113 protein-coding genes, 1 tRNA gene and 2 riboswitches (1 of these 116 running past the window's edge) are annotated in these 110,017 nt (G+C 65.2%); of the genes, 60 read left to right on the top strand and 54 right to left on the bottom strand.

The genetic code is table 11. The annotated features are described in order from the left end of the window. The first annotated feature begins 23 nt into the window (after positions 1–23). Complete coding sequence (locus QQK63_RS01765; protein WP_277826342.1) at positions 24–2,378, top strand: aldehyde dehydrogenase family protein; 2,355 nt, start codon at positions 24–26, stop codon at positions 2,376–2,378. A gap of 98 nt (positions 2,379–2,476) precedes the next feature. On the opposite strand, the gene QQK63_RS01760 is transcribed toward QQK63_RS01765, so the two are convergent. Both QQK63_RS01760 and QQK63_RS01755 read right to left on the bottom strand, forming a co-directional pair. After that, a complete protein-coding gene (locus QQK63_RS01760; RefSeq protein WP_277826340.1) occupies positions 2,477–3,085 on the bottom strand; it encodes a DUF1523 family protein in 609 nt (202 codons plus the stop codon). Positions 3,086–3,100: 15 nt separating this feature from the next. Further along, entirely contained in the window at positions 3,101–3,364 is a 264-nt protein-coding gene (locus QQK63_RS01755; protein WP_277826338.1) for a hypothetical protein, read from the bottom strand. Between the two features lie 101 nt (positions 3,365–3,465). Between QQK63_RS01755 and QQK63_RS01750 the strand changes: the two genes are divergently transcribed. After that, positions 3,466–4,749 (top strand): acetylornithine deacetylase/succinyl-diaminopimelate desuccinylase family protein, encoded by a 1,284-nt coding sequence (locus QQK63_RS01750; protein ID WP_277826336.1) that lies wholly within the window; start codon positions 3,466–3,468, stop codon positions 4,747–4,749. Positions 4,750–4,752: 3 nt separating this feature from the next. On the opposite strand, the gene QQK63_RS01745 is transcribed toward QQK63_RS01750, so the two are convergent. Further along, the gene (locus QQK63_RS01745; RefSeq protein ID WP_284283163.1) at positions 4,753–4,944 is read right to left on the bottom strand and encodes a hypothetical protein; all 192 of its coding nucleotides are present in this window, start codon (positions 4,942–4,944) and stop codon (positions 4,753–4,755) included. 222 nt (positions 4,945–5,166) lie between these two features. Between QQK63_RS01745 and QQK63_RS01740 the strand changes: the two genes are divergently transcribed. Both QQK63_RS01740 and QQK63_RS01735 read left to right on the top strand, forming a co-directional pair. Next, entirely contained in the window at positions 5,167–6,639 is a 1,473-nt protein-coding gene (locus QQK63_RS01740) for an ABC transporter substrate-binding protein (RefSeq protein WP_277826332.1), read from the top strand. 56 nt (positions 6,640–6,695) lie between these two features. Next, positions 6,696–7,034 (top strand): cupin domain-containing protein, encoded by a 339-nt coding sequence (locus QQK63_RS01735; protein ID WP_277826330.1) that lies wholly within the window; start codon positions 6,696–6,698, stop codon positions 7,032–7,034. 4 nt (positions 7,035–7,038) lie between these two features. On the opposite strand, the gene QQK63_RS01730 is transcribed toward QQK63_RS01735, so the two are convergent. The 4 genes from QQK63_RS01730 to QQK63_RS01715 all read right to left on the bottom strand — a co-directional run bounded on the left by QQK63_RS01730 (position 7,039) and on the right by QQK63_RS01715 (position 11,753). After that, on the bottom strand, positions 7,039–7,170 hold the full coding sequence (locus QQK63_RS01730; RefSeq protein ID WP_277826328.1) for a hypothetical protein: 132 nt from the start codon (positions 7,168–7,170) through the stop codon (positions 7,039–7,041). Positions 7,171–7,342: 172 nt separating this feature from the next. Further along, positions 7,343–9,502 carry an esterase-like activity of phytase family protein gene (locus tag QQK63_RS01725; protein WP_277826326.1) on the bottom strand — a complete coding sequence of 720 codons (2,160 nt, stop codon included), beginning with the start codon at positions 9,500–9,502 and terminating at the stop codon, positions 7,343–7,345. A gap of 94 nt (positions 9,503–9,596) precedes the next feature. Continuing rightward, positions 9,597–11,078 carry a D-alanyl-D-alanine carboxypeptidase/D-alanyl-D-alanine endopeptidase gene (dacB, locus tag QQK63_RS01720; RefSeq protein WP_277826324.1) on the bottom strand — a complete coding sequence of 494 codons (1,482 nt, stop codon included), beginning with the start codon at positions 11,076–11,078 and terminating at the stop codon, positions 9,597–9,599. Between the two features lie 78 nt (positions 11,079–11,156). Then, positions 11,157–11,753 (bottom strand): nicotinate-nucleotide adenylyltransferase, encoded by a 597-nt coding sequence (locus QQK63_RS01715; RefSeq protein WP_277827772.1) that lies wholly within the window; start codon positions 11,751–11,753, stop codon positions 11,157–11,159. Between the two features lie 148 nt (positions 11,754–11,901). Here QQK63_RS01715 and ettA point away from each other — a divergent pair, with 148 nt between their 5' ends. Beyond that, positions 11,902–13,557, top strand: a complete 1,656-nt coding sequence (gene ettA, locus QQK63_RS01710; RefSeq protein WP_277826322.1) for an energy-dependent translational throttle protein EttA — start codon at positions 11,902–11,904, stop codon at positions 13,555–13,557. Between the two features lie 174 nt (positions 13,558–13,731). Further along, positions 13,732–14,172 carry a thioredoxin TrxC gene (trxC, locus tag QQK63_RS01705; RefSeq protein WP_277826319.1) on the top strand — a complete coding sequence of 147 codons (441 nt, stop codon included), beginning with the start codon at positions 13,732–13,734 and terminating at the stop codon, positions 14,170–14,172. Between the two features lie 52 nt (positions 14,173–14,224). Here trxC and QQK63_RS01700 read toward each other — a convergent pair whose 3' ends face one another. Beyond that, positions 14,225–14,401, bottom strand: coding sequence for a hypothetical protein (locus QQK63_RS01700; protein WP_277826317.1), 177 nt, complete (start codon positions 14,399–14,401; stop codon positions 14,225–14,227). A gap of 158 nt (positions 14,402–14,559) precedes the next feature. On the opposite strand from QQK63_RS01700, the gene QQK63_RS01695 reads away from it, so the two are divergent. Beyond that, positions 14,560–15,108 (top strand): DUF4329 domain-containing protein, encoded by a 549-nt coding sequence (locus QQK63_RS01695; protein ID WP_277826315.1) that lies wholly within the window; start codon positions 14,560–14,562, stop codon positions 15,106–15,108. 6 nt (positions 15,109–15,114) lie between these two features. Here the strand turns inward: QQK63_RS01695 and QQK63_RS01690 are convergent, their stop codons facing one another. Next, entirely contained in the window at positions 15,115–16,311 is a 1,197-nt protein-coding gene (locus QQK63_RS01690) for a LysR family transcriptional regulator (protein ID WP_277826313.1), read from the bottom strand. Then, positions 16,308–17,192: an NAD(P)-dependent oxidoreductase gene (locus QQK63_RS01685; protein WP_277826311.1), complete on the bottom strand. Its 885-nt coding sequence runs from the start codon at positions 17,190–17,192 to the stop codon at positions 16,308–16,310. The genes QQK63_RS01690 and QQK63_RS01685 overlap by 4 nt, the downstream gene beginning before the upstream one ends. Positions 17,193–17,359: 167 nt before the next feature. Here QQK63_RS01685 and QQK63_RS01680 point away from each other — a divergent pair, with 167 nt between their 5' ends. From QQK63_RS01680 to rraA, 4 genes are read left to right on the top strand one after another with little or no spacing between them, the layout of a single operon-like run. After that, positions 17,360–18,091, top strand: a complete 732-nt coding sequence (locus tag QQK63_RS01680) for a PIG-L deacetylase family protein (protein WP_277826309.1) — start codon at positions 17,360–17,362, stop codon at positions 18,089–18,091. 46 nt (positions 18,092–18,137) lie between these two features. Further along, complete coding sequence (locus QQK63_RS01675) at positions 18,138–18,818, top strand: 4-carboxy-4-hydroxy-2-oxoadipate aldolase/oxaloacetate decarboxylase (protein ID WP_336618801.1); 681 nt, start codon at positions 18,138–18,140, stop codon at positions 18,816–18,818. Further along, positions 18,811–19,887 carry a 4-oxalomesaconate tautomerase gene (locus QQK63_RS01670; RefSeq protein ID WP_277826307.1) on the top strand — a complete coding sequence of 359 codons (1,077 nt, stop codon included), beginning with the start codon at positions 18,811–18,813 and terminating at the stop codon, positions 19,885–19,887. The genes QQK63_RS01675 and QQK63_RS01670 overlap by 8 nt, the downstream gene beginning before the upstream one ends. 46 nt (positions 19,888–19,933) lie before the next feature. Next, positions 19,934–20,419: a ribonuclease E activity regulator RraA gene (rraA, locus tag QQK63_RS01665; protein ID WP_277826305.1), complete on the top strand. Its 486-nt coding sequence runs from the start codon at positions 19,934–19,936 to the stop codon at positions 20,417–20,419. 7 nt (positions 20,420–20,426) lie between these two features. On the opposite strand, the gene QQK63_RS01660 is transcribed toward rraA, so the two are convergent. The 5 genes from QQK63_RS01660 to QQK63_RS01640 form a co-directional block, all read right to left on the bottom strand. Continuing rightward, positions 20,427–21,398: a D-2-hydroxyacid dehydrogenase family protein gene (locus QQK63_RS01660; protein WP_277826303.1), complete on the bottom strand. Its 972-nt coding sequence runs from the start codon at positions 21,396–21,398 to the stop codon at positions 20,427–20,429. 14 nt (positions 21,399–21,412) lie between these two features. After that, positions 21,413–23,083: a thiamine pyrophosphate-binding protein gene (locus QQK63_RS01655; protein WP_277826301.1), complete on the bottom strand. Its 1,671-nt coding sequence runs from the start codon at positions 23,081–23,083 to the stop codon at positions 21,413–21,415. A gap of 4 nt (positions 23,084–23,087) precedes the next feature. Continuing rightward, positions 23,088–24,179 carry a 4-oxalomesaconate tautomerase gene (locus QQK63_RS01650; protein ID WP_277826300.1) on the bottom strand — a complete coding sequence of 364 codons (1,092 nt, stop codon included), beginning with the start codon at positions 24,177–24,179 and terminating at the stop codon, positions 23,088–23,090. A 79-nt stretch (positions 24,180–24,258) separates the two neighbouring features. Then, a complete protein-coding gene (locus QQK63_RS01645) occupies positions 24,259–26,274 on the bottom strand; it encodes a tripartite tricarboxylate transporter permease (RefSeq protein ID WP_277826298.1) in 2,016 nt (671 codons plus the stop codon). 66 nt (positions 26,275–26,340) lie between these two features. Beyond that, positions 26,341–27,441, bottom strand: coding sequence for a Bug family tripartite tricarboxylate transporter substrate binding protein (locus QQK63_RS01640; protein ID WP_277826296.1), 1,101 nt, complete (start codon positions 27,439–27,441; stop codon positions 26,341–26,343). Positions 27,442–27,563: 122 nt separating this feature from the next. Here QQK63_RS01640 and QQK63_RS01635 point away from each other — a divergent pair, with 122 nt between their 5' ends. Together QQK63_RS01635 and QQK63_RS01630 are read left to right on the top strand one after the other, a co-directional pair. Beyond that, positions 27,564–28,259: a response regulator transcription factor gene (locus tag QQK63_RS01635; RefSeq protein ID WP_336618800.1), complete on the top strand. Its 696-nt coding sequence runs from the start codon at positions 27,564–27,566 to the stop codon at positions 28,257–28,259. Continuing rightward, entirely contained in the window at positions 28,256–29,650 is a 1,395-nt protein-coding gene (locus tag QQK63_RS01630) for a sensor histidine kinase (RefSeq protein WP_277826294.1), read from the top strand. The genes QQK63_RS01635 and QQK63_RS01630 overlap by 4 nt, the downstream gene beginning before the upstream one ends. 11 nt (positions 29,651–29,661) lie before the next feature. On the opposite strand, the gene QQK63_RS01625 is transcribed toward QQK63_RS01630, so the two are convergent. Continuing rightward, positions 29,662–30,723: an AbrB family transcriptional regulator gene (locus tag QQK63_RS01625; protein ID WP_277826292.1), complete on the bottom strand. Its 1,062-nt coding sequence runs from the start codon at positions 30,721–30,723 to the stop codon at positions 29,662–29,664. Between the two features lie 65 nt (positions 30,724–30,788). On the opposite strand from QQK63_RS01625, the gene QQK63_RS01620 reads away from it, so the two are divergent. From QQK63_RS01620 to uxaC, 7 genes are all read left to right on the top strand, one after another. Further along, positions 30,789–31,484: a GntR family transcriptional regulator gene (locus QQK63_RS01620; RefSeq protein ID WP_277826290.1), complete on the top strand. Its 696-nt coding sequence runs from the start codon at positions 30,789–30,791 to the stop codon at positions 31,482–31,484. Beyond that, positions 31,481–32,875, top strand: coding sequence for an FAD-dependent tricarballylate dehydrogenase TcuA (gene tcuA / locus QQK63_RS01615; protein WP_277826288.1), 1,395 nt, complete (start codon positions 31,481–31,483; stop codon positions 32,873–32,875). The genes QQK63_RS01620 and tcuA overlap by 4 nt, the downstream gene beginning before the upstream one ends. Further along, positions 32,865–33,953 carry a tricarballylate utilization 4Fe-4S protein TcuB gene (gene tcuB / locus QQK63_RS01610; RefSeq protein WP_277826286.1) on the top strand — a complete coding sequence of 363 codons (1,089 nt, stop codon included), beginning with the start codon at positions 32,865–32,867 and terminating at the stop codon, positions 33,951–33,953. The genes tcuA and tcuB overlap by 11 nt, the downstream gene beginning before the upstream one ends. A 105-nt stretch (positions 33,954–34,058) precedes the next feature. Then, positions 34,059–35,273 carry a mannonate dehydratase gene (gene uxuA, locus QQK63_RS01605; protein ID WP_277826284.1) on the top strand — a complete coding sequence of 405 codons (1,215 nt, stop codon included), beginning with the start codon at positions 34,059–34,061 and terminating at the stop codon, positions 35,271–35,273. Then, positions 35,273–36,736: a mannitol dehydrogenase family protein gene (locus QQK63_RS01600; protein ID WP_277826282.1), complete on the top strand. Its 1,464-nt coding sequence runs from the start codon at positions 35,273–35,275 to the stop codon at positions 36,734–36,736. The genes uxuA and QQK63_RS01600 overlap by 1 nt, the downstream gene beginning before the upstream one ends. Then, entirely contained in the window at positions 36,733–37,647 is a 915-nt protein-coding gene (locus tag QQK63_RS01595; RefSeq protein ID WP_277826280.1) for a sugar kinase, read from the top strand. Before QQK63_RS01600 ends, QQK63_RS01595 begins: the two co-directional genes overlap by 4 nt. Further along, positions 37,647–39,056 (top strand): glucuronate isomerase, encoded by a 1,410-nt coding sequence (gene uxaC / locus QQK63_RS01590; RefSeq protein ID WP_277826278.1) that lies wholly within the window; start codon positions 37,647–37,649, stop codon positions 39,054–39,056. The genes QQK63_RS01595 and uxaC overlap by 1 nt, the downstream gene beginning before the upstream one ends. Before the next feature lie 8 nt (positions 39,057–39,064). Here uxaC and QQK63_RS01585 read toward each other — a convergent pair whose 3' ends face one another. Further along, a complete protein-coding gene (locus tag QQK63_RS01585) occupies positions 39,065–40,294 on the bottom strand; it encodes a methyl-accepting chemotaxis protein (protein WP_277826276.1) in 1,230 nt (409 codons plus the stop codon). On the opposite strand from QQK63_RS01585, the gene QQK63_RS01580 reads away from it, so the two are divergent. The 5 genes from QQK63_RS01580 (at position 40,268) to QQK63_RS01560 (ending at position 45,332) form a co-directional block, all read left to right on the top strand. Next, positions 40,268–40,534, top strand: coding sequence for a hypothetical protein (locus QQK63_RS01580; RefSeq protein WP_277826273.1), 267 nt, complete (start codon positions 40,268–40,270; stop codon positions 40,532–40,534). The genes QQK63_RS01585 and QQK63_RS01580 overlap by 27 nt on opposite strands. Positions 40,535–40,716: 182 nt before the next feature. Beyond that, positions 40,717–42,261 (top strand): proton-conducting transporter transmembrane domain-containing protein, encoded by a 1,545-nt coding sequence (locus QQK63_RS01575; protein ID WP_277826270.1) that lies wholly within the window; start codon positions 40,717–40,719, stop codon positions 42,259–42,261. A gap of 16 nt (positions 42,262–42,277) precedes the next feature. Continuing rightward, positions 42,278–44,644 carry a YbcC family protein gene (locus QQK63_RS01570; protein ID WP_277826267.1) on the top strand — a complete coding sequence of 789 codons (2,367 nt, stop codon included), beginning with the start codon at positions 42,278–42,280 and terminating at the stop codon, positions 44,642–44,644. A gap of 95 nt (positions 44,645–44,739) precedes the next feature. Beyond that, complete coding sequence (locus QQK63_RS01565; RefSeq protein WP_277826264.1) at positions 44,740–45,213, top strand: GNAT family N-acetyltransferase; 474 nt, start codon at positions 44,740–44,742, stop codon at positions 45,211–45,213. Between the two features lie 42 nt (positions 45,214–45,255). Continuing rightward, positions 45,256–45,332, top strand: a tRNA-Arg gene (locus QQK63_RS01560). A gap of 124 nt (positions 45,333–45,456) precedes the next feature. On the opposite strand, the gene QQK63_RS01555 is transcribed toward QQK63_RS01560, so the two are convergent. The 3 genes from QQK63_RS01555 to QQK63_RS01545 all read right to left on the bottom strand — a co-directional run bounded on the left by QQK63_RS01555 (position 45,457) and on the right by QQK63_RS01545 (position 47,972). Further along, on the bottom strand, positions 45,457–46,428 hold the full coding sequence (locus QQK63_RS01555; protein WP_277826262.1) for a sensor domain-containing diguanylate cyclase: 972 nt from the start codon (positions 46,426–46,428) through the stop codon (positions 45,457–45,459). Continuing rightward, the gene (locus tag QQK63_RS01550; RefSeq protein WP_277826260.1) at positions 46,425–46,682 is read right to left on the bottom strand and encodes a hypothetical protein; all 258 of its coding nucleotides are present in this window, start codon (positions 46,680–46,682) and stop codon (positions 46,425–46,427) included. Before QQK63_RS01550 ends, QQK63_RS01555 begins: the two co-directional genes overlap by 4 nt. A gap of 369 nt (positions 46,683–47,051) precedes the next feature. After that, entirely contained in the window at positions 47,052–47,972 is a 921-nt protein-coding gene (locus QQK63_RS01545; protein WP_277826258.1) for a LysR family transcriptional regulator, read from the bottom strand. Between the two features lie 154 nt (positions 47,973–48,126). Between QQK63_RS01545 and QQK63_RS01540 the strand changes: the two genes are divergently transcribed. The 11 genes from QQK63_RS01540 to QQK63_RS01490 all read left to right on the top strand — a co-directional run bounded on the left by QQK63_RS01540 (position 48,127) and on the right by QQK63_RS01490 (position 60,886). Then, entirely contained in the window at positions 48,127–48,939 is an 813-nt protein-coding gene (locus QQK63_RS01540) for a class II aldolase/adducin family protein (RefSeq protein WP_277826256.1), read from the top strand. A gap of 120 nt (positions 48,940–49,059) precedes the next feature. Next, complete coding sequence (locus QQK63_RS01535) at positions 49,060–49,353, top strand: ribbon-helix-helix domain-containing protein (protein ID WP_277826254.1); 294 nt, start codon at positions 49,060–49,062, stop codon at positions 49,351–49,353. A 105-nt stretch (positions 49,354–49,458) separates the two neighbouring features. Further along, entirely contained in the window at positions 49,459–49,854 is a 396-nt protein-coding gene (locus QQK63_RS01530) for a VOC family protein (RefSeq protein WP_277826252.1), read from the top strand. Between the two features lie 53 nt (positions 49,855–49,907). Next, entirely contained in the window at positions 49,908–50,429 is a 522-nt protein-coding gene (locus QQK63_RS01525) for a Twin-arginine translocation pathway signal (RefSeq protein WP_277826250.1), read from the top strand. Between the two features lie 20 nt (positions 50,430–50,449). Continuing rightward, complete coding sequence (locus tag QQK63_RS01520) at positions 50,450–52,021, top strand: GMC family oxidoreductase (RefSeq protein WP_277826248.1); 1,572 nt, start codon at positions 50,450–50,452, stop codon at positions 52,019–52,021. 232 nt (positions 52,022–52,253) lie between these two features. Continuing rightward, a riboswitch (cobalamin riboswitch) is annotated at positions 52,254–52,458 on the top strand. Positions 52,459–52,878: 420 nt separating this feature from the next. After that, positions 52,879–53,679: an ABC transporter ATP-binding protein gene (locus QQK63_RS01515; protein ID WP_277826246.1), complete on the top strand. Its 801-nt coding sequence runs from the start codon at positions 52,879–52,881 to the stop codon at positions 53,677–53,679. Beyond that, positions 53,676–54,611: an ABC transporter substrate-binding protein gene (locus QQK63_RS01510; RefSeq protein WP_277826245.1), complete on the top strand. Its 936-nt coding sequence runs from the start codon at positions 53,676–53,678 to the stop codon at positions 54,609–54,611. Before QQK63_RS01515 ends, QQK63_RS01510 begins: the two co-directional genes overlap by 4 nt. 6 nt (positions 54,612–54,617) lie before the next feature. Continuing rightward, positions 54,618–55,706: a FecCD family ABC transporter permease gene (locus QQK63_RS01505; RefSeq protein WP_277826243.1), complete on the top strand. Its 1,089-nt coding sequence runs from the start codon at positions 54,618–54,620 to the stop codon at positions 55,704–55,706. 641 nt (positions 55,707–56,347) lie between these two features. Next, positions 56,348–58,999, top strand: coding sequence for a bifunctional diguanylate cyclase/phosphodiesterase (locus QQK63_RS01500; protein WP_277826241.1), 2,652 nt, complete (start codon positions 56,348–56,350; stop codon positions 58,997–58,999). A 106-nt stretch (positions 59,000–59,105) separates the two neighbouring features. Next, positions 59,106–60,041, top strand: coding sequence for an NAD(P)/FAD-dependent oxidoreductase (locus tag QQK63_RS01495; protein WP_277826239.1), 936 nt, complete (start codon positions 59,106–59,108; stop codon positions 60,039–60,041). After that, positions 60,038–60,886: a methyltransferase family protein gene (locus QQK63_RS01490; RefSeq protein WP_277826237.1), complete on the top strand. Its 849-nt coding sequence runs from the start codon at positions 60,038–60,040 to the stop codon at positions 60,884–60,886. Before QQK63_RS01495 ends, QQK63_RS01490 begins: the two co-directional genes overlap by 4 nt. A 27-nt stretch (positions 60,887–60,913) precedes the next feature. On the opposite strand, the gene QQK63_RS01485 is transcribed toward QQK63_RS01490, so the two are convergent. Then, positions 60,914–61,627, bottom strand: a complete 714-nt coding sequence (locus QQK63_RS01485; RefSeq protein WP_277826235.1) for a GntR family transcriptional regulator — start codon at positions 61,625–61,627, stop codon at positions 60,914–60,916. A 285-nt stretch (positions 61,628–61,912) separates the two neighbouring features. Between QQK63_RS01485 and QQK63_RS01480 the strand changes: the two genes are divergently transcribed. The 6 genes from QQK63_RS01480 to QQK63_RS01455 all read left to right on the top strand — a co-directional run bounded on the left by QQK63_RS01480 (position 61,913) and on the right by QQK63_RS01455 (position 68,123). Then, the gene (locus QQK63_RS01480) at positions 61,913–63,565 is read left to right on the top strand and encodes an ABC transporter substrate-binding protein (protein ID WP_277826233.1); all 1,653 of its coding nucleotides are present in this window, start codon (positions 61,913–61,915) and stop codon (positions 63,563–63,565) included. A 76-nt stretch (positions 63,566–63,641) separates the two neighbouring features. Beyond that, a complete protein-coding gene (locus QQK63_RS01475) occupies positions 63,642–64,595 on the top strand; it encodes an ABC transporter permease (protein WP_277826231.1) in 954 nt (317 codons plus the stop codon). A 3-nt stretch (positions 64,596–64,598) separates the two neighbouring features. Beyond that, the gene (locus QQK63_RS01470) at positions 64,599–65,486 is read left to right on the top strand and encodes an ABC transporter permease (RefSeq protein WP_277826229.1); all 888 of its coding nucleotides are present in this window, start codon (positions 64,599–64,601) and stop codon (positions 65,484–65,486) included. Beyond that, positions 65,483–66,457: an ABC transporter ATP-binding protein gene (locus QQK63_RS01465; protein WP_277826227.1), complete on the top strand. Its 975-nt coding sequence runs from the start codon at positions 65,483–65,485 to the stop codon at positions 66,455–66,457. The genes QQK63_RS01470 and QQK63_RS01465 overlap by 4 nt, the downstream gene beginning before the upstream one ends. Then, positions 66,454–67,455: an ABC transporter ATP-binding protein gene (locus QQK63_RS01460; protein ID WP_277826225.1), complete on the top strand. Its 1,002-nt coding sequence runs from the start codon at positions 66,454–66,456 to the stop codon at positions 67,453–67,455. Before QQK63_RS01465 ends, QQK63_RS01460 begins: the two co-directional genes overlap by 4 nt. Continuing rightward, complete coding sequence (locus QQK63_RS01455) at positions 67,452–68,123, top strand: aspartate/glutamate racemase family protein (protein WP_277826223.1); 672 nt, start codon at positions 67,452–67,454, stop codon at positions 68,121–68,123. Before QQK63_RS01460 ends, QQK63_RS01455 begins: the two co-directional genes overlap by 4 nt. Here the strand turns inward: QQK63_RS01455 and QQK63_RS01450 are convergent. The 3 genes from QQK63_RS01450 to QQK63_RS01440 all read right to left on the bottom strand — a co-directional run bounded on the left by QQK63_RS01450 (position 68,107) and on the right by QQK63_RS01440 (position 70,267). Beyond that, complete coding sequence (locus QQK63_RS01450; RefSeq protein WP_277826221.1) at positions 68,107–68,613, bottom strand: RidA family protein; 507 nt, start codon at positions 68,611–68,613, stop codon at positions 68,107–68,109. The genes QQK63_RS01455 and QQK63_RS01450 overlap by 17 nt on opposite strands. Positions 68,614–68,789: 176 nt before the next feature. Then, positions 68,790–69,458 carry a LuxR C-terminal-related transcriptional regulator gene (locus QQK63_RS01445; RefSeq protein ID WP_277826219.1) on the bottom strand — a complete coding sequence of 223 codons (669 nt, stop codon included), beginning with the start codon at positions 69,456–69,458 and terminating at the stop codon, positions 68,790–68,792. Beyond that, entirely contained in the window at positions 69,455–70,267 is an 813-nt protein-coding gene (locus tag QQK63_RS01440; protein ID WP_277826217.1) for a LuxR C-terminal-related transcriptional regulator, read from the bottom strand. The genes QQK63_RS01445 and QQK63_RS01440 overlap by 4 nt, the downstream gene beginning before the upstream one ends. Before the next feature lie 185 nt (positions 70,268–70,452). On the opposite strand from QQK63_RS01440, the gene QQK63_RS01435 reads away from it, so the two are divergent. Genes QQK63_RS01435 through QQK63_RS01420 form a run of 4 tightly spaced genes read left to right on the top strand, consistent with a single transcriptional unit; the run spans position 70,453 to position 73,155 of the window. After that, the gene (locus QQK63_RS01435) at positions 70,453–70,866 is read left to right on the top strand and encodes a nuclear transport factor 2 family protein (protein ID WP_277826215.1); all 414 of its coding nucleotides are present in this window, start codon (positions 70,453–70,455) and stop codon (positions 70,864–70,866) included. Then, positions 70,863–71,438 (top strand): GNAT family N-acetyltransferase, encoded by a 576-nt coding sequence (locus tag QQK63_RS01430; protein WP_284283162.1) that lies wholly within the window; start codon positions 70,863–70,865, stop codon positions 71,436–71,438. Before QQK63_RS01435 ends, QQK63_RS01430 begins: the two co-directional genes overlap by 4 nt. Continuing rightward, a complete protein-coding gene (locus QQK63_RS01425) occupies positions 71,435–72,613 on the top strand; it encodes an MFS transporter (protein ID WP_277826211.1) in 1,179 nt (392 codons plus the stop codon). The genes QQK63_RS01430 and QQK63_RS01425 overlap by 4 nt, the downstream gene beginning before the upstream one ends. Beyond that, a complete protein-coding gene (locus tag QQK63_RS01420; protein ID WP_277826209.1) occupies positions 72,613–73,155 on the top strand; it encodes an amino acid synthesis family protein in 543 nt (180 codons plus the stop codon). The genes QQK63_RS01425 and QQK63_RS01420 overlap by 1 nt, the downstream gene beginning before the upstream one ends. Positions 73,156–73,350: 195 nt before the next feature. On the opposite strand, the gene QQK63_RS01415 is transcribed toward QQK63_RS01420, so the two are convergent. Next, on the bottom strand, positions 73,351–73,647 hold the full coding sequence (locus tag QQK63_RS01415) for a hypothetical protein (protein WP_277826207.1): 297 nt from the start codon (positions 73,645–73,647) through the stop codon (positions 73,351–73,353). Between QQK63_RS01415 and QQK63_RS01410 the strand changes: the two genes are divergently transcribed. Next, the gene (locus tag QQK63_RS01410) at positions 73,636–74,277 is read left to right on the top strand and encodes a YiaD family glycine zipper/OmpA-like lipoprotein (RefSeq protein ID WP_277826205.1); all 642 of its coding nucleotides are present in this window, start codon (positions 73,636–73,638) and stop codon (positions 74,275–74,277) included. The two genes, QQK63_RS01415 and QQK63_RS01410, sit on opposite strands and share 12 nt — an antisense overlap. A gap of 276 nt (positions 74,278–74,553) precedes the next feature. Further along, entirely contained in the window at positions 74,554–74,748 is a 195-nt protein-coding gene (locus QQK63_RS01405; protein WP_277826203.1) for a hypothetical protein, read from the top strand. A gap of 54 nt (positions 74,749–74,802) precedes the next feature. On the opposite strand, the gene QQK63_RS01400 is transcribed toward QQK63_RS01405, so the two are convergent. Beyond that, positions 74,803–75,534, bottom strand: coding sequence for a Crp/Fnr family transcriptional regulator (locus tag QQK63_RS01400; protein ID WP_277826201.1), 732 nt, complete (start codon positions 75,532–75,534; stop codon positions 74,803–74,805). A gap of 178 nt (positions 75,535–75,712) precedes the next feature. Here QQK63_RS01400 and QQK63_RS01395 point away from each other — a divergent pair, with 178 nt between their 5' ends. Next, the gene (locus tag QQK63_RS01395) at positions 75,713–75,946 is read left to right on the top strand and encodes a hypothetical protein (protein WP_377134795.1); all 234 of its coding nucleotides are present in this window, start codon (positions 75,713–75,715) and stop codon (positions 75,944–75,946) included. Between the two features lie 396 nt (positions 75,947–76,342). Here the strand turns inward: QQK63_RS01395 and QQK63_RS01390 are convergent, their stop codons facing one another. The 3 genes from QQK63_RS01390 to QQK63_RS01380 form a co-directional block, all read right to left on the bottom strand. Beyond that, complete coding sequence (locus QQK63_RS01390; RefSeq protein ID WP_277826199.1) at positions 76,343–76,729, bottom strand: hypothetical protein; 387 nt, start codon at positions 76,727–76,729, stop codon at positions 76,343–76,345. A gap of 6 nt (positions 76,730–76,735) precedes the next feature. Continuing rightward, the gene (locus QQK63_RS01385) at positions 76,736–77,005 is read right to left on the bottom strand and encodes a glycine zipper domain-containing protein (RefSeq protein ID WP_277826197.1); all 270 of its coding nucleotides are present in this window, start codon (positions 77,003–77,005) and stop codon (positions 76,736–76,738) included. Between the two features lie 282 nt (positions 77,006–77,287). Further along, a complete protein-coding gene (locus QQK63_RS01380; protein ID WP_277826195.1) occupies positions 77,288–78,862 on the bottom strand; it encodes an OmpA family protein in 1,575 nt (524 codons plus the stop codon). A 161-nt stretch (positions 78,863–79,023) separates the two neighbouring features. Between QQK63_RS01380 and QQK63_RS01375 the strand changes: the two genes are divergently transcribed. Beyond that, positions 79,024–79,338, top strand: coding sequence for a DUF3185 family protein (locus QQK63_RS01375; RefSeq protein WP_284283161.1), 315 nt, complete (start codon positions 79,024–79,026; stop codon positions 79,336–79,338). Positions 79,339–79,361: 23 nt separating this feature from the next. Here QQK63_RS01375 and QQK63_RS01370 read toward each other — a convergent pair whose 3' ends face one another. Further along, on the bottom strand, positions 79,362–79,784 hold the full coding sequence (locus QQK63_RS01370; protein ID WP_277826191.1) for a hypothetical protein: 423 nt from the start codon (positions 79,782–79,784) through the stop codon (positions 79,362–79,364). A 263-nt stretch (positions 79,785–80,047) separates the two neighbouring features. Between QQK63_RS01370 and QQK63_RS01365 the strand changes: the two genes are divergently transcribed. After that, the gene (locus QQK63_RS01365; RefSeq protein WP_277826189.1) at positions 80,048–80,239 is read left to right on the top strand and encodes a Thivi_2564 family membrane protein; all 192 of its coding nucleotides are present in this window, start codon (positions 80,048–80,050) and stop codon (positions 80,237–80,239) included. Positions 80,240–80,248: 9 nt separating this feature from the next. On the opposite strand, the gene QQK63_RS01360 is transcribed toward QQK63_RS01365, so the two are convergent. The 3 genes from QQK63_RS01360 to QQK63_RS01350 all read right to left on the bottom strand — a co-directional run bounded on the left by QQK63_RS01360 (position 80,249) and on the right by QQK63_RS01350 (position 82,017). Continuing rightward, complete coding sequence (locus QQK63_RS01360; protein ID WP_277826187.1) at positions 80,249–81,115, bottom strand: transglutaminase family protein; 867 nt, start codon at positions 81,113–81,115, stop codon at positions 80,249–80,251. Between the two features lie 10 nt (positions 81,116–81,125). Next, positions 81,126–81,344, bottom strand: coding sequence for a hypothetical protein (locus QQK63_RS01355; protein ID WP_277826185.1), 219 nt, complete (start codon positions 81,342–81,344; stop codon positions 81,126–81,128). Between the two features lie 169 nt (positions 81,345–81,513). Continuing rightward, complete coding sequence (locus QQK63_RS01350) at positions 81,514–82,017, bottom strand: hypothetical protein (RefSeq protein WP_277826183.1); 504 nt, start codon at positions 82,015–82,017, stop codon at positions 81,514–81,516. A 44-nt stretch (positions 82,018–82,061) separates the two neighbouring features. Between QQK63_RS01350 and QQK63_RS01345 the strand changes: the two genes are divergently transcribed. After that, positions 82,062–83,054, top strand: coding sequence for a cobalamin B12-binding domain-containing protein (locus QQK63_RS01345; protein ID WP_277826182.1), 993 nt, complete (start codon positions 82,062–82,064; stop codon positions 83,052–83,054). Between the two features lie 163 nt (positions 83,055–83,217). On the opposite strand, the gene QQK63_RS01340 is transcribed toward QQK63_RS01345, so the two are convergent. The 3 genes from QQK63_RS01340 to QQK63_RS01330 are packed head-to-tail and all read right to left on the bottom strand — an operon-like array spanning position 83,218 to position 85,089. Beyond that, the gene (locus QQK63_RS01340; protein WP_377134798.1) at positions 83,218–84,060 is read right to left on the bottom strand and encodes a transglutaminase-like domain-containing protein; all 843 of its coding nucleotides are present in this window, start codon (positions 84,058–84,060) and stop codon (positions 83,218–83,220) included. 34 nt (positions 84,061–84,094) lie between these two features. Further along, positions 84,095–84,706, bottom strand: coding sequence for a hypothetical protein (locus QQK63_RS01335; protein WP_277826180.1), 612 nt, complete (start codon positions 84,704–84,706; stop codon positions 84,095–84,097). Then, the gene (locus QQK63_RS01330) at positions 84,703–85,089 is read right to left on the bottom strand and encodes a hypothetical protein (protein WP_277826178.1); all 387 of its coding nucleotides are present in this window, start codon (positions 85,087–85,089) and stop codon (positions 84,703–84,705) included. The genes QQK63_RS01335 and QQK63_RS01330 overlap by 4 nt, the downstream gene beginning before the upstream one ends. 530 nt (positions 85,090–85,619) lie before the next feature. On the opposite strand from QQK63_RS01330, the gene QQK63_RS01325 reads away from it, so the two are divergent. Together QQK63_RS01325 and QQK63_RS01320 are read left to right on the top strand one after the other, a co-directional pair. Beyond that, positions 85,620–85,826 (top strand): cold-shock protein, encoded by a 207-nt coding sequence (locus QQK63_RS01325; RefSeq protein WP_277826176.1) that lies wholly within the window; start codon positions 85,620–85,622, stop codon positions 85,824–85,826. Between the two features lie 187 nt (positions 85,827–86,013). After that, positions 86,014–86,691 (top strand): hypothetical protein, encoded by a 678-nt coding sequence (locus QQK63_RS01320; RefSeq protein WP_277826174.1) that lies wholly within the window; start codon positions 86,014–86,016, stop codon positions 86,689–86,691. Between the two features lie 35 nt (positions 86,692–86,726). Here QQK63_RS01320 and QQK63_RS01315 read toward each other — a convergent pair whose 3' ends face one another. Further along, a complete protein-coding gene (locus QQK63_RS01315) occupies positions 86,727–87,038 on the bottom strand; it encodes an ETC complex I subunit (protein ID WP_277826172.1) in 312 nt (103 codons plus the stop codon). A gap of 367 nt (positions 87,039–87,405) precedes the next feature. Here QQK63_RS01315 and uvrB point away from each other — a divergent pair, with 367 nt between their 5' ends. Then, on the top strand, positions 87,406–89,598 hold the full coding sequence (gene uvrB, locus QQK63_RS01310) for an excinuclease ABC subunit UvrB (protein WP_377134698.1): 2,193 nt from the start codon (positions 87,406–87,408) through the stop codon (positions 89,596–89,598). Positions 89,599–89,705: 107 nt separating this feature from the next. On the opposite strand, the gene QQK63_RS01305 is transcribed toward uvrB, so the two are convergent. Then, positions 89,706–90,305, bottom strand: a complete 600-nt coding sequence (locus QQK63_RS01305) for a rhodanese-like domain-containing protein (protein WP_277826170.1) — start codon at positions 90,303–90,305, stop codon at positions 89,706–89,708. 134 nt (positions 90,306–90,439) lie between these two features. Here QQK63_RS01305 and QQK63_RS01300 point away from each other — a divergent pair, with 134 nt between their 5' ends. The 3 genes from QQK63_RS01300 (at position 90,440) to QQK63_RS01290 (ending at position 92,576) form a co-directional block, all read left to right on the top strand. Continuing rightward, entirely contained in the window at positions 90,440–90,877 is a 438-nt protein-coding gene (locus tag QQK63_RS01300) for a hypothetical protein (protein ID WP_277826168.1), read from the top strand. Between the two features lie 128 nt (positions 90,878–91,005). Beyond that, positions 91,006–91,926 carry a ring-cleaving dioxygenase gene (locus QQK63_RS01295; RefSeq protein WP_277826166.1) on the top strand — a complete coding sequence of 307 codons (921 nt, stop codon included), beginning with the start codon at positions 91,006–91,008 and terminating at the stop codon, positions 91,924–91,926. Continuing rightward, positions 91,923–92,576 (top strand): alpha/beta hydrolase, encoded by a 654-nt coding sequence (locus QQK63_RS01290; RefSeq protein WP_277826164.1) that lies wholly within the window; start codon positions 91,923–91,925, stop codon positions 92,574–92,576. The genes QQK63_RS01295 and QQK63_RS01290 overlap by 4 nt, the downstream gene beginning before the upstream one ends. A gap of 94 nt (positions 92,577–92,670) precedes the next feature. Here the strand turns inward: QQK63_RS01290 and QQK63_RS01285 are convergent, their stop codons facing one another. From QQK63_RS01285 to miaB, 11 genes are all read right to left on the bottom strand, one after another. Continuing rightward, on the bottom strand, positions 92,671–94,041 hold the full coding sequence (locus QQK63_RS01285; RefSeq protein WP_277826162.1) for an aspartate aminotransferase family protein: 1,371 nt from the start codon (positions 94,039–94,041) through the stop codon (positions 92,671–92,673). Positions 94,042–94,216: 175 nt separating this feature from the next. Further along, positions 94,217–94,924, bottom strand: a complete 708-nt coding sequence (gene trmB / locus QQK63_RS01280; RefSeq protein ID WP_277826160.1) for a tRNA (guanine(46)-N(7))-methyltransferase TrmB — start codon at positions 94,922–94,924, stop codon at positions 94,217–94,219. Between the two features lie 87 nt (positions 94,925–95,011). Next, a complete protein-coding gene (gene metK, locus QQK63_RS01275; RefSeq protein ID WP_277826158.1) occupies positions 95,012–96,193 on the bottom strand; it encodes a methionine adenosyltransferase in 1,182 nt (393 codons plus the stop codon). Between the two features lie 10 nt (positions 96,194–96,203). After that, positions 96,204–96,251, bottom strand: a riboswitch (SAM-SAH riboswitch). 19 nt (positions 96,252–96,270) lie between these two features. After that, positions 96,271–97,824 carry an apolipoprotein N-acyltransferase gene (lnt, locus tag QQK63_RS01270; RefSeq protein WP_277826156.1) on the bottom strand — a complete coding sequence of 518 codons (1,554 nt, stop codon included), beginning with the start codon at positions 97,822–97,824 and terminating at the stop codon, positions 96,271–96,273. Then, a complete protein-coding gene (locus QQK63_RS01265) occupies positions 97,821–98,720 on the bottom strand; it encodes a transporter associated domain-containing protein (protein ID WP_277826154.1) in 900 nt (299 codons plus the stop codon). Before QQK63_RS01265 ends, lnt begins: the two co-directional genes overlap by 4 nt. A gap of 43 nt (positions 98,721–98,763) precedes the next feature. Next, positions 98,764–99,270, bottom strand: coding sequence for an rRNA maturation RNase YbeY (gene ybeY / locus QQK63_RS01260; protein ID WP_277826151.1), 507 nt, complete (start codon positions 99,268–99,270; stop codon positions 98,764–98,766). A 49-nt stretch (positions 99,271–99,319) separates the two neighbouring features. Then, a complete protein-coding gene (locus tag QQK63_RS01255) occupies positions 99,320–100,639 on the bottom strand; it encodes a flavin monoamine oxidase family protein (RefSeq protein ID WP_277826149.1) in 1,320 nt (439 codons plus the stop codon). Beyond that, positions 100,623–101,630: a PhoH family protein gene (locus QQK63_RS01250; protein WP_277826147.1), complete on the bottom strand. Its 1,008-nt coding sequence runs from the start codon at positions 101,628–101,630 to the stop codon at positions 100,623–100,625. The genes QQK63_RS01255 and QQK63_RS01250 overlap by 17 nt, the downstream gene beginning before the upstream one ends. A gap of 170 nt (positions 101,631–101,800) precedes the next feature. Next, positions 101,801–102,145, bottom strand: a complete 345-nt coding sequence (locus QQK63_RS01245; RefSeq protein WP_277826145.1) for a hypothetical protein — start codon at positions 102,143–102,145, stop codon at positions 101,801–101,803. A gap of 12 nt (positions 102,146–102,157) precedes the next feature. Beyond that, on the bottom strand, positions 102,158–102,730 hold the full coding sequence (locus tag QQK63_RS01240) for an OmpA family protein (RefSeq protein ID WP_277826143.1): 573 nt from the start codon (positions 102,728–102,730) through the stop codon (positions 102,158–102,160). A 241-nt stretch (positions 102,731–102,971) separates the two neighbouring features. Beyond that, positions 102,972–104,297, bottom strand: coding sequence for a tRNA (N6-isopentenyl adenosine(37)-C2)-methylthiotransferase MiaB (gene miaB / locus QQK63_RS01235; RefSeq protein ID WP_277826141.1), 1,326 nt, complete (start codon positions 104,295–104,297; stop codon positions 102,972–102,974). Between the two features lie 158 nt (positions 104,298–104,455). On the opposite strand from miaB, the gene QQK63_RS01230 reads away from it, so the two are divergent. After that, positions 104,456–105,328 carry a hypothetical protein gene (locus tag QQK63_RS01230; protein WP_277826139.1) on the top strand — a complete coding sequence of 291 codons (873 nt, stop codon included), beginning with the start codon at positions 104,456–104,458 and terminating at the stop codon, positions 105,326–105,328. Between the two features lie 4 nt (positions 105,329–105,332). Continuing rightward, a complete protein-coding gene (locus QQK63_RS01225; RefSeq protein WP_277826137.1) occupies positions 105,333–106,517 on the top strand; it encodes an MFS transporter in 1,185 nt (394 codons plus the stop codon). A 52-nt stretch (positions 106,518–106,569) separates the two neighbouring features. Here the strand turns inward: QQK63_RS01225 and QQK63_RS01220 are convergent, their stop codons facing one another. The 5 genes from QQK63_RS01220 to QQK63_RS01200 form a co-directional block, all read right to left on the bottom strand. After that, the gene (locus QQK63_RS01220; RefSeq protein ID WP_277826135.1) at positions 106,570–107,025 is read right to left on the bottom strand and encodes an Hsp20 family protein; all 456 of its coding nucleotides are present in this window, start codon (positions 107,023–107,025) and stop codon (positions 106,570–106,572) included. Between the two features lie 155 nt (positions 107,026–107,180). Beyond that, positions 107,181–108,056 (bottom strand): trypsin-like serine peptidase, encoded by an 876-nt coding sequence (locus QQK63_RS01215; RefSeq protein ID WP_277826133.1) that lies wholly within the window; start codon positions 108,054–108,056, stop codon positions 107,181–107,183. Between the two features lie 70 nt (positions 108,057–108,126). After that, positions 108,127–109,446 carry a glycolate oxidase subunit GlcF gene (gene glcF, locus QQK63_RS01210; protein ID WP_277826131.1) on the bottom strand — a complete coding sequence of 440 codons (1,320 nt, stop codon included), beginning with the start codon at positions 109,444–109,446 and terminating at the stop codon, positions 108,127–108,129. Positions 109,447–109,456: 10 nt separating this feature from the next. Continuing rightward, positions 109,457–109,798 (bottom strand): hypothetical protein, encoded by a 342-nt coding sequence (locus tag QQK63_RS01205; RefSeq protein ID WP_277826129.1) that lies wholly within the window; start codon positions 109,796–109,798, stop codon positions 109,457–109,459. A gap of 12 nt (positions 109,799–109,810) precedes the next feature. Next, positions 109,811–110,017: the 3' portion of an FAD-binding protein gene (locus tag QQK63_RS01200; protein ID WP_277826127.1), read on the bottom strand. The gene runs 912 nt beyond the window's last position; the window shows 207 of its 1,119 coding nt (coding positions 913–1,119); its start codon lies beyond the right edge, outside the window; the stop codon is at positions 109,811–109,813.

The raw sequence follows: 110,017 nt of genomic DNA, 5'->3' as shown, positions 1-110,017 counted from the left end.
CGCGGCAAGGAAAGAGCATCCAGATGACCACCCGCGAGATATTCGAAACGATGGAATACGGCCCCGCCCCCGAAAGCGCGGCCGAGGCTCTGGCATGGATCGCCACTCACGGCCCCGCCTTTGGCCATTTCATCGACGGGACCTTCACCGCCCCGGGCGAGACTTTCGCCACGAAAAACCCCGCCACGGGCGCTGAACTGGCCCAGATCACCCAAGGCACAGCCGAGGATGTGGACACCGCCGTAGCGGCCGCTACGAAAGCCTTCCCCAAGTGGTCAAAGCTCTCCTGCCACGCCCGCGCCAAACACCTCTACGCGCTGGCCCGCCTCCTGCAAAAACACGCCCGCCTCTTCGCCGTCCTCGAAACGCTCGACAACGGCAAACCGATCCGGGAGGCGCGCGATATCGACATCCCCCTCGCCCAGCGCCATTTCTACCACCACGCAGGGCTGGCCCAACTCCGCGACTCGGGACTGCCCGCCCACGCCCCCATCGGGGTCTGCGGCCAGATCATCCCGTGGAACTTCCCGCTCCTGATGCTCGCCTGGAAAATCGCGCCCGCGCTCGCTGCCGGGAACACCGTGGTTCTCAAACCCGCCGAATACACCTCCCTCACGGCCCTCCTCTTCGCCAAGATCTGTCAGGAGGCCGGATTGCCCAAGGGCGTCGTGAACATCGTCACAGGCGACGGGCGCACGGGCGAGGCGATCGTGACCCATCCCGGCACGGCGAAAATCGCCTTCACCGGCTCGACCGCCGTGGGCCGCCGCATCCGCGAACAAACCGCCGGGATGGGCAAATCCCTGACCTTGGAACTGGGCGGAAAATCCCCCTACATCATCTTCGAGGACGCCGATATCGACAGCGCCATCGAAGGGCTTGTCGATGCCATCTGGTTCAACCAGGGCCAGGTCTGCTGCGCCGGCTCCCGCCTTCTTGTGCAAGAAGGCATCGCCGAGGATGTCCACACAAGGCTCAAGGCCCGCATGGCGAAACTGCGCCTGGGCGACCCGCTCGACAAATGCATCGACATGGGCGCACTCGTCGATCCTGTACAGCATGACGCGATCCGCGCCATGGTCGACGCGAATACCGAGGGCGACACCCACCGCGCCCCCGTCGACATGCCACAAACCGGCTGCTTCTACCCGCCCACGCTGATCACCGGCCTGTCCCCCGCCTCCCCCCTGATGCAGGACGAGATTTTCGGCCCCGTGCTCGTCTCCACCACCTTCCGCACGCCCTCCGAGGCGGTGGAGATTGCCAACAACACCCGCTACGGGCTGGCCGCGACGCTCTGGACGGAAAACCTCAACCTCGCCCTCGACATCGCGCCGAAACTGGCCGCCGGGGTCGTCTGGGTGAATGCCACCAACCTTTTCGACGCCGCCGCCCCCTTCGGCGGCATCCGCGAATCGGGCTTCGGCCGCGAAGGCGGGTGGGAAGGCTTGGCCGCTTATCTCAAACCCACCGCCAAGACCCGCCCGATCAAACCGATCGCCCCCGTTCCCGCCCCCACCGCAGCGCCCGAGGCCCCCGGCCTCGACCGCACTGCCAAGCTCTATATCGGCGGCAAACAGGCCCGCCCCGATGGCGGCTATTCGACCCCGATCTGGTCCAAACGCGGCGCGCTTCTGGGCCATGTCGGCATCGGCAATCGCAAGGATATCCGCAACGCGGTCGAAGCCGCGCGCGGTGCCGGCGCTTGGGCCAAGGCAAGCGGCCACAACCGCGCGCAGGTTCTCTACTACATCGCCGAAAATCTCTCGGCCCGCGCGGGCGAATTCGCCACGCGCCTTTGCGATCTGACCGCCTGCACGCCCGCCCTCGCCAAGGCCGAGGTCGACACCGCCATCGACCGGCTTTTCAGCTACGGCGCATGGGCCGACAAGATGGATGGCCGCATCGCCAATGTCCCGATCCGGGGCGTTGCCATGGCCATGCGCGAACCTTTGGGCGTGATCGGCGCGCTCGCCCCTGATGACGCGCCGCTCCTTGGCGCGGTCTCGCTCATCGCGCCCGCCATCGCGATGGGCAACCGCGTGATCCTCGTGCCCTCCCACGCCTATCCGCTCGCCGCGACCGATCTCTACCAGGTGCTCGACACCTCGGATGTGCCGGGCGGCGTGGTGAACATCGTGACCGGCGACCCGCAGGATCTTGGCCAGACGCTCGCCGCCCATGCCGATGTCGACGCGCTTTGGAGTTTCTCGGGCGGCATCGACGCGGCCAAGCTCGAAAAAGCCTCGGCCGGGAACCTGAAACGGACATGGATCAACCGCACGGCGCCCGACTGGTCGGGCGTGGAGGCCGAGGGTCGCGTTTTCCTCGATCAGGCGACCGAGGTGCGCACGATCTGGGTGCCCTACGGCGCATGACGGATCAGATGTTGAGACTGCGTTGACGGGGCACAACCCCGTTAACGATCCGTTCGAAAACAGCTCGAGATCTTAACCTTTCGGTAACGCCTTGCGCCTCACCCGCGCCCGGCGGCACGATCCTTGATCTTGGCCCATCGCACGGCCACCCGGTCCCGGATCGGATCGATCACCCGATCCTCGAACCGCTCCCAGATGCGCCAGCTGACAAAGGCCAGAATGACCAAACCGATCAAGATGATGACGTTGAGCCAGGGGAACAACGCAACATCCGGGCCAGCCACGGGCCGGATCGCGATGGCATTGGGATAGATCGAGATCAGGTTCGACCGCCAACCGTAATGCGTGATCGCCACCCATTGCGGCGTAGCCTCGGTCGAGGTCAGGTTAGACGCCTCGGCCTGCAAATCCTCGCTGTCGAACTTGAAATACGGCGGCCAAAGAACCCCGGTATCCTCATTGCGGTAAACGAGCGGTCGCCCATCCGGCCTGATCGTTGAAATCAAACGCAAATCCCGCATTCCTGAGGATTGCGTCGCCCCGCTGTCGCGCTGCGCGAAGAAAAATCCGTTCAACCCCGCGACCTCGGTCAGGCGCGATTCTACGCTGACGATCCGCACGATATCGCGCTGCGGCAGGGTGTAATGCAGAAAAGCCCCGAAAATCAGGGCGATACAGGCGATGAAGATGATCCGGGGCCAGCGCATCCGTCGCCCTCCTTCTCAATTCGTCAGGTAAACATACAGGCTCAAAGCCGTCACGGGCAGAACATAAACGAAGACAATCAACCATGTGCGGATGCGCCGCGCGCTCGGCGCCAGACGCTCCGCGATCCAGTCGTCCCGGTCGCCGGGCCGCCCCTCCATCACCCAATCTTCCTCCAGCCGCATCCGCACCCCGGCGCGCCAATAGAGGAACAGGCTGACATAGACGACGGTCAAAAGAACCAGCATCACCAACAGCATACGCCCCAGTCCAAGGATCATTCGTACCGCCCCGCCTGTATCCGTTCCCCTCCGATATAGGTCATCGCGACACAAAATGGCAGGGCTTGCGGCGATGCGTGCCCCGGCGCAGTGTGCAAGACATGGAAGACACCCCGTTGATGCAGGCAATCGAGACGCGCGAGGCCGACCTGATCGCGCTGACCCAAGACCTGATCCGCATCCCGACGCTGAACCCCCCCGGCCTGAACTACCGGGAGATCTGCGATTTCTTGCAAGCGCGCCTTGAAAATTCAGGGTTTTCCGTCGAACTCATCCGCGCCCACGGCGCGCCCGCCGACAGCGACCGTCACCCGCGCTGGAACCTCGTCGCCCGCCGCGAGGGTGCGACCGCGGGCGATTGCGTCCATTTCAACAGCCACCACGACGTGGTCGAACCCGGCCACGGCTGGACCGTCGATCCCTTCGGCGGCGAGCTGCGCGACGGCCGCGTCTACGGTCGCGGAGCCTGCGATATGAAGGGCGGACTTGCCGCCAGCATCATCGCCGCCGAAGCCTTTGTCGCCACCCATCCCGATTTCACCGGTGCCATCGAGATCAGCGCCACGGCGGATGAGGAATCGGGCGGCTACGGCGGCGTGGCCTACTTGGCCGAAGAGGGCTATTTCGACCCCGCCCGCGTCCAGCATGTCATCATCCCCGAACCCTTGAACAAGGACCGGATCTGCCTTGGCCATCGCGGCGTCTGGTGGGCCGAGATCGAGACGCAAGGTCGGATCGCCCATGGGTCCATGCCGTTTCTGGGCGATTGCGCCGTGCGCCACATGGGCGCCGTTCTGGCCGAGATGGAGGAGACGCTTTTCCCGCTCCTCGCCGGAAAGCGCACGGCGATGCCCGTCGTGCCCGAAGGCGCGCGCCAATCCACTCTCAACATCAACGCGATCCACGGCGGCGAACCGGTGCAGGAGGACGGCTATACCGGCCTGCCCGCGCCGTGCGTGCCAGATCGGTGCCGAATCACCATCGACCGCCGCTTCCTGATCGAGGAGGATATCGCGGAGGTGAAATCCGAGATCACCGCGATGATGGAACGCATCCGCGCCCGCAGGCCCGGTTTCGCCTATGAGATCCGCGACCTGTTCGAGGTGCAGCCGACGATGACCGACCGAGACGCGCCGGTTGTCACCACGGTTGCTGCCGCCATCGAACGCGTGTTGCACCGGCAGGCGGATTTCGTTGTCTCGCCGGGCACCTACGACCAGAAACACATCGACCGCATCGGACGGCTGAAGAATTGCATCGCCTACGGCCCCGGCATCCTGGACCTTGCGCATCAACCCGACGAATGGGTGGGGGTTGCCGACATGCTCGACAGCGCCAAGGTCATGGCGCTGACCTTGGGCGAATTGCTGCTGCCCGGCCGCTAGGGCTCAGTCGCGGATCAGAAGACCGAGATGATTCAGTGCCTGTTCCGCACGCGCCCGCGCCACGGCATCGCCGCCCAGAAGCTCGGCGTTGAGCTGTTTGACCATGCGGCTCAGGGTTTTCTTGCCCGCGTGGCGTTGGATGAATTCGGGCACCGCCTCGGGCGCGACGCCGAGGATATCGTCGGAATTCGGCAATCTCATCTATCCCCCGCGACATCAACGTTCCGGATCAGATTCGTGCTTAACGCGATTCGCAGGTCGCGTGTTACCCCCTGATGACAGGGTCGCCGCCCGACCCCTTGCCATCGCGGCGGACGCCCTGCCCGGACAGTCCCGGTAATCGCTTTTTTCGCGGGACATTTTCCCTGTCCTGCGGGCATGATACGGCCGGGGAACACCATCAGGGAGAGACGACCCATGATCCATCACCTTTATCGCGGCGTGGCGATCTCGGCGCTCTGGGCCGGTGCAGCGCTGGCGCAGCAGACCGACATTTCGATCGGCATGGTGCTGGAACCGCCCAACCTCGATCCGACCTCTGGCGCGGCGGCGGCGATCGACGAAGTGGTCTATGCAAATGTGTTCGAGGGTCTGACCCGCTTTGGCCCCGATGGCGCGGTCATCCCCGGCCTTGCCGAAAGCTGGACCGTGACCGAGGACGGCACGACCTACACCTTTGCGCTCAGGCCCGGCGTGACCTTCCATGACGGAACGGCGATGACCGCTGAAGACGTGGTTTTCAGCCTCGACCGCGCGCGGGCCGAGGGGTCGACCAACGCCCAGCCCGGTCTTTTCGCCAATATCGTCAGCGTCGAAGCCGCCGACGACCTGACGGTTGTCGTGACGCTCGATGGTCCGGACGGGGCCTTTCCCTTCGACATGGCTTGGGGCGATGCCGTGATCGTGGCCCCCGAAAGCGCCGAGACCAACGCCACCAACCCGATCGGCACCGGACCCTTCCGCTTTGCCAATTGGGTGCAGGGCGACCGGGTGGAACTGGCGCGCAACGACGCCTATTGGGGCACGCCCGTGGCGCTGGAAACTGCGACCTTCCGCTTCATCACCGACCCCAACGCCGCCTTTGCCGCGATGATGGCGGGCGATGTCGATGCCTTCCCGAATTTCCCGGCGACCGAAACACTGGCGCAATTCGAGGCCGATCCGCGGTTTTCCGTGATCGTCGGCTCTACCGAGGGGGAAACCATCCTTGCCATGAACAACGGCGCGGCCCCGCTGGACGATATCCGCATCCGGCAGGCCATCGCCCATGCGATCAACCGGCAAGATATCATCGACGGGGCGATGTTCGGCTACGGGACGCCCATCGGCACCCATTTCGCGCCGCACAACCCCGATTATGTCGACCTGCTGGACCGGTCTCCGCATGATCCGGAGCGCGCCCGCGCGCTTCTGGCCGAGGCCGCGCCTGACGGTCTGACGCTGCGCCTTGCGCTGCCGCCCCCCGCCTATGCCCGTCGCGGCGGAGAGATCATTGCGGCGCAATTGCGCGAGGTCGGGATCGAGACCGAAATCACCAACATGGAATGGGCCGACTGGCTGGAGCGTGTGTTCCGGGGCCGCGATTTCGATCTGACCATCGTCAGCCATACCGAACCGATGGATATCGGGATCTACGCGCGGCCCGATTACTATTTCCAGTATGCCCGGCCGGAATTCGTGGCGCTGAACGACACGCTGGCGCGCACGACCGATCCGGGTCAGCGGTCGAGCCTGTTGTCGGAAATGCAGCAGATCATCGCGGAGGATTACGTCAACGGCTACCTGTTCCAGTTGGCCAAGACGGGCGTGGCCAATGCCAATATCGAGGGTTTGTGGGAGAATTCGCCCACACAGGCCAATGACCTGACCGGCGTCCGCTGGACCCAGTGACGCAACCGGCGCCGCCTGTCGCGGGCGGCGCCCCTTTTCCCCCGGTTCCTCTGCCCATGCCGCTTGTTTCCCCCGTCACGCCCCAAGGCGACCCGGAGATTTCGCGCCCCGATCCCGCGCGGCTCATTTCGGGCGAACCCGAACACCGCACGTGGCTGACGGACGAGGCTCCGGGCCTGTGGTGTGGCGTCTGGCAATCGACGCCCGGGACATGGCGCGTCGTTTATGACGAATGGGAATATTTTCGCATGACGGCGGGCGTGTCTGTCCTGACGCCCGAGGGTGGCGCGCCGATCCGGCTTGTCGCGGGGGACGCGTGGGTCATCCGCCCCGGTTTCATCGGCACGTGGGAGGTGGTCGAGACCACGACCAAGGATTTCGTGATCCGGCTCTGACCGGTCAGGCGAGGACCACGCCGATCACGGCCGCCGCGACCACGAAAACCACCGCCGCCAAGGCCATAAGGATGGCATAGCCCGCCGCCCGCAGTTCAAGGTCTTCTTCGCTGTAGTCGATCTCGCTCCGCCGCATCGCCGGTTCCTTCCGCGCATCGTTTCACTGGTCAGAAACGACCGCAGGAACGGAAATGTTCGCCCCTGCGCGGTAAGGAATGAAAAAAACCCTGCGGACGGGCCGCAGGGTTCAGGAAATTCTAACCGATCTGGCTGAAAGGCCGGACTTGCCCGGTGCTGCCGGGCTTCTGTCACTGGGCCGGAATTGCGAAGAACAGGGTTTCGCCCGAATGGTCATCGACGCCGTCATTGTCGGTCGAGACCCACATCGTGCCGTCCGCTGCGATGGCGAGCCCTTCGACCTTGTCCAACACGTAGCCGCCCGTTGCGGTCAGGTAGGGCATCAGGTCCACGACCGTCTCCGGCTCCAGCACGGCGGGGGTCTCGCCCAAGGCGACCATCGCCTCCAGCGCGGACAGGGGCACGCGGGTGATGAGCTTGGTCACTGCCGCGCCAGCGATCTGGTTGTCGCGCTCGACAAAATACAGGTGATCGCCATGGGCCACGATTTCGGACAGGCCAACCCAACCGGTCGCAGGTTCAGTCAGGGGATAGTGGATGACCGACCATTCCTCAGATCCGAGGTTGTAGCCCAGAACCTTGGCGTGGTTGGCCGGATCATCGCGCCACGGGCGCTGCACGGCCATGTAGAGCATGTCGCCCACCCGCGTGATGCCTTCGAGCCCGAACCGGGTTTCCACCGCCAGCAAGTCGCCGGGCAACGCGATGGTATCCTCGATCGCGCCATCGGCACCGATATGGTAGATCGCATGCGGGATGACCCGATCGCTGCGCCCTTCAGAGGCGACCCAAAACCCGCCCTCACCATCCAGCGCGATGCCTTCCAGATCCATCAACTGCGCGGGCTGACCCTCGCGCGTGATCCGCGTCGCGTCCACGATACGGGCGGGGGTCTGGCCTGCGTCGATGTGGAAGATCGTGGGCTGCATCCCGTAGTAGCTGTCGGAGACGGCGTAGATCATCCCATCCTCGGCCATCACCTGCCCCGAGATCGCGCCCCAGCCGATCAGGCTGTCGGTACCGGCGCTCGTCAGATGCGGATAGGCTGCGGGGGCCTGCTGGTATTCGTAGATCATCACATGCGCCGGTGCGGCCCCATCCTCGCGCCCGTCGAATTCATTGGCGGTGGCGATCAGGTTGCGCGACGAGATGGCGATGGCCCCTTCGGGCGAGATGCCCGAGGGCAAAAGCTGCAACAGCACGGGCGCGGCGGGGTTCGACATGTCGTAGACGCCCACGACCGAGGCGCGCTCGGCCAGAAGGAGCATCATCGGCACACCGCCGAAAACGCCGACCTCCATCCCCTCGGGCTCCACGCCCTTGTTGCCGGACCGACCCTCGGGGTAATGGCCGATTTCCGCGATTGCGTATTCGAAGGCGAGGCCCGCCTCGAACACCTCGGTGCCGTCGCGCTGGAACACGGTAAAGCCGCGGCTTCCGCCGTCCATATCCCCCTCGTTGGCGATCACGACATGATCGGCGTCGATCCATTGGATCGCATCGGGTTCGCGCGGGATGTCGGAAAGCTGCCCGTCGAAGGTCAGCGCGCCCTCTTCCTCGGTGTCGACACCCTCAAGGCTGACCGACCCGGCGGAGAAATGGCTCAACACCTCGCCCGCGGAAGAGACCATGACGATATGGTTGTTTTCCTGAAGCGTCACGGCGATGTCGCCATTGGCGTTCACATCGACGAATTCCGGCTCGGGGTCCTCGGGGGCGATCTCGGCGAGACCCGTCAGATCAACGCGGATCTGCGCCGCGCAATCCATCGCGCCGTCCGCGCCGAGCGGCTGGATGACAAGATAGCCCGCAGGCATCTGCGGCACGCGGCCTTCGCCCAGATCCTCGTCACGTTCGTTTTCGATCGCGACCGTGATGAAGCTGCCATCGGGGGCGATCGCGGTGGAATCGGGCTGGCCGCCCAGATCGCAGGACGCGATCACGTCGCGGGTACGCGCGTCGATGGCGTGCAGGGCGCCCGAGGGATTGGTGAAGCTTTCCGAGGTATTCTCGGCCACGAAAACCGTTTGGCCCAGTGCCGAAACCGCGGTGGGTTCGCCTTCGGGTAGCGCGAAAGTACCTGCCGCGACGGGGTTCGCGGGGTCGGTGATGTCGATGAAGCCGATCACGCCTGCCGGGCTGTCCGAATAGACCAACGTCAGGCCATCGCCCGTGGCCGCGATGATCTCGGCCGAGGTTTCTTCGGCCTCGGGCGTGTTCAGCGCGACGGGGAAAGACGCGATGCGGTTGAAGTTCATCTCCTGCGCCAGCGCAGGGGTGGCGGCAATCAGGGCCAGCGCGGATGTCAGCATCAGCGGACGGTATGTCATCGACGATCTCCGAATGGGTGGCAGCGCGCCTGCCATGCCGCATACGGGTGACAGGCGCGTGACGGCTGCGTATCGGGAAGATGACAGTCGGCAGTCAGCCGTGGACGGTCGCCCAGCGGTCGATCAACTGCTGTTGCAGACGACGCGCCCGGCCCGAGTAGTCGCGCCCACCGGGGGGATTTTCGCGTTCCTCCACCGACAGGGCCGCGCGCCTGTCGACATCGCCGCAAAAGATGGCAAACGCCATGTCGCGCCCGGTGCGGGTTCGGGCATAGCCCGCCAGCGAGGATACGAAATTCAAGGTGCCGGTCTTGGCCACGACCTCGGCGGGGGGATTTGCCCGCCGGTTGCCCTGAGCATCCAGCAGGGGGATATCGCGCATCAGGCGGCGCAACAGGCCGTTCGGCCCTGCGGCGACAAGTGCCGCGACCATGTCTTGCGCACGGATGCGGCTTTGATCGCCCAGCCCGGAATGATCGACGAAATCGGCCTGCCGCGCCCCCAAACGGTCGCGCATCCAGTCCGACATGGCGGACGCCGAGGCGCGCAGGTCTGCAGGCCGTGTGCCGCCCGCCTGCGTCGCCAACAGGCCCACGACCTCTGCGGTCAGGTTGGTCGACCAGCGCATCATGCCGCGCAGGATCTCTTCCAGCGGTTCGCTGACATGTTCGACCAGAACGGTCGCGGATTGCGGCGGCGCATCGGCGAGTTCCACCTCGCGGAAGGTCAACCCGTTCGTCCGCGCGAGCGTCTCGAAGACTTCGGCGACATAGGCACCGGGGCGCCGCACCGGCAGCCAGCGCGCGCCCTCGTTGCCCAAGGCACCTCGCGCCACCGTCCAGTGATCGCGTCCCTCGACCTGCGCATAGGTGTAAAGAGGTGCGGCCCGATCCTCGACGCGCATCCGCGCGATCTGCACCTGCGGCCGGATCGATTCGGATCTTGCGTCCATCGTGACGCGATACTCCCCCGCTTGGCGGGCCCATTCGAAATGCACGCGGTTGAAATTCAGGTTCAGTCCAGAAATCGCGGGGTTGTAGCCGACATGCTCCGGTTGGTCGGGGTCGATCTGGAAGACTTGGGGCAACGCGCCTTCGGCGAGCATCAGTCGCCCCCTGACCTCGCGCAGGCCTAGGGTGCGCAGTTCCGATGCCATGGCCGCAAGGGTATCGGTGTCGAGCAGCGGGTCGCCTGACCCGACCAGCCACAGGTCGCCATCAAGCCGCCCGTCGGCCAGCGTGCCATCGGCCACGATCCGGGTGCGGAACCTGTAGCCCGGGCCGAGCCGGTCCAGCGCATAGGCGCAGGTGACCGCCTTGGCGACGCTGGCGGGCGGCATCGCCACCAGCGGGTTCACAACCTCGAGCATCCGGCCCGTCGCGGCATCGGCCACCGCATAGCCGACGCGCCCGCCAAGCCGTGCCTGTTCGATCAGCGTCGCCCCCGAGGGCACCGCACGACGAAAGAGCCCCTCGGGCCGGGCAACGGGAACAAGCGAGGTTGTGGGCGCGGCCCCCAGCGCGGGCGCGGCCGCAAATCCCGCAACCCCGGTCAGAAAAGCGCGACGCGACTGCATGAACACAAACCAAAAGACACAAATCTTTAAACAGTTAAGCGCAGCGCGCCCACGCCCTCAAGGGATTCGGTACAGACGCTACCAATCGCCCCGGGCGCGGATCGCGCTGGAGGACAGATCGACCATCGGGAGATTCAGAAAACACCAGGCAGGCGGTGCGGCATGAGGCAAAAGGCGCGCGCTCGATGCCGGCAAGCGGTCGGCTTGATGGATCGTGGCGGCCTTGGCACTGCGGGCCGAGATCCCCTGCCCCGGACGCGCAAGTACGCCGACGGGCACGTGGTCAAGGATCCAGTCCCATCGCTGCCAGCGGTGGAACTGCGCCAGATTGTCGGCCCCCATAAGCCAGACAAATCGCACGCCGGGATAAAGCGCCATCAAGCGCTGCAGCGTTTCGGCGGTGTAGCGCGTGCCGATGCGCGCCTCGATATCGGTCACGAGGATCCTTGGATGGGTCACCATCGCGCGCGCTGCCGCCATGCGACGTTCGAGTGCTGCAGGGCCGTTGCGTTTCAGCGGGTTGCCCGGGCTGACCAGCCACCATACCCGGTCGAGGCCAAAGCGTTTCAGGGCCTCGCGGCTGACATGGACATGGCCCGCATGGGGCGGATCAAAGGACCCGCCGAACAGGCCCACGGTCTGGCCGGGCAGCGCAAAGGGAAGATCGGATCGCAAGGGCACGGACAGGGTTCCCCGACATCTGGGCGCGTCTTGATGCGGCGACCCGCGTCCCAAGTCAACGTCAGCACCCGCCCCCGATTGCCCATCCCGGCCCAAAGGCTTACATGGCGGGTCAACCAAGGATCCCAGGACGGAGCGGCACATGGCCTCGTATCAATATGTCTACCACATGGATGGCGTCTCAAAGACCTATCCGGGCGGCAAGAAATGCTTCGAGAACATCCGCCTGAACTTCCTGCCCGGCGTGAAGATCGGCGTCGTGGGTGTGAACGGTGCGGGCAAATCCACGCTCATGCGGATCATGGCGGGCATCGACAAGGATTTCACCGGCGAGGCTTGGGCCGCGCAGGGCGCGCGCGTGGGCTACCTCTCGCAGGAGCCGGAACTGGACGAGACCCTGAACGTGCGGGAAAACGTCATGCTGGGCGTTGCGGCGAAAAAGGCCAAGCTCGACCGCTACAACGAACTGGCGATGAACTATTCCGACGAAACCGCCGACGAGATGGCGCAATTGCAAGACGAGATCGACGCCGAGAACCTGTGGGATCTCGACAGCCAGATCGATGTCGCGATGGAGGCCTTGCGCTGCCCCGACGATGACGCGCAGGTTTCGACGCTTTCGGGCGGCGAACGGCGCCGGGTGGCCCTTTGCAAGCTCTTGCTCGAAGCACCCGAGATGCTGCTGCTCGACGAACCGACCAACCATCTGGACGCCGAAACCATCGCCTGGCTCCAGCAGCACCTGATCGAATACAAGGGCACGATCCTGATCGTGACCCACGACCGCTATTTCCTTGACGACATCACCGGCTGGATCCTCGAACTCGATCGCGGTCGCGGCATCCCCTACGAGGGCAATTATTCCAGCTGGTTGGAGCAAAAAGCCAAACGGCTGGAGCAGGAAGCCCGCGAGGACAAGTCGCGCCAGAAGACGCTGGAGCGCGAACTCCAGTGGATCCGCGCCGGCGCCAAGGCGCGTCAGGCCAAGCAGAAGGCCCGGATCAACGCCTACGAGGAACTGGCCGGCCAGTCCGAGCGCGAAAAGATTTCCCGCGCCCAGATCGTCATCCCGAACGGTCCCCGCCTCGGCTCGCGCGTGATCGAGGTGAACGGGCTGAAGAAAGGCTATGGCGACCGGCTTTTGATCGAAAACCTCAGCTTCTCCCTGCCGCCGGGCGGGATCGTGGGGGTGATCGGGCCGAACGGCGCGGGCAAATCCACGCTCTTCCGCATCCTGACGGGTCAGGAAAAGCCCGACGAGGGAACGGTGGAATTCGGCGATACGGTGCAGCTGTCCTATGTCGACCAGTCGCGCGACGCGCTCGATGCGTCCAAAACCGTCTGGGAAGAAATCTCAGGCGGGGCCGAGATCATCGAACTAGGCGACGCCAGCATGAACTCCCGCGCCTATTGCGGCGCCTTCAACTTCAAGGGCGGCGACCAGCAAAAAAAGGTCGGGCTCCTCTCGGGCGGGGAACGCAACCGGGTGCATATGGCCAAGCTTCTGAAGGCGGGCGGCAATGTTCTCCTGCTCGACGAACCGACCAACGATCTGGACGTGGAAACGCTCCGCGCGCTGGAAGACGCGCTGGAGGATTTCGCGGGCTGCGCGGTCATCATCAGCCACGACCGGTTCTTCCTCGACAGGCTCTGCACCCATATCCTCGCCTTCGAGGGCGAGGCGCATGTGGAATGGTTCGAGGGCAATTTCGAGGATTACGAGGAAGACAAGAAACGTCGCCTCGGCCCCGATGCGGTGGAACCCAAGCGGTTGAAGTACAAGAAGTTCACGCGCTGAATTTCGGTGCCGCGCGTGGCTGCACGGCACACGGGATTGCCTTGGGGTGCGCCGAAAGGCGCGCTCTGCACACGCAGGGTGGACCCGGTGCGCAACGGCTCTGTGATGGCGGGACTTGCGTGGGGGCATGCGCTTTCCCAAATGGTTGACAGGATCACTCACTAGGCTGTCGCCATGTCCCACCACATCACCTGCCTGTCCTGCGCGACCGTGAACCGGGTTCCGGCCGAACGGCTGTCGGCTCATCCCAAATGCGGCACGTGCGGCGCGAAACTGGTGGAGCCCAAGGTTCACGACATCGACACCGCCACGCTGCGCAAGGCCGAGACCAAGGATACGCTGCCGTTGCTGGTGGATTTCTGGGCCCCGTGGTGCGGCCCGTGCCGGGCAATGGCCCCCGAGTTTTCAAAGGCAGCGCGGGCGTTGTCGCCCCATACGCGGCTGGCCAAGGTCAACACCCAGGTCCATGGGGACGCCTCCCAGCGCTACGGCATAAGGGGTATTCCGCTGTTGATCCTGTTTCGGAACGGTCAGGAAATCGCCCGCCTGACCGGGGCACGCCCTGCGGCGGAGATCGAAGCCTTCGTGCGCAGCCACACCGCTGCGCGCGCCTGATAGAAGATCAGAGGCGACGTGAGCCCCTGCAAGCCTTCGGGCAGCGTCGGGATCAGAACCGCGCGTAGTAGATCAGGGCGACGGGGATGGCCATCGACGTCCAAAGGCAGAAGAAAAACGCCGCGCGCCCCATCTTGAGCCAGAGCTGGATCGCGGGATCATTCGCGAATTCCGAGCTGACGGTTGCGGGCGTGGCGGCTGCCACTTCGATGGTTTCCATACGGGACATGCCATTCCCTCCTTGGCCGGCGCGAGTTCCTGAGACTTGCAAGATAAGCGGTCACGCGCGTCGGTCCAGCCCCATGCGCCGCGTTTCACTGGAATGAGCGGATTTTCCCTGTAAGCTGAGATCAGTTTGTCGTGATCCCGCCCGTCAGGAGTGCCACCATGACCAGATCGCTCTCGCGCATCGCCGCCTTGTTGATGGCGGCGTTCATCGCCACCGCGCCCGCGCCGTCGACGGCGCAAAGCGCGCAGGAAACTGCCTTTGTCATGGGCCTGATGGAATCGATGAACGCGCTGTCGATCCGCTTCAACCGTGAGGTCTGCGGCTATGTCCTGCGTCATTCCAACGGGGCCTATTCTTCGACAAAGGCCAGTTGGGGCGGGCAGGCATCCTGCGCCTCGCTTCCGGTTGAGGACGGCTTTGTGGTCGCCTCGAGCTGGCACACCCATGCCGCGTGGGACCCCGCCTATGACGGAGAGGTGCCGTCGATCCAGGATGTGGAAGGCGACATGCGCATGGGGGTGAACGGCTGGGTCGGCACGCCGGGCGGGCGGCTGTGGTTTGTCGAGGGCCAGACCGGCAACATCCGGCAGGTCTGCGGGCGTGGCTGTTTGCCGGTGGACCAAAGCTTCGGCGACGAAGACTTTGGTCCGGTGGGTGAAAGCTATACGCTTGACGGTCTTTACGCGCGGTTCGGACGAAACCGCTGATCGCGATCATCCCGGCGCGGAGGTCATGATGACCCCAGAGGCGGCGCAGCGCAGTTCCTGCATCAACAGGGTCTGTGCAGGGGTCGGAACCCAGTCGCGGCGATAGGTCATGCCGATGCGGCGACCGGGCCAGTCGATCCCCGTGTGCATCGTGACGAGCAAACCGTTGCGCCTCTCGGCGGCGGCCTGCTGTTCCGAAATGCAGCCCAATAGATCGCTTTGGCACAAAAGCTCCCGCATGAGCAGAATCGATCCGCATTCCACGATACTGTCGGGCACCGGCAGACCACGGGCGGTGAAAAGGTCCTCGAATTGCGCCCGCGCGGGTGTGCCCCGGCGTGGCACGGCCCAACCTTGTGCCGCCAACACGTCGGGCGTGATTTGCCCCAGACCGCACAGAGGATGACCGGGCCGCGCGAGGATCGTCAGGTGATCCTCGAAAAGCGCCTCCTGCACGACATCGTCGATCGGTTGCGGCTCGCGCAACGCTCCGACGATCAGGTCGATCTCACCCCGGCGCAACCCGGTCAGCATCTCGTCATAAAGCCCATCGAGGACGGTGACCCCGGTTTTCGGGCGGCGGGCCCGAAAGGCGACGATGGCCTCGGGCAAAACCACGGATCTTGCCAACGGCAGGGCACCAATCACGATTTGCCCGACCTCGCGCCCGTCATGATCGGCCAGTTCCGCCTCGGCCTGACCGAATTCCGCAAAGGCCAAGCGGGCCGCCTGTGCCAGATCGCGGCAGGGCCGCGTCGCCACCACGCCAAAGGCGCTTCGGTCGAAAAGGGGGCGCCCGGCCTCGCGCTCGATCTGGGTGATTGCCCGGTGGACCGTGGGTTGCGCCAAGCCCAGCGTCCGGGCGGCCAACGTGAAATTCTGCGCCTCGACCATCGCGATCAACGCCTGCAGTTGCGGCATTGTCGCGGTCAGGATCAAACGCGGAGCGACCTGCGCCAACGCCGCATCCAGCCGGTCCAGCCCGCGCCGCAATCGCGGCGCCAAGACGCTGCCGCGGGAGGTGAGGAAAAACCCCCTGCGTGTGCGATCGAAAAGCGGGCCGCCGGCCTGTGCCTCCAGCCGGGACAGGGCCTGCGTCACGGCGGGTTGCGACACCCGGCAACGTGCGGCCGCAGCCGTGGGCGTTCCGAGGTCGGCGACAGCCAGAAAAACCCGGAAATGCCGAAGGTTGCGTGATTTCATAAGGCCGACAGGGCGCGGTCGATACGGGCCATCAGATCCGCCTCGCCCGCATCGACGCCGCGCCGGGACAGCGCATCCTGCCATTCGGCGGTCGCGCGGCTCATCTGGTCGGGCAGACCCAGCGCCGCGACCGTCGCGGCGACCTCGCGCATCTCGGCGGCACGGCGTGCGCCGTGAACCAGCATCCGTTCGAGGTTGTAGGCGCCCCGCCCACGCCAATCGACGCCGGGATCGGACGCTTCAAGCGAGGCGATCACCGCCTCCTCCACCCCGGCGCGGCGAGCGGCGAGGAAACATTCCGCAGTCAGCGCCTCCATCCCCTTGATCATGACGGAGCGGATCATCTTGATGCTCGACGCCTCGCCCACGGTCGCGCCCACGATTTTGGGGCGCATCGCGAGGCTTTCGAGCAGCGCAGCACCGTGGGCCGCATGGGGGCCAGACACAAGGAGTGGCACCAGATGGCGCTTGGGATGGACCGGGGCCATCACGGCCACGTCGACGTAACGCCCGCCTGCACCCTCGATCACGGTGGCAGCCGCGCGCTTTGTGTCGGGGGCGCAGGAATTGCAATCGAGCCAGACACAGCCCGGTGGCAGGTGCGGGGCCGCAGCGCGCGCCACGTTCAATGCCTGATCCGCCGTCACAACGCTGAAGACCGCCATGCAGCCTGCGAGCGTCCCCTCCAGCGTGCCCGCGTCATGGACGCCGTGCGCGGCGTAGCGCGCCCGCATCTGCGGTGCCGCAAGCTTGTCCTCGGTCTTGGCGTCGAAGGCCGACACATGCCCGGGCCGTCCCGCGCCCCAACCTTCCAGAAAGGCCGTCGCGGCCTCGCCAAAGCCGATGAAGGCCAGTCTGTCCGGTTTTTGTCCTGTCGGCATATTCGTCCCCCCCATACGCTGTCGCGCTGTGCGAACTCTACAAGGATCGGCGCATGTCGCAATTCCATTATAGCAAAAACTTATGCTGATGAACGGGCTTTCGAATTGCCCCGAAACGGGGCAGCGTGGAACGGTCGGTCAGTGTTTCCAAGTCAAAAGGCCCCGCCATGACCGCCCGCAAGACTGCCCTCATCCTGTCAGCACATGCCGCCGATTTCGTCTGGCGCTGCGGCGGGGCCATCGCGCTTCATGCCAAGCTGGGTTATGATGTGACGGTGGCCTGCATGTCCTTTGGCGAACGCGGCGAAAGCGCGAAACTGTGGAAAGAGGGCAGGACGCTCGACGAGGTCAAGGCGATCCGCCGGGCCGAAGCCGAAGCCGCCGCCGAGGCCCTCGGGGTCCATCGCTTGGAATGTTTCGATCTGGGGGATTACCCGCTGCACCTGTCGCAAGACGACAAGATGCGGCTCGTCGACCTGATCCGCGCGGTGCAACCTGCCTTCATGATGAGCCACTCGCAATATGACCCCTACAACACCGACCACATGTACATGACGCAGGTGGCGCTCGAATGCCGGATGATCGCGCAGGCCTGGGGCCACAATCCCGGCGAAAAGGTGCTGAGCGCGCCGCAACTCTACCTGTTCGAGCCGCACCAGACCGAACAGATGGGGTGGAAGCCGGACACCTTCCTCGACATCACGCCGGTCTGGGACCAGAAGCGCGCGGCGATGGAAAAGATGAACGGGCAGGTTCATCTGTGGGAATATTACACGCGCGTCGCGGAACAGCGCGCGAACCATTTCAAGCGCAATTCCGGCGGCCAATCGGGCGGGCGCGACTGCCGCTACGCCGAAGGGTTCCAGTCGATCTTCCCGCGCACGGTTGACGAGCTTTGAGACACGCGCGCGGACACCAGACCCCGCGCAGAACAGGGATGGGAGAATGGCGATGGGTGGCGTGGTGATCCAGAACGTGGAGCGGGCCGATGCAACAATCATCGCGGGCCTTGCCAAGGCCGGGGTCGCCACGGTCCACGAGGCGCAAGGGCGGCGCGGTTGCCTTGCGCCCCACCTGCGCCCGATATGGCCCGGTGCGGCCATCGCGGGTTCCGCCGTGACGATCAGCGCGCCACCCGGGGATAACTGGATGCTGCATGTCGCCATCGAACAGATACAGGCGGGTGACATCCTTGTTCTGGCCCCCACCTCGCCCTGCACCGACGGCTATTTCGGTGATCTTCTGGCAACCTCCGCCATGGCGCGCGGATGCATGGGCCTCGTGATCGACGCGGGCGTGCGCGACATCCGCGACCTGCGCGAGATGGGTTTCCCGGTCTGGAGCAAGGCGGTCAGTGCGCAGGGAACGGTCAAGGAAACGGTAGGGTCGGTTAACGTGCCCATCGTCTGTGGCGGACAGGCGATCGAGGCGGGCGACGTGATCGTGGCCGATGATGACGGCGTGGTCGTTGTGCGCCGCGACGAGGCGGCGACGGTTCTCGCCAGCGCCCAATCCCGCCTTGCCGCCGAAGAGGCGAAGCGCGCCCGCCTCGCCGCGGGCGAACTGGGCCTCGACATCTACGACATGCGCGGAAAGCTGGCGCAAAAGGGCCTGCGCTATGTCTGAGGCGGACGGCATCCCCTGTCTCTGGATGCGGGGGGGCACGTCGAAAGGGGCCTATTTCCTGTGGCGCGATCTGCCCGCCGATACGGGGCTGCGCGACGATCTCTTGTTGCGGATCATGGGATCCCCCGATGCACGGCAGATCGACGGCATCGGCGGGGCGGATCCTCTGACCTCCAAGGTGGCGATCCTGTCGCCGCCGTCGCGGCCCGATGCGGATGTGGATTATCTCTTTCTTCAGGTTTTCGTCGATCAGGCGCTGGTCTCGGGCGCGCAGGGCTGCGGCAACATCTTGGCAGGCGTCGGTCCGGCAGCCATCGAACGCGGGCTGGTCCCGGCGCAGATCGGCCAAACGCCTGTCCGCATCCACATGGTGAACACCGGCGAGGTCGCGCTGGCCCGCGTTGCTACACCCGGCGGCCGCGTCAGCTACGAGGGACAGGCGCAGATCGACGGCGTCCCCGGTCGACATGCGGGCGTACCGCTGATGTTCACAGGGCTGGCCGGGGCGATGACCGGGGGCGGGATGCTGCCAACCGGCAACCCGGTCGACCGGATCGAAGATCTGGCGTGCACGCTGATCGACATGGGTATGCCCATCGTGGTGATCGACGCGGCCGATCTGGGCGTGAGCGGTCAGGAAAGCCGCGAGGCGCTGGATGGCGACATCGCGTTGAAGGCAAAGATCGAGGCAATCCGCCTCAAGGCCGGGCCATTGATGGGGCTTGGCGACGTGACGGAAAAATCCGTCCCCAAGATGACGCTGGTCTCACCCCCCCGCACGGGCGGCACGATTTCGACCCGCAGTTTCATTCCCCATCGCTGTCACGCCTCCATCGGTGTTTTCGCCGCGGTCAGCACGGCGGCGGCTTGCCTCCTGCCCGAGGGGCCGGCGGCGCGGCTGGCGGTCTTGCCAAGCGATGGCCCGTTCCGCATCGAACATCCGACCGGTATGGCCGAGGTCGTTCTGGAACGGGGTGCCGATGGCCAGATCACGGCGGCAGGCAGCCTGCGCACCGCACGCAAGCTGATGGATGGGCTGGTCTTTCCCGCGCCACCGGCAGAAGCTTGATCTCGTACAGGGCGGCTTCGCCGCTTCACCAGAAGGATCCGACGCGATGACCCCGACCTGCGATCTTTACGACCATTTCCTCGACACGGCGGGCGTCCTGCCGCCTGAGCTGCAGCATTTCGGCGGGCGGCGCGCCTTCATGGGTCCTGCGGTCACGGTCAAGACGCACGAGGTGAACAGCCGCGTCCGCGAACTGGCCCACAGCCCGGGCGAGGGGCGGGTGATGGTGATCGACGGCGGCGGATCCTTGCGCCGCGCGCTGATGGGCGACATGATCGCCGCCGCTGCATCCGAAAACGGCTGGGCCGGGGCGATCATCATCGGCGCGGTGCGCGATATCGACATGCTGGCCCAGACCGATCTGGGGATCATGGCGCTTGGCCGTACGCCGCGCAAATGCCTGCGATCGGGCGAGGGTGAGGTGGGTCTGGTGCTGGAGATCGAGGGGGTGCGCGTGGCACCCGGCGACATGATCGTCGCCGATGCCGATGGTGCACTCGTCATCCCAAAGGACCTGCCCCTGCCCGGCTGATGCCGCGTCAGCCCCGAACCTCGGGGTTGATCATGTTGATCGGCGCGCCTGCCGCATAGGCATTGATCTGGGCGTAGATGTCGGCGAATTGCAGGTCCAGCTCGTCCTCGGTCACGTAACCGATATGGGGCGTTGCGATCACGCGCGGGTGCAGCACCAGCGGGTCGACCGGCGGCGTCATCGGCTCCCGGTCGAAGACATCCAGCGCAAGGCATCCGGGCCGCCCCGCCTCGAGCGCCGCCTCCAGCGCGCCCTTTTCCACCAACCCCGAACGCGAGGTGTTGACGAAACTGGCGGTCGGTTTCATCGCCAGAAGATCGTCGCGCGTGATGATGCCCTTGGTCTCGGGTTTCAGGCGCACATGGACCGAGACGAAATCGCTCTCTGCAAAAAACGCCGCGCGGCTTTCGGCCAATTTTGCGCCCTCGGCCTGCGCGCGGGCGCGGCCCGCTTCGGAGGCCCACCACACAACCTCCATCCCGAAAGCCTGCGCATAGGCCGCGACCTGTTTCGCGATCCGCCCATAGCCATAAAGCCCCAACCGGCGACCGCGCAGCGATTGGCCCGGCGCAAGCTGCCAGCGCCCGTCCTGCAAGGCCGCCATCTGCTTCGGGATCTGACGGGCGGCCGACAGGATCAGGGCAAAGGTCAATTCCGCCGCCGCGACCGAAGGCGCATCGGCATGCATGTTGGAACTGAGCAAGACGCCATTCGCGGTGCAGGCCGAAACATCGACATGCGGATAAACGCTGCGCTGGCTGATCAGGCGCAGGTTCGGCAAACGCTCCAGCAGGGGCGCGGTGATGGCGGTCCGTTCGCGGAACAGAACCAGCGCTTCTGCGGATTGCAGACGATCCGCCAAAATGGCCAAGTCATCGGTGTGATCGTTCCAGACCGTCACCTCGTGCCCGTCAAGCAGACGGAAACTTGGCAAGGTCCGCAACGTGTCGAACCAATCGTCAAGGATGTGAACCTTCATCTCGGTCTGCCTCGTCAGTGCTGGGGGGCCGCAAGCTCGGGATGGGCGCGGCGGATCACGGGGGAAAACACGCGGTCGGAAATCGGCACGTCCCAGACGGCTGCGCCGCCGGTATGGGCAAAGCGCGCGATCAACTCGGGCAACTCGGCCAGATCGGTGATCGTCTCGCCCCCGATGCCGAAGCCGCGCGCGATGGCGGCAAGATCCGTGGGTCCAAAGACGGCGCCGTCATCGGCCAAGCCCTCGGCCCTGAGCTTGTGGATCTCGGAGCCATAGGCGCGGTCGTTCAGGACGATGATCAAGACATTCATGCCGTGCCGCCGGATCGTCTCCAGCTCCTGCACATGCATCAAAAGGCTTCCGTCCCCGTCGAACAGGACGACCGTATCGTCCGGGCGCGCGGCGGCAACCCCCATGGCAAAGGAGGTGCCGTTGCCGATCGCCCCGAATTCCCGGATCGTCAGGAAGGTCTCATGGGGCCGCGAGGGCATGTGGGCGACGTAATAGGAACAATGGCCCGATGAATTCACCATCTGCCAATCGCGCGGCAGATGCGCCTCAAGGGCCGCCACAACGTCGCGCGGATCATGCAGGCCCGGCTCAGGCGCAAAGACCGACCCATCGGCGGGTTCGGTCGCGATGCGGCGGGCCAGATCGGCGCTGCGCCAATCGGGCGCGCGTGCAGGCACGGCCTGTACCAGCGCCTCGACCCCGAGACGCGCATCGGCCCGGAGATGGGCATGGGCCGCCACCCGCCTTTGCGCCACGGCCTGCGGATCGGTGTCGATTTGTAGGACGCGCGCCTTGGGCCAGAGCTTGCCCGCATCGGCATTGTGCGAGGCCAGAGAACAACCCACGGCGATCACCAGATCGGCCTCCGACAAGACGGCGCGCGCCACGTCCGAGGAAAATCCCCCTGCCACGCCAAGGTTGAAATCATCGCCAGCAAACAGCCCGCGCGCAGGTAGCGTCGTGGCCAGCGGCGCATCCAGCCTTTCGGCCAACGCGCGGCAGGCACCCGCCGCCCCGGCCTCGGCTGCGCCAAGGCCCGCCATCACCACGATCCGCCGTGCCCCCGCGACAAGATCGGCGGCGCGCGCCACATCCGCAGGATTGGGCGGCACAGGTCCGACCTTGGGCAGGATCGCGGTCGAGGGCGCGGGCAGGTCGGCGGAGCCGGTCCACGCCCCATGCTGCAGATCAAAGGGGACACCCAGAACCACGGGCCGGCGCGTCATCCGCGCCTCAAGAAAAGCGTCGCGGATCGCCACTGGCAACCGGTCGGGCCAATGCAGCGCATGGTAGCTTGCGCCTGTCGCGGTGACGAAGGGGCCCTGATCGATCGCCTGATTGTACCAGCCTTTCGAGATCGGCGCCTCACCGGCCAGAACGACCATCGGAATGCGCGCCCGCACGGCGGCAGGCAGAGCCGTCATCAGCTGCGTCACCCCTGGCCCACAGGTCACGGTCGCCAGCCCGACCTCGCCGGATTTGCGGGCATAGGCCATGGCGGCGGCGACCGCGCAATGCTCGTGGCGGACATAGACCATCCGTGTCCCGGCCTCCGACAGACGGGTCGCGAAATTCATGTTCGCATCCCCCAGCAGCGCGAAACAGGTGCCCGTTCCCTCCTGCGCCACGGCCCGCGCCATCATGTCGAAAACGTGCAGCCCAGAGGCGCCCATCGGCTCAGCCCTCCAGCAAATGCGCGGGCACCATCACCTCACCCCGCGCGATGAGCCGCGCCGTCCGCACCACGCCTGCGGAGTGGAATTCGAAGGTGTCGCCGTCACGGGTAAAGGTCACGAGAACCTCCATCTCGCCCATTGGATGCTCGATGCGGATCATCTCGGGCGAGCCCGTGACGGGTGCGGCAACACCCTCGGCGACCGTACCCGGCGCGATGGCGCAAGCGGCTAGGCATTGGGACCCGGTGACCGCGAGCGATGGATGCGTTTCCCATGGCATGAAATAGCGCGCGGTCAGATGGGCACCGGCGGCGCGAGGCGGCGCGATCAGGCCGATCTTGGGCACGACCGATTTCGTCACATCGCCCAGACCCATCAGCCGCCCGGCCTCCAGCCGCACGGCTTCCATCCGGGCGAACAGATCCTTGTCGGCGTCCAGTTCGGCCTGCGTCTCGTAGCCCGTCAGCCCGAAATCCTCCGCGCGCGCGATCATCATCGGCATGGCCACATCGACACAGGAGACCGCGATCCCGCCGATCATGTCGGTCCGCTGGCCGGTCGGAAACATCGTGCCCGTCCGCGAACCCACCACGTCAAGAAAGTTGAGCGCCACGGGGGCCGCCGTGCCGGGAACGCCCGCGATCTCCACATCGCCCGCATAGGTTACACGCCCGCCCGGCGTCTGCACCACGGCCTCGACCAGCGCGCCGGTGTTGACGGCGCGGATGCGCACCGGGGTCTGACCGTCCTCAGCGGAAACCAGTCCCATCTCGATGGCCGCCGGACCGACCCCCACCAGCATGTTGCCGCAGGTCGGCGCGAAATCGACCAGCCGCTCGGTCACCGAGACCTGCGCGAAGAAATAGTCGATGTCGACATCGGCCTCCTCGGACCGCGAGAGCATCACGACCTTGGTCGTCACGGCATTGCCGCCGCCGATGCCGTCGATGTTCAGCGGATGACCCGCGCCGACGACCGCCATCAGAACCTCGGCCAGCCGGTCAAGATCGGAGGGCAGGTCGCTGCGCCGGAAATAGGGCCCGCGCGAGGTGCCGCCGCGCAAGAAAAGATAGGGGATCGCCGCCTGTGTCATTTGTCAGCCTGTTGTTTCGCCCTGAACATGGAAAAGGCGGAGGCGGTCGACCGCCCCCGCCGGGATCGCCACCCGTGGCTCACCGCAAGGGCCAGGGCAGGTTGGTGAATTCTTGCAGCAACCCGGGCGGGAAATCGCGGCCCAGCGTGCTGGCGAGGAAGACGATGAAACCGACCCCCACCGCCGCCAGAAGCGCCGCCTTGACCCAGGTCAGGCCCGCCCGCAGCCGGAAAAAGCCGACAAAGAAAAGCGACAGCGCGATCACCAGCCCGAAAAGCCCGGTCAGGACCAATAGGCCCAGGAACCACGCCAATGTCCTCCATAGGCCCTGCGGGGCCTCCGCATCCGCGCCGCCCGATTCAAGATCGATGAACACATCGTCTGTTTCGGGTCGCCGCATCATCCGAACGACGAGGGCAAGGCAGGCCGCCAGCGTCACGAGGCCGACGGTCAGCGGGAACACCTTGTCGCCGAAGCGGGTGATCGTGGCCGCATCGCCGATCGAGATCACGACATAGGCCGTCACCGCCAGAAGGAAGATCATCGGCGCGCGCTTCGTCCCGGTATGGGTGTCGATGTTTTCACGGATATTCTTGGACTGGCGGATGCCGATCACGATGGACAGGACCGTCAGAACCAGCAGCGTCACAGTGATGGGCGTGAAGATGTAATCCAGTCCCGCCTCCATCCCGCGCCGGAACCGCGCGGATGCGATCTGGGTCGCCATGTTCACGAATTGCTCGGCCTGCGCCGACAGAACGAAACCAATCAGAAAGGCCGGGCGCGAGAAATCGAACCGACGCAGAAGGATACCGATCAGGCCGATGCCCACAAGAGCCACCAGATCCCCCAGCGATTGCCGCGACTGGAAGGCCGCGAAGGCGATCATCATGAACAGGAACGGGGCCAGCAGCGTGAAGCGGATCGTGGTCAGCTTGGCGATCTGCCCGGACAACAGCACGCATAGCCCCGCGCCGATCACATTGGCCAGCGCCAGCGACCATACGATCGTATAGGTGATGTCGAGGTCTTGCCGGATCATCGAGGGCCCCGGCGACAGCCCAAGCAGCGCCAGACCGCCAAGGAACACCGCCATCGATCCCGACCCGGGAATGCCGAAGATCAGCGTCGGCACAAGGCCGCCACCTTCCTTGGCGTTGTTCGAGCTTTCGGGCGCGATGACGCCGCGGATATCACCTTGGCCGAAACGGTCGCGGTCCTTGGTGGATTGCACGGCATAGCCATAGGCGATCCAGTCGACGACCGACCCGCCGAGGCCGGGGATCACGCCTACGACCACGCCGATCGCGGCGCATTTGGTCGACAGCCATCTGTTCCGCCACCAATCCCGCAAACCGTCGAGCCAACCCCGGCCCAGCGTCCCGGAATTGGAGATCGGCTTGTCCTGCCGCAGCAGCGACACGACCTCGGGAATGGCGTAGATGCCCAGACCCACGATCACGAGCTGAAAGCCGTCGACGAGGTAGGGGATGTCATAGGTCGACATCCTGAGCGATCCGCCCGCAGGCGCCGAACCGATCGTGCCCAAAAGAAGGCCCAGACCGCAGGCCACGATGCCTTTCAGCGGCACGCGCCCGGCGAGGATCGCGACCATCGACATGCCGAGGATCGTGATCATCAGCATCTCGGGCAAGCCAAAGGCGAGGATCAGGGGCCGCGCGACGAAGATGATGCAGGTCAGGATCAGTGCGCCGAAAAGGCCGCCGTAGAGCGACGAGACGAAGGCCGCCGCGAGCGCGCGACCGGCCTCGCCCTTGCGGGCCAAGGGAAAGCCGTCGAGCACGGTCGCCTGACTGGCCGACGATCCCGGAATGCCCAAGAGCACCGAGGAAAATGTATCCGAGGTCGGAATGACCGCGATCAGACCCACCATCAGCGCCAGACCCGAAACCGGATCCATCCCGAACATGAAGGGTAGGACCAGCGACAGACCCGCGATGCCGCCAAGACCCGGCAAGACACCGATGGACAGACCCAGCAGCACCCCGGCGCACAGGAACATCAGTTGCGTCGGGTGAAAGACAAGGGCCAAGGCTTCGCCCAGCGCCGGCAAGGCGATCGTTAGGATATCCATGGGGTTTCCTCCGGGGAACTCGGAAACACCCCCCGCGCGGCCGGGCCGCGCAGGGGGTGGAGGCGATCACTCGAGCGTGACGCCGTAGTCTTCGCGCAGCCAGTCGAGCACGAACTGGCGCGCTTCGTCCGAAACGGTGATCGCCGCTTCATGCGCGACCAAGGCGGCCTCGCCGATCATCTGCGGATAGACACCAAGTTCAGCCGCCGAAATCTCGGCGAAGTCGGGCCGGGCGAGAATCTCGGCCATAGCCTCCTCGTACATCCCCACGACTTCAGGCGACGCGGAGCCGGGCAGGTAGACGAGCTTTTGCGCCGCGAACCCCGACACGAAGAAGGCGCGCCATGCGTCCCACGCAACGCCCTCGGTCTCGCAGCCATCCGTCGCCTCGCAGACCTCGGCGAAGGTCGGGATGTCGGGGAAGGTCGGATCGCGCACGATGTTGCCCGCGTCGTCCAGCACGCCCCAGCTCATCACCGGAACCGCCAGGCCCTGATCGACCAGCGGCTGCACGCTGGCGATATAGGCCGAGGAAGTCTGGTAATCGATGTTGGCTTCGCCACGCTCGAACATCAGGCGGCCATCACCGCGGCCTTCGATCCCGAACACGGGTTCGACCTGCAGGCCAAGCATCTGGAACGCCAGAAGCGGCACGAGGTCGAGCGTCGTCGCGCCCTGGCTGCCGAAGATGAAGAATTCGTCCCGAAGATCGTCGAGATCGCCATCGAACCGCGCGCCCAAATCGGCGGGCAGGTAGACGACACCACCCGTGCCCGAGGCCAGAACCGGGGTCCAGTCGCGGTATTCATAGCGCACGCGCGGATCGCGCAGCAGGTAGGGGAACTGTGTCGAGCCCGAGGTGCCGAAGATCAGCGTGCCGTCATCAGTGGTCTGCTCCTGGAACCAGTTCGCCCCCGCGGTCGATCCCGCGCCGGGGCGATAACCCACCACAACCGTAGGATTGCCGTCCAGCGCCTCGTTCAGCAGCGGGGCGAAAAAGTTGGCCCAGCGCGCGGAGCCGCCCGATTCCGAGAAGGGGATGACGAATTCGACGGTCTCGCCGGAAAGGTCCGCCTGTGCGGGGGTCGGAAGACCGGCAGTCAGCGCCAGCGCAGAAACGGCGCAAAGCGAAAGGCCCACGCGACGCGCGGTGAAAAATTGTCTCATGATATCCTCCCTTGGACGCCGCAGGCTCCTCCCCGCGGCAGATCGGGCAGGGCTTGTTTCGCCCTTGCCGGGGTCTGTGTGACCTGCGAACCTTGCGTCAAGCTGTCGTGTCGCGGGAAAAGATGGGAGGCGGCCGGGTGCGGATCGTGCTGGTCGAAGACAACGACGGGCTGGCAAGGGGCATCTCCTACCGGCTTCAGGATCTTGGGCATGGTGTCGACGTGCTCTCCGACGGCGACGCGGCAGATGCCTTCTTACGGCGCGAGACCTCGGATCTCCTGATCCTCGACATCAACCTGCCGGGGGCCGATGGCCTGACCATCCTGCGCAACCTGCGTGCGCGGGGTGATGAGCGGCCCGTCCTGATGCTGACGGCCCGAACCGAAACCGAACACCGGGTTCGCGGTCTGGATGCGGGGGCCGATGATTACCTCGTAAAACCATTCGAGATGGAGGAACTGGTGGCCCGTGTCCGCGCCCTGACCCGGCGCAGCCCGAGGCCGCTCCGCCGCCTCGTCGCGCTTGGTGCGGTCAGTCTCGATTGCGATGCGCGGCAGGTCTCCGTCGACGGCCGGCCGATCGACATGCCGCGCCGCGAGGTCAGCCTGATCGAGCGCCTTTTGACCGCGCAGGGCCGCGCCGTGTCGAAACAGGACCTGCTCGACCACATCTACGGCACAGGCGCAGATGTCGAAGAGGCGGCGGTCGAGGTTCATATCTCGCGCCTGCGCAAGCGATTGCGCCCGCATGGCCTGTCGATCCGGGTGCAACGCGGCATCGGCTACAGCCTCGCCGAAACGGCGGCGGGGTCCGCATGAACGCCTCGACCTCGCTGCGCCTGCGGCTGACGGCGATCATCCTCGGCCCGCTTCTGGTCATCGCTTTGGCACTGGGTTTTTGGCAGGTCCATGACGCCCGCGAAAAGGCGGCCGACATTTTCGACCGCAGCCTGCTGACCGTGGCGCTGGCCGTGACCGCCGACGTGGCGCGTTCGAACGGCAATGCGGTGTCGATGGAAACCCGCGATCTGCTGTCGGATACATCTGGAGGACCGGTGTTCTACCACGTCTTCGCACCCAACGGCTATTACGTCACGGGATACGCCACGCCGCCCGCCCGCCAGACACCAGAAGGACGATCCGAAGACCCCTATTCCTACTACAACTCGACCTATCACGGTGAGGCCGTCCGGGCGCTTCGCCTGCGCGACGTGACCACCGTGGACGGCATCACCGGCGTTTTCACCGTCACTGTCTGGCAGCACACAGAGGTGCGCGATGCCCTGATGCACGATCTGGCGCGCCGCGCCTTCACCGTTATGGCGATCCTCATCGGCACGGTGGCTTTCGTGGTCTGGTTCGGCGTCCGCATCGGCCTGCGCCCTCTCACCGATCTCGAGGATGCGATCTCGCGCCGCTCCTCCGATGATCTGTCCCCGATCCGGCGTCCCGTCCCGCCCGAGATCCGTGGCCTTGTGCTGCGGCTGAATACCCTCTTCGGGCAGGTGCAGGGCACGATGGCTCGGCAGGCGGAATTCATTTCCAATGCCGCCCACCAGTTGCGCAATCCCATCGCAGGTGTCCTCGCCATGGCAGAGGCGGTACGCTCCGCCCCCTCGGCGCAGGATGCGCGGGCGCGGGCGGGCGAATTGATGGCATCGGCCCTCCATATCCGCGACCTCGCCAACAAGCTTCTGACGCTGGAGCGCGCGACCGTCGTCGCAGGCCACAGCGAAACCTTCGAACTGGGCGAACTGGTCGAGGATGTCGCCGACCGGTTCCGCGCCGCCGCCCGCGCGCGCGGCGTCGCCCTTGTCCTCACCCTCCCCGAGGAGGAGGTGATCACGCTGGCCGACCGGGTAATGTTGTCCGAGGCGCTGGCGAACCTTCTGGACAATGCTCTGCTGCACGGCGGGCCGGATCTAAAGCGGATTGCGCTGGGGCTTGCGGCCAGCGACGGCCAAGCCCGGATCGACGTGGCGGATGACGGGCGCGGCGTCGCACCCGAGGATGTCGCCACCGTTCTGTCGCGTTTCGGTCAGGCCGGGCCGTCGCAGGGCAGCGGGCTTGGGCTTTCCATCGCCGAAGCCGTGGCGCTGAACCACGGCGGGTCCATCGACCTGGACCGCTCCGCCGAGGGCGGGCTACGCGTTACGCTGACCTTGCCCGCCGATACCCTGCACACCAGCGCCCGGCAGGCGGCCGAGTAGCGAACCCTGCCTCAGCCGTCCCTGCCCCGGTCGGACACGCGGAAAAGGCGCGCTGCCAGCGGCGCGCCGCTGATCACGATGAGGATCCGCGTTAGGTGATGCACGATCACAAATCCCAGATCAGCCCCCGCCACGATGGCCAGAACCGTCATTTCGGCCTGCCCGCCCGGGGCAAAGGCAAGGAACCCTTCGACAGGACGGGCCAGTTCGAAGAAAACGACGATCTCCGTGAACAGCGCCGCCAGACCGGCAAGGATCAGCACGAAAACGATGCCCGCAGCCACGTCGCGGCGCAGTTCGTGCAAGGTCACGCCGACATAACCCACGCCGATGCCGATACCGATCAGGTATTGCGCCACCAAGATCGCCTCTGCCGGCGGACGGAAATGGATGATGTCGGTCAGGCTCAAGGCCGCCGTGACGATCATCGGGCCGAGGATCGAGGCACCGAAAAGGCCGAGCTTTTCACCCCCCTTCCAGCCGACCAGCGCGGCCACGACCATGATCCCCAGTTCCTTGAGGGGGATGTCCCCCACGGGCTGGCCGATGGGATTGTCCAGCGATTGGCCGAAACCAAATGTCAGGATCAAAGGGGCCAGCGTGATGATAACCAGAACCCGCGTCGCGTGGATCAGGCTCAGCGCGCGCACATCCGCCCCTGCCTCCTGTCCGAAAATCACCATGTCCTGCAAACCGCCCGGCATCGCGGCATACCACGATGTCGGCCAGTCGAAGCCATAGACCTTGCGAAAGAACGGTACGCCGATGGCGGCAATCGCGATGATGTAGATGGGGATGAGCGCCACCGACAGGGCCATTTGCGGCAGTTCCGCGACCAGCGCGGGCGTGACCGAGGCCCCGACCGCAACCCCCAGAATGGTTCGCGCCGCGACCGAAACCTGCCCCATGCCGCGCAACCGAACACCCGCCAGCGCCGCGATCAGGCAGGCCGTCATCGGCCCGAAGAGGAACGGCAGCGGCAGGTTGAGCAGCCAGAAAACCCCTACGCCCGCTGTCGCCAGACCCAAAGTCAGGGTCCGGTCGCGGGCTGCAGGGGGCAGGGAAAAGGACATGGTGTTCTCCGTATTGCATCCTCTTGTATCCAACTGTATGCAACTTGCAACCGAAAGGATCCCGCGTGGTCGAAAAAGCCGACAATTCAGCCGCAGGCCGCCCCGAAACCGGACAGGGGAGGGATGCTTATGAACGCCTGATCGCCGAGATCCGGACAGGGGCGCTGCGACCCGGCGACCGCCTGACCGAGACCGAATTGGCCGAGCGTCTGGGCATCTCACGTACGCCCGTGCGCGAGGCGATCCGCCTGCTCGAGACCGATGGCTTGGTCGAACACCAACCGCGCGCGGGCGCGCGGATCCGTCGGCTCGACCTTGCCGAAGTGACCGAGCTCTATGAAATGCGCGCAGTCCTCGAGGGGACGGCGGCCCGTTTTGCCGCCCGCGCCGCCTATGATAGCGAGCTGGCCGAATTGCGCGCGATCAACGCCGAAATGGCGGCCGCCTCGGGCAATCCCGAGCGGCTCTACCATGCCAACAGGCAGTTTCACGGCATCTTGCTCAATGCGGCGCGCAACCGCTTTCTCTGGCGCTCGGTCGAGGCGGTGCAAAAGACGCTCCTTATCCTTGGCCGCTCCACCATGGAAGAGGCCGACCGCGCACAGGCGGCGGTGGCCGAACACGCCGCCATTCTCGACGCGCTCCAAACCCATGATGGCGACGCGGCAGAGGCCGCGATGCGCCGCCATATCGAAGGGGCGCATCGCGCCCGATTGAAGCAATTGCGCGATCTCGCAACCGAGGGAGGGGAGAACCCATGACACAGGTGGACGCCATCACCTGGGACGTTGTCGTGGTCGGCGGCGGCAACGCCGCGCTTTGCGCCGCGATCGAAGCCGCCGAAACCGGTGCGCGCGTCGTGATGCTTGAGGCCGCGCCAAAACCCTATCGCGGCGGCAATTCTCGCCACACCCGAAATTTCCGCTGCATGCATGAAGGGCCCCTGTCCGTCCTGACCGGCACCTACGGAGAGGACGAATATTTCGACGACCTGATCCGCGTGACCAAGGGCAAGACGGATGAAGATTTGGCCCGAATGACGATCCGCGACAGCGAAACCTGCCTGCCCTGGATGGAACGCCACGGCGTCGCCTTCCAGCCCTCGCTTTCGGGCACCTTGTCGCTCTCGCGCACGAACGCCTTTTTCCTTGGCGGCGGCAAGGCGCTCGTGAACGCCTATTACAACACGGCCGAAGATCTGGGCGTGACCGTCCTCTACGAGGCCGAGGTTCGCCATGTCACCGTGACCGAGGGCCGGTTCCAAGGTCTCGACGCCCGCATCGGCGGCAAGGATCTGCGGATCGAAGGGCGCGCGCTGGTGCTGGCCTCGGGCGGGTTTCAGGCCGATATCGACTGGCTTGCCGATGCCTGGGGCCCGGCGGCGCGCAACTTCTTGATCCGTGGCACGCCCTACAACCGCGGCGTGGTCCTGCGCGACATGCTCGATCAAGGCGCCGACAGCGTCGGCGACCCCACCCAATGCCATGCCGTGGCCATCGACGGGCGCTCGCCCAAATTCGACGGCGGCATCGTCACGCGTCTTGACTGCGTCCCCTTCTCGGTCGTCGTGAACCGCGATGGCGAACGTTTCTATGACGAGGGCGAAGATGTCTGGCCCAAGCGCTACGCGATCTGGGGCCGTCTGGTCGCGGCCCAGCCCGAACAGGTGGCCTATTCCGTCATCGATGCCAAATCGCTCAATCTCTTCATGCCCTCGGTCTTCCCGCCCGAAAGCGCCGATACGATCGAGGGGTTGGCCCAGAAACTCGGCTTGCCCGGCAACAAACTGCGCGAGACCATCGACGCCTTCAACGCCGCCTGTCGCAGCGGCGATTTCCACCCGACCGAGCTTGACGGGCTGGCGACCGAGGGGCTTACCCCGCCCAAGACCAATTGGGCGCGTCCCATCACGGAGCCGCCCTTTTACGGCTATTCGCTGCGCCCCGGCGTGACCTTCACCTATCTGGGTCTCAAGGTGGATCGCACGGCGCGGGTCTCGGCCCATGGCGCGCGGCTTCACAACATCTGGGCCGCGGGCGAGATCATGGCCGGTTCGATCCTCGGAGAGGGGTATCTGGCCGGCTTCGGAATGACCATCGGAACTGTTTTCGGACGCATCGCAGGCCAGGAGGCCGCAGCCCATGTCGCTTGACATCACCCCCACCCTCACCGCTACCGAGGAAGCCCGCCGTCAGGTCGAGATCTGCAATGCCTGCCGCTATTGCGAGGGGTATTGCGCAGTCTTCCCTGCGGCCTTTGCCGAACGCAGCTTTTCGGATGGCGACATCACCCAGCTTGCTAGCCTCTGCCACAATTGCCGGGGCTGCTATTACGCCTGCCAATATACCGAGCCCCATGAATTCGCCCTGAACCTGCCCGCAGCCCTGGCGGAGGTGCGGGTGGAAAGCTGGGCGCGCTTCGCCTGGCCCGGCGCTTTCGCGCGGCTCTTCCAGACCCATGGCGTGGCCTTGGCCGCGGCCCTCGTCCTTGGTACCGCGCTCATTTTCGCCGCGATCCGCATGCTCGGCACCGGGGCGGGCGACGGGTTCTATGCCTATCTCTCGCATTCGGCGATGGTCGCGATCTTTGCCCCCGCCTTCCTCTTTCCGCTTCTGGCGCTGGCCATCGGCACCCGCCGCTACTGGCACGAGGTTGGCGGCGCGGCCGTCACCCTTGCCGATCTTCGCGCAGCCCTCGTCGATGCGGGGCGGATGCGCAACCTGTCGGGCGGCGCGGCCGACGGCTGCAATTACGAAAAGGGCGACCGCTATTCGGTGGCCCGCAAACATGCCCATAATGCCGTGGTCTGGGGCTTTCTTTTGTGCTTTGCCGCCACCTCTTCGGGCACGATCCTGCACTATGTCCTCGACATGCCCGCCCCCTATCCGTTCTTCAGCCTGCCCAAGCTTCTGGGCGTGCCGGGGGGCATCTTGCTGACACTCGGGGCTGCGGGGCTTGCGATGCTCAAGCTGCGCGCCGATCCCGCGCTTGGGGCGGTTGCCGCATGGGGCGGCGAAATGGCCTTCGTCATCTTGCTGGGCCTGACGGGTCTGACCGGCCTTGCGCTTTATGCCGCGACGGGCACGGGCCTTGTCGCGCCGCTTCTGGCGCTGCATCTGGGCACGGTTCTCGCCTTCTTCCTGACCCTGCCCTATTCCAAGATGGCCCATGCCGCCTATCGCCTTGCCGCCCTGACCCGCGATGCGCAACTCAAGCGCCGGGCAGGCTAGGCGCAAACCCCATGCAACCGCGCTTCCGGGACCTGTCGCCGGATGCTAGGCAAGACGCGGGCGACCCCCGAATCCGGGTCGCCTGAACCGGGGGGAGAGACGGGAATGAAGCAAACCTGGCGCTGGTTCGGGCCAAAGGACCCGGTCACGGTCGATGACATGCTTCAGGCCGGCGTGCAGGGTGTCGTCTCCGCCCTCCACCACGTGCCGACCGGCCAGCTCTGGACGCCCGAGGACATTGCCACCCGCCAGCGCCAGATTGCCACCATGGCCGATGGCACCGCATCTGGCCTTGGCTGGGACGTGGTCGAAAGCCTCCCCGTATCCGAGGCGATCAAGACCCAGACCGGCGATTGGCGCGCGCATCTGGCCACGTGGAAGGACAGCATGGTCAACCTCTCCCGCGCGGGAATCGAGGTGATCTGCTACAATTTCATGCCCGTCCTCGACTGGACCCGGACCGATCTGGCCCACCGCCTTCCCACGGGCGCGACCTGCATGCGCTTCGACCTGACCGATTTCGCGGCCTTCGACATCCATATCCTGAACCGGGCGGGCGCAGCCGAGGATTACCCAGCCGACCTCGTGGCCGAGGCCGAGGCCTGCTTTGTCGCCATGCCCGACACCCGCCGCGCGGACCTGGCGCGCAACGTCGTCTTCGGCCTGCCGGGTGCCGCCGAGAATTTCACCCTTCAGGATGTGCGCGACCATCTCGACCGCTACCAAGGCATCACGCCCGACCGCCTGCGCGCCCATCTGGTCGATTTCCTGTCCGAGGTCGCCCCCCTTGCCCAGGACCTAGGCCTGCGGCTGTGCTGCCACCCCGACGATCCGCCCTTCGCGCTTCTGGGCCTGCCGCGCGTCATGTCGACCGAGGCCGATTACACCACGATCCTGCGAGTGGTGGACCTGCCTGCAAATGGCATCACGCTGTGCACCGGCAGCCTGGGCGCGCGGCCCGACAACGACCTGCCCGGCATGATGCGGCGGCTGGGCGACCGCGTGCATTTCCTGCACCTGCGCAACGTGGCGATGGACCAGCCCACGATCCCCACCTCCTTCCACGAGGTCATGCACCTTGAGGGTGGCACCGACATGGTTGCCATGATCGCCGCCATTCTTGCAGAAGAACGCCGCCGCAAGGCCGCAGGCCGCACCGACACCAGCATCCCCATGCGCCCCGATCACGGGCTCGACATCCTCGACGATCTCAAGCGCAAGGGACAGCCGGGTTATCCCGCCATCGGGCGGCTGCGCGGGCTGGCGGAATTGCGGGGCATCATGACCGCGCTCGACCATCCCGCCGTGGTCGCGGGCTGATGTCCCGGCTGACGGCAAAGGCCCCCCTGCCGCCTGCCATCGCGCCGGGGTACCACCCCGAGGATCATGGAACCGGCATCGTGCACCTGGGCCTTGGGGCCTTTCACAAGGCGCATCAGGCCGCCTATACAGACCACGCGCTCGCCGCATCGGGCGGGGATTGGCGGATCATCGGCATCTCGCTCCGCTCCCCGGATCCCGCGCGCCAGCTCATGCCGCAGGACGGGCGCTACACCCTGATCGAACGCGACGCGGGCGGCAGTCGGGCGCGCGTCATCGGGTCCATCGCACGCGCGCTCTGTGCTGCGGATGATCCGGGCGCAGCCCTCGCCGCCCTGACGGGTCCCGCCTGTCGCATCGTCACCCTGACCGTGACCGAAAAGGCCTACGGCCTCGACCGCGCGGGCGGCGGTCTTGACCCCGATCATCCTGCCGTACGGCCCGATCTGGCTCGGCCCGAGGCCCCGACAGGCGTACTGGGACTTCTAACGCGCGCTCTTGCGCTCCGCGTTGATGCGGGCCTGCCACCTTTCACCACGCTTTGCTGCGACAACCTTCCCCGCAACGGTGCGCTGCTGAGGGACGCCGTCCTTGATTTCGCGCGCCGCGCCTATCCGGCGCTGGCCGACCGGATCGAAGCGACCGCCGCCTTCCCCTCTACCATGGTCGACCGCATCACGCCCGCCCCGACCGAGGCGACACGCGCCGAAGCCGCCCGCCTGATCGGCTACGACGACCACGCCGCGACCGAGACAGAGGCCTTTCATCAATGGGTGATCGAAGATGATTTCCCCCTTGGTCGCCCCGATTGGGACCGCGCGGGCGCGCTGTTCGTCAGCGATGTCGCCCCCTATGAGACGATGAAACTGCGCATGCTGAACGGCAGCCATTCCATGCTGGCCTATGCCGGGTTCCATGCAGGCCTGCCTCTGGTGCGCGACGTGATGGCCCATGCGGGTCTTGCAGCGCTCGTGCGCCGCCACATGGCGGCGGCCGCCGCCACCCTGCCCGCCCTGCCCGGTATCGACCTGTCGGCCTATGCCGAACAGCTCCGCGTCCGCTTTGCCAATCCCGCCATCGCGCATGAAACCTTCCAGATCGCGATGGACGGTACCCAGAAACTGCCGCAGCGCATTTTTGCCCCCGCGCTGGACACCCTGTCCGCCGGCGGCGATCTGCGCCCCTTTGCCTTCGCCACCGCAGCATGGATGCGCCATGCCACAGTCACGGATCGCGATTGCGCCCCCTACGATTTGCGCGACCCAATGGCAGACGAGATCGCGAAGACCCTGAAAGACGTCGGAACGGCGGAGGATATCGTCCGTACCCTCTCCGCTCTGCCGGGCTTCATGCCCGCTGCCTTGCGCGACGCGCCGGGCTGGCAGACGATGATCAGCGGCCGACTGCGCATCATGCTGACCGACGGCATGGCAAAGGCCATCGCGCAGGAGGCCGCGACATGACCCGCCTTGTCGCCATCGGCGAATGCATGATCGAACTGGCCCCGACCGAAACGGCGGGCCTCTGGCGGCAGGGCATCGCGGGCGACACGCTCAACACAGCTTGGTATGCCCGCGCCAGCTTGCCGCCCGATTGGAACGTGGATTACGTCACCCGACTGGGCCAGGATCGGTTTTCCGACGAAATCCTCGGCTTTCTGACGGCGAACGGCATCGGCAACGGCCACATCACACGCGACGCCAGCCGCCAGCCCGGCCTTTATGCCATCAGCCTCAGTGACGCGGGTGAACGCAGCTTCACCTATTGGCGAAATCAATCCGCGGCCCGGGGTCTGGCAGATGATCCCGCCGCGCTGACCCGGGCGCTGACTGGCGCAACCGTCGCCTTCACCTCCGGTATCACCGTGGCGATCCTGCCGGAGGCGGGGCGCGAAACCCTGTTCGATAACCTGGCCAAGGCCCGCAAAGCGGGAACCGGTATCGCCTTCGATCCCAATATTCGCCCAAGATTGTGGGAGGATATGGACATCGCCCGGCACTGGATCACCCGGTTCGCCAGCATCGCCGACATCGCCTTGCCCAGTTTCGATGACGAGGCCACCACCTTTGGCGACACCACCCCCGAGGTCACGCGCGGCCGTTACCGCAGCGTAGGTGTGGCCGAAATCGTGGTCAAGAACGCCGGGCGCAGCATCGCTTGGGCCGATGGCAGCGCAAAAGGGTTGGCAACGAACCTTCCGACCGCCGAACCCGTCGACACTACGGGCGCGGGCGACAGTTTCAACGGCGCCTATCTTGCCGCCCGCCTTCTGGGGCACGGCGTCACCCAATCCATTGCGGCAGGCCATGCCATGGCCCGCCGTGTCATCGCCCATCGCGGCGCCCTGATCCCGACCGATGCGGGAGATCCTTGATGCCCAGATTGAATCCCGACCGGCTCTTTCCGCCCGAACCGCACCTGAGCAGCCTCGCTCGCGCGATTTTTGACAGCGCGGCCGATGCCCCGATCCTGTCACCCCATGGCCACACGGACCCCCGCTGGTTCGCCGAAGATGCGCCCTTTCCCGATCCGACCCAGCTTTTCGTGGTCCCCGATCACTACGTCTTTCGCATGTTGCACAGTCAAGGCGTTCCGCTCGAGACGCTGGGGATTGCGCGGCAAGACGGAGGGCCGGTCGAAACCGACATGCGCAAGATTTGGCAGACCTTCGCCAATCACTATCACCTGTTTCGTGGCACGCCCTCGCGGCTCTGGCTCGACCATGCCTTTGCCACCGTCTTCGAGATCGAAGAGGAGTTCGGCCCCAAAACGGCAATGGATGTCTACGACCGCATCGCCGAGGCGCTGACCACCCCGGCCTTCCGCCCCCGCGCGCTGTTCAAGCGGTTCAACATCGAGGTGCTGGCCACGACCGAAGGCGCGCGCGACGATCTGGGCTGGCACAGGATGATCCGCGCAAGCGGATGGGACGGGCGGGTCATCACCACCTATCGCCCCGATGCCGTCACCGATCCCGACACGCCCGGTTTTCGCCGCAACGTCGAAGCCTTCTGCGCCATGGCCGGAACCGACCCGGGAAGCTTTGCCGGCTATCTCGACGCCCACCGCGCCCGCCGCGCCTTTTTCCGCGAGATCGGAGGGGCAACCGCAACCGATCACGGTCACCCCACGGCCACCACCCGCAACCTTTCGCGCGCTGAAACCGAAGCGCTTTATCAAAAGGTCCTTTCAGGCCGCGCCGATCCTGCCGCGCGTGAGGAATTTCGCGGCCAGATGCTGACCGAGATGGCCAAACTCAGCCTTGAGGACGGGATGGTGATGCAGATTCACCCCGGTTCCTTCCGCAACCATTCCACCATGATGTTTGACCGGTTTGGCCGCGACAAGGGGTTCGACATCCCCACCCGCACCGATTACGTGCGCGACCTGCGCCCGCTCTTGGAGGCCGTCGGCCATGAGCGCGACCTGCGGATCATCCTCTTCACCCTCGACGAAAGCGCCTATGCCCGCGAACTTGCGCCCCTGGCGGGCGTCTATCCCTGCCTGCGGCTTGGACCCGCGTGGTGGTTTCACGACAGTTTCGAAGGCATGTGGCGCTACCGCCAGATGACGACCGAGACGGCCGGTTTCTACAACACCACGGGCTTCAACGACGACACCCGCGCCTATCTCTCGATCCCGGCCCGCCACGACGTGGCCCGCCGCGTCGATGCCGCCTATCTCGCAACACTGGTGCGCACTGGCAGGCTGTCGGAAACCGATGCCTTGGATCTTATGCAAGATCTGACGCATCGCCTCGCGCGGTATGCCTACCGCCTCTGACCCGCATCTCACTCCGCAATATAGGCGAAGCGCAGCCCGCCCCAATGACGGCCTTGGACCCGGATCGGGGCCGAAACGTCCTTCATCATCTTGAACTCGCCACCGCCCATGTCCCGGCGATAGGCCTGCAACAGGAAGGGCCGCTGGCTCTGCCCCGCGCGCAATCCCACCCGATCGTTGAAGATGCGGCGGTTGCGCGCGTATTTCGCGTTCCAGCCCGGATCGCTCGGCTTTTGCGGCTGGCTGAACTTGAGGTTATGGGTCGCGATATAGCCGTTCCGGTCGGTCGCCGCGCAAAACACCACGCGCTCCGAAAAGCCCAGAAGCGGCTCTTGCACCAGCGGCAAGACCTGATCGGTGAACTGCGCGAAACGGGTCAGGTGCTGCTGCGGCTCCGATCCGGGCACGGGGACATAGGTCTCGTCGAAAAGATCGGCCATGCCGATTCGACCGGTCGTGATCGCTTGCTCGAAAAACCCCGACACCATCGCGGCTGCTCGCTGGACGGCTTCCACGAAAGGGGTATCGACCGTTTCGATGGCGAGCCGCGCGGAAATCCCCGTGATCGTCTCCGACGCATCCGTGATATCCAGCAATTTCTCGAACGCGAAGCCCAGGCTTGCCGTCGATTTCTCGACCGTCTCGGACAAGGCTTCGACCCGCTCATGCGTCTGCTCCAACGCGCTTCCGATCTGGGTCGAGGCCGCGACGATGTTCTCCTGTGCGCGCCGGACCGAGCCGAAAATCTCCGGCAGATCGTGGATGTCGCCCTCGACCGCGCCAGTCACGGTCTTGATCTCGGCGGCGACACCTGCGGCCTGGGTCACCTGGTCGATCACCCAGGTCAGCTCGCCCGACAGGCGACCCACCGTGGTCTCGATCTCCTGCGTCGCTTCGCTGGTCTGGGCGGACAGTTTCTTTACCTCGCCCGCGACCACGGCAAAGCCGCGGCCCGCAGCACCGGCTCGCGCCGCCTCCACCGCCGCGTTCAGCGATAACAGGTTCGTCTGCCGGGCGATGCTGTCGACATGCCGCGAAACCCGCGACACGCCCCGCAACGTCTGGGTCACGGTTTCCAGCCGGTCGTTGATCTGCGCCACGATCTCCGTCAGCACCGTGACCTGAGCCACCATGTCGGACAGATGCGCACTGGTGACGGCGATCTTATCTTCCGCCCCATGCGACCGGTCCAACGCAGAGGACGCAGCCGAATGGACTTCCGCACCACTTTTGGCCATCGCTCCGACCTGCGCGCGGATATGCCGAAACCCGTCACGTTGGTGACGGGCGCTTTCCGCGACATCCTGCACATCGCCAGTTGCCGCGGCGATCGAAACGGCAAGTCCGCCGATTCGTCGGGCTATTTCGGCCATCGCGGCCTGACTCTCCTCGAGCGCTGCAGTCTGACTGCGCATTTCGGTCGGAGCTTCGTACTGATCGAACATCGGCAATCCTACGTCACTGTTCTTTTGGCGTAACGACGAACGATCCAGGCGATTTAGCAGCCATGAACACCGGCTCGCGTCTTGACCCGCTATCCGAGACCATCACGTGACGATGTTCTATATTATGGAACGTATTTAATCATTTTTGAATTTTTACTTATGAAACGTACCGGCTAGGTGAGGGCATCGCACTTGCACCGCACCGGATATGCCAGATGACCCCGATCCTCTCGCTCAGCTTTCTCGCCCCGATCCTGTTGCTGATCACGGCTGGCCTTGCCCTGCGCCAGCCGGGCAAACGTCCGGGCCCCGTACCGCGACTGGCCGAGCTTGCCGCGCTGGGGGCACTGGCGCTGACAGCGGCGGCATTCGCGGTCTATCTCGCGAAGGGCGGTGGTATGGGGCCGCTGGGGCTACGCGTTGATGCGATCAGCCTGACCCTCGCTCTTTTGGTGTCCTTCATCGGCTGGGTCGTGATGCGCTACAGCCGCAGCTATCTGGATGGCGAAGAGCGTGAGGGCCTGTTCCACGGCCTGATGCTCGCCACGCTGGCCGCCGTTCTGATCTTCGTGCAGGCGGGCAATATTCTGTTGCTCGCCGCTGCTGCCATCGCGATCGGCCTTGGCCTGCGTCGCCTGCTGCTCTTCTATCCCGACCGGCCCGAAGCTCGGCGCGCGGCGGTGAAATTCGCCCTCGTCTGGCACGGCGGCGATGCCGCGCTTGTGCTGGCGGCGGTCCTGCTGGTGGCGGCCCATGGTACGGGCAACATCGCCACCATCACGGCAGGCCTGCCCGAAACCGGCCTAGGCCTTGCCGGCCATGTCGCTGTCGCGCTCCTGATCCTCGCCGCGATCCTAAAGACCGCTGCCTTCCCGCTGCACGGCTGGCTGACCGAGGTGATGGAGGCGCCGACCCCGGTGTCCGCCTTCCTGCATGCAGGCATCATCAATGCGGGTGGCGTCTTGCTGATCACAGCCGCGCCGTTGGTGCAACTTAGCCCCGGTGGCCTTGCGGTGCTGGTGATGCTGGGCGGTTTCACCGCGCTTTTTGGAGCTGCGGTCATGCTGACCCAAAGCGCGGTCAAGACATCGCTGGCGTGGTCCACCGTATCCCAGATGGGGTTCATGCTGCTGCAATGCGGCCTCGGTCTCTGGGCGCTGGCGCTTCTGCACATCGTCGCCCATTCGCTCTACAAGGCGCATGCCTTCCTGTCTTCGGGCGGCGCGGTGGCCGCCGTGGCCGCGATCCGCAAACCGGGCCCGGTCGCCGTGCCAAACCTTGCCGCCGTCCTGCGCGCCTTTGGCCTTGCGCTCCTGCTTTATGCCGTGATCGCGCTGGGGTTCAGCGCCGTTCTCGGCCCCAAGACCCCGCAGGCGCTGGCACTGGGCGCGATCCTGATCTTCGGCGTCGCCTACCTCGTGGCTCAGGGCCTTGCCGATGCCGCCCCCGTGCAACTGACGCGGCGCACCGTTCTGGCCTCGCTGGCCACGGCCTTCGCCTATTTCGCCTTTCAGGCCATCGCTAGTTCACTTTGGGGCCCGCTTTTGCCGGCGGCCCCGTTGCCCGGTCCGCTGGAATGGGCGCTGATCGTCCTGGCGGTTCTCTCCTTCGGGACAGTCGCCATCGCACAGGCGCTTTTCCCGCTCTGGGCGCATCACCCGACCACTGCCGGGCTGCGCGTGCACCTTGCCAACGGCCTCTATCTCAACGCCCTGCTGGACCGCGCCATCGGCGGCTTCCGCATCTCCCGTTCCAGCTGACCGACAGGATCCCGCCATGTTCATGAAGCACGAAAAGATCGCCCCCGCGCGGATCCCGGAAATCCTGGAAGCCGCCGAGACGGCGGGCCGCGCCATTCCGCCAGCCTTTCCGCTAGACGCAACCGTCGCGGTCAATCCTTTCCTTGGCCAGACGGGCGAGGATCTGGCGACAGCCTCCACCCGGCTGGTCCGGGTGGCGGGCGCGCGCGCCACGCGCAGCCTGCCCGACTACGCAGCCGAATTCGCGGCAGGCCGCATGACCGAGGCCGATATCACGGCCGCGTGGGAAGCCGCCTCGCCCGAGACCCGGCCCGCAGCCCCGGAGGTGCTGATCGCCATGGCCAAGTCCGCGACGGACGCGGCCCCGACACTGCCGTTACCCGGCATCGCCGATCTGGCCGCCATGGCCACCGGCATCGACTGGCCCTCGATCATCGAGAAATCGCTGGGCCTTTGGGCCGCAGGCCATTTCGACCGGGGACAGGCGCTCTGGTCCCCGGATCCGAAGGGCAGCGCTTTTGCCGCTTGGCGCGCTTGGGCGAGCCATGACCTCACGCCCGAGATCGCAGGCCTGAGCGGCTTTTGCGCCCATGCCGCCGCTGCGCCCGACACGACGGAACGCGCCATCCTGCGCGCCGCCGAGACGCTTGGGCTTTGTGGCCGTTCCGCCGAAACCGTCTTTCATAGGCTTTACATGGATATGGGCGGCTGGGCGCAACATGCGCGGTGGCTCCTGTGGCAGGCGGAACTGTCCGGCTCATCCGACACGACGCTCGCCGATCTTCTGGCCATCCGGCTGGTCTGGGACGAAGCGCTTTTGATGCGCTTCCCCGACCTCGCAGCGGAGTGGGAGGCGACGCGCGACGCCCACCGCGCGCCCGTCGAACCCGATGCCGAAACCGTGGCGCTTGCGATCCTGCAAGACGCAACCGAGCGCGCCCATCAGCGCCAGCTTATCGCCACGCTCGACGGGCCAGGCCCGGGCGCAGACAGCCGCCCCCATCTGCAAGCCGCATTTTGTATCGACGTCAGGTCCGAGGTGTTCCGCCGCGCGCTGGAAAGCGTCGATCCGAGCATCGCCACCATCGGCTTCGCCGGGTTCTTTGGCCTGCCGATCTCGCATCTGGCGCAGGGCTCTGACGTGGCGGCGTCGCATCTGCCCGTGCTTTTGAAGCCCTCACTGACCACGACCAGCCATGCCGATCCCGCGACCGAGCAAGACATCCGCATCCGTGCCCGGACCAGCCGCGCTTGGGGCCGCTTTCGGCAGGCGGCCGTCTCCTCCTTCGCGTTTGTCGAGGCGGCGGGCCCGGTCTATGCCGGCAAGCTGCTGCGCGATGCACTGGGGAAGGGGCATTCTTCCGCCAGCCCCCAACCCTGCCCCAAGGTCATCGACGGCCTCACACCCGAGGCCAAAGCCGACACTGCCGCCGCCGTGCTCAAGGCGATGAGCCTGCGCGACGGCCATGGCCGCTTTGTCCTGCTGCTGGGTCACGGCGGACATGTCACCAACAACCCGCATGAAAGCGCCTATCACTGCGGCGCCTGCGGCGGTCAGACCGGCGAGGTCTCGGCCCGGCTTCTGGCGACGCTCCTGAACGACCCCGAGGCCCGCGAAGGCTTGGCCCAGAGGGGCATCACGCTGCCCCAAGATACGCGCTTCCTCGCCGGGCTGCATGACACGACGACGGACCAGATCACGCTCTATGACGTGAAGGGCGATGATCCCGAAATCGCGGGCTTGCGCGTTTGGCTGGACCGGGCGGGCAAGATCGCGCGGGCCGAACGCGCCGCCACGCTGCCCGGTGCAACCCCCGACACCGTCGCGGCCCGCGCGCTGAACTGGGCCGAAACCCGCCCCGAATGGGGGCTTGCGGGCTGTGCCGCTTTCATCGCTGCACCCCGCAGCGCCACGGGCGGCAAAAGCCTCGAGGGGCGCGCGTTCCTTCACAGCTACCTCTGGCAAGACGACGAGGGCTTCGCCACGCTTGAACTGATCCTGACCGCACCTGTCGTGGTCGCAAGCTGGATCAGCCTGCAATATTATGGCTCCGCCGTGGCTCCCGATGTGTTCGGCGGCGGCAACAAGCTGATCCACAATGTCATCGGCGGGATCGGCGTGACCGAAGGCAATGGCGGCCGCCTGCGCGCCGGCCTGCCCCGGCAGGCAGTCCATGACGGTGAGCGGCTGATGCATGATCCGCTGCGCCTATCGGTGCTGATCGAGGCACCAGCCGATGCCATAACCGACATCCTCTCGCGTCACCCGGGCGTCCGGGCGCTGTTCGACAATGGCTGGCTGCACCTGTTGCGGATGCAGGACGGGCGCATCGCAGACCGCTACCGCCCCGGCCTGAACTGGGAACCCATAGTGACCGCGTGAGGCGCCGGGGGCGGCTTGTCGCCCCTGATCCGTGGCCGTAGGCTCACCGCGCAGGCCCCGTCTTGGGGCCCGCGCTCCATCGCACGGACCGCGCCATGCCCCAGACGCTCCACTATGGGCCCATCGCCCCCGATGATCCCGCACTGGCCGAGCTGATCGCCCGGCACGCTGCGGAAAGCGCGCGCCACTACCCGGCGGAAAGCAACCACCACCTTGACGGTGCGGCGCTGGCCGCGCAGGGGGCGATCCTCTTTGCCGCCCGCCTTGGTCCCGATGGCCCCGCCTGCGCGATGGGCGGCTATGCCCCGCTGTCGGCGACCGAGGCCGAGATCAAGTCGATGCATGTCGAAGCGGCCCTGCGCGGTCAGGGGGCGGGTGCGCGCATCCTCGGGATGATCCTCGATCACGCGCGGGCGTCCGGCGTGGAACGGCTCTGGCTGGAAACCGGCAGCCTCCCCGCCTCCGCCCCCGCGCGACGGCTCTACGAAAAGGCGGGTTTCACCCCCTGCCCGCCCTTCGGCAGCTACCGCCCCGACCCGATGAGCGTGTTCATGACCCGCGCGCTTTGAGCGTGGACCGAACCGGACACCTGCGCTATGCACCCATCGCGTGGCCCCTTAGCTCAACAGGATAGAGCAGCTGACTTCTAATCAGCAGGTTGAGGGTTCGAGTCCTTCAGGGGTCGCCAAAAGGAACCATCCTAACACGCAAATAACGGACCGAGGCGGCGGTATGCGCCCCGGTCAGACGAACGCCCGAACGGAAACCTGACCCGGTGCCTCATTCAGGGTGACCAGATCAGGCCCCCGCCTCTAACTGGCTGCGGTTACCCTGTCGCGTCCGTCATGTTTCGACCGGTAAAGCGCTTTGTCGGCACGCTCCTGCCATTCGTTCATCGGCTCGTCTGCCTTCGCTTTGGCGACACCAAAGCTTGCCGTGACTTTCGTCTTTTCGATCTCGTCAATCGCCTGCTCCGATATCGCTTTTCGCAGTCTTTCGGCGAAGGCCACGGGCTGTTCAGCATCCTTGCCGCGAAGGACGATCCCGAATTCCTCACCCCCGATGCGGCAGGCGATCGTTTCTGGTCCGCAGATCGATGCAAGCACGCCAGCGAGCTGTTTCAGAACGACATCGCCAGCCGGATGCCCATAGGTGTCATTGATTTTCTTGAAATGATCGATGTCCATGAACACGAGGCTGGCGTCCGGGTTTGCGGCGAGATCGAGCAGGCAGTCATTGAAGGCACGACGGTTCGGCAGGCGGGTCAATTCGTCGATGGCCGCGGACCGTCGCAGCTCCATTTCGCCCATCACGACATCCGCAAAGCTCATGAGCATTTGCTCTTGTTGCTTGGTGAAGCTGCGCGGTTCGTAGTCGATCACGCACAAGGCCCCAAGCATATACCCATCCTCGGTTTTTAGCGGAGCGCCGAGGTAGGAACGAATGAAGGGCTCGCCCGTGACAAGCGGGTTATTGGCGAAAAGCGGATCCTTGGTCGCATCTTCGACCTTGAAGCATTGGGAGTGGCGAATGGTGTGGTCGCAAAAAGCCACGTCCCGCGTCGTCTCTTTCACATCGAGACCCTGGATCGACTTGAACCACTGTCGCCGCCGGTCAATGAGAGAAACAGCCACGACAGGCGCACCGAAGATCGATTGGACGAGTTTGGTGATCCGTTCGAATTCAGGCGCCTTGGGCGTGTCGACCACGTTCATCGCATCCAAGGCACGCTGACGACCGAACTCGTCATCCGTTTTGGGTGCGCCAATATGCGTATCGTTCATTTTTGAACGCCTTTCGGGAGAGCCAAGAGAGCGTCCAACAATTCTTCTTCGTAGCTCTTCAAGACCTCGGAAATACTGTGACGCACCATCTGTTCGTCGACGCCAGCGGCACGCAGGTTGGCGACCAGTGTCGCCAATTTCACGGCATGGGCCTTGGATGCTTCCATTACCTGCTCAGGTATGTCGGAAATGCCCGCATTCCTCATCGATTTGATGACGGCCTCTTGCACGTATTCATCGAAATTTTCAGACATTCCGGCTCCCTTTTTTCTTGCAAAAACAAGATTTTTCGGTGGATCGTCTATTTCAAAAATCAGGAATGGACGACAATTGGCCGAGCATGGCAGAGCAGTCGTCTCATATCTGAAACCGGCCTACAGGCTGGACCAAAAGTTAGCAAAGTGTCTTTTGCGCGAAAATGGCAAGACCGCACCAAAACAACAGCAATTGCTGGGAATTCATATAATTGATCCATCACGGCTAAGATCGGCACCGGCAACTCCGGACCGGACCTTGTCGGTGCCTGCTGACCAGCTTGTCCGCGATCCGCAGCCTGCCCCCCCGCCCCGCGAGATGCCGCAACTGGTCGTCCTGTGCAGCCGGCTCCGTCGCGCAGGCTTCGATCAGGGGCGGTCCAATTCCCAGTCAGGCTTGCGGAAGGCCTCGACCAACATGTCGACGAAGCTGCGCAGGCGCGGAACCATATCCCGGTCGGGAAGGAACACAGCTTGGATCGCCGTGTCATCCGCTGGCGCGTGATCGGGCAAAAGCTCTGTCAAACGGCCGTCACGGATCGCCGGGCGCGCCAGATGTTCGGCCACACGCATCACCCCGACACCATCAAGGCACATCTGAAAAAGCGACATGCCCTGATTGCTGCGGAACCGGCTCTGGGCATGGAATGTGAGCCGCTCACCGTTCTTCAGGAATCGCCAGCGGTTCAGATGCTCGCGTGTGACGTCCCAGGCTAGCATGGGCATCCGCGCAAGGTCGTCCAACGTGGCCGGGGGTTCACCGTTCTGCACCAAAGACGGCGCGGCCACGACCAACCGACGCAGGCGGCACAGGCGCCGGTGATGCAGCGTGGAGTCGGTGAGCGGCCCCATGCGGATCGCCACATCGATGCCGTCCGCTATCAGATCCTCGTGATCATCTGTCAGCCTCAGATCCAGCGACAGCCCCGGATGACGCGACAGGAACTCCCGCATCAAGGGCGTGACGCGATCCAAGCCGAAGGCGATCGGCGCCGAGACGCGCAGCCGTCCGGCGATTTGAGCGGCCTCGATCTGCCATGTCGCCTCGGCCTGTTCGAGCGTGTCGAGGGCGTGGCGCGCCGCCTCGAAAAAGCGTTCGCCCGCCGGTGTCATGCGCTGTCCGCGCGTGGTGCGGTGCAGAAGCTTGGTCTCCAGCCGTGCCTCTAGGCGTTGGATCGTCTGGCTGACAAAGGGTTGGCTTGCCCCCAGCACACGCGCGGCGCTGCTGAAGCTGCCGCTTTCCACCAAGGCGCGGAAGACCCGCATCTCCACCAGTCGATCGTCCCGCATCCGCCCCTCGTGGCAATAACAGTTATTGCACAATCAGAATTGCCCGTTCCGCCGCGCGTTTCAATACTGCACCGGTGGCGGTGTGGCCGCGCGGCAAGGAGGAGGCCGCAGCGCCCCCGCCCGCAGCACCGCATCTTGGGGGAGGATCAGACCCATGCTCGATCTCGGAAATCGCGTATCCATCTACCAGCCCGAACAGGACGGGCTGATCTTTCCGGAACTGCCGGAATTCGCCACCGTCGAGGAGGAACGGCGCCACCGCAAGGAACGTCTGGTCGCTGCCTGCCGCGCCTTTGCGCAGCAAGGCTTCGACTACGGCTTTGCCGGCCATCTGACGGTGCGCGACCCCGAACGCCCCGAGCTCTACTGGACCAACCCGATGTGCGTGCATTTCGACAAGGTGAAGATGTCGAACCTGATCCTTGTGGATCATGCGGGCCGTGTCATCGAGGGTACCCATGCCGTGAACCGCGCGGGCTTCATCCTTCACGCCAATGTGCATGAAGAACATCCCGACATCATCGCGATGTGCCATGCCCACACGACCTATGGCACAGCATGGTGCGCGACGGGCCTGCCCATCGACCCGATCACCCAAGATGCCTGCGCCTTTTTCGAGGATCACGTGGTGATCGGCGAACATGGCGGCGCGGTTGCGGTGGAAAACCACGCAGGCTCCGACGTCTCCAAGGCCTTCAAGGGCGTGAAGGCCGCATTGCACCAGAACCATGGCCTGCTGACAGCCAGCCGCCACTCCATCGAAAGCGCGGCCTTCTGGTTCATCGCGCTGGAACGCTGCTGCCAGCAACAACTTGCCATCGCCGCTTCGGGGATCGAGCCGATCCGCATCCCGCCCGACCGCGCCCGCTATTCGCGTGAACATGTGGGCAGTGAATACATCGGCTGGCTGCATTTCCAGACGATCTGGAACCAGCTCGTGGTCGATCAGCCAGACATGTTTGACTGATACTTCGCAGCTGCAGCGACAATTGTTCTGGACAGCATTCACTGCTGCCCCAAACCTTTGCACAGCATCGGCCCCAGACCGGCCGGTGCTGTTCATCTTCGACAGGGAAAGGAGGAAGCCATGTGTGAAGTCTTTGCCGGACAGGACCCGCACCGCTACGCCCTGACCACACGGCGGCTCAGGATCAATGGCCAGAGCACCAGCATCAGGCTCGAAAACGCCTTTTGGGATATTCTGGACCAGATTTCGACCAATGACGGCGTATCCACGCCCGCCTTCATCTCGCAACTGCATTCCGAGGTGCTCATCCTGCGCGGCGAGCCGCCGAATTTCACCTCGCTGCTGCGCACGGCCTGTCTGGTTTTTCTCGCCTCTGGCGCCCGTCCTCAGGCGGCGCAGATCGCGGCGGAATAGGGTGCGCGCACGGTAAACTCGAGGGTAGTATCCCGATACTACCCGCCCTCCACACCCGCGATTCTATCCTGTTCCGATACGAGACCACGGACAGGAGAGAGAGCGTTGGCCAAGGCAATCCACAGCATGATCCGAGTGCTGGACGAGGGGCGCTCGGTCGCCTTCTATCGCGAGGCCTTTGGCCTGGAGGTGGCGGACCGGCTCGATTTTCCGAATTTCACGCTGGTCTACCTGTCGAACGCGGAAAGCACGTTCGAACTGGAACTGACCATCAACAAGGACCGGACCGAGCCCTATGCGCTGGGTGACGGCTACGGACATTTCGCGGTGTCGGTTCCCGATGCCGCCGCCGAACACGCGCGCTTTGAGGAAGCAGGGCTTGCCCCGCGCAAGCTGGTCGACTTCGCCCCCGCCGGCGACGTGATCGCGCGCTTCTTCTTCGTCGCGGATCCGGACGGTTACCAGATCGAGGTTCTGCAAAGAGGCGGCCGGTTCCAGTAACCGGCCAAAGGCGGTGCGGGGAGGCATCGCCGATTTTCAAGGGAGGAACTACCATGAGCAAGCCACAGACCAGTCGTGGTCTGACACGTCGCCAGCTTCTGGCACGCGCCAGCGCCGCGGGCGCCTTTGTCCTTGGGGCCGGCTTCGTCGCCGCCCCTGATGCAGCATGGGCGATCGAAACAACCCATCTCGACCCCGAAACCTTCGCGACGCTCGTGCAGATGGCGCGTGACATCTACCCGCACGACCATGTTGCCGATGAATATTACGTCATCGCCGTGCGTGGCTACGACAGCGCCGAACAGGCCGAGGCGATCACGGCAGGCATTCAGGCGCTCGACGCCGCTGCCCGTGGCCGGGGTTTCCCGAGCTACCTCGGGACCGGCTGGGAGCGAGACCGCGTCGACATCCTGCGGGCTATGGAAGAAAGCCCCTTCTTCCAGCAGATCCGCGGCGGTCTGGTGACCGGCCTCTACAACCAAAAAGAGGTCTGGCCGCTCTTCGGCTACGAGGGCGAAAGCTACAGCCAAGGTGGATACCTCTACCGCGGCTTCGACGACATCACCTGGCTGTGATCTGAAAGGGAGGACACACCATGGCAGCTCCATTCGACCTCAACGACGACGGCGTGGTCGTCATCATCGGCACCGGCGCTGGCGGCGGCGTACTGGCCAACGAACTGGCCCAGCGTGGCGTCAGTGTCGTGGCTCTCGAAGCCGGCGGGCGCTACCTGCCCGAAGATTACATCAACGACGAGTGGGACAGTTTCGGGCAACTGGCTTGGACCGACCCGCGCACCACCTCCGGCGACTGGCGCGTCGCAAGGGATTTCTCGGGCCTTCCGGCATGGATCGTCAAAGCCGTGGGCGGCACCACGACCCATTGGGCGGGCGCCTCGATCCGGTTCCAGCCACATGAATGGAAAGCCGCGACGACCTATGGCCGCGTGCAGGGCGCAAACCTCCTCGACTGGCCCATCGACGACGCCGAGATGGCGCCGTGGTACGAGCTGGCCGAAACCAAGCTGGGCGTGACCCGCACCGGCGGGCGCGAGGGGCTGCCCGGCAACAACAACTTCAAGGTCTTCGAGGCAGGCGCCCGCGCGCTCGGCTACCAAGAGGTGCACACCGGCCGCATGGCGATCAACTCGTCCGATTACGACGGGCGGCCGCCCTGCCAGCAGACCGGGTTCTGCTTCCAAGGCTGCAAATGGGGCGCCAAGTGGTCGGCGGCCTATACCGACATCCCGAGGGGCGAGGCGACCGGCAATCTTGAGGTGCGCGAAAACGCCCATGTCGCGCGCATCTTGCATGACGACCGCGGGCTGGTGACGGGCGTCGAGTATTTCGACCGCGACGGCAACCTGCAGTTCCAGCGCGCACGCATCGTCGCGGTTGCGGGCAATTCCTTCGAAAGCCCGCGTCTGTTGCTTAATTCGGCAAGCTCCATGTTCCCCGACGGCCTCGCCAATTCCTCGGGTCAGGTGGGGCGCAACTACATGCGCCACGTCACGGGATCGGTCTACGGCGTCTTCGACAAGCCCGTGAAGATGTGGCGCGGCACGACCATGGCCGGCATCATCCAAGACGAGGCGCGCCACGATCCGTCGCGCGGCTTCGTCGCGGGTTACGAACTCGAGACGCTGGCGCTTGGCCTGCCCTTCATGGCCGCCTTCCTCGATCCGGGCGGCTGGGGCCGCGAATTCACCACCGCCCTCGACAGCTACGAGAATATGGCGGGCATGTGGATCGTGGGTGAGGACATGCCGCAAGAAACCAACCGTGTGACGTTGAACCACGATGTCACGGACCGCTTCGGCCTGCCGGTGGCGAACGTGCATTTCAGCGATCACCCCAACGACATCGCGATGCGTAACCACGCCTATGCCCGCGGTCAGGCGATCTATGATGCCGTCGGGGCGACCCGCACCCTGCCGACGCCGCCCTATCCGTCGACGCACAACCTCGGCACCAACCGGATGTCCGAACATGCGCGCGACGGGGTGGTGAATCGTTGGGGCCAGACCCACGACATCGCCAACCTTTTCGTCTCGGACGGGTCGGTCTTCACGACGGGTGCAGCAGAAAACCCGACGCTGACCATCGTGGCTCTGGCGATCCGTCAGGCGGACCATATCGCCCGGGAGATGTCGGCCGGCAATCTGTGATCCCAGTCGACCTCGGGGGCGTATGAGCGCCCCTTTGCAAGCATGACGGAAAAGGCCGCACCCCCCGGGGCGCGGCCTTTTTCTTCGGACACGCAGAACGCACCGCCCCGGCACAGGCTGTCTTCAGCCGATCCGATGTCGGGGGAACGGCAAGGCAACCTGACGAGAGAGACCGCCTGCCGCAAAACAACCATGGGGAAACTATCATTTGACACAGGACCACGTTTCACACCATGTGCGCGTGTCAGCATGGTCGCCACTTCCCGGTGGCGCTAAAAGGGAACGAGGTGCGGGCAAAACCCAATGCCTCGACTGCCCCCGCAACTGTAAGCGGAGCGTTGACGCCGATGATGCCACTGACCGGGTGACCGGTTGGGAAGGTAGGCGCCAGCATATGAGCCGCGAGTCAGGAGACCTGCCTGCTGATCAACGCGATCAACCGGGCGGGGTGTCCTGGTAGGAGTGGAACGATGCTGAACGCCATTCGGACAAGATTTTCGAGACGCATCAGCGCAGCACCTTTGCTTGCGCACACGACCTGCCGCCGCCTCTGGAAAGGCGGAACAGGTGGTCGAGACTGAGCTTTCCCCTCCAACCCGCCTTCGCTGCCGTGACAAACGCAAAACGGGCGACGGCCGTCCCGATGAATGCGGGGCACGTCGGTTGGCGCGCGCTGTCCCCGGCGCTGCTTTGACAGTCGATGCCTGTTTCAAGGCCGCGCACGGGTTCCTGCCCCGCGCCATACGGTCTATGGTTGTGCCGGACATGAGCCTCGGACGCATCCCGCCTCTGGATCACGGCGGCAACCGGATCCATCCATTTACGCGGCTAACGGACACAAAGAAGGCGCAGACCCGATGACGTGTCCTCCGGTTCCGCCCGCCCGCCTTGATCTGGACGCTGTCGCTTGGGGCGGTGGCATTCTGCATCCCGTGACGCTCAGCCTGAAACCCGGCCGCATCCTTGGTGTGCTCGGCGCGAACGGCGCGGGAAAATCCACCCTTCTGCGCCTGATCTACCGATTCCACCGGCCCGAAGCCGGGCGCGTCCTGCTCGACGGCACCTCGATCCACGACATGAGCGCGCGCCGCGTGGCGCAGCGGGTCGCGGCCGTGTTGCAAGAACAGCCGACCGATTTTGCCCTTACCGTAGCCGAGGTGGTGGCCCTTGGCCGTGCTCCGCACCGACATGCGTTTTCCGTGGCCTCGGACCGGGACGCCCATGTCGTGGACCACGCGCTCGACCGGATGAACCTGCGCGAATATGCGCATCGTTCGTTGGGCACGCTGTCAGGTGGCGAACGCCAGCGCGTCATGGTGGCCCGTGCGCTTGCGCAAGAACCCGGGCTGATCGTGCTGGACGAACCGACCAACCACCTCGACATCCGTCATCAGCTTCAAGTGCTGCGATTGGTGCGCGGCCTCGGAGCTACCGTGGTGGCCTCGTTACACGATCTGAACCTGGTGCGGGGGTTTGCCGACGACCTGCTGGTTCTGCGGAACGGTCATCCCCTAGCCTTCGGACCCGTCGCAGAAGTGCTGACGCCCGAGTTGATCCGTCTCGCATTCGGCGTCTGCGCGACCCCGGTCGGAAAGGCCCGGTTCGATTTCGCCCTACCCACCGACCTCGATGACACAGCTATGGAGTACATGTCATGAAAGTTCTCGCCATCGCCCTCGCTCTGACGGCGCTGGCTGTGCCGGCGCTTGCTTTTCCAGTCACGGTGCAAAGCTGTGACCGTGAGATCACCTTCGACGCGCCCCCTGAACGCGCCGCATCCAACGACGTCAATCTGACCGAGATGATGCTGGTCCTTGGCCTGACCGACCGCATGGTGGGCTACACCGGGATTTCCGGCTGGAACAAGCTGGACGAGGAAATGCGCATGGGCGTCGCCGAATTGCCGGAACTGTCCGAACGCTACCCCTCGCGCGAAATCCTCATCGGTGCTGATGTCGATTTCTGGTTCGCGGGCTGGAACTATGGAATGCGCGTTGGGGGCGAAGTCACGCCGGAAACGCTCGAGCCGTTCGGGATCGCCGTCTATGAGCTGACCGAAAGCTGCATCCACATCATGGATCGTGACCGGGTGGCCATGGATGACATGTATAACGACATCCGCAACCTCGGCCTGATCTTTGGCGTCTCCGACCGCGCCGAGCAGCTGATCGCCGGATGGCAGGCCGAATTGGCCGAGATCCAAACCCTTATCCCCGAGGGCGATCCCTTGCGCGTCTTCGTCTACGACAGCGGCGAAGACACTCCTTTCACCGCCGGCCGCTACGCGATGCCGACCGCGATGATCGAAGCCGCAGGCGGCGTGAACATCTTGAACGATGTCGAAAGCAGCTGGACCCATGCAGCTTGGGAGGCGGTCGTGGAACGCGATCCCGAGGTCATCATAATCGTGAACTACGGCGAGGTGACGGCGGAGGAAAAGATCGACTTCATCCGCTCGAACCCCGCCTTCGCCGAGATCGATGCCGTGGTAAACGACCGCTTCGTCATTCTGGAATATGTCGAGGCGACGCCGGGGCCGCGCAATATCCGCGCTATCGGGATGTTGGCCGAAGGCTTTCACGGGCAGTAAGCGACGATGACCGACGCCCCCGTCTCCAAGACCGCTCATCAGACCCTGACGGATGCCGCACCTGCACGGCTGATCGCGCGCCCCGTGCGACAGGCTCTGTGGGGCGTGGGGGTCGGTGTGCTGATCCTGTCGATTTCCGTCGCCGTGTCCATCGGTGCGGTTCCGATCCCCATGCTGACGGTCTGGGGCGTGATCCTCGACAAGATCGCGCCCGATCTCGTGACAGCGAACTGGTCCACCGGGCGCGAGGCGATCGTTTGGGAAATCCGCCTGCCGCGTGTGCTTTTGGCAGCGCTTGTGGGCGCGGGCCTCGCTCTGGTCGGGGCGGTCCTGCAATCGGTCACGCGCAACCCGTTGGCCGATCCGCACCTGCTGGGGATTTCATCGGGCGGGGCCTTCGGCGCGATCCTCGCATTGCTTCACACAGGCATGTTCCTTGGTCTCGCCACGGTCCCGATCATGGCCTTCCTCGGGGCCTTGGCCGCGACACTTCTGGTGCTGGCGCTTGCCAGTTTCGCGCGCGCCACCAGCGCCGACAGGCTGGTACTGACCGGCGTTGCGGTGTCCTTCATCGTGATGTCGCTGGCCAATGCGCTGATTTTTCTGGGTGACCCGCGCGCCTCCCACACGGCGGTGTTCTGGCTCCTTGGCGGGCTCGGCCTTGCGCAATGGGCGCATCTGATCTGGCCCGCACTGGCGCTAACCGGGGCGGCGATCTGGTTCCGGCTGGTGGCCGGGTCGCTCAACGCCATGACCATCGGGGATGAGACCGCTGCAACACTCGGCATCCCGGTGGCGCGGTTCCGGCTCATGGTTTTCGTGATCTCGGCACTGGTCACGGGCATGATGGTCGCGTTTTCCGGTGTCATCGGCTTTGTCGGCCTGATGATCCCCCATATCGTGCGCTTGGTCGTCGGTGGCGATAACGCCCGCGTCATCCCCGCCGCAATGCTGACCGGCGCGGTTTTCCTGATCTGGGCCGATATCCTTGCCCGCACCATCCTCCGCCCCGAAGACATGCCCATCGGCGTCGTAACGGGCCTCGTGGGGGGGATCTTCTTTGTCTGGCTGTTGCGACGGAATGCCCGCACTTAGCGAGGTCCCGACAGCGGGCCTCCGGCTTCGATGGTGGCCGCCCGACCTGCCCGCCATTCGGGCTGCGCCGACCAAGTCGGTACTCAGGCGTACATTCGCGAAAGCCCATCCAAAGTTTCAAATCCCATTTTTAAGTTTTCTTGAATTAAACCACGGTTTGGAAATAGAACGTTTGGACGGCCTCTTTTGAAAAGCCTTTGACAGAATGGCCTTCAAAGTCTGGTGCAACGCATTCCCGAATTTGTTGCTACCGTTTCTCTTTCGCTTTCTGGCTTGAACCTGCTAACTAAAGACAATTGCGGTTACGGAGGGTGTTAAGCCTTTTGGTTTTCTTGCGTTGACACAGTCGCCGATACTGCGCCGTGATTTTGAAATATGTTTAGCGGCGGAAAGCGAGCGTTGGCTTTCTGCATAGGTGGTAACGCCTGTATCGCAACAAGGGCTCGACGCGGCTCGGTCATATCAATTCCCCGCTGCGGTCAGGCCGCAGGAAAGGAAGACCACGATATGCGTGCCCCGGATGCGAACAGGGTTTCCGCCATCTTGGCAGCGCGTCGCACGGTACCCGATAGGTGCATGCCATCCCCTAACCGTCCCTGCGCCCGGCGCGACGGCGGATGCTTGCCTCGGGGCAGCCAGCCATGATCCGCAACCTCGCAACAGCCGCTTTGGCCAGCCTGATCTTTGGCGGCATCGTCGGCACCGGGGTCGGCTTCAACCATTCCCGGACCACCGAGGCCGCGATCATCGCCGATCTCGAGCGCGATACCCTGCTCGCCGCTGATACGGTCGAACTGCTCATCCGCAACCTTCGGCTGGCCGTGACCACCGTGGCCTCCAACATCGACCCCGACGACATTTCCGGCAGCGCCGAAGTCTTTTGGCCTACGGTTCAGGGCGAATGGCTGGATTTCCGAACCGTCCTCGTCATCGATCCGACCGGCGTCATCGTCGCGGACCTGCGCCGCGACGGCGCGGCGGTCGGGACAAACGTGGCTTTCCGCGGATATTTCTCCGAAGTCATGTCCGGCCGGTCCCCGCTCTATTTCGTCGGATCGCCGATCGTGTCCACCTTCGACGGGCAATGGGTGCTGCCGGTCAGCGCCCCGATCCGCGATGCCGATCAGATTGTCCGCGGTGTCGTGACCGCCAGCGTCCAAGCCGAGTATTTCAACCCTGTCGACTGGCAGACGCTTGGGGCCGAAACAAATGTCCATCTCATCGGGATGGACACGGGCGAGGTCTTCGCCCTGCAGCCCGAGGATCTGCTGATCGAACCGAACGAAACCATCGACCGCGACATGCTCGCCGGGATTTCGGTCGAAAACGATCACACGCTCGGCAGAATACCCGTTGCAGGTCAGACCGCTTTCCTCTCGGGCACCAATTACGCCTCGCTCGGGGTCATCGCATCGCGCCGGACTGACGACATCCACAACGAGGCGGTCACCGAGGGCCGCGTCGTGGGCGCTCTCACAGCGGCGATTGCGGCCTTTTTGATGATTATCTTCCTGCGCGGGCGCGTCGTCCTGCAATGGGTGCGCGCGGACGCGGCGAGGTTGCGGGTGCTTCAGGAACGGCAGCGGCTTGCGACGAGTTCCGGTGGCATCGGGGTCTGGGATCTGGAGATTTCGACCGGAAAACTGGTCTGGGATTCCTTGATGCACCAGCATTACGGCACCGACCCGGAGACCTTCGGCGACAGCAGCGAGAACTGGGCGCAACTGGTGCATCCCGACGATCTCGACCGCGTGCTCGATAGGTTCAAGGACTCGGTCAGGACCGGCAAGGATTTCATCGAGGAATTCCGCATCCGTACCCCGAACGGCGAGGAACGGACGCTGCGCTCCCATGCCAGCATCGGCAAGGGTCCGAACGGGCGCTCAGAACACATGATCGGCGTCAACTACGACGTGACCCGCGAAATCAGCCGCGAGAACGCGCTGAAATCCGCCCTCGCGCAAATCGAAAAGGACGCCTCGCATGATGCGCTGACCGGCATCGGCAACCGCCGCGGCTTCTACAACCATGTCGACGCTTTGGGCAAAAGCAACGACCCCGACATGCCGATCGCCATCCTGTTGCTCGATATCGATCACTACAAACTGATCAACGATGTGATGGGCCACACGGGTGGCGATCACCTGCTTCAGGTCCTCGCCGCAAAGATGACCGCGCTTGTTGGTCCCGACGGCTATGTCGCGCGCATCGGCGGCGACGAATTCGCCTTGATTCTGAGCGGCCCCGAGATCGCGGACCACGCCCTGGAAATGAGCGATCGCATTCTCGAACTCTGCCGTGAACCGGTGCCCTTCAAGGACAAGACGATACGCTATTCGGTCAGCATCGGGCTGGCCATCGGCCCGGTGTCGTCGGCCCACAGGCTGCTTGAGGACGCCGATATCGCCCTTTACGACGCCAAGAACGCCGGGCGGAACCAGTTCCAGGTCTTCACCGCCGAAATGCGCCTGCGCTCACAGGAAAAGAAGACGTTGGCCGACGAACTCAATGTCGCCATCGAACAGGGACAGATCGGCATCCGTCTGCAACCGCAGATCTGCACCCGGACCGGAAAACTGGCCGGAGCCGAGGTTCTGATGCGCTGGTGGCATCCGGTGAGGGGTGAAATGACGCCGCCCGAATTCCTGCACATCGCAACCGATGTCGGGCTGATGAACGACCTCGACACCGTGGTGCTCGGGAAGGCGATGGAAGCGGCTGATGCCCTCGCGCGGCAGGGGATCGTTCTGCCGAGCCTGTCCCTGAACATCAGCATCGACCGCCTCATCAGTCCCGGCTTGATGGACGATGTCGTAGCCCTTCCCAAACATGGCGGGGAATTGATCTTCGAATTGCTCGAAGTCACCGATTTCAGCTGCACAAACAAGGAAATCCTCGACCGCATCAAGGCGCTACGCGATCTCGGCATCAAGTTCGCCGTCGATGATTTCGGATCCGGCCATGCCTCGCTCACGACCCTGCTCGAGCTCAATCCCGATTACGTCAAGATCGACAAACGCCTCGTGATCGAAGGCACTGCCGACGGCAAGGGCCCCTCAGCCTTCCTGATCACCATCTCGGAACTGTGCAGCCGGTTGAAGATCGCAATCATCGCCGAAGGCGTCGAAACACCTCAGGCTGTCGACATGATGGTCGGCCTCGGTGCCGACTTCCTGCAGGGGTATTTCTACGCCCATCCCCTGACGACCGACGAATTCGTCGCGTGGACCCGGTCGGATGCCGTCACAAGAGGGCCCTATCTGCCACGCGCCCTCAGAACGGCCGGCGCCTGAACGTCCCACGCGACCTGTTCGGCCCCCGCGCGGACAAGCCGTCGCATCCCGTTGATCCGGCCCACTATCGCCACAGCTAGGCCGTTGCACAGACGGGGCGCGCGGCATGATCGACATCGCCATCATCGGATCGGGCATCGCGGGCCTTGCCGCAGCGCGCAGGTTGGCCGCGGCGGGCCATGCACCTGTCATCTTCGACAAGGGCCGGGGCATCGGCGGGCGCGTCGCCACGCGGCGCGGCGACGGGGTCCAGTTCGACCATGGCGCGCAATATGTCACCGCGCGCGACACCGCCTTCGCCGCTTGTCTCGACGATTTCCTTGCCCGGGGGTCTGCGGCCCGCTGGCCCGATGACGCGCGCCACGACCGGATCGTGGGCCAGCCCGGCATGTCGGCGCTGGCCAAGGCAATGGGCGATGGCCTCGATATCCGGCAGGGGTCCGAGGTTCGCGCGCTCCGCCGGGACGCGACCGGCTGGCACCTGCAACTGGCCGGATCCGATCACCACGCCGCCCATGTGATCGTGGCCATCCCTGCGCCGCAGGTCGCGGCCCTGATCGGCGCGGATGACCCGCTTGTGCCGCTGCTGGCCCCGGTGCGTTATGATCCCTGCCTGACCCTGATGGCCGTGACCGACGCCCCTGCTCCTTTCACCAGCCGTCTAGACTCGGACGATGTCCTGCCTTGGATCGCGCAAGACAGTGCAAAACCCGGACGCCCGGCCAACATGCTCCCCGCATGGGTCGCCCAAGCCGCCCCTTGCCTCAGCCGGGCGCATCTGGACCTTGATCCGGCGGGCATCGCCGCACTGCTCCTGCCCCTTCTTTGCGACCGGCTGGGGGCCGACCCCGCCCGCGTGCGCCACGCCGTGGGCCACCGCTGGCGCTACGCGCGCGTCACCGTCCCCCTTGGACGGTCCAGCCTTGCGAGCGCCTGCAACACCCTGCATCTCGCAGGCGACTGGTGCCTCGGCCCCCGCGTAGAAGACGCATGGATCAGCGGGCGCGCCGCCGCCGATGCCTTGCTGGGCGCCATGGGATGATGGACGATCCGCGCATTGCGCGCCTTGTCGCACTGATCGCGGCGGCGCTGAAACCTCCGCCCGGATCGGGCCGCATCGCCTTGGCGCTCGGCTTTGGGCTTTTGTGCCACGCGATCTTCGCCGCCGCCGTCCTCGCCATGATCGTGGCCATGTTCTTCGGCCTCAGCCAGAGCTTTGGCACCGTGCCTTGGCCATGGGCCGCGCTCGCCAATGCCGCCCTGATCGCGCAATTCCCGCTGGTTCACTCGTTCCTCCTGACACGGCGCGGCGGCCGCGTGCTCGCGCGGCTGGTGCCCGGCCCGCATGGCGGTACACTGTCCACAACCACCTACGCGATCATCGCCTCGGCGCAGTTGCTGGCACTTTTCACGCTCTGGACCCCGTCGGGGATCGTGTGGTGGCGGGCCGAGGGCGCAGCCTTCTGGGCGATCTCCACCGCCTATGCCGCCAGTTGGCTCATCTTGATGAAGGCCAGTTTCGACGCCGGGGCCGAGGTGCAATCGGGCGCGCTGGGGTGGATGTCGCTCTTGGCGCGGCGGCGCCCGGTCTTTCCGGACATGCCGACACTCGGCCTTTTCCGCGTCATCCGGCAACCGATCTACATGGCTTTTGCCCTGACGTTATGGACAGTGCCCGTCTGGACACCCGACCAATTGGCGCTTGCCACCAGCTACACGGCCTATTGCCTGTTCGCGCCGCGCCTGAAGGAACGCCGCTTTGACGCGCGCTATGGCGACAGGTTCCACCGCTACCGCGCTCGCGTGCCCTACGCCCTGCCAAGGCTGACGCCCGGCAGACGGCGTTCAGCCGCCCGGCAAGGCGATACCCCCAAGCCTGGCACCTAGACATTCCCGAAGCTCTTTAGGGGCGGATCACTCCCCGCCCAACAACCTGTCTCGCAGGCTTTGCTGCGTGTCGCCGTCCTCGCGGAAATCGAGCGCGGTATGGATGTCGATCAAATGCGAGCGCATCAGCGTTTCGGCCTCATCGGGCTTGCCCGCGGCAATGGCGTCGATCAACCGCTCGTGGTGATGGCTGTCGCAGCGCGCCCGTTCGCGGTGCCAATAGAGCGCAATGATCAATGCCGAGCGGGACACGAGCTGGTCAACGAAACCCAGCAGGGTCTTTTGCCCCGAAATCCGCGCGATCTCGACATGGAACAGGCCCGAGAGCCGCAGCGACCGGCCGTATTCACGGGCGTCCAGCGCCTTGTGCTCCTCCGCGCTATGCTGGAGCAGCAGCGCGATGTCATCCCGCGTGGCATGACGCGCAGCCTCGCGGGCGGTACGTGGCTCGATCAATTCGCGCGCTTCGAATACTTCCTGCGCATCGGCGGGGGTCGGCTTGGCGACACTTGCGCCCCGGTTGGGCACCATCGTCACAAGCTGGCTATGGGTCAGCGCCTGCAGCCCGGCCCGCACGATCGTGCGCGACACACCGTAGATTTCGCACAATTCCGCCTCGGCCAGGCGCGTGCCCGGCGGCAGCCGATGTTCATGGATCGCACGTTCCACCCCGATGAAAACGGGGTTGGCCCGACCGACGTTCCGGTCGCGCTCGTCCTCGAACTCCATGTCGTGTTTCATGCGGCCCGTATGCTGCAGCGCAGGGTTGTATGCAATCCGAATCTCATTTTGTCGCCACTTGCTCCCGGCCGATGCGCCCTCAGACCCCAAATCTGTTCCAAGGGAGATGCTATTTCAGGCTAATGCCCAAATTTTCTGCACAAAAATAGGGCTAAGTATGCAAGATTGAATTAAATTGTATACCAAAAATCGAAAACGTGTCGCCCAATCTGTCGATGCCGCCTCTTATCCGATCAGCACTCCGGTTGCTTCCGGTGGGCCGATCGACACCAACAGGAGTAGACCATGCGCACGTCCCTATTGAGAACGACTGCCGCCGCCGCCCTCGTCGCGACACTGTCCGTCGCAGCCCCCGCCTGGGCCCAAACCACCCTGACCATCGGCATGACCGCCGCCGATATCCCCCGCACCTCGGGTCAGCCCGACCAAGGCTTCGAGGGCAACCGCTTTACCGGCATCCCGATGTATGACGCGCTCACCCATTGGGACCTGTCCTCCGAAACCGACCCCAGCGTCGTCATCCCCGGCCTTGCCACCGAATGGACGGTGAACCCCGACGATCCCACCCGCTGGACCTTCACGCTCCGCGAGGGCGTGACCTTCCACGATGGCTCGCCCTTCAACGCCGCCGCCGTGGTCTGGAACGTGGAGAAGGTCCTGAACGATCAGGCCCCGCATTTCGCCCCCGATCAGGTCGGCGCGACGACCTCGCGGATGCCGACCCTGCGCTCGGCCAGCGTGATCGACGATTACACCGTCGAACTGGTCACCTCGCAGCCCGACGCCTTCCTGCCCTTGAACATGACGATGCTCTTCATGGCCTCGCCCACGCATTGGCAGGCGCTCTACGATGCGGTCGACGCCTCCGTCACCGATCCGGCCGAACGCGCCGCAGCTGCATGGACGGCTTTTGCCGCCGACCCCTCGGGCACCGGCCCCTTCATGGGCGATCTTCTGGTGCCGCGCGAACGCTTCGAGATGGTGCGCAACCCCAATTACTGGGATCCCGCGCGCACGCCCACGATCGACCGCGTGGTCCTGATCCCGCTGCCCGACGCCAACGCCCGCACCGCGGCGCTGCTGTCCGGTCAGGTCGACTGGATCGAGGCTCCCGCTCCCGATGCCATCCCCCGGATCGAGGCCGAGGGCAACGTGATCTATTCCAACCCCCAGCCCCATGTCTGGCCGTGGCAATTCTCCTTCGCCGAAGACTCGCCCTGGCTTGACCGTCGTGTGCGTCACGCCGCCAACCTCTGCGTGAACCGCGAGGAATTGCAGGTTCTTCTGGGCGGCTACATGGGCATCCCGCAGGGCACCGTGAACGAAGGGCATCCGTGGTGGGGCAACCCGTCCTTCGAGATCACCTACGATCCCGACGCGGCCCGCGCCCTGATGGAAGAGGCGGGCTTCGGCCCCGGCAACCCGCTCCCCGTGACGGTCCAGACCTCGGCCTCCGGTTCGGGTCAGATGCAGCCCGTCACCATGAACGAATACATCCAGCAAAGCCTTGCGGATTGCTTCTTCGACGTGACGCTCGACGTGATCGAATGGAACACGCTCTTCACCAATTGGCGGCAGGGCGCACTGTCCGAAGGATCGCGCGGTGCGGATGCGATCAACGTCAGCTTCGCCACGATGGACCCGTTCTTCGCCATGGTGCGCTTCGTCTCGACCCAGACCTTCCCGCCGGTGTCGAACAACTGGGGCTATTTCGGCAATGACGAATTCGACGCCCTGATCGCCGAGGCCCGCACCTCCTTCGACGCGGCCGAGCGTGACGCGGCGCTTGCCCGCCTCCACGCCCGCGTGGTCGAAGAGGCGCCCTTCCTGTGGGTCGCAAACGACGTGGGCCCGCGCGCCATGTCTCCCGCTGTCGGCAATGTCGTCCAGCCCAAGAGCTGGTTCATCGACATCGCCCCCATGACGATGGCCGACTGACGCCATCGATACGGACCGGCCGCCGCGTCCCTTCCCGCGGCGGCCGGTTCTCCCGTTTCTGGACCCCGGGGGCCCCATGCTGATCTTCACGCTTCGCCGCATCGCCTACACTATCCCGATCATGCTGGGCGTGTCGCTGGTGTGCTTCGCGCTCGTGCATATCTCGCCCGGTGATCCGCTCGTCTCGATCCTGCCGCCCGACGCTTCGGTCGATCTGCAACAGCAGCTGATGGCGATCTACGGCTTCGACCGGTCCTATCCCGAACAATTCATCCGCTGGCTCTCCCGCGCGCTTCAGGGCGATCTGGGCAATTCCATCGCGACCGGTCGCCCCGTCACCTCCGAGGTGATGAACGCGGTCGGCAACACGCTGATCCTCGCCGTGACCGCCACGATCATCGGCTTCACCTTCGGAGGGCTCTTCGGCTTCGTCGCGGGCTTCTTCCGCGACAGCTGGATCGACAAACTCGCCTCGACTCTGGCCGTGGTCGGCGTCTCGGTGCCGCATTACTGGCTGGGGATGGTGCTGGTCATCGTCTTCTCGGTCGAACTGGGCTGGTTCCCCGCCACCGGTGCGGGCCCCGGAGGCTCCAGCCAATGGAGCTGGGATTGGGACCACCTCCGCCACCTCGTCCTGCCCGCCGTCACCATGTCGGTGATCCCCATGGGCATCGTCGCGCGCACGGTTCGGGCACTGGTGGCCGATATCCTGCAACAGGAATTCGTCACCGGCCTGCGCGCCAAGGGACTGCTCGACCGCGGAGTGCTCGCCCATGTCATCAAGAATGCAGCACCGACCGCGCTGGCGGTGATGGGCCTGCAACTGGGCTACCTGCTCGGCGGCTCCATCCTGATCGAGACGGTGTTTTCCTGGCCCGGCACCGGCTTTCTGCTGGGGCAGGCGATCTTCCAGCGCGACCTGCCGCTGTTGCAGGGCACGATCCTCGTGCTCGCGATGTTCTTCGTCATCCTGAACCTCGTCGTCGACGTGGTGCAATCGGCGCTCGACCCGCGCCTGCAAAGGGGCTGAGCCATGGCCGTCGCACAGACCGATTTCGATACGCTGGCCACCGCCGACAAACCGCAGGGCTACTGGCGCGGCGTGGGGCGGCGGTTCCTCAGGGACAAGGTCGCCGTCGCCGCCGCCTGTGTCGCGGGTGGCATGATCCTGATGGCGGTCTTCGCCCCGTGGGTCGCGCCGCAAGACCCGTTTCAGGGCACCATGATCCGCCGCCTGTCCCCCATCGGCAGCGAAGGCTATCCGCTGGGCGCCGACGAACTGGGCCGCGACATGCTCAGCCGCCTGATCTACGGCGCGCGCCTGTCGCTGTTCATGGGCGTCACGCCCGTCCTGATCGCCTTCCTCATCGGCTCGGCCATCGGCATCGCGGCGGGCTACGCGGGCGGCTGGGTCAATTCCATCATCATGCGCGTGCTTGACGTGTTTTACGCCTTCCCCTCGGTGCTTCTGGCCATCGCCATCTCGGGCGCGCTCGGGGCGGGCATCCTGAACGGGCTCCTGTCGCTCACCGTCGTCTTCATCCCGCCCATCGCCCGCGTCGCAGAAAGCGTCACCACCTCCGTGCGCAAGCTCGAATACATCGAGGCCGCCGTGGCCAGCGGCGCCTCTGCCTTCACCATCGTCCGGGTCCATGTTCTGGGCAACGTACTAGGGCCGATCTTCGTTTATGCGACCAGCCTGATCTCGGTTTCGATGATCCTTGCCGCGGGCCTGTCCTTTCTGGGGCTGGGCGTCAGCCCACCCAACCCGGAATGGGGTCTGATGCTGAACACGCTGCGCAATGCGATCTACGTCCAGCCGTGGCTCGCGGCGCTGCCCGGCGTGATGATCTTTCTCACCTCGATCTCCTTCAACATGCTCAGCGACGGCCTGCGCTCCGCAATGGACATCAAGCAATGAGCGACGCGATCCTGTCCGCCCACAACCTCGTCAAACATTTCCACGCCGGTGGCTGGGGTGCTGCCCGCAAGGTGGTGCGCGCCGTCGACGATGTCAGCTTCGAAGTGGCCGAGGGCGAGACCTTGGGCGTCGTGGGCGAAAGCGGTTGCGGCAAGTCCACCACCGCGCGCCTGCTCACCCATCTCCTCGCCCCCAACAGCGGCGAGGTGCGCTACCGCGGCCGCGTCGCCGGAACCGAGGTGCCGCTCAAGACCTTCCGCCGCCATGTCCAGATGGTGTTCCAGGACAGCTATGCCTCGCTCAATCCCCGCATGACCATGCTCGATGCCGTGGCCTTCGGCCCGACCGTCCACGGCATCGACAGGGCCGAAGCGCGCAGGCGCGCGGGCGCGCTTCTCGAACGCGTCGGCCTCGATCCGGCGCGGTTCGGGCCGCGCTACCCGCACGAAATTTCCGGCGGCCAGCGCCAGCGCGTGAACATCGCCCGCGCGCTTGCCTTCGATCCCGACGTGATCGTGCTCGACGAAGCGGTCTCGGCGCTCGACAAATCGGTCGAGGCGCAGGTGCTGAACCTGCTGACGGAACTCCGGCGCGAACGGAACCTGACCTATATCTTCATCAGCCACGACCTGAACGTGGTGCGCCACATCTCGGATCGGGTGATGGTGATGTATCTGGGCGAGGTGGTGGAAATCGGCCCCACCCGCACGATCTACGACCGGCCCCGCCACCCCTATACCGGCGCACTTCTGGCCGCGATGCCCTCGCTCGACCCCGACCGCCGCACGCTCGAGGCACCCTTGCAGGGCGACCCGCCCAATCCCATCGACCCGCCTTCGGGCTGCCGCTTCCACACCCGCTGCGCGCAGGCCCACGGCCCCTGCCCACTGCACGCGCCAGGGTCCATCGCCGTGGGTCACCGACACATCGCCGCTTGCCACCTCAACGCCGTGCCGGAGGCCGCAACATGACCGCCCCGCTTGTCGAGGTCTCCGACCTGACCGTGACCTTTGCGGGCACCCCGCCCGTCCATGCCGTCAACGGCGTCTCCTTCACGCTCGGCCAGGGCGAGGTGTTGGGTATCCTCGGCGAAAGCGGCTCGGGCAAAAGCGTCACGCTCAAGACCCTCCTGCGTCTTCTGCCCGCGCGCCGGACGCAGATCGGCGGCAGCGTCCGCGTAAGCGGGCAGGATGTCCTCGCCCTCGAAGGGCGCGCGCTCGCCGATCATCGCGGCGGCGTGGTGTCGATGATCTTTCAAGATCCCGGCCTCGCCCTCGATCCGGTCTACACGATCGGCCACCAGATCGCCGAAACGGTGATGCGCCACGAAGGTCTCGGTCGCCGCGACGCCATGGCCCGAGCGCTCGACATGCTCGACCTTGTGCGCATCCCCTCGGCCAAACGTCGCCTGTCGAACTATCCGCACGAGATGTCGGGGGGCATGCGCCAACGCGCGATGATCGCGCTGGCGCTCGCGTGCAAGCCGAAACTCCTCCTGGCGGATGAGCCGACCACGGCGCTTGATGCCACGGTGCAGATCCAGATCCTGCTTCTCTTGCGCGATCTCCAACGCGAGATGGGGATGGGCGTGATCTTCGTGACCCATGACATCGGCGTCGCGGTCGAGGTCTCGGACAAGCTTGCCGTGATGTATGCAGGCCGTTTCGTCGAAACCGGCACGGTGGCCGACATCATCCGCGATGCGCGCCATCCCTATTCCCAAGGCCTGCTTGCGGCCAATCTTGTGGGGGCCGAGCCCGGCACGCTCTTGCAGGCGATCCCCGGCGCCCCGCCCGCGCTTCACGCCCCGCCCGTAGGCTGCGCCTTTGCCCCCCGCTGTGCGCTGGCGCGTCCGGCCTGCGCCGCCGATCCCGTGGCCCTGTGGCAAAGCCGCGAAGACCGTTGGGCACGATGCCTCGCCGCCGCTGAGGCAGACACGGCCGACGCCACGGCAGATCCCTCGCCATGACCCTGCGGATCATCCTTCTGAACCCGAATGCCACTGTCGCGATGACCGACGACATGGTCGAGATCGCGCGCGCCACCCTGCCCACCGGCACGATGGTCTCGGGGATGACCAATCACGCTGGCCCTCCCGCCATTCAGGGTGAGGCGGATGTGGCCGCCTGCCTGCCCGGTCTGTTCGATATCGCCCGCGACGCAAAGGCCGCGCAGGCCGATGCCATCGTGATCGGCTGCTTCGACGATACCGGGCTGGCGGATCTGCGGGCGGCACTACCCTGTCCCGTGGTGGGGCTGGGCGAGGCAGGCGCCCTTGCCGCCACCCTCGCCGCCCCCCGCTTCGCCGTTCTGACAACGACCGAAGGCTCGGTTCCCGCCATCACCGCAAACATCACGGCCATGGGTCTGATGCCCCGTTGCGACGCGGTGCGCGCCGCGCACATTCCCGTCCTCGACCTCGCCCATCGGGTGCCAGACCTGCGGCAGGCACTCGCGCAACTTGCGGCGGATACGGGGACCGGGGCCATCGTGCTGGGCTGTGCCGGCATGGGCCGGCTTGCCCCTTCCCTTGCGGCATCGGGGCTGCCGGTGCTGATCGACCCGGTCAGGGCGGCCATCTCATTTGCGGCGGCAACCTTGGCCTCGGGATTTCGCCTGCCTAGACCCGCAGCCTGACCACGGCATCCACCTCGACCGCCGCATTTCCGGGAAGGCCTGCGACGCCAACGGCGGTGCGCGCATGCCATCCCGCCTCCCCGAACAGCGCGATGAACAGATCGGTCGCCCCGTCGATCACGGCGGGCGACTGCGAAAAGCCCGGCACGCAATTCACGAAACCGCCCAGCCGCAGCACGCAATCGACCCGGTCCAGATCGCCCTCCGCCGCCTCCCGCAACCGGAAGAGCAGGTTCAGCGCGCAGACCTGCGCCGCCTCGCGCGCCGCCGCCACCGCCTCGGGCGTATCCTGCACGGGCCCGGTCAGTGTGACCTGCCCAGCCCATTCGTTGATTTGCCCCGACAGGTAAACCACGGCCCCATCGCGCCTGTAGGGCAGGAACCGCCCACGCGGCGTCCAATCCGGCGGCAGCTCAAGCCCGAGCGCCGCCAGCTTCTCCATCACGCCCATGGTTGGGGCGAGGATCGGGTCGGAGTTGTCTTCGTTCATCTCGATGATCCCCCAAAAAAGGTAAATTGCGCTCTACCGGGGCCAGCTTTGGCAAGACGGCGACCACCGCATTGAGGTGGCAAACTGCACGAACCAAACGGTGTCCTTCAACGTCATTTTCGGCATCGGCTGATGCCCAGTTCACACCTTTTGAATGCGCCACCACGAAAGGAAAATCACATGAACCGTGCACTCACCCTTGTCCTGGGACTTGCCGCAGCCGCGACCCTCGCGGGATGTATCGAGGATAGGATCTGCCGGGTGATCTGGTCTTGAAGGTCGAACACATCCGCGAGGCGGCCATCGTAGCGGTCCGACCAGACATGCCCGCCGGTCAGCCCGTCGATCAGCTGCGCGGTGACCCTGACCCGGTCGCCCGACCGGCGCACGCTGCCCTCAAGCACAAAGCGCACACCCAGTTCGGTCGCGACACGGCGCACATCGACGCTGCTGCCCTTGTAGGTGCAAGTCGTGTTGCGCGCGATGATGAACAGCCATGGCGACCGGGACAAGGCCGTGATGATGTCGGCGGTGATCGCGTCCGAAAAGAACTCCTGACCGGGATCGTCGGACATGTTCTCGAAAGCAAGAACCGCGATCGCGGGCTTGTCGGGACGCAGTGGAAGGTCGATCGCGGGCTCTGCAGGCACCTCCGTCGCGACCCGTTTTCGCAGCTCCACCTTGGTGGAGACGCCAGGCTTGCGGTAGATGGTGGCCAGAGGGGTGCGCACGGTCGAGGGGGCGAGGTTCAGGCGGTCAGCGATCTGCTTGTAGGTCTCACCCTCGGCGAAGGCCGCGGCGATCTCGCTTTCACGCGCGCTGAGCAAGGCGGCGGTGCCGCTCATTTAGACGTAGCCTTTGCGCGCAGCGCGCTGATCATCCGGGCATTGTCCAGCGCGATCACGCTCTGATCGGCAAAGGTCTGGGCCAAGGCCATGGCCTGCGCGTTGAATGGCCGGACCGTCTTGCGGTAGATCGTGAAAGCTCCCGCAAGGGTGTCGCCCGCGATCATCGGGATCGCCACGAAGGACCGGGCACCGCCCAGGATCGCGGTCGCGTAGCGCAGCGGATCGTCGCTTTGGAAAATCTCCTCTGCCCGGACATCGAAGATGTTCACGACCCCGGGGTTGGCCGCCAACCGCCCTAGCCCCGTGCGCGGGCTTGCCGTGAACACGCCATATGTATCAAGCCAGTCCTGGAACGGTTCCGGGATGCCCTTCGTGTGACTGGCCGCGAAGCGCCCGCCGCCATGATGGTCGAACAAGATGCCGAACTCGGCCTCGCACAGGTCGAGTGCAAACCCGAGGATCGCCGACATCACCGCGTCGATGTTGCCCTGCGAACGGCTGATGATGCGCAGAACTTCTGCCAGCGCCTGTTCGCGGCGGAGCGAGTCCTCAAGGCTCAACGCCAGTTCCGAGATCACCGCGGCATGGTCGGTCTGTATCTCGAGGTCCGGGGGCGCACCGCCAAGCCGGGCATGCAGGTCCAGTTTAGAGGAGACCTCGAGCTTTCGATAAATCGTGGCAAGATGCGTGCGCACCGTCGAGGGGGCGATCCCCAGCCGGGCCGCGATGGCCTGATAGGTATCGCCCTGCGCATAGGCGGTCGCGATCTCGATCTCGCGTGGGCTGAGGATAGCTTCGGGTGACATGGCGAGCCGGGCAATCCCTTGGCTGACGGGCACCGCCATCCTGTTGCACCACGGGTAATCAGGCAATCCTGCAGATGCTGTAGGCGAATACTGCACGCGGCCGCCCCAGTTTACTGCAACTGCCGGATGTTCCGCAGGCCGCCCGACGCGCAAACTGTCCGCACCGGCATCGAGAGGATGGACAGATGAGCATCGAACAGACGGCGCGCGATTTCTTTGAAGCCTGCGAGACGGGCGGCGGCTGGGATGCCTGCAAGGGTTATTGCCATGACGGCGCGCGCTTCGCCTGCCAGGCGGATGCGCTGGCCGAGACCACCACGCTGCAGGGCTACGCCGAGTGGATGAAGGGCCTGCTCGGTCCGATACCGGACGGCCGCTATGAACTGACCGCCTTTGCCACCGATGCCGCGCGCGGCACGGTCGTGGCCACGGCGGTGTTTCGCGGCACCCAAACCGGCGCGGGCGGCCCGGGCACGCCCACCGGCAATCCCGTCGCCTCGGACTACGCCTATGTCATGCGGTTCGAGGACGCGCGGATCGCGCACATGACCAAGATCTGGAACGACGCGCAGGCGCTGCGCCAACTCGGGTGGGCATGATGACCGATTTTCACGCCACAGCCGCAACCGATACTGGCACCTTGATCGGCACGCAGGCGGGCTACCGCATCACCTCGGTAACAGAGGTGACGGATCGCGATGCGTTGGACGCGTTGATGTTGGACTACTACGGCGTTCTGGTCGAGAAACTCGCCGCTGCCGGGGTCCCCGGCGGCTACACACCCTCCGACCTCAAGGCCTCGTTCTGGCCCAACCTTCACAAGATACTGCCGCCGAACGGGCGGTTCCTGCTCGTGCATGACGCCGCGGGTCGGCTGGTGGGATGCGCATCCCTGCAACTTGCTGGCGTGAACAGAGGGGAATTGAAACGTCTCTACATTCGCCCCCAAGCAAACGGCAACGGCCTTGGCCGGATGCTTGTGACCGCACAGATGGAGGCGGCGAAGGCGATGGGCTGGCAGACGCTTCTCATCAACATCATCAAGGGGAACACAGAGAGTATCCGCATCTTCGAAGCCCTCGGATTTCGCTATATCGACCGCTACCCGGAGTGTTTCGACCCGATCGAACTGGACCCGTATTTCGTCTACATGCAGAGCGATCTGACATGACACGCTGGCATATGCTTGCCTTGCTCTTCGCAGCGCGGATCGGCCTCGGCATCAATTTCCAGACCATGGGGTCCACGGGCGATCAACTGGCCGACACCTTCGGCCTTGGGTATGCGCAGATCGGCCTGATGATCGGGTTTTTCACGGCACCGGGGCTGTTTCTGGCCCTGCCCGCGGGCTATGCCGGGCGGTTCGCAACGGACAGGGTGCTGTGCGGTCTAGGGCTTGCGGGATTGGCCATCGGCGCGCTGGTGACCGCTGCCGCACCGGGGCCTGACCAGATCGCGGTCGGGCGGCTGGTGGCAGGCGCAGGTGGCCTTTTCTCGATGCTCTACTTCACCAAGATGGCGGCCGATTGGTTCGAGGGCCGCGAGATGGCGACCGCCATGAGCATCCTTGTGATGAGTTGGCCGTTCGGCATCGCCATTGGCCAGGTCGGCCACACCTGGCTGGCCGAAGCCTTCGGTTGGCGCGTGCCCTTTCTGGTCGCCGCCGTCTATTGCGCCGTCGCCGCGCTGGCGGTCTTCGCCCTCTACCGCGCGCCCACAGCCGCGCCGCGGCTCAAGTCCACCGGCACGGCGCGGCTCCTGCCGCAGGAATGGATGCTTGTTGCCTGTGCCGGTGTGGCTTGGGGGGCTTTCAACGCCGGCTACATCATTTACCTCAGCTTCGGGCCGGAAATGCTGAAGGCGCAGGGGCTTACTGTGCTGGCGGCGGCCTCGATCATCAGTGTCGGCAGTTGGCTCATGATCGGGTCCGGCACGATCTGCGGCCAGATCGCGGACCGTCTGGGCCACACGAACCGCATCCTCGCCGTCACCATGGCGGCGGCCATTGTCGCCCTTTTGTTGCTGCAGGTACCAGGCGCGGGTCTTTGGGCGAGCCTGCTCTTCGGACTTGTCGGCATGGCCCCTGCCGGTGTGATCATCGCCTTGGCGGGTCAGGCGGTCGCCATCGAACGGCGGGCGTTCGGCATGGGGGTGTTTCTCACCATCTACTATGCAATCATCACGGCAGCCCCGCCGCTCGCCGGCTGGATATTCGACAAGACCGGAGCGCCGCAGGGGGCAATCCTTCTGGCGATCGGGCTCTTCGGGGTCGTGCTTCCGGCCGCGATGCTCTTCCGGGTCATCAAGTCGCGTCCGGTGCCCACACCGACACAAGAGACTGCCTGATGCTGATCCGAAAGAAGAAGCTGATCCGGGACCGGACCGAAACGGACGAGATGGGCACCCCCTGCGCCCCCCTTACCCGGGTGGTGGCGCTGGCCGTCTTGCGCAATCCTTTCGCCGGGGTGGATCAAGACGACCTGACAGACCTGTTCGAATACGGCGCATCCCTTGGCGCGCAACTGGCAGCGGATGCCATGGCCGCCCTCGATGCGCCGCCCGTCAGCTACGGCAAAGCCGCCATCGTCGGCGCCAATGGGACGGCCGAACATGGTGCGGCCCTGCTCCACCCCCGGCTCGGAAAACCGGTGCGCGCGGCCATCGGCGGCGGTCAGGCGCTGATGCCCTCGACCGTCAAGCTCGGAGGCCTTGGCTGTTTCATCGACGTGCCGCTCGGTCACAAGGACGAGGCTTGGTCCTTCGACCACATCGACACGATGACCATCGCAGTTCCCGACGCGCCCTGCCCGAGCGAGATCGTCGTCTGTGTCGGCCTCTCTGACGGCGCGCGGATCCGGGCGCGTGTCGGCAAGGGACCAAACCGATGACAGCGGGGTCAAGCGCGGCCTGTCCGACAGACGCGTGAACCAAGCAGGCAGCCGCCGCAACGCCACGCCCACGGCCGACATCGCCGTCGCCTCCCGCTCAGCGCGAGAACCGTCCACAGGCCTCTCTCGGGGCACGGGACGAGGGTCCGGATCCTGACAAAGGAAACCCGCCGCGACCTCGGGCTGCTGCGACCATCATGCCCTGTTGGGCAAAGCATTGGTGCGTAATCCGGCCTCGATTTCACCATCCTCCGGCCCGCCCGGTTCACGCAGGAGATCTCCGAAGCGTGCCTGCACGATCCGCTCCTTCGTGGCCTCCGTCCGTGTCGCGCCGATCCGGGCGGGCGATTGCCTGCCCTTGGGCTCACCACCGTCATTACCCAGATCAGCAAGCCCTGTTGGCCGCCGTGGTATGCCAAACCTGTCTGGCGTCACCGCCTGCCGCGTTCCGCGCAGGCCCCGCCAAGGAAAGGACGCAAGATGGGCCATCATGGAACCAGGATCTCGATCGCGCTTGTTGCGGGCACACTGGCGCTGGCGAGTTGTGCCAACCCCGACGGCACCAATTACCAACCCGGCACCGGCGCTGTCATCGGCGGTCTGACCGGTGCCGCTGCCGGGCAGATCATCGGCGGCGATACCCGGGCGACGGTGATCGGCACCGCAGTCGGCGCAGCCATCGGCGGCGCGATCGGCACGCAGTTGCAAACGCAGGAGCGTGAGTTGCAACAATCGCTGGCCGGATCGGGGGCGATGATCACCAATACCGGCAGCGACCTGCGGGTCATCCTTCCCGAGGGCGTGACCTTCCGCACCGGATCGTCGGTCGTCGACCCCGGCTTCCGTCCCTCGCTGCGGGCCGTCTCCGACAGCTTGCGGCGCCATCCCAACACGCACGTCCGTGTCTTGGGCCATACCGACAATGTGGGCGGCGCCGCCTACAATGCCCAACTCAGCCAGGACCGCGCCCTTGCCGTCGCACGCGAGCTGATCGCGACGGGAACCGATGCCGGACGCATCGTGGTGTCTGGCCGCGGCTTTTACGAACCCATCGCCTCGAATGCCACGGCGGCCGGGCGGGCGCAGAACCGGCGTGTCGAGATCGTCATCACTCCGAATTGACGCGCAATCTCACAAGCGAGCCAAGATGGGCCGGGGCAATTCCCGGCCCTTTTTCTGTCCGGTGCCAAGCGGTTTCTTCAAAAACACGTCGCGCCACCGATCTGCATCAGTCCCCCGTCCGCCTGTCTCGTGCATGGTCAACAAGACGGCAGACTACCTCGCCGTTGATCGATCGGTTCGAGTCTCGCGCAGCGGCCTTGTCGGGCGGCTGGACAAACCAGCCCCTCGTGCGGGGCTGCTACGCCCGCTCTGGCAGATCTGGAAAGGACGACTCTCATGGACAACAAGACACCCAACCCGACCACGGCCGAGAAAATGAAAACCGTCAAGGCGGCCTGGGATGCAGCCCCCGCAGGTCCGAAAAAGGACGCGTCCCTGACCCACTACAAGGCGGCGCAAAAGGCACGAGACGAAAACAAGGATGCCGATTGCAACCGCGAACTCGATGCGGCGCGTCACGCGCTCGTCTGACGGTCCCCGCCCTTTGAAGAACTCTCCCCGGGATACGCATCTCGGGGCGGGTGATCAGGGCAGCAACGGGCGCGTCTGATCCAGATATTCGGGGTCAAAGCCCGCCATGCGCGTCAGACGCGCCATGTCGTCGAATTCGACGCGGCCCTTCTGGAACGTGACCAGCCCCTCTTCGCGCAAATGCCGAAGCACGCGGTTTACATGCACCGCGCTCAGACCCAACACATCGGCCAGATGATACTGCGTCAGCGGGCAGTCGAACCCCGCGGGATCTCCGACCCCGACCAACCGCAGGCGCGCGCCCAATTCCAAAAGGAAATGCGCCATACGGATATCGGCGGAACGCCGACCCAGGTTGACAAGATGTTCCACCACCATCGCTTCGTCGCGCGAGGCCGCCCACAGAACCGCCGTCGCAAGTCGTGGCGCATGGGCGAAACTGTCGAGGATATCGGAGGCCAGCACCTCGGAGGCTTCTATCTGCGTCACCGCCTCGACACTATGGTCGGAGGTGCGGAACAAGATGCTGCGCAGCCCCAGGAAATCGCCGGGAATCTGGAAATCCACGATCTGGCGTTCGCCATCGGGCAAAAGCTTGTAGGAACAGGCCCAACCCTCCGCGAGGACAAAGGCCGATTGGTTCTTCTGGCCCTCATGGATCAGTTCATGGCCGGCCTGAAAGATCCGTCGCCTTCGATGAAATCGGGCGAGCGTGTCGAGATCGCTGGCCGACAAGGCGACATAGGCCGACAATTTGCTGGTCAACGGGCTTTGGAGGGTCAACATCTCTGGGTCCCTCATGTGCCAGGGCGAATGCAATCACCCCACTTCTAGCGGGGGAAATCTGCACCATGCTGCTCTGCATCAGTCGATGATACGCGATTTCGCCCATTGTGGCGAGGCATTCCGATCCAGAGCGGACCAGACCGCTCTCACCCTCCTTGAACCGAAAGCGATACCGATCATGCCCGTGCCCCCCGATATCGCTGGAACCGCCGCTCTCTCGATCTGTGAATCGCTTCTTCTGGCTTTGAACGATGGCAAGATTTTACCTGAGCGGGAAATCGTCGGCATCCTGCGCGACGCCGCCAACGCCCATGAATTTGCGCCCGGTGCGGATCAGGCCGAGATGCACAAGGCGGTCGCAGAGCTGATCAACGGGATTATTGCAGGCGGAAATTCCGTGCGACGGCCCTGAACCCTCGCGCCGCAAAGGTCACGGCTTGTCCACAAGACAGAAAAACCCCGCCGCCCGAGGTACGTGACGGCGGGGCCGTTGCGGCAGCGAGAGTTACCCTTGCTCAGGCCATCTCTCGCAGAGCCGAACCATCTTGCAAAACAGGGCATCGGCGGTTTTTGCTTCGGCCTCCGGTGCCTCATGTCAGCCGTCTATCCTGGTGGCCTCGCCCCGATCCCGCTTTGAGGCTGATCTTGGCACGATGGGTGATCCTTTCGGCAGGGTCAGAGGGTCAACGACTGCCAATCGGGTTGGCTCGCCTGCTCGACGCCGCACAACCCGGTGAACATGATCGCTGATCCACCATGCCCTGACGCTAACCTGCATCAGTCCGGGGCCGAAACGGTGACGGCGTCTTCAGCTCCGCCAAGTCAGCCAAAAGGCCCCAAGGAAGGCCGCAAAGGGCAGAAGCGGCCGGGCAGAGCGGACCAATGTGGCAGCCAGCGCAAGATCCGCCGCCGCTCTGTCGGCCGCACGCTCAAACCGCTTGGCCCGGCGCTTGGCGCGCACACGGCCTGCAAAATGGACAATCAGTGCCATGAGGGCAAAGACCGCACCGATCAGAACCGCCGCCAGCGGAAAGCCGATCGCGCGCGACAAAACCACCAACCCCGCCGACAGCACAAGTCCCGCGGACAAGCCCGCAAGCACCAGCGTGACAAGCATGGTCATGACCCGCTCGCCCGCTCCGCTCACGGCTTTGCGGGCGGCCTCGCGCAGTGGCTCCAACAGCGGCAGACCCATGGGTGCTCAGCCCTTGCGCGCGACAAGGCCCAGCAGCACACCCACACCCACGGCAATGCCGACCGCTGCTAGCGGATGGTCCAGCACCGTGCTGGTGGCGGTCGTGCGCGCGTCACGGCCGGTCTGCCCGATCTGGCGGCCCGCCTTGCCAATACCGTCAGACAGGTCGTCCGACAGGGTCGAGACAAGTTTCGCAACATCCGCCCGTAACACCTCGAGTTGGTGGCTCAGGTCGTCCTCGGAGGGGTTATTGTCTTTTGTGATGGAGGCGTTCACGGCAAAATCCTCGTCTTCTTCAAATGCGCCGGAACGTGCCGGGGCTCACATCCAACCGGGCGGGACGACATCGCAAGAGCCACGGCACTAGCGCAGGCCGAAAAACCCCAAGATGACGACCACGACCACGATCAGGCCGACGATGTAGATAATCTGGTTCATGTCGCGTCCTTTGTGTTGAAGCGTGTCGGGCAGATCCGCCCTGTCGCGATCATCCTGCCGATCCGGGGGCGCCTGTCCGCAACATGGATCAGTGCGTCGCGCGATTGTGGGGCAGCGGGCTCAATAGCCGCGCAAAAGCGGTGTGATCCGCCGCACCGCGACGCGGCGGTTCTCACGCTCGGGCGCTTGCGTCGCGATCCGCAGGTGATTTTCGCCATAGCCTTGGACCACCATATTCTCGGCGGGCACGTCGAAATATTCGCTGAAGGCCAAGGCGACGGATTCCGCGCGGCGATCCGACAACAAAAGGTTGTAGCCCGCCGCACCGACCGCATCGGTATAGCCCTCGATCAAAAAGACCTCGGTCGGGTCGATTTCGATCAGGGCGCGCATCACCTGGCCCAGCTGCCCAAAGACTTCGGCCTGCGACTGCGCGATGGCGGCCGATCCGGTCTCGAAGGTGATGCCGCTCAGGGTGATCTCGGGGGCAAGTGCCCGCACGGGTTGGATGTCGCGAACCTGACGCAGGCTGAAACTGCGCCCCAGATCGACACGGTCGGCCGCCAGCAGGACGGTGCGCAGCGTCTCGGTGTCGGTGGCCGCGAACGCGTCCTGGCCGACCGTCACCGGCTGCGGCAGGTCAGCAAGCACCACCGGCGCGGAGCTACGGGTATCGTCGATCAGAACATGTTCCCGCCCGTCCGGGTCGATCCGCAGGCGGCGCAGCGCGCGACCGCTGGTATCGCGGATTGTGGTGATGCGCGTGCCATCCGCGCGCGTCACGACCGTACGGGTCGAGCCATCGGCGAAGCGTTCGGTCCGAACCTCGGACCCCGGTTGGCGCAGCAGCGCATCGTCGTCGCGCAGAACGTCATAGCTGCCGTCCTCATCCACCACGATGATACGATCACCTGTATTGGCCGCGACGCGCTGGCCATTGGCGAGGATCGCGCCGACCACAGCCGCCCCGAGCAACACAAGGCCCGCGCGTTCCAGATCGCTTGGTCCGCTGTCAGCCTCGGCAGATGCGCCCGTCGTTCCGCGCCAATCTTCGAAATCCTGCGCGCTCGCACGCACGCTGTCCTCAGTGATGGCTTCCAGCGTAACGTCGGCCCCTGCCCCTGCCTCGGCGTCGCGCGCCGGATCCTCGCCAAGGGCCAAGACGGTGTCGGGGGTGATCGCGTCCACGCAGATCACGGCCCCATCGGCGCCGATTGTCTCGGCCAGGCAGCTTTGCCCGGCGCCGGTATCCGCGGCCAGCGCTGCGGCTGCTTCCGCCTCCGCCGTCGCGGCCTCTCGTTCCGCCTCCGCAGTAGCCTCAGCCTCCGCGGCAAGGGTCGCTTCGGCTTCCGCCGCCTCGGCGGCGATCTCTGCCTGTGCCGCTGCATCCTCCGCTACGGCCATCGCAGCAGCCGCCTCCGCGGCCAGTTCCGCCTCTACCGCCAGTTGTTCGGCGGCCAAGGCCTCGGCCTCGCACAGGCGGATGTGGTCAGAACAGGCCAGCGGGTCCGTGATGCCGGCTTCGGCGCAGATTTCCTCTGGGGTCGGGTCCACGGTTTCCACGGTGGGCGCCTGTACATCGCTCTCCCCTGCTGGCTCCACCTCCGCGCAGGTCTGGGCGCGGATCTGGGCCGGTTGCAGGAGGGCGATGGCCAGAACGACAGCCGTGGTGGAGCGCAGGATATGAGGGGTCATGCTGCTGCCTTTCTGACAATGCGCGCGGGATCGCCGCCGCGCCGGAATGGCCCTGCGGGGTGTACGGCGCGACCACACCCGCCGCCCAGCCGTCTCGGGCTCGACCATAGGGTCACCGCACACAGCCCGAACTGATCGAAGTAAGTGCAAAGGGCCCGCCGATGGCCAACATGAAGATCCGACAGGCTGGGCGGCCCCTCGCCAACCGGCACGGCCGCCTGTCCTGCCCTTTGGGCGACATCGCCCCATCCAAGGATCATCTCATGACACAGTCGAACATCCTCGGGCTCGTCGCGCTCGCGATCGGTGCCCTTTTGCTGTTTTTCGCATGGCGCGCCTCGACCACGCCGATGGACCAGATGAGTGAGGCTCTGACCGGCCGCTATACCGGCAACACCATGTGGTACCTGATCGGAGGCGTGGGTGCCGCGGCCGCCGGCATCGGCCTGTTGGCGCTCGGCTACATCCGCAGCTGACAGGCAACAGGGCCGGGCGCGAGCTATCCGCCCGCGCCCGACAGCCCGAAACCAAGGGTTTGCAGCAGGAACAGGATCGCAAGGATCAGGGCAATCATCGGACCGATGCGCCCCAACCGCGCGGTCACCACGTTGCGCAGATCCGCACCGTCCCGCGTGTCGCGGCGGTGCGGCAGGAGCGCGATCAACCTCGGCGGGATCGTCGTCCTTTCGGCCCCGAGGTCGGGTAGGCTGCTGACACGGGCCAGATGCCCCGCAAGACGGGCCGCCGCACTGTCGCGCGGCAAGGCGGACAAGGCGGCAGCCTCATCCCATGGATCCAACCCCAGACGTGCGAGGGCGGACAGAACGCTGACTTCATGGCCGGTGCTGTCCTCGCCCAATTGTGCATAGAGAAAGCCATCGAAGGGCGTGCCGCCCTGCCGCAGGTAATCCATTCTGGACATTGCGATATCCCTCTCCCGGATGGGTGGCGCACAGCGCGCGCAGCGATCCGTGTTGGTCACACGGCGGCACAGGGCCGCCCGATTACGCACCACGAAACACTAGGGGAAGAAGCTCGGCAGATGGCTGATGCAGATCAGCGGCGTGGCGATGACGCGTCGCTAACCCCGATCAGTGTCGTCCGCACAGCGCACGCCTAGGGTGCAGGTCGATCCGGTCGTCATCTGGCGCAACCGGTACCGGACAAAACACAAAGGTGCCTCCCATGCCGCTTATCAATCTTGTCGTGACGCTGATCGTCGTCGGCGTGCTGCTTTGGCTCGTCAACACCTACATCCCGATGGATGGAAAGATAAAATCCATCCTCAACGTCGTGATCGTGATCGCGGTCGTTCTGTGGCTGCTCACCGCCTTCGGCGTGCTGGACGGGATGCGCGGCATGCGCGTCGGAGGCTGAGGTCGCCCCTCAGGCCGCCGTCACGCTGACCGCGACCTCCATCGTGTGCAGGTCGGATGGTGCGCCTTGGAAACTGCCCGTGACGGGTGCGATCTGCGACATGCGCCGCCCGACCGCAACGGGGATCAGGTTGGCCGCACCCACGGCGCGGTTCGTCGGGTCATAGGTGATCCAGCCCGCGCCCGGCACGAAAACCTCGACCCACGCATGGGTGGACCCCGACCCCGCCGACCCGAGGCTGCTCCCCTGCGGATCATAGAGGTAGCCCGACACCAGCCGCGCGCCGAGGCCAAGGGTGCGGCAGGCCTCCGCCATCAGCACAGCCAGATCACGGCACGATCCCCACCCCCGGTCGAGCGTGTCGAGCGGGCCTTGCGTGCCCTCGGTCTCGCGCACCTCGTAGGCGATCCGCGCCGCGATGCCGTTGCTCAGATCCTTCAGAAGCGACAGCGTATCGGTCGGCGTGCTCCGCACGAAACCGCAAACCCAGTCTGCAAGGCGGCGATCCTGATCGACGTATTGCGGGGCAACAAGCGCACCCAGATCGGCACGGTCATCGGCGGAATACAGAAACGGGTAATCGATCGCCGAGGCGGCGATGGCAAAGACAGGCCAAGCCGGCGCACTCAACTCGACGATGGTGCGCGCCCGGATGACGATGGTGTCGGAGGATGCCAGAAAATTCGCGGTCGCAATCGCGTTGCCTGCCACGTCATGTGACCAATCGATCCGTGCCTCCGGCGTCACATCCAGATCGAAGCCGACAAGGCGCAGGTCGCGCGTCTCCCTCGGGCGCAGCATCAGGCGGTGCGCACCGGGGATGACCGGGTCGCGGTAGCGATAGGTCGTGTCATGGCTGATCGTGACATGGGGCATGACCGCCGCCTCAGCCCGACCGGACGGCCGAGCGGCGTCGCGTCTGCCCCGTGTAGGCAGGCAGCGACGTGCGCCAAACCGTGCTGGCCTTGCAGCGGGCACAGATGCGTTCCCCGAAGCCTTCGCTGAAGAAAACCGTCCCGCAGCGCAGGCAGGCGCGGCTGGCGGCCACATCGCGGGGCGAAAGGGTCGTCATCGTCAGATCGGCAAAGTGCTGGTCAGGGTTCATGTCTTCTCCTCTCTGGGCGCCACGTCCTGTCCCGGCAAAGCGGTCTTGTCTTTCGACAAGGGGCGCGTCGTGCGTCCCGGTCTGGCCACCTTGGGGGGTGTGGTCGGCAAGCCTTCGTTCTCGGCTGTCTGGATGGGGAAAGCCTCCGGGCCCGTTCCCGCACGCGCCGTCATGGCGGGGCAATCCTGAGCAGCGCGGCGGCCGCCCGCGCATGTTCTTCCCGGTGGTAGTCGCCGTGGAAAACGCCATCCACGCGAACCTGCCAGATGCCATGATATTTGCTGACCTGCAGGCCACCGCGGGTCGCGATCTCGGGGAGCGGCGCGTTGTGTTGCGTATCGCCCAAGGCGCGGCCGCTGTCGGCGGCGCCACGGTCCCGAACCGCAGTCGTAAGGCCCTCGATACCCCGTGGACGGGGCGCGCCCGGCGGGACAGACCGCATCACCCCGGCGCGGCCAAAGCCGATCGCGGATGCAAAGCGACGGAAGCAATATGATGGACCCATGATCGTCTGGTCTCTCCGTTGCGGGGCTGGCGTGCTGCTGAAACCGGGTAATTCGCGCGATCTTGGCTCGGGCCGCAGCGCGTGGTGACGCGGATTCGACATGGAAACGGCGATGGGCACGCCCCGCCCGCCAAGGCGCACCGACAGGTCGGTTCGACATCGGCTCATGCAATACCTCAAACGGCACGGTGCAATCCTAACCTGGATCAGGCTTGCCTCCATTCTCCGACCCTCGAACCGGTGTCCCGACGCTTTCCGGGCTTGCCCATCCCACCCGTCAAATTTCGTGCAGGCAAGCACCAACGATACGCGGGCAGGTTGGGGGTGGTAACTATTTCAAAAACAATTACGGTCGCGGCACTGAACAATGGCAGGGACGCCCAATGGCGGAAGATGCACAATCCTTCGACCCTGACCTCTTTCTGAGCGCAGCCGACATATTCGCCCGAAAAGGCCGAACCCTTCCCATCCATGCGGTAAAGGGTTTTGCGACCGAAGTGGTCCAACGCATCTTGTCGATGGATGCACGCGCCGAGTTCGTGGACGACGCAAAGGTCAGCGCGAAACGCCTTGGCGCGTTTTGCGATACCCTTTTGCAGCCCTTGCCGGAAAAGGCCCTCGCCTTTGTTGCCGCACTTGAGGCCGAAGGCGTGACGCCGGACGTCATCCGCTACGGCTACATTGCCGGTGCCGCGCGTCTCTTGGGGGATCGGTGGGACCGCAACAAGGTAGATTTCACCGAGGTCGCGATTGCGACGGGGCGTCTTTACGCCCTCATCCGCGCCGTCAAACCTGACCACCAGGAACATCACGGCGTTCATCGTGGCACCAGAAGCGCCCTTTTCGCGTCCGTTCCGGGCGAGACCCATACGCTTGGGATCACGCTGGCCGCCGACACGTTTCGCAACCACGGCTGGGATATCGATCTCCGGGTTTCCGAAGACCACGACAGCCTCGTCCGGCTTGTCCAGCATGCACGTCCCGCCGTTATCGGCTTGTCGCTCAGCACAAGAGGACGCCTTGCCGACCTGATACGCCTCGTTCTGGCGCTGCGGATCGTTGTTCCCCGGGCGATCATCGGCGTCGCACCGGCGCTCGAAATGTCGGACACGGAAATCACGGATATCGTCGACATCGATCTCGTGTTTCGCGATGCGCGTACGGCCTTGGCAGACCTCGACCGGTTGTTGCGCCTGCGCGCCTAGCTTAGGGGCCGCGATGCCCCACCGCTGGCCGCCTGCCGATGCGGCCATGGACAGCGCGGGGATCACACTGTTGCGCTGCGGCCTGTTGGGCATCGTCCGGACGCGTAACCTCACCCGCGCCACCTTGCGCAACATCAAGCGTCAAAAAGCCTGTTGGTCGCGCCTAGCTCGACGATCCGGGCACGCCCTTGGCCACGTCGTCTTCGGCGTCGCTGGTCCAGACCTCGAACTGGGTCAACGTGTTGGGACCAAACGTCTGGGTAAGGGGCACATCGGCGGCGTCGCGCCCATGGGCGATCAAGATCCGACCGATACGCGGGCTGTTGTTGCGCGGATCGAAAACCCACCAGCGGCCACCCAGAAAGACCTCCATCCATGCCGCGAAATCGTCGGGCGGATGGGGTGTGGGTTGGCCGATCTCGCTCAGATACCCCGTGCAGTATCGGGCCGGAATGTTCATGCATCGGCACAGGGTGATGGCGAGATGGGTAAAATCCCGACAGACACCAAATCGGCCGGAAAGCGTTTCGGACGCCGTGCGCGTCGCGCTGGCCTGCATGTAGTCAAACGAAATGGTTTCGTGAACGAAAGTGCAGATCGCCTTGACGCGCGCGCTGCCGGGTTCGGTGGTCTCGAACAGGTGCCACGCGGCATCCGACATAAGATCCGTGTCGCAATAGCGGCTTCCCAAAAGGTAGGGCAGCGTTTCGAAGGGCAGATCCTGAACCGCGTGCTGGGCCACATCGGGAACCGCGGGATCGGGTCGTCCCGTATCGCGGATTATCCCGTCCGTCGACAAGATGAACGCGCCCGCGGGGGCAACCAATCGCGTGCAAAGATTTCCGAATTTGTCGCGATACCTGTCCAGCGGAACGCGCGGCTCCGTCACCAGATCGTCGGCCCGTTCAAGATCACCCGAGCGCGCGTGATGCACGTTCAGCATGGCGATGAATGGCGTGTCCTGCATCAGCTGGTAGCGCAGGCGGCAACCGATCCGTATCCTTATGCCCTCTGGTTCGTCGAGGGTCGCATTCGGGTTCCTATCGTCCAAGAACACATTCCCCATCCGAGTGCTGAAAATTGCGATCGCAGCGCCAGCGGTTGCCGGAGCGGTCGAGATGGGCGTTCGCCGGGATCTCGATCGGCACACACGCATCGTTCAGAGCCTCAAAGCCACGCTCGCACACCCAGCCCAAGCTCGACGGATCGTTGGTGAGATACGCGTTTTCGGGAACGGCAATCCGAACACAAGCGTCGCGGTCCTCGCGGTATCCCCGTCGGCACTGCCAGTCGAAGCCCGAGGATCGCAAGAAGGCATTCTCCGGCACCGGGATCGCGGCGCAAGACATGCCCGACACCTCGACGTATCCGCGTCGGCAGGCCCAGCCCGGCCCGTATGACCGGCCGTTGGCATAAGCGTTGTCGGGAATGTCGATCGCAACACAGGCCGCATCCTCGACCCGGTACCCGATCCTGCAATCCCAGCCTCCACCATTGTCGCGCGCCACCGCGTTCGGCGGGGCGGTTCCGGTTCCATCCTGCGCGACTGCCGGAAACACCAGCGACGCAATCGCAAGGCTCGCGGCCATCATCGCTTTGACAAGCCGCGACCCCAGCGGCCGCAAACGCAGCGCGACGGCGCCCATGCTCATCCGCCGTCCGCCGGGATTGTCCTTTGGGCGGGCGCCGCGTCGAGGTCGATCATCGACAGACAGGCCTGTGCGATGTCACGATCCGGCGCGGTCGTGCCGGGCATGGTCGCCCATCCGGCGTCCATCAGGGTGCCGCGCCGCTGATAAGTTGCCGTGGTGCGGAGCGTGGCAAGAACCGCCGTCTGATCCGGGTCGCGCGCGGCGATATCAAGACACACGGGAACCATGGCCGCGACGACATCATCGTGGGACATGGCCATCGCCCGCTCATGGGCGGTTTGGCCCGTCACCCATCCGCCCCAGGTGAAACCGACGATGCCGAGGACGGCGGCGCCAGCACCCGCCGCATAGATCGCAGGCTTGAGCCAATCAGGCATGTTCATGGAAAATCCTCCTGCGGAGAAAGCGCCGCATCGCTGTGCAAAGATCCCCGACACGCAATCAGTTGCGCGGGTAGCCCTTCTTGCGCCGCCCGAACCGAAGAACCGGATGACACGGCCAAGCGGCGCAGACCGCGTTCAGATGGGTCGGTCTTTCCGGAATGGGCGACCTGCCCTGTCGCCGCGAAGCGACCCACGTCTGCGACATCGGGCAGATGAAATCGGGCCGCGCATTGTGGGCGCGCTGAACGCGCGCCCGGACCCACATCAGGCGTGGACTGCGGGGCATTTGTTACGCATCAGATGGGAATTGAAAAATTATTTTCAATGACAACGTATCGGAATTGAAATGAAATATCCCGGCGCAGGGTGAAAGCGCTTGTGTTCCAAGGGCTCAGCAACCACCTGTAAAGGTACAACGTTATTCTCTGCGACCCTCTGCTCCCGTTCATCCGGCTTCAGTCGATCTCTCAGTCTGACTTTGCCGAGCTGCCGCATTCTGCGGGCAGCACCCAGAACAGGAGACCACGGACATGGCCAATGGCACCGTGAAATGGTTCAACACCACCAAAGGTTTCGGCTTCATCGAACCGGAATCGGGCGGCAAGGACGTTTTCGTCCACATCTCGGCTGTCGAGCGCGCTGGCCTCACCGGCCTCGCCGATGCCCAGAAGGTGACCTATGATGTCGAAGCGGGCGGCGATGGCCGCGAAAGCGCGATCAATCTCGCGCTCGCCTGACAGGATTGGACGGGTGCCCCTAAGGGGGTGCCCGGTCATTCCACCAATTCGCCCTCACGTCCCCCAAGACAAGCTTGGTGCGCGACAGCGGTCCCGCCGCTCGTGACATTTTCAGAGGTGGAGCGGCGTCCAGCCTGAGCTGGGCATGAGCCCTGCCTGCCCACCCCAAAGACCGGAGAATACCCCCATGACGCGTTTCAACACGGACGGCCAAACGGCCACCGGTCGCTCCTTGTTCAAGGACAAAACGAAAAAGAAGCAGGCCGCCCGCCCCGCGGATACGCCAGCCGCCGTGCAGCTGGGCGAACATGGCAGATACCAGATCAAGTCCGGGCGGCTGTCTGGGGAATATATCGCCCGCGCCTTCCCCAAACCGCCCACGAACGCGCGCAGGATCATCGCCGAAGCGACCGGTGCGACCGAAGAGGCCGCGATCGCCGCCTTGCACGATGTCATCGACGCGCGCGAGGCTCAGCGGATCGTGGATCGCAGGGTCGATGAGGGAACCGGTTTCACCGTGCCAAGCGTCGATGAATATCGCGAAGCGCTCGGCCAGATTTCCCTGTCGCGCCCCCAGCACGCCATGCTGACGGCATTGGCCCTCGCTGGCGACGACGGGTTGACGGATTCGCAGATGGCCCGCGCCGCTGGCTACAAGACGAAATCCTCCGCGAACCGGGCTTTTGAGGCAACCGGCCTCCTGATCGCCGAGTATCTATCCATCGATGCCGCCACGCAGGCGCACGGCGACGAAGCGCCGGGGGCGGGCATCCTTGGGTTCCGCACTGGGCCCCAAGGGGACCAAACGCTCGGAAACCGGACGCTTCACCCCGAATTGCGCGAGGTTTTGAAAGCCATCGGCTGAGAGAAGTTCACCTTGGTCGGCGCGGTCACGAAGGATCAGTGCGTCCAAGCACCCTTGCGGTCCGTGGCGAAATTCTCGCCGTAACCGCGCGCGCGGATGTTGGGCTTGCGCTCCTTGGGCTTGAGCACCACGGCCTCGATCCCATGGGCCTTGGCATAATCCTGCGCCGCCTCCAGCGTGTTGAAACGCAGCCGCACCTGGCTGTTCATGTCCGACGACGATGTCCAGCCCATCAGCGGATCGACCTCGCGCGGGGCGTCGGGCGCGTATTCCAGCACCCATTCCCTCGTCTTGGCCGTGCCCGAGGACATGGCGGTTTTCGCAGGCTTGTAGATGCGGGCGCGCATGGTCGTTCCATCCCGGTCAATATCGCTGCAAGCCTTATGGAAAAGCCCCGCGCGCTTGTCCACACCCCAAGCTGTCGCGGCTTGCGTCATCCATGATGAGGGGGGGTGAAAGCAGGAGAGGGTTGCCGACCGGCATCGAGGGAGCGAGGGGTGGGTGGGTGGTTCGACACCGACCGGCAACCACATCTGCTGCTTGCATCTGAAACTTACGACAACCTCCCCGGACCACGCAACGAAATTTTCTCCTTAAAGTTGTAAAAATTGTCACGGATTTCGAAACCCCCCGTTAACCATGCGCCGCGCCCGGCCTGCGGGGTTGAACCGCCGCCCGATCAGGTCAATTTGGTAAGCTGACGGAGACGAAAGCATGCACAACAATTCCCCCCAGGCGATGCCCGATACCGGCCTGTCGGTCGATGCGGTCCGCGCCCGCCCGAAACTCGAAGGCGGGCGGCGCTTCATCATGCACACGGAATTCAAACCCGCCGGCGACCAGCCGCGCGCCATCGCGGAACTGTCGCAAGGCGTTCAGGGCGGCGACCGCGACCAGGTGCTTCTGGGCGCGACCGGCACCGGCAAGACCTTCACCATGGCCAAGGTGATCGAAGAAACCCAGCGCCCCGCGATCATCCTTGCCCCGAACAAGACGCTCGCCGCCCAGCTTTACGGCGAATTCAAAGGGTTCTTTCCCGAAAACGCCGTCGAATATTTCGTCAGCTACTACGACTATTACCAGCCCGAAGCCTATGTGGCGCGCTCCGACACCTACATCGAGAAAGAAAGCCAGATCAACGAACAGATCGACCGGATGCGCCATTCCGCGACCCGGGCGCTTCTGGAACGCGACGATGTGATCATCGTGGCCTCCGTCTCCTGCATCTACGGTATCGGCTCGGTCGAAACCTATGGCGCGATGACCCAGGATCTGTTCGCGGGCCGCCAGTATGACCAGCGCAAGGTGATGGCCGATCTCGTGGCGCAGCAATACCGCCGCAATGACCAGGCGTTCCAACGCGGCTCCTTCCGCGTGCGCGGCGACAGCCTCGAGGTTTGGCCGGCCCACCTCGACGATCGCGCCTGGCGGCTGTCCTTCTTCGGCGAGGATCTGGAATCGATCACCGAATTCGACCCGCTCACCGGCCACAAGACCGACACGTTCGACAAGGTGCGGCTCTACGCCAATTCCCACTACGTCACGCCGCGCCCCACGATGCAGCAGGCGATCAAGGGGATAAAGGCGGAACTCAAGCAGCGCCTCGACCAGCTCGTGGGCGAGGGCAAGCTCTTGGAGGCCCAGCGCCTCGAACAACGCACCAATTTCGACCTCGAAATGCTCGAGGCAACAGGCGTCTGCAACGGGATCGAGAATTATTCCCGCTACCTCACGGGCCGCGCGCCGGGCGAACCGCCGCCCACGCTCTTCGAATACATCCCCGACAATGCCATCGTCTTTGCCGACGAAAGCCATGTCAGCATCCCCCAGATCGGCGGCATGTATCGGGGCGACTACCGGCGCAAATTCACGCTGGCCGAACACGGCTTCCGCCTGCCGTCCTGCATGGACAACCGCCCCCTCAAGTTCGAGGAATGGGACGCGATGCGCCCGCAATCGGTCTATGTCTCGGCCACGCCCGCCGCATGGGAACTGGAACAGGCGGGCGGCGTGTTCGTCGAACAGGTGATCCGCCCCACGGGCCTTCTGGACCCGATCGTCGAAATCCGCCCCGTCGAGATGCAGGTCGACGATCTGCTCGATGAAATCCGCAAGGTCGCGGCCCGCGGCTTCCGCACGCTCGTCACCACCCTGACGAAACGCATGGCCGAGGATCTGACCGAATACCTGCACGAACAGGGCATTCGCGTGCGCTACATGCACTCCGACATCGACACGATCGAACGGATCGAGATCCTGCGCGATCTGCGGCTGGGGGCCTTCGACGTGCTGATCGGCATCAACCTGTTGCGCGAAGGCCTGGACATTCCCGAATGCGGTCTGGTGGCCATCCTCGATGCCGACAAGGAAGGTTTCCTGCGCTCCGAGACTTCGCTCATCCAGACCATCGGCCGGGCCGCGCGCAACGCCGAGGGGCGCGTGATCATGTATGCCGACCGCATCACCGGCTCGATGGAACGCGCGCTGCGCGAAACCGACCGCCGCCGCGCGAAACAGATCGCCTATAACGAGGAACACGGGATCACGCCGGCCACGGTGAAAAAGAACGTGGAGGATGTTCTGGCGGGCCTCTACCAGGGCGACACCGACATGAACCGCGTTACAGCCAAGGTGGAAAAACCGCTGGTCGGCGCGAACCTCGCCGCCCATCTCGACGGGTTGCGCGCCCAGATGCGCAAGGCCGCCGAGAACCTCGAATTCGAGGAAGCGGCGCGTCTCCGGGACGAGGTCAAACGGCTCGAAGCGGTGGAACTGGCCGTGGCCGACGACCCCCTCGCCCGCCAATCGGCGGTGGAGGAAGCGGTGGACGAGGCCCAGAAGATGAAAGGCCGTTCAACGGCAGGGCGTCCCGGGCAAAGGGGTGGGAAGGCTCGGCGGGGGCGGTGAAGGAATGCGTGGGGTGCGCCTGAAGGCACACTCTACCCGATGTTTTGGTCACGTGTAGGGTGCCGCGCCTTCAGGCGCACAACCACCACCCACCCCCTTGGGTCACATCACCCCCCGGCGCCCCCCGGCACCACGGTCAACCCCAACCCCTGCCAGTTCTGCATCCCCCCCCGGTAATAACTGATATTCTCCGCCGGGAACCCGGCCTCGATCATGTTGCGCGCCGCCGTCGGCGACTGGCCGCACCACGGCCCGTTGCAGAACAAGACCACCTGCGGGATATCCCCCTCGCAGATGAACCCGTCGAAATCGACCTCGCAGCCCAATTCGCCCAACCGATCCGCCGCCTCGTTGTAGGGGACCGAGATCGCGCCGGGGATCGTGCCCGCCTCGAATTCGGGCCGGATGCGCCCGTCGATCACCACCGTGCCGGGGTCCTGCAGGGCCGCGATCACCTCCAGCTCGCCCACAGGCGTCACACCGGGCGCGGGCACCATCGGCTGGATGCAGAAATTCGGACAGGGCCGCGAGGTCAGCGTCCAATCTCCCTCCAGCCGATGCGCCGTATCCTGATTGCGCGAGATTTCGACCATTCCCGTCGGCGTGGGCACGCTCGCCGACATCATGTCGGCCGTGATCCCCACCCCATCGGCCATGGCCAGCCCCGGCATAGCCACGATTGCGAAAGCAAAAGCCGTGATACGCATGGCGTCCTCCCTTTTTTCCTCTCCCGTCAGGGTCCGCCTGTTGATGGACAGAGTCAACCGTCAGTTGCAATCGCCTGTCCCTTGGGCGCACTGCCGCCCCTTTCCCCCCGCGTCCTGCGCCCTACCCTCGCCCCATGCGCCTGTTTATCGCTGCCCTTGCCGCCGTCACCCTCACCCACCCCGCCGCCGCGTGGCAGGCCGGGACGGATGGCGCGCTCTGCACCCTCACCCATGCGGAAAACGGCCTCGACATCCGCCTGACCCATGATCCCGGCCCGCCGCTCTGGACCATCACGATCACCGCGCCCACGCCATGGCCCGAGGCCGCGATCTTCTCCATCGCCTTCCTTGATGGCGCCGACCTCACCATCTCGACCGACCGGCACATTCTCTCGCAGGATGGCCTTGCGCTCACCGTGGCTGACCGTGGCTTCGGCAATGTGCTGGCCGGGCTCTCGGGCAATGCGCGCGCGCTCTTTCGCGCGGGCGATGCGGAATTTTCCGCCTCCCTCGCAGGCGCCGCGCCCGAGGTCGCCGCCTTCGAGGCTTGCGGCACCACGCCCGCTGTCTGAGGCCCCATGCCCGATCCGTGCATTCCGGCACATCGACCCTGTGCCCATGTGCATTTGCGCGCGAACCATCCTGCGCCATCTTGGATAGCGAAACAGGGCCTCGCCCTATCCTTTCAGGAGATCCCAAGATGACCCGCACAATTCCGGGCCTGCACCATGTCACGGCCATCTCCGGCCCCCCGCAGGCCAATCTCGCCTTCTACACCGGCAGGCTGCGCCAGCGGCTCGTCAAGAAAACCGTCAATTTCGACGATCCCGGCACCTATCACCTCTATTACGGTGACAGCGCGGGCAGCCCCGGCACGATCCTGACCTTCTTTCCCTTCGCCGATGCGGGCCCCGGCCGCGCCGGTCCGGGCATGGCCTCGGCCTATGCCTATGCCGTGCCCAAGGGCGGCTTTGACGGCTGGATGGAAACACTCGCGCTGGACGCCGTCGATTTCGACGGCCCGACCGACCGCTTCGGGCAACGCGTCCTCACGCTGCGCGATCCCGATGGCGCGCCGGTCGAACTGGTCGAAACCGACCGCGACAGCGACGCGCCGCTCGACGGTTTCCATTCCGTTACGCTCTGGGAAAGCGACATCGCGCCCACCGCACGGCTTTTGACCGAGATCTTCGGCTATGTCGAAACCGGCCACGAGACCGCAGGCGGTACCGAACGCCTGCGCCTTCAGGCTCCGGGCGACGCGCGCGGCGCGGTGATCGACCTGATGCGCTCGGACGCGCCCTCCATCGGGCGGCAGGGGGCAGGATCGATCCATCACATCGCCTTCCGCGCCGAAACCGACGCGATACAGCGCGACTGGATGGAAAAGCTCGCCAGCGCCGGGCATCCCACCACGCCCGTCATCGACCGACAGTATTTCAACGCGATCTATTTCCGCGAACCGGGCGGCGTCCTGTTCGAAATCGCGACCGACCCGCCGGGTTTCGCCGTGGATGAGGATCCCGCGCATCTGGGCGAGGCGCTGAAGCTGCCCGCGAAATACGAAGCCTATCGCGACCGGATCGAACAGGTCCTCCCGCCGCTGCAGGTGGCACGATGACCCGCACCTCGCGCGCGGGCGCCTCCGCCGACACGGCCCGGATGGGCCTTGTCCTCCTGCACGGGCGCGGCGCAGGGGCCGAGGATATCCTCGGCCTCGGCGCGGCACTCGGCCTGCCCGATATCGCCCTCATCGCGCCCGAGGCGCCGGGGCGCAGCTGGTGGCCGACCTCCTTCCTCGCGCCGATGGGCGGCATGGCCCCCCATGTCGAGAACGGTCTGGCCGCGGTGGACGAAGCGATCGCTACGCTGGAGGCCGACGGCCTGACCCGCGACCGCATCGCCTTGGCGGGGTTCAGCCAGGGCGGATGCCTCGCGCTCGAATATGCCGCGCGGCGCGGTGGGCTTGCGGCCGTCTTCGGGCTTTCCGCCGGTCTGGTCGGGACCTCCGACGCGATGGGCGGCCCCGATGCCGCGCTTTACGGTGCGACGCCCAAACGGTTTGCCTATGACACCGACCTGACCGGCCTGCCCGTGACGATCACAATCCATACCCAAGACCCGCACATCCCCCTCAAGCGTGCCGAAGACAGCGCCGCCGCCTTCCGCGGGCTGGGGGCAAAGGTCGATCTTCAGGTGACACAAGGTGCCGGCCACAGCGTGACCGAGGGCGGGGTGCGCGCGATGCGCGCAATCCTGAACAAGGGGTAAACAGCCCCGAGGCCCGGCAAGCTTTCGGCAAGAAACGGGCCCGGAATTTAACCTTTCGTCAGGACATTCCGGGTCCGTTAACCAATCTCCGGCCTCAGCCCAGAACCTCCGCGATGCTCTCGGCGGTGGCCGCGACGATGGTGTCGGCCTCCTCCCGCGTCAGGCAGAGCGGCGGCGCATAGCCCAGGATATCGCCCTGCGGCATGGCCCGCGCGATCACGCCACGCCGCGCCATGGCCGCCACGATGCGCGGCACCACCTTGTCGGCGGCATCGAACCCCGCCCGCGTGTCGCGATTCTGGACCAGTTCCACCGCAGTCAGCATCCCCTCGCCGCGCACCTCGCCGACATGGGCATGTTCGCCCAAGGCATCGGCCATGGTCCGCGTCAGGTAAGGCCCTGTTTCACCGGCATTTTTCACCAGCCCGAGACTGTCCACCAGCTTGAGGTTCGCAATCCCCGCAGCCGCCCCGATGGGATGGGCCGAATAGGTCCAGCCATGACCAAAGGGCCCGTTTTCATCGGTGCCCTGCTCCAGAACCGCCCAGACTTTCTTGGACACGATGGACCCCGACATCGGCGCATAGGCACTCGTCAGACCCTTAGCGATGGTCATGATATCGGGCTTCAACCCGTAATGCGGCGAGCCGAACATGGACCCCAACCTACCAAACCCTGTGACCACCTCATCGGCGATCAACAAGATGTCGTGTTTTTCAAGAATGGGGGTGATCGCCTCCCAATAGCCCTTGGGCGGGGGCACGATGCCACCCGTCCCCAGCATCGGCTCGGCGATGAAGGCCGCAATCGTGTCGGCCCCTTCGCGCGCGATCAGCTCCTCCAGATCAGCGGCGCATTGCGCGCTGAACTGCTCCTCCGTCTGGGTGACATCGGCGCGCCGGTAATAATAGGGCGAGGTCGTGTGCCGCACCGTGTCAAAGGGCAGATCGAATTTCTGATGGAACAGCGTGAGCCCGGTCAGCGAGCCAGACATCAGCCCCGAGCCGTGATAGCCCCGCCAGCGCGAGATGATCTTTTTCTTCTTCGGCAATCCCCGGATGTTGTTGTAATACCAGACCAATTTGATGTTGGTCTCGTTGGCATCGCTGCCGCCAAGGCCGAAATAAACCTTGGACATGTGATCGGGCGCACGCTCCATCACCATCCGCGACAGCGTGATGGAGGCCTCCGTCCCATGGCCGACATAGGCGTGGTAATAGGCCAATTCGCGCGCCTGTTCCGCGATGGCCTCGGCCACCTCCTGCCGCCCGTAGCCGATATTGACGCAATAAAGCCCCGCAAAGGCATCGAGCAGGCGGTTGCCGTCACGGTCCGTGATCCAGCAACCCTCGCCCGTCTGGATCACCCGCCCCGGCGCCTCGCCGCGCGCATGTTGCGCCAGATGCGTGGAGGGGTGCATGAAATGGTCCCGATCCCATTTCGCAAGCTGGTCGTTGGTGAGCATGACGCGATCTCCTGTCTGGGGCTTGGACCGAGCTAACGGGCCAGACAGTCAGGATGCAACCCAAAGGCGACGAAACGCCCGTCGATCTTGGCGAAACGCCCGAAAAAATCGAGGTTTTCGGGCAGGAAAACCGCCGTTTTCACAATGGTTTTGCGGCCGCAAAACCCCGCCCCCGTCAGCCCTTGCGCCGGAATGTCAGGTAATGCGGAACCCGGTTCTCACGCAGCGCCTTTTGCTCGTACCGCGTTGAAATCCAGTCATCCCACGGCCGGTGCCAGCCCTCCGGCACCTCCGTCAGCAGGTCGAACCCCGCTTGCGGCACTTCCTCCAGCGTCTGGCGCACGTAATCGGGAATATCGGTCGCCACCCGAAATTCCGCGCCCGGTTTCAGGACGCGGGCCAAAGGCTCCAGATGCTCGGGCGTGACAAAGCGGCGGCGGTGATGCCGCGCCTTGGGCCATGGGTCGGGATAGAGCAAAAAGGCCTTCGCAATCGAAGCATCGGGCAGAACATCGAACATGTCCCGCACATCGCCCGGATAAACGCGCAAATTGTCGACACCCGCGCGCCGGATCTTGCCCAGCAGCATGGCAACGCCGTTGATATAGGGTTCGCACCCGATGATGCCCGCCTGCGGGTTGAGGCTGGCTTGGTGCACCATGTGCTCGCCGCCGCCGAACCCGACCTCGAGCCAGATCTCCCGCCCGCCGAAAACCGACGCCAGATCAAGGGGTTCACGGTCCGGATTGACCTCCCAATCCACCGGGCCGGGTGACAGCGCGTCGAGATCTTCCTGAAGGTAGGCTTCTTGGCTCTCGCGCAGGTGCTTGCCCTTGCGTCGGCCATAGAAATTCCGGTGCGGGCGCTCGGATGGAGGGGTCATCGGCACTCTCTGGATCGGGTCGGTCAGGGCGCAGAGGCCGGTCGCACAGGACGGGCGGGGCGGTTGCGCCCCACCCGTGGTGCAAGATCAGACGGCGGACTTGAGCGCCTCGGTCAGATCGGTCTTTTCCCAGCTGAAACCGCCATCGGCCTCGGGGGCGCGGCCGAAATGGCCATAGGCCGCCGTACGCTGGTAGATCGGACGGTTCAGACCCAGATGCATACGGATGCCGCGCGGGGTCAGGTCCATCACCTGCCGGATCGCCTTTTCGATGCGGACCTCGTCCACCTCGCCGGTGCCATGCGTATCCACATAGACCGACAGGGGCTGTGCCACGCCGATGGCATAGCTCAGCTGCAGGGTGCAGCGCCGCGCGAGGCCCGACGCCACCACGTTCTTGGCAAGATAGCGCGCGGCATAGGCAGCCGAGCGGTCCACCTTGGTCGGATCCTTGCCCGAGAAGGCACCGCCGCCATGGGGGGCCGCGCCGCCATAGGTATCCACGATGATCTTGCGACCTGTCAGGCCCGCATCGCCATCGGGACCGCCGATCACGAACTTGCCCGTGGGGTTCACCCACCATTGCGTGCCAGCCGTCACCCAACCCGCGGGCAGAACCTCGCGGATATAGGGCTCGACCACGGCGCGCACGTCTTCCGAGGTCATCGCCTCGTCAAGATGCTGCGTCGACAACACGATCGAGGTCACCTCGACCGGCTTGCCGCCCTCGTAGCGGAGCGTCAGCTGGCTTTTGGCGTCGGGGCCCAGCGTCGGTTCCTTGCCCGATTTGCGCACCTCGGCCAGACGGCGCAGGATCGCATGGGAATACTGGATCGGGGCGGGCATCAGGTCGGGCGTTTCGTCGACGGCATAGCCAAACATGATGCCCTGATCGCCTGCGCCTTCGTCCTTGGTTTCGGAGGCGTCCACGCCCTGCGCGATATGAGCGGATTGCTCGTGCAGCAGGTTCGTCACCTCGACGGTGGCATGGTGGAACTTGTCCTGCTCGTAACCGATGTCGCGGACGCACTCGCGCGCGATCTGTTCGATGCGGCCCATGTATTCGGCGAGCTTCGCCTTGTCGGACAGGCCTACCTCACCGCCGATGACGACGCGATTGGTCGTGGCGAAGGTTTCGCAGGCGACGCGCGCCTCGGGTTCCTCGGACAGGAAAGCATCGAGAACGGCGTCCGAAATGCGGTCGCAGACCTTGTCGGGATGCCCTTCCGAAACGGATTCGGAAGTGAAGAAATAGCTATCGCGGGCCATGTGCTGAGAGTGCTCCATTGTTGATCGTCCCCACGCCAGGAAGCCGTTGTGGGGCTGTGATGCCGCGCCCTACGCCCTTATGCGCCGGGGCGCAATGGGCCGGTGCCGCGCGCCCTCAGCAGGACAAGCGTTGTTGCAAAAAGAACAAGGAGGATGACAGGCAGATCGCCGCCGCGCGCATAGGGCGTCGGGGGCAGTGCAGGCGGCAATGCCGCATCCAGAAATCCGGCCTCGTTCAACGGCAGGGACGCGACCACCCGGCCGCGCGCATCGATCACCGCCGACACGCCGGTATTGGCCGCCCGCAGGACCGGCAACCCCTGTTCGACCGCGCGCAGACGCGCCAGCGCAAGATGCTGGTAGGGGCCGGAAAAACTGCCGAACCACGCATCGTTGGTCAGATGCACGATCCAGTCAGGCCGATCGACCCGGCGGATATAGCCGGGAAAGATCGCCTCGTAGCAGATCATCGGAAACGCGCGGCCAAGCCCGCCCCCCATGTCCAGCAGCGCAGGCCCGGGGCCGGGCGAATAGCCACCGGCCAGAACCTCCGCGAGGCCGTTCAGGCCCAAAGCCTCGGCCATGGCACCGCCGGGCATGTATTCGCCGAAGGGCACCAGATGGTGCTTGTCATAGACCGCCGCGATGGCTCCGCCGGGAGCCAGAAGCGCCGACGTATTGCGCGCGCGGAACCCCTCGTAGCGTTGACCGCCGACCAGCACCTGCGCCGCGCCCGCGGCATCGGCGATGCGCAAACGCTCGGGCGCGGATTGGTCTAGCAGCACCGGCAGGGCGGTTTCCGGCCAGACGACCAGATCGGGTGCGGGGCCATTTTCCGGGGCGGCGGCGGTCAAGTCCAGACCGCGCTGGAAAAAGACCGCGATCATCTCGGAGCGCCATTTCAGGTGCTGTGGTGCGTTCGGTTGGACCAACCGCACCACCGGCGCACCGGGCGCGGGAGGTGGCGCGGGGGAAACGGCCCCATCGACCGCAATGGCCGCCAGAAGGACCCCACCGACCCACAGGGGCAATCGTGCGGGGCGCGACACAAGGCTCGCCGCCGCACCGGCTGCACCCGCCAGAACAAGCGTGGTCAGCCCAAGCGGCCCGACCGTCGCGGCAAGGGACAAAAGCGGCGCGCCGATCAGAATGTGACCCGGCTGCGCCCATGGAAATCCGGTCAGAATGCTGGCGCGTGCCAGTTCCGTCAGGGTCATGAACCCGGCAAGGGCTGCAATCCGCAAACGGCCCTGCGCGGCGGGAACCAGACGCACCGCCGCCCATGACGCCAGCGCCCAGAACAACGCCAGCCCACCAGCCATGAAAACAAGGGCGAAGGGGGCCATCCAGCCGTGCCGCGCCGCATCGACGAAGAACGGCTCCACGATCCAGTGCAGCGCCACGGCGAAATAGGCTGTGCCGCCCACCCAACCGAGCATCCCGGCCAGACGCGGCGTGGGGGCCGTGGCCACCAGCGCCAACAGCGCGGCAAACCCGGCCCATCCCAAAAGCCACAGATCGAATGGGGCAAGGCCGAAGGCCGCGACAACACCCGCCAGCGCCGCAAGCCCAAGCCTGCGGCGCGCGTCCGGCTCACGACCCGCAGACACGACCACGTCAGGTGGCGTCAAGCCGCGGCCCCTTTCGGGACCCTGACGCGCAACCGCTTGATCCGGCGCGGATCGGCATCGATCACCTCGAATTCCACGCCCGAGGGATGGGGCACAACCTCGCCCCGCGCGGGCACCCGCCCCGACAACAAGAAGACCAGACCGCCCAGCGTGTCGACCTCTTCCTCGTCATCGACCTCGGACAGCGCGATGCCCAGTTCCGCCTCGAATTCGTCGAGCGGCGCACGGGCCAGCGCCAGCCATTGCCTTTCCCCTTCGCGGGTCCAGGGTTGGGCCTCTTCGATGTCGTGCTCATCCTCGATCTCGCCGATGACCTGTTCGATCAGATCCTCGATCGTCACGAGGCCGTCGACGCCGCCATATTCGTCGATCACCAACGCCATATGGGTGCGTTCGGTCTGCATCTTGGTCAAAAGCACGCCGATGGGCATCGAGGGCGGCACGTAAAGGAGCGGCCGCAGCATCGTGCGCAGCGAGAAATCCTGCGCCTTGCCGTTGAACCCGTAGCGCAGCGCCACGTCCTTGAGATGCACAAGCCCAAGCGGGCTGTCGAGCGTGCCCTCATAGACCGGCAGGCGCGTCATGCCGCTGTCGCGGAACACCTTGACCAGACCTTGCAGATCCTCGTCCGCCGAAACGGATTCGATCTCGGCGCGGGGGATGGCGACATCCTCGACCCGCATCCGCCGCAGGTTCGACATGCCCAGAACAGGCATCTGCGCCACGGTCACCCCATTCGCGGGGGCGCTGTCTCCGGTTGTGGAGGTGTTGGGTTCGGCATCCTCGGATGCACCGAACAATCTGGCGAAAAATCCCTGCCTCTGGGGCCCAGGATCATCTTCCTCTTCCTGCGCGCCATGCGCGGCAGGAGACGAGGGATCGGGGTTCGAGCTCATGGCTCCTTTCCGGAACTGAACGGGCCCTGTGTGGCCCGCAGCTTCAATATGGGTCAGGGATACCCAGTCTGGCAAGGATGCGGGTCTCAAGACCTTCCATCAGGGCGGCATCGGGATCGGATATGTGATCGAAACCCAACAGGTGCAACAGTCCATGGACCAGAAGATGGGTCAGATGATGGTCAAAAGGCTTGTCCGCCTCTGCCGCCTCGCGGGTCAGAACCCCAAGGGCCAGCGCGATGTCACCCAGTTCGGCGGGCGGGCCGTCAGGGTCGGGATCGGACAGGTCCGAGAGGTCAGGCATCGTGCCGGGCGTGTCGGCTGCACGATCTTCGGACGGCCACGAAAGGACATTGGTCGGCGTGGGCTTGCCCCGGAATTCGGCATTCAGCGCCGCGATACGGTCGTCGTCGCAGGCAAGGATGGACACCTCAACGCCCTGCGCGGCTAGGCCCAGTTCCAAAAAGGCCTGCGCAAAGGCCGTCTCCGCGATGCGTTCCAGCGCCGCGGCGTCCCAGGCCTCGTCCTCGATGAGAATGTCGATCTCCATGCGCGGCCCATGCCCTGCCCCGCGAGCGCCGTCAACGGGGCGCGGTCAGTCAGGTCACCTCCCAGATCGCCGCGGCGGCGGCTTGACCGGATACCCAAGCCCCGCCCAAGGTCTGGGCCAAGGGGCCGGGGGCAGCTTCGCCCGCCATGAACAGCCGGTTTTGGATCGCGGTGGCATAGATCTCGCGCGCCGCTTCCGCGCCCGGGCGGGGCAGTGCCCAAGGTCCACGGCTGTGGGGATCGGCCGACCAATCATGCCAGGCCGAGGTCTCGGCACTCAGGCCCGTCTGGTCGCGCAGCACCTCCGCCGCCTCGGCGATCACGGCGCCCGCGCCCGCAGTCCGCAGCGCGCGGGCGTGACGGCCTGAAAAGATCACCGACGCCACCGGCGCGCGCGGGTCGAGGTGGACCAACTCCCCCTCACCCGCGTCGAGCCGGGAAAGATCGAGCTGGAATTCGGCCATATCGGCCGGCTGGCGCAGCAATCGGAAGCCGACCTTGAGGAATTCCGCCGCCTCGAGCGCGGCCAGCGCGTCGTGATGGGCTGCGGGCAGGTCCGGCGTGAACCGGATGCCGCCGGTGGCCAGAACGGCGGGCGGAACGGTCAGCACGACCTGCCCCGCGCGGATCGTGCCGAAATCGCCCGAGACCGCGACATGACCCGCCGCGCCAAGGTCGATCCGGGTCACCGCATGGCTGGTCCTTATCGGCAGACCGGCCGCCAACCGGGTCAAAAGCCCGCCCGTGCCCCCCTCGACCAGCCAATCCTGACCGGAGGCAAGCTCGATCGCATCCGCCAGCGAAACCTGGTCCGGATCACCGCCGAGCGAGATACAGGACAGGCGCAGCGCCGCATCCTGCCAAGAATCCCCACCGAAAAGCGCGGCAAGCGTGGCACCGGGCGCAATCCTGTCCGCCATCGCATCCAATGCAGCATCGAAAGTCTCGAGGTTGGCCAGCAGCCTTTCAGCCGCGGCGCGCGGGTCAAGCGGGGTGCCGGTCGCGGACATGTCTTCGAAATCGCTGGCCGTCAGGCCAAGACCCAGATCGCGCGCCAGCTGCCTCAGCGGGTTGTCCCCGCCATTGTGCAGCCATTGCGCGCCCCGATCCCAAGGCAGGCCCAGCGCGCCCGGATCGGTCCAGGCCCGCCCGCCGATGCGGCCCCGCGCCTCCAGCACGGCGACCTCGTAGTCCCATGCGATCAATTGGCGGGCCGCTGAAATTCCGGCGGACCCGGCTCCGATGACCACCACGTCGACATCGAGAAGAGGATCTGCCCGCACGATGCGCGGCGCGGCCAGCACAGCGCCCGCCAAAAGCCCCAGACAGGCTCTGCGCCCCGGATTGGACAGATCAGCCGGGTTGGGCATCCGAGTCATAAGCCTCGATGATCTTGGCGACCATCGGATGGCGGACCACGTCCTTGGCTGTGAAGTAGTTGAACGAAATACCCTTCACGTCCTTGAGGATACGTTCGGCCTCGGACAGGCCCGATGTCACGCCGCGCGGCAGGTCGACCTGACTGCGGTCGCCGGTGATGACCATGCGCGATCCCCGTCCGAGACGCGTGAGGAACATCTTCATCTGCATGCCGGTGGCATTCTGCGCCTCGTCCAGCACGACATAGGCGCTGGATAGGGTTCGCCCGCGCATGAAGGCGAGCGGGGCGATCTCGATCGTCTTCTCCTCCATCAGTTTCTGCAACTGACGGCCGGGCAGGAAATCGTTCAGCGCGTCGTAGAGCGGCTGCATGTAGGGGTCGACCTTGTCCTTCATGTCGCCCGGCAAAAAGCCCAGACGCTCGCCCGCCTCGACAGCGGGACGGCTGAGGATGATCTTGTCGACGCGCCCGTTGATCAGCTGGTTCACCGCGACCGCGACCGCCAGATAGGTCTTGCCGGTGCCCGCAGGCCCGATGCCGAAAGCCAGTTCATGCTCGTAGAGCGCGCGGACATAGGCCTGCTGCGCCTCGGTCCTTGGTTCGACGGTCTTTTTGCGCGTGCCGATCTCAAGCTGCCCGCGCTGGAACATCTCGATCTGGTCGCCCGAGCGGACGCCGGTTTCCTCGTTCGAACCGCCCAGCCGAACGGCGGCATCGATATCGCCGGGTTCCAGCCCGCGCCCTGCCTCGAGACGGGCATAGAGCTTTCGCAGCACCTCGGCCGCCTCGGCGCGCGCATCGCCCAGCACAGCCAACTGGTTGCCGCGCCGCAGGACATGGACCGACAGCAGATGTTCGATCTGGGCAAGGTTGCGATCGAATTCGCCGCAAAGCTCGATCAGCAGACGATTGTCGGGAAATTCGAGCGACAGCTCGACCGGGGTGCCATCCGTGGGGGCCGCCAAGGTGGTGATCGCCAAATCACGCTCCGGTTTGAGGTTGCGTCTGATACAGACTGTGCCGACAGGCAGGGCACAACGCAACAGGTAGTGGTCTGTGTCGTGAAAGTTTCTTGGGGCGCACCTTTGCGCGAATGAAAAACGGGCACCCGTGGGGGTGCCCGCCAATTGGATAAAGACTGGCCCGCAGCTCAGCGAGAAGAAGGCACCCAATCGCGCAACCCGCCGCCGGAGCGGAAATCGCCGACAATCGAATTGGGCGGGGCAACGGGGGTACAGACCGGCAGACCCGAAACCGGATCGCGGCGCCGCGACCAATAGCCTTCGAGGCCGTCGTCGATCATCCAGATATGGCAGCCGTCGGGGTCGATATAGATCCCTGCCTCCAGTTGGCTGAGGCTGCCGCTGTCAAAGCCGCGGTCCTCGCCGATGGCCACAACCTCGTTGCCAGCGCCAGTGGAGGGTCTCACACCGACACAGCCCGCGACGCTGAGCATCGCCAGAACCAGCGCACCGCCTTTGATGATGTTTACCATGATCCTCATCCCTCAGCGATAACACACGATTTCGACACGACGGTTCTGCTGCATGCCTGCCGCGGTGCCGTTCGACGCGACAGGACGGCGTTCGCCATAACCGATCTCGCGCGCGACCCGCGCACCGACGGAACGGGCGACATTCGCCACCGAAGCGGCGCGCCGCTGGCTGAGCGACATGTTGTATTCATCCGAGGCGCGGCTGTCGGTATGGCCGTAGATCGCGTAGGCGAAGGCTCCCGCGGAGCGGAAGAATTGCTCAAGCTGCGCACGGCCGGCATGGGTCAACCGGGCACTGTCGGTGTGAAACAGGACATCGCTGTTGGTGACGGCGCAGGTATTGACGTCGAGGCAGACGGGCATGCCGTCATGCGGATTGACCCGACCCTCCATGTAACCCTCGACGCCGCCATCCGCGACCCAGTGCATGCAACCGTCGGGATCGATCCAGAGCCCCGGCGACACCCGGCCCGTGACGATCGTGCGATCCTGAGCAACCGCTGCCTGTGGCACCAAGGCCAGAGCGCTGGCCAACAAAGCCGCGCCACCCACGACCCGACAAAACATGCGTGACATCCCGGTCATCACGAAAATCCCCCAGTTTCTTACTCGGCCGGTTGCCGCAACCCGACCCCTGGCAGGGGGTCATGCGAAAACGCCATTGATTTCGGCACGATAGCAGCACTCCCCGAAAGAGGAAGTGGAATCTTTCGACAAGTGTTGCCAGCTAGGAAACAAAACGGACGAAGAAACGGAAACTTTAGCGGATCCCGCTCCGGTCGGTGATGTTTTCGCGCAAGATGCCCTGTGTGGCGGTTTCAGGGGATCAGCCGACCAGACGACCGGCCAGCGAATTGGGGCCCGATGCGACGATATCCACTGCCGCGATCTGCCCCAGAAGCTGCTCGGGGCCTTCGACATGGACGGCGTGCAGATATTCGGATTTTCCGGTGATCTGACCATCCATCCGGCCGGGTTTCTCGAACAGGACCCGAACGCGCCGCCCCACCATCGCATCCTGCGTCGCGTGTTGCTGTTCGGTGATCAAGGCCTGAAGCCGTTGCAGGCGGTCGTCCGCCTCGGCAGCATCTACGGCTGCCCGTTCGGCCGCGGGCGTGCCGGGCCGAGCGGAATACTTGAAGGTGTAGGCGCTGCCGTATCCGACCCTGCGCACCAGATCGAGTGTGGCCCGAAAATCGGCCTCGGTCTCGCCGGGGAAACCGACGATGAAATCGCCCGACAGGACCAGATCGGGGCGCGCGGCCCGGATGCGTTCGATCAGGCGGATGTAGCTTTCGGCGGTATGCTTGCGGTTCATCGCCTTGAGGATGCGATCAGAGCCCGACTGAACCGGCAGATGCAGGTAGGGCATGAGCTTGTCGCAATCGCCATGGGCGGCGATCAGATCGTCTTCCATGTCGTTGGGATGGGAGGTGGTATAGCGGATGCGATCAAGCCCTTCGATCCCGGCCAGCGCGCGAACCAGCCGCGCCAGACCCCATTCGCCCCCGTCCGGGCCAGCACCGTGGTACGCGTTGACGTTCTGCCCCAACAGCGTGATTTCCCGCACACCGCGATCCACGAGATCCTGCGCCTCGCCCAGCAATCGATCGACAGGGCGGCTGACCTCTGCCCCCCGCGTGTAAGGCACAACGCAGAAGGAACAGAATTTGTCGCACCCTTCCTGCACGGTCAGGAAGGCTGTCGGACCGCGCCGGGTGCGCCTGTCCTTGGGCAGATGGGCGAACTTGTCCTCCTCGGGGAAATCGGTGTCGAGCGCACGCTCGCCCCTGCCCAGCGCCTCCATCATCTTGGGAAGGCGGTGATAGGTCTGCGGCCCGACGACCAGATCCACGATGGGCATGCGGCGCATGATCTCGTCGCCCTCGGCCTGCGCGACGCATCCCGCCACCCCGATCTTCAGATCGGGCTTTTCCTCGTGCAGCGGTTTCAGCCGCCCAAGGTCGGAATAAAGCTTTTCTGCCGCCTTTTCGCGGATGTGGCACGTGTTGAGCAAGATCATGTCCGCCGCGTCGGGCGTATCGACCTGTACATAACCTTGCGCGCCCAGCGTTTCAGCCATGCGTTCGCTGTCGTAGACATTCATCTGACAGCCATAGGTCTTGACGTAGAGCTTTTTCGCCTCGGTCATCACGCGCACCCGGCCATGTCTGCAGGAAACCTTGATCTGCGGCATGTACAGCGCGGCGGGCCCGGCTTCAACCGATGCGCGCGATTGAATTCCGCCGCCGCCCGGGCCAATGTGCGCGCCAAGGCAGGCGGGTACTAGTCAAGGCGCGTTCGGTCCAGATGGATTTCGACAATCTCGATCAGTTCGGTGCGGTGCGCCCCGGCGCCTTCGGCAAGGGGCCGGCAGCCCTTGTCATCGCCGAGGATCGGATCGAGATCGGATCGACATTGGACCATGTGCGATCCCTCGGGTTTCGGCATATCTTCGTTCTCGCACCCCCCGACATCGTGGTGCCGCCACCGCCCGAGGGGGTCACCTACCAGCAACATGTCATCCGCGCCCGCAGCCGTGCGCCCGGTGCGACGCAGGCCGCCGTGAACATCCTGATCGACAAGATGCCCGGCGAATGGCTGCATTACTGCTACAATGGCGAATACCTGTTCTACCCGTTCTGCGAGGATCGCAGCGTCGGAGAGATGTTCACGTGGGTGATGGAGGAACGGCGGTTCGCGATCCTGACCTATGTCATCGATCTTTATGCGCCTGACCTGAAAACCTGTCCCGATGCCGTATCGCTCGATACCGCCATGCTCGACAGTTCCGGGTATTACGCCGAGGGGAGGCCGGACGAACATGGGCACCCCAAGGACCGGCAGCTCGATTTCTACGGCGGTCTGCGCTGGCGCTTCGAGGAACATGTCGCCAATCCCAAGCGCAAGATCGACCGCATCGGCCTGTTCCAGGCGAAACCGGGCCTGCGCCTGCGCGAGGATCACACGCTCAACGATGAAGAGATGAACACCTATGCCTGCCCGTGGCACCATTCGCTGACGGCGGCCATCTGTTCGTTCCGCGTTGCAAAGGCGCTCAGGACCAACCCCGGATCGCGCGATGACATCGGCGATTTCCGCTGGCACAAATCGACGCCCTTTCACTGGTCGTCGCTGCAACTGATGGAATTGGGCCTGATGGAACCGGGGCAATGGTTCTGACGCGATGACCGCGGTGCCGCCGATCTGGCGTGACGGGCCGGTGCTGGCCTTCATGTGCGCCGAGACGCTGATCTGGGCCGCCATCTTCTACAGCTTTCCGGCCCTTGTCCTGCAATGGCAGGCGGAATTCGGATGGTCGTCGACCGCCGCTCTGGGTGCCTTCAGCCTTGCGCTTGGCCTGCAGGGTCTGGCCGCGCCCTGGATCGGGCGGGCCATCGACCGGGGGCTGGCCCCATGGGGCTTTCCGCTGGGCACGATCGGGGCCATCGGAGGGCTGATCGCACTGTCGCAAGTCCAAAGCCTTTGGGCCTTTTACGTCATCTGGGCGTGGCTTGGCCTGATGATGGGCTTCACCCTCTACGATGCCTGTTTCTCGGTCGTGACGCGGGCGCGCGGCCCGCGGGCACGGGCGGCCATCACGGCGATCACGCTGGCGGCGGGCTTCGCCTCGACACTGGCCTATCCTTTGACCGCATTGGTATCTGCGGCGGCCGATTGGCGGGCGGCGGTCTGGGTTTTGGCCGGGCTGGTCGCGCTCCTTGTCCTGCCCTTGGTCGCCTATGCCGCGCGCCGCCTCGAGACCGAGGCGCAGGCCCGCAAGCCAACTCTGACCGAGGGTCCGGCGGGACCAGGCATCAGGGCCAGCAAGCGGTCCGGTTACTGGCCCATCGCGGGTGGCTTTGCGCTGACCTCGCTCGGGGTCGGGATCGTGCTGAGCAACCTGATGCCGCTGATGGCGGCACTCGATGTGCCCGAGGCGATGGCCATCCTCGCCGCCTCGACCATCGGACCGGCTCAGGTTGCAGGCCGGGTCCTGCTGATCTTGGCGGGCGCGCATGTCGCGGCACGTGCGGTCGTGCTGGGCGCGTTCCTGATGCTGGCCACCGCATCCGTCCTGCTGGGGGCCACGGCCGCCCTGCCCGCGCTGGCCCTTGCCTTTGCCATCGCGCAGGGCGTGGGAAACGGCGTCATCTCGATACTGCGGCCCGTCGTCATCCGCGAGGCCATGGGCGAGCACGGCTACGGCGAAAGCGCCGGGGCGGTGGCGCGCCTGTCGCTCTTTGCCTTCGCCATCGCCCCCGGGCTCGGCGCGGTTCTGGCCGATCTCTTGGGGCATGGCGCAGTGATCGCGTTGTGCGTCGCCGCGCCACTGACGGGCGCCCTGATGCTGCGTCGCCTTGCCCAATGACAAAAGGGCGGCCCTGCGGACCGCCCCTTCCCGTCTTGGCTGTCGTGCGGGATCAGGCCGTTTCGGCCTCGATCACCCGCGAGGCACCGCGCGCAATCTCGATCTGGCGCGGCTTCAGCGCCTCGGGCACCTCGCGGACCAGATCGATATGCAGCATCCCGTTCTCATGCAGCGCGCCGGTCACGCGCACATGGTCCGCCAGCTGGAAGCGCTTTTCGAAGGCGCGCGTGGCGATCCCGCGATGCAGATAGGTGCGCGGCGTCTCGTCCTTGGCCTTGCGCGCGGTCACGACCAGTTCGGCCTCGCGCTGTTCGACACCCAGTTCGGCTTCTGTAAAGCCTGCAACCGCGATGGAGATGCGATAGGCATCCTCACCGGTTTTCTCGATATTGTAGGGGGGGTAGCTGGGCGCGGCCGTGTCTTGCGACATCACGCGGTCCAGAAGGTCGGCCATGCGGTCGAAGCCAACGCTGGCGCGGTAAAGCGGGGAAAGGTCATAGGTACGCATGTGTCATCCTCCATCGAGCGACAACTTGAAGTTCCGGGTCGCCCCATGCCGGGCACGACCCTTGGGTGATTGCGCGGGGCCCGTGTTGCGGCACCCCGCCATCCTGTGATCTGGGAAGGGATCCGCGGCCTGTCAAGACCTGCGAAACACCACCGTCAGGGCCGGATGAACCGTGCGCCCGTACCCCCGCGCAGGGCCGTACCCTGATCGACGCGGCGAAAGACGATGGCCCCGCCGGGACTGTTCCTGACGGGGCCAGTGGCCAACTGAGCCGAGGCGGGCCGCGTCAAAAGTGTCGGCACCAGATCCTCGGCCACGACGGCGACCGTGACCGCGCCTTCATCCGTTTCGGACCGCCCCGAAACGACGGCGACGATTTCGGGTCCGGCCGGCCCGATGCGGAGGACGGGGGCGCCGCTGCTGCCGGAAACGACATGGCAGGACAGGACCTGAACAGCCTGCAAGGACGACAAGACCTGACAATCCTCCTCGATCGAGGGGTATTCCGCGCGCAGCGCACCGTAGGACACCAGCGTCACCGGGCTTCGATCCGCCGCGCGTGTGCCAAGGCCGATGGCGCGCACCATCGTCTCGGGGATCGGACGCTCCAGACGCAGAATGGCAACGTCTTGCCCGACCGATGCCATGTCGGGCGTGTCGGGCGGACGGCTGTAGCCAATGGGCATGTCGCTGCCGATCACCCGGCGGATCGCCTCCGCGCTTCCGTGGCGCAGGCCCGCTGAAAAGACGAGGGACTCGTCGGGCAGACGCCGAGCATCCGGGCCGAAAAGGCAATGCGCGGCCGTCAGGACACGATCGGGCGCGATCAGCGTGGCCGTGCAGAAAGAAACGCCGGTATCCAGACGCCCGACTGCCGCCCAGTCGCGCAGATCATCGGCCGTGTGAAGACCACGCAGCGGCGCCGCCTGCGACGCGTCCATGGCGCCAAGAGCGTTTTGCGCCCCGGCAGGCGCTGCGACAAGTAGGGCTGCCGCGGCAAGGCGGGCGGCATGACGGAACAAACGGCTCATGGACGTCCGGGCACTGGTTACAACTGCGTCCGAGCGTCGCCCCCGTTCCGGGCAGAATTATGGCCCGAGTTCAGCGCAAAATGGGCACGGGCACCGCGCGTTTGCCTTCGGCATCCAGCCCGGCGGGGCGCGGCCCGCCCGTCGCCCAGTCCAGCAGCTCGACCGTGTGGACGATGGGAATATCCGTACCCGAGCCGATCTGCATCATGCAGCCGATATTGCCTGCCGCGATGATCTGGGGGCGTGTGGCCTCAAGTGTCTCGACCTTGCGCGCCTTGAGTTGGCCCGAAATCTCGGGCTGCATCAGGTTGTAGGTCCCCGCCGATCCGCAGCACAGATGACTGTCGGCCGGTTCGACCACGGTAAAGCCGGCACGCTTCAGCAAGTCCTTGGGGTAGGTCTTGATCTTCTGGCCGTGCTGCAGCGAACAGGCCGCGTGGTAGGCCACCTTGTGGCCCATCTGTCCCTCGGGCAGGTCGAGCTTCATCAGCACTTCGGACACATCCATCGCGATGGCGCTGACCGCCGCCGCCTCGGGTGCCAGTGCCTCGTTGCGGAACATGTGGCCGTAATCCTTGACCGTGGTGCCGCAACCGCTGGTGTTGATGACGATGGCGTCCAACCCCCCGGCCTGCATCTCACTGTGCCAGGCCCGGATATTCTTGGCCGCCGTCGCATGGCTCTCGGCGGTCTTGCCCATGTGATGGGTCAGCGCACCGCAGCATCCCTGCCCCTCGGCGATCACCACCTCGCAGCCCAGCCGCGTGAGCAGCCGGATGGTCGCATCGTTGATATCGGTGTTGAGCGCGCGCTGCGCGCAGCCCGTCATCAGCGCCACCCGCATCTTGCGCGGCCCTTGGGCCGGGAAAACCTGCGGATCGTCGTTGCGCGACACGGGCGGGATCACCTTGGGCGCCATGGCCAGCATCGCCTTGAGCCGCGCATCTGGCATCAGAAAGGCAAAAGGCCGCCCGATCTTGGCACCCAGCAAGGCCACCCGGAAGCGCGTCGGATAGGGCAGGATTTTCGCCAGCGTCCAGCGCAGCACACGCTCGAAGAGCGGGCGCTTGTAGGTCTGTTCGATATATTCGCGGGCGTGGTCGACCAGATGCATGTAATGCACGCCCGAGGGGCAGGTCGTCATGCAGGCCAGGCAAGACAGGCAGCGATCGATATGCTGCACGGTCTTGGCATCCGCTGGACGGCCTTTTTCGAGCATGTCCTTGATGAGGTAAATCCGGCCCCTCGGGCTGTCGAGTTCATCGCCCAGCACCTGGTAGGTTGGACAAGTCGCCGTGCAGAACCCGCAATGCACGCAACTGCGCAAGACCTCGTTCGACCGCTGGATCGCGGGGTCCTTCAACTGGTCGGGTGTGAATGTCGTCTGCATGTGCTTGCTTTCAGAACAGGGAAAGGAAGACGAGGGCGAACAGGGCGGCAAGCCCGAGGTAGACCGCCGCAAAAATACCGCGTGCCACCCAGACGCGGTCGAACCGCCCGAGATAGAGATGATAGAGCATCCCGGCGGTGGCCGCGGCGATCAACCCGGTCGCGATGGCCGCGATCCGTATCGGCGGCAGGCCTGCCACCGTTCCGCTCGCGGTGATGGCCACGAACATACCCGCCGCCGCCGCCACCAACGCGCCCTGCGCTAGCGCGGTGCCGCGCCTGCGGTCGGGCATGAGCGCAAGGCCACAAAACAGCGTGGAGGACGGCAGCGCGACGGACAGGGCATCGATCACCACGATCTTTCCTCACGCCGTCATCAGGCCGGGGTTCAGGATGCCCCGCGGGTCGAACTTGGCCTTCAGCGCTGCCGCGACTGCGGCAACCGGGGGTGGCTCGGGGTGAAAGGGTGCAATCCGCGCGCGTGTTTCGGCGCTGGCGCGGACCAGCGTGGCATGCCCCGCGAAAGCGCCCAGCCGGGCCCGCAGGTCGGTGCCCTCGGGCACCAGCGCCCA

The sequence above is a fragment of the Roseicyclus marinus genome (assembly GCF_030163795.1).
Classification (GTDB): Bacteria; Pseudomonadota; Alphaproteobacteria; order Rhodobacterales; family Rhodobacteraceae; genus Roseicyclus; species Roseicyclus marinus.
This window is presented reverse-complemented; position numbering and strand designations above follow the sequence as displayed.

What these genes read in the sequence shown, in the direction of transcription:
- QQK63_RS01765 (WP_277826342.1), top strand. Translation starts at nt 24, where the DNA reads ATGACCACCCGCGAGATATTCGAAACGATGGAATACGGCCCCGCCCCC.
- QQK63_RS01760 (WP_277826340.1), bottom strand. Translation starts at nt 3,085, where the DNA reads ATGCGCTGGCCCCGGATCATCTTCATCGCCTGTATCGCCCTGATTTTC.
- QQK63_RS01755 (WP_277826338.1), bottom strand. Translation starts at nt 3,364, where the DNA reads ATGATCCTTGGACTGGGGCGTATGCTGTTGGTGATGCTGGTTCTTTTG.
- QQK63_RS01750 (WP_277826336.1), top strand. Translation starts at nt 3,466, where the DNA reads ATGGAAGACACCCCGTTGATGCAGGCAATCGAGACGCGCGAGGCCGAC.
- QQK63_RS01740 (WP_277826332.1), top strand. Translation starts at nt 5,167, where the DNA reads ATGATCCATCACCTTTATCGCGGCGTGGCGATCTCGGCGCTCTGGGCC.
- QQK63_RS01735 (WP_277826330.1), top strand. Translation starts at nt 6,696, where the DNA reads ATGCCGCTTGTTTCCCCCGTCACGCCCCAAGGCGACCCGGAGATTTCG.
- QQK63_RS01730 (WP_277826328.1), bottom strand. Translation starts at nt 7,170, where the DNA reads ATGCGGCGGAGCGAGATCGACTACAGCGAAGAAGACCTTGAACTGCGG.
- QQK63_RS01725 (WP_277826326.1), bottom strand. Translation starts at nt 9,502, where the DNA reads ATGACATACCGTCCGCTGATGCTGACATCCGCGCTGGCCCTGATTGCC.
- dacB (WP_277826324.1), bottom strand. Translation starts at nt 11,078, where the DNA reads ATGCAGTCGCGTCGCGCTTTTCTGACCGGGGTTGCGGGATTTGCGGCC.
- ettA (WP_277826322.1), top strand. Translation starts at nt 11,902, where the DNA reads ATGGCCTCGTATCAATATGTCTACCACATGGATGGCGTCTCAAAGACC.
- trxC (WP_277826319.1), top strand. Translation starts at nt 13,732, where the DNA reads ATGTCCCACCACATCACCTGCCTGTCCTGCGCGACCGTGAACCGGGTT.
- QQK63_RS01700 (WP_277826317.1), bottom strand. Translation starts at nt 14,401, where the DNA reads ATGTCCCGTATGGAAACCATCGAAGTGGCAGCCGCCACGCCCGCAACC.
- QQK63_RS01695 (WP_277826315.1), top strand. Translation starts at nt 14,560, where the DNA reads ATGACCAGATCGCTCTCGCGCATCGCCGCCTTGTTGATGGCGGCGTTC.
- QQK63_RS01690 (WP_277826313.1), bottom strand. Translation starts at nt 16,311, where the DNA reads ATGAAATCACGCAACCTTCGGCATTTCCGGGTTTTTCTGGCTGTCGCC.
- QQK63_RS01685 (WP_277826311.1), bottom strand. Translation starts at nt 17,192, where the DNA reads ATGCCGACAGGACAAAAACCGGACAGACTGGCCTTCATCGGCTTTGGC.
- QQK63_RS01680 (WP_277826309.1), top strand. Translation starts at nt 17,360, where the DNA reads ATGACCGCCCGCAAGACTGCCCTCATCCTGTCAGCACATGCCGCCGAT.
- QQK63_RS01675 (WP_336618801.1), top strand. Translation starts at nt 18,138, where the DNA reads ATGGCGATGGGTGGCGTGGTGATCCAGAACGTGGAGCGGGCCGATGCA.
- QQK63_RS01670 (WP_277826307.1), top strand. Translation starts at nt 18,811, where the DNA reads ATGTCTGAGGCGGACGGCATCCCCTGTCTCTGGATGCGGGGGGGCACG.
- rraA (WP_277826305.1), top strand. Translation starts at nt 19,934, where the DNA reads ATGACCCCGACCTGCGATCTTTACGACCATTTCCTCGACACGGCGGGC.
- QQK63_RS01660 (WP_277826303.1), bottom strand. Translation starts at nt 21,398, where the DNA reads ATGAAGGTTCACATCCTTGACGATTGGTTCGACACGTTGCGGACCTTG.
- QQK63_RS01655 (WP_277826301.1), bottom strand. Translation starts at nt 23,083, where the DNA reads ATGGGCGCCTCTGGGCTGCACGTTTTCGACATGATGGCGCGGGCCGTG.
- QQK63_RS01650 (WP_277826300.1), bottom strand. Translation starts at nt 24,179, where the DNA reads ATGACACAGGCGGCGATCCCCTATCTTTTCTTGCGCGGCGGCACCTCG.
- QQK63_RS01645 (WP_277826298.1), bottom strand. Translation starts at nt 26,274, where the DNA reads ATGGATATCCTAACGATCGCCTTGCCGGCGCTGGGCGAAGCCTTGGCC.
- QQK63_RS01640 (WP_277826296.1), bottom strand. Translation starts at nt 27,441, where the DNA reads ATGAGACAATTTTTCACCGCGCGTCGCGTGGGCCTTTCGCTTTGCGCC.
- QQK63_RS01635 (WP_336618800.1), top strand. Translation starts at nt 27,564, where the DNA reads ATGGGAGGCGGCCGGGTGCGGATCGTGCTGGTCGAAGACAACGACGGG.
- QQK63_RS01630 (WP_277826294.1), top strand. Translation starts at nt 28,256, where the DNA reads ATGAACGCCTCGACCTCGCTGCGCCTGCGGCTGACGGCGATCATCCTC.
- QQK63_RS01625 (WP_277826292.1), bottom strand. Translation starts at nt 30,723, where the DNA reads ATGTCCTTTTCCCTGCCCCCTGCAGCCCGCGACCGGACCCTGACTTTG.
- tcuA (WP_277826288.1), top strand. Translation starts at nt 31,481, where the DNA reads ATGACACAGGTGGACGCCATCACCTGGGACGTTGTCGTGGTCGGCGGC.
- tcuB (WP_277826286.1), top strand. Translation starts at nt 32,865, where the DNA reads ATGTCGCTTGACATCACCCCCACCCTCACCGCTACCGAGGAAGCCCGC.
- uxuA (WP_277826284.1), top strand. Translation starts at nt 34,059, where the DNA reads ATGAAGCAAACCTGGCGCTGGTTCGGGCCAAAGGACCCGGTCACGGTC.
- QQK63_RS01600 (WP_277826282.1), top strand. Translation starts at nt 35,273, where the DNA reads ATGTCCCGGCTGACGGCAAAGGCCCCCCTGCCGCCTGCCATCGCGCCG.
- QQK63_RS01595 (WP_277826280.1), top strand. Translation starts at nt 36,733, where the DNA reads ATGACCCGCCTTGTCGCCATCGGCGAATGCATGATCGAACTGGCCCCG.
- uxaC (WP_277826278.1), top strand. Translation starts at nt 37,647, where the DNA reads ATGCCCAGATTGAATCCCGACCGGCTCTTTCCGCCCGAACCGCACCTG.
- QQK63_RS01580 (WP_277826273.1), top strand. Translation starts at nt 40,268, where the DNA reads ATGGACTTCCGCACCACTTTTGGCCATCGCTCCGACCTGCGCGCGGAT.
- QQK63_RS01585 (WP_277826276.1), bottom strand. Translation starts at nt 40,294, where the DNA reads ATGGCCAAAAGTGGTGCGGAAGTCCATTCGGCTGCGTCCTCTGCGTTG.
- QQK63_RS01575 (WP_277826270.1), top strand. Translation starts at nt 40,717, where the DNA reads ATGACCCCGATCCTCTCGCTCAGCTTTCTCGCCCCGATCCTGTTGCTG.
- QQK63_RS01570 (WP_277826267.1), top strand. Translation starts at nt 42,278, where the DNA reads ATGTTCATGAAGCACGAAAAGATCGCCCCCGCGCGGATCCCGGAAATC.
- QQK63_RS01565 (WP_277826264.1), top strand. Translation starts at nt 44,740, where the DNA reads ATGCCCCAGACGCTCCACTATGGGCCCATCGCCCCCGATGATCCCGCA.
- QQK63_RS01555 (WP_277826262.1), bottom strand. Translation starts at nt 46,428, where the DNA reads ATGAACGATACGCATATTGGCGCACCCAAAACGGATGACGAGTTCGGT.
- QQK63_RS01550 (WP_277826260.1), bottom strand. Translation starts at nt 46,682, where the DNA reads ATGTCTGAAAATTTCGATGAATACGTGCAAGAGGCCGTCATCAAATCG.
- QQK63_RS01545 (WP_277826258.1), bottom strand. Translation starts at nt 47,972, where the DNA reads ATGCGGGACGATCGACTGGTGGAGATGCGGGTCTTCCGCGCCTTGGTG.
- QQK63_RS01540 (WP_277826256.1), top strand. Translation starts at nt 48,127, where the DNA reads ATGCTCGATCTCGGAAATCGCGTATCCATCTACCAGCCCGAACAGGAC.
- QQK63_RS01535 (WP_277826254.1), top strand. Translation starts at nt 49,060, where the DNA reads ATGTGTGAAGTCTTTGCCGGACAGGACCCGCACCGCTACGCCCTGACC.
- QQK63_RS01525 (WP_277826250.1), top strand. Translation starts at nt 49,908, where the DNA reads ATGAGCAAGCCACAGACCAGTCGTGGTCTGACACGTCGCCAGCTTCTG.
- QQK63_RS01520 (WP_277826248.1), top strand. Translation starts at nt 50,450, where the DNA reads ATGGCAGCTCCATTCGACCTCAACGACGACGGCGTGGTCGTCATCATC.
- QQK63_RS01515 (WP_277826246.1), top strand. Translation starts at nt 52,879, where the DNA reads ATGACGTGTCCTCCGGTTCCGCCCGCCCGCCTTGATCTGGACGCTGTC.
- QQK63_RS01510 (WP_277826245.1), top strand. Translation starts at nt 53,676, where the DNA reads ATGAAAGTTCTCGCCATCGCCCTCGCTCTGACGGCGCTGGCTGTGCCG.
- QQK63_RS01505 (WP_277826243.1), top strand. Translation starts at nt 54,618, where the DNA reads ATGACCGACGCCCCCGTCTCCAAGACCGCTCATCAGACCCTGACGGAT.
- QQK63_RS01500 (WP_277826241.1), top strand. Translation starts at nt 56,348, where the DNA reads ATGATCCGCAACCTCGCAACAGCCGCTTTGGCCAGCCTGATCTTTGGC.
- QQK63_RS01495 (WP_277826239.1), top strand. Translation starts at nt 59,106, where the DNA reads ATGATCGACATCGCCATCATCGGATCGGGCATCGCGGGCCTTGCCGCA.
- QQK63_RS01490 (WP_277826237.1), top strand. Translation starts at nt 60,038, where the DNA reads ATGATGGACGATCCGCGCATTGCGCGCCTTGTCGCACTGATCGCGGCG.
- QQK63_RS01485 (WP_277826235.1), bottom strand. Translation starts at nt 61,627, where the DNA reads ATGAAACACGACATGGAGTTCGAGGACGAGCGCGACCGGAACGTCGGT.
- QQK63_RS01480 (WP_277826233.1), top strand. Translation starts at nt 61,913, where the DNA reads ATGCGCACGTCCCTATTGAGAACGACTGCCGCCGCCGCCCTCGTCGCG.
- QQK63_RS01475 (WP_277826231.1), top strand. Translation starts at nt 63,642, where the DNA reads ATGCTGATCTTCACGCTTCGCCGCATCGCCTACACTATCCCGATCATG.
- QQK63_RS01470 (WP_277826229.1), top strand. Translation starts at nt 64,599, where the DNA reads ATGGCCGTCGCACAGACCGATTTCGATACGCTGGCCACCGCCGACAAA.
- QQK63_RS01465 (WP_277826227.1), top strand. Translation starts at nt 65,483, where the DNA reads ATGAGCGACGCGATCCTGTCCGCCCACAACCTCGTCAAACATTTCCAC.
- QQK63_RS01460 (WP_277826225.1), top strand. Translation starts at nt 66,454, where the DNA reads ATGACCGCCCCGCTTGTCGAGGTCTCCGACCTGACCGTGACCTTTGCG.
- QQK63_RS01455 (WP_277826223.1), top strand. Translation starts at nt 67,452, where the DNA reads ATGACCCTGCGGATCATCCTTCTGAACCCGAATGCCACTGTCGCGATG.
- QQK63_RS01450 (WP_277826221.1), bottom strand. Translation starts at nt 68,613, where the DNA reads ATGAACGAAGACAACTCCGACCCGATCCTCGCCCCAACCATGGGCGTG.
- QQK63_RS01445 (WP_277826219.1), bottom strand. Translation starts at nt 69,458, where the DNA reads ATGAGCGGCACCGCCGCCTTGCTCAGCGCGCGTGAAAGCGAGATCGCC.
- QQK63_RS01440 (WP_277826217.1), bottom strand. Translation starts at nt 70,267, where the DNA reads ATGTCACCCGAAGCTATCCTCAGCCCACGCGAGATCGAGATCGCGACC.
- QQK63_RS01435 (WP_277826215.1), top strand. Translation starts at nt 70,453, where the DNA reads ATGAGCATCGAACAGACGGCGCGCGATTTCTTTGAAGCCTGCGAGACG.
- QQK63_RS01430 (WP_284283162.1), top strand. Translation starts at nt 70,863, where the DNA reads ATGATGACCGATTTTCACGCCACAGCCGCAACCGATACTGGCACCTTG.
- QQK63_RS01425 (WP_277826211.1), top strand. Translation starts at nt 71,435, where the DNA reads ATGACACGCTGGCATATGCTTGCCTTGCTCTTCGCAGCGCGGATCGGC.
- QQK63_RS01420 (WP_277826209.1), top strand. Translation starts at nt 72,613, where the DNA reads ATGCTGATCCGAAAGAAGAAGCTGATCCGGGACCGGACCGAAACGGAC.
- QQK63_RS01410 (WP_277826205.1), top strand. Translation starts at nt 73,636, where the DNA reads ATGGGCCATCATGGAACCAGGATCTCGATCGCGCTTGTTGCGGGCACA.
- QQK63_RS01415 (WP_277826207.1), bottom strand. Translation starts at nt 73,647, where the DNA reads ATGATGGCCCATCTTGCGTCCTTTCCTTGGCGGGGCCTGCGCGGAACG.
- QQK63_RS01405 (WP_277826203.1), top strand. Translation starts at nt 74,554, where the DNA reads ATGGACAACAAGACACCCAACCCGACCACGGCCGAGAAAATGAAAACC.
- QQK63_RS01400 (WP_277826201.1), bottom strand. Translation starts at nt 75,534, where the DNA reads ATGTTGACCCTCCAAAGCCCGTTGACCAGCAAATTGTCGGCCTATGTC.
- QQK63_RS01395 (WP_377134795.1), top strand. Translation starts at nt 75,713, where the DNA reads ATGCCCGTGCCCCCCGATATCGCTGGAACCGCCGCTCTCTCGATCTGT.
- QQK63_RS01390 (WP_277826199.1), bottom strand. Translation starts at nt 76,729, where the DNA reads ATGGGTCTGCCGCTGTTGGAGCCACTGCGCGAGGCCGCCCGCAAAGCC.
- QQK63_RS01380 (WP_277826195.1), bottom strand. Translation starts at nt 78,862, where the DNA reads ATGACCCCTCATATCCTGCGCTCCACCACGGCTGTCGTTCTGGCCATC.
- QQK63_RS01375 (WP_284283161.1), top strand. Translation starts at nt 79,024, where the DNA reads ATGGCCAACATGAAGATCCGACAGGCTGGGCGGCCCCTCGCCAACCGG.
- QQK63_RS01370 (WP_277826191.1), bottom strand. Translation starts at nt 79,784, where the DNA reads ATGTCCAGAATGGATTACCTGCGGCAGGGCGGCACGCCCTTCGATGGC.
- QQK63_RS01365 (WP_277826189.1), top strand. Translation starts at nt 80,048, where the DNA reads ATGCCGCTTATCAATCTTGTCGTGACGCTGATCGTCGTCGGCGTGCTG.
- QQK63_RS01360 (WP_277826187.1), bottom strand. Translation starts at nt 81,115, where the DNA reads ATGCCCCATGTCACGATCAGCCATGACACGACCTATCGCTACCGCGAC.
- QQK63_RS01355 (WP_277826185.1), bottom strand. Translation starts at nt 81,344, where the DNA reads ATGAACCCTGACCAGCACTTTGCCGATCTGACGATGACGACCCTTTCG.
- QQK63_RS01350 (WP_277826183.1), bottom strand. Translation starts at nt 82,017, where the DNA reads ATGAGCCGATGTCGAACCGACCTGTCGGTGCGCCTTGGCGGGCGGGGC.
- QQK63_RS01335 (WP_277826180.1), bottom strand. Translation starts at nt 84,706, where the DNA reads ATGAGCATGGGCGCCGTCGCGCTGCGTTTGCGGCCGCTGGGGTCGCGG.
- QQK63_RS01330 (WP_277826178.1), bottom strand. Translation starts at nt 85,089, where the DNA reads ATGAACATGCCTGATTGGCTCAAGCCTGCGATCTATGCGGCGGGTGCT.
- QQK63_RS01325 (WP_277826176.1), top strand. Translation starts at nt 85,620, where the DNA reads ATGGCCAATGGCACCGTGAAATGGTTCAACACCACCAAAGGTTTCGGC.
- QQK63_RS01320 (WP_277826174.1), top strand. Translation starts at nt 86,014, where the DNA reads ATGACGCGTTTCAACACGGACGGCCAAACGGCCACCGGTCGCTCCTTG.
- QQK63_RS01315 (WP_277826172.1), bottom strand. Translation starts at nt 87,038, where the DNA reads ATGCGCGCCCGCATCTACAAGCCTGCGAAAACCGCCATGTCCTCGGGC.
- uvrB (WP_377134698.1), top strand. Translation starts at nt 87,406, where the DNA reads ATGCACAACAATTCCCCCCAGGCGATGCCCGATACCGGCCTGTCGGTC.
- QQK63_RS01305 (WP_277826170.1), bottom strand. Translation starts at nt 90,305, where the DNA reads ATGCGTATCACGGCTTTTGCTTTCGCAATCGTGGCTATGCCGGGGCTG.
- QQK63_RS01300 (WP_277826168.1), top strand. Translation starts at nt 90,440, where the DNA reads ATGCGCCTGTTTATCGCTGCCCTTGCCGCCGTCACCCTCACCCACCCC.
- QQK63_RS01295 (WP_277826166.1), top strand. Translation starts at nt 91,006, where the DNA reads ATGACCCGCACAATTCCGGGCCTGCACCATGTCACGGCCATCTCCGGC.
- QQK63_RS01290 (WP_277826164.1), top strand. Translation starts at nt 91,923, where the DNA reads ATGACCCGCACCTCGCGCGCGGGCGCCTCCGCCGACACGGCCCGGATG.
- QQK63_RS01285 (WP_277826162.1), bottom strand. Translation starts at nt 94,041, where the DNA reads ATGCTCACCAACGACCAGCTTGCGAAATGGGATCGGGACCATTTCATG.
- trmB (WP_277826160.1), bottom strand. Translation starts at nt 94,924, where the DNA reads ATGACCCCTCCATCCGAGCGCCCGCACCGGAATTTCTATGGCCGACGC.
- metK (WP_277826158.1), bottom strand. Translation starts at nt 96,193, where the DNA reads ATGGCCCGCGATAGCTATTTCTTCACTTCCGAATCCGTTTCGGAAGGG.
- QQK63_RS01265 (WP_277826154.1), bottom strand. Translation starts at nt 98,720, where the DNA reads ATGAGCTCGAACCCCGATCCCTCGTCTCCTGCCGCGCATGGCGCGCAG.
- ybeY (WP_277826151.1), bottom strand. Translation starts at nt 99,270, where the DNA reads ATGGAGATCGACATTCTCATCGAGGACGAGGCCTGGGACGCCGCGGCG.
- QQK63_RS01255 (WP_277826149.1), bottom strand. Translation starts at nt 100,639, where the DNA reads ATGCCCAACCCGGCTGATCTGTCCAATCCGGGGCGCAGAGCCTGTCTG.
- QQK63_RS01245 (WP_277826145.1), bottom strand. Translation starts at nt 102,145, where the DNA reads ATGGTAAACATCATCAAAGGCGGTGCGCTGGTTCTGGCGATGCTCAGC.
- QQK63_RS01240 (WP_277826143.1), bottom strand. Translation starts at nt 102,730, where the DNA reads ATGACCGGGATGTCACGCATGTTTTGTCGGGTCGTGGGTGGCGCGGCT.
- miaB (WP_277826141.1), bottom strand. Translation starts at nt 104,297, where the DNA reads ATGACCGAGGCGAAAAAGCTCTACGTCAAGACCTATGGCTGTCAGATG.
- QQK63_RS01230 (WP_277826139.1), top strand. Translation starts at nt 104,456, where the DNA reads ATGGATTTCGACAATCTCGATCAGTTCGGTGCGGTGCGCCCCGGCGCC.
- QQK63_RS01225 (WP_277826137.1), top strand. Translation starts at nt 105,333, where the DNA reads ATGACCGCGGTGCCGCCGATCTGGCGTGACGGGCCGGTGCTGGCCTTC.
- QQK63_RS01220 (WP_277826135.1), bottom strand. Translation starts at nt 107,025, where the DNA reads ATGCGTACCTATGACCTTTCCCCGCTTTACCGCGCCAGCGTTGGCTTC.
- QQK63_RS01215 (WP_277826133.1), bottom strand. Translation starts at nt 108,056, where the DNA reads ATGAGCCGTTTGTTCCGTCATGCCGCCCGCCTTGCCGCGGCAGCCCTA.
- glcF (WP_277826131.1), bottom strand. Translation starts at nt 109,446, where the DNA reads ATGCAGACGACATTCACACCCGACCAGTTGAAGGACCCCGCGATCCAG.